This window comes from Niabella agricola, assembly GCF_021538615.1.
Lineage (GTDB): Bacteria > Bacteroidota > Bacteroidia > Chitinophagales > Chitinophagaceae > Niabella > Niabella agricola.
This window is the reverse complement of record NZ_JAJHIZ010000003.1, coordinates 2,421,530-2,536,872: the sequence shown is the minus strand read 5'-3', so window position 1 is coordinate 2,536,872 and position 115,343 is coordinate 2,421,530. Positions and strand designations below refer to the sequence as shown.

Below are 115,343 nucleotides of genomic sequence, written 5' to 3'. Positions count from 1 at the left end.
TAACGCCATAACTAATGACCGATTGCCTGTATAAAATGTATTTCTGTTCCAGATGTGCCGGTTTGAAACTTTCCGGTAATATTGCAATTTCGGTGTTTTTCACTGGCGGGCCCCGCAATACAGGATTAAAAAAGCGATTTCGTCACAAAAAAACAGCAATTCATTACATGTACAGGGCGGCGGCGCCTGCCGGTTCAATACTTTTGAAAAAAAACAATGCGTATTATCCTGTACTGCCTTTCTGCCATCGCAATAGCCGGCAGTTGTAATAAAAAAAAGGATCCTCCTGTACCGGAACTTCCGGACGCCACCATACAATATACCGATCTGCATAACCGGACGGTAGCGTTTGGTCAGAAAGGTTCGGTTGATGCAGATGCAAACGGAACGGAAGACCTGGCTTTTAGAACGGCACTGGTGGGAGATCCGATCAACAAGGAAGATAAGCAGCAATGGCGGGTTCAGGTTTACTCCACAACCCGGCTGCCGGTAAATACAGATGACCGCATCCCGGTAATGTCCCCAAAACAGCAGGTCAGTGTACAGGATTTCAATGGGTATCATTGGGCGGAAGGGGTTGCCGCATTACTTACGGAGCGGGTAACCAACGAAAATGATCAGGTATTCTGGCGGGGCGACTGGACAACAGCGGATCACCGGTTTATTCCATTTCGGATCACCCGTAATGGCCGGACCTACGCCGGTTGGGTTGAGGTGAGTTTTAACAAAAACCAGGAACAATTAATATTACACCGGGCCGCTCTTTCATTGAAAGAAAACCAGGCCATCGAAACCGGTAGTTAACCTTTCATATTTACGAGTTCTTCCCGAACCTGGAAGACAAAGGCGGTATCAAAAGTTTTATTCCCCCCGGGAAACGGACTTTTGATGCCGCCGTTCTTTTATTTGGTTTATTGAGCAGAATCAATTCCCAAATGTTGGAGTGATAAAAAAATAAACTAACTTTGGTTAGTTGTTAAAACAACTATATGCCAAACAACCAATTTAAAAAAAGTGAATTGTACAGCTTCATTACCAGTGTGGCCAGTACGGCTATTGCCCGGAGGTTGCAGAAAAAGTTCAATCAGGCGGATTTAAGTCTGACCATTGAACAATGGAGTGTGCTGTACCATTTATGGAAGGAGGATGGCATTAGTCAGCAGGATCTTTGCAAGGCTACGTTCCGGGATAAACCCAGCATGACCCGCTTGGTAGACAACCTTGAGAAAGCAGGAATGGTAAAACGAATTCCTTCGCGGGCCGATCGCCGGAAGAATATGATTTATCTTACGGAAAGAGCGAAGGAAATGCAGGATACCTGTTACGGTTTTGCAGAGGAAACCGTAGAAGAAGCACTTGCAGGCGTAAGTCAGGATAAAATAGAAGTTTGTAAAGAAGTACTGAAAGTTGTGTACGAAAATTTAAGGTAGAGCGCTGTCGTTCATCAGCTATAAGCTGTTGGCGGTGCGCTTTCAATATGAGCCGGAAAGCTGGTCCTTATTCCACAGCCGATGGGTTGCCGCAACCCTGAATGGCGGCGCCCCGGAGGGCGGCAGTACCGGAAGGCACCTGGCCTGGAAGGTGCGGAACGATGCCGGGGCAATGCACGAACGGTGAAAGCCCCAAGTATTAAAAAACTTAAAAAACAAAAACAATGGATGCTGCTGTAAACAACGAAACGATCACTAAAGGCGCGGAATGGCTGATAAAAGAACAGGACCCGGCCGCAACATTTATTGCCAACGAGTTTGATGAAGAGCAGTTAATGATCCGGGATTTGTGCAACCAGTTCCTGGAAGCGGAGGTGTGGCCCAACCTGGACCGTATTGACAGTATGGAACCGGGGCTGATGAAATCGCTGGTGCAAAAAGCCGGAGAACAGGGACTGCTGGCCACCTCATTCCCCGAGGAATACGGTGGGTTGGGGAAAGATTTTGTAACCTCCACCATCATTAATGAATACCTGGGTGCAGGGCATTCGTTTTCTGTGGCCATTGCGGCGCATACGGGCATCGGCACCCTGCCCATTTTATATTTTGGAAACCCGGAACAAAAGCAAAAATATATTCCAAAGCTGATCACCGGTGAGTGGACCGGCGCCTATGGGCTTACTGAACCCAATAGCGGAAGCGATGCCCTAAGCGCGAAAACCACGGCCAAACTAAGTGATGATGGGAAATATTATTTACTGAACGGACAGAAATGCTGGATCACCAATGGGGGCTTTGCAGATGTATATACCGTTTTTGCCAAAGTGGACGGCGATAAATTTACCGGCTTTATTGTAGAGCGTGGCATGGAAGGGTTTACCCAGGGACCGGAGGAACAGAAAATGGGCATCAAAGGCTCTTCTACTGTACAATTATATTTCCAGGATGCGAAAGTACCTGTTGAGAACGTACTGGGGGAGATTGGTAAAGGACATAAGATTGCCTTTAATATATTAAACATAGGGCGCCTGAAGCTTTGTGCAGCAGCGCTGGGCGGGGCACGCAAGGCCTTTAATACATCGCTGGAATATGCAAAAACGCGGGAACAGTTCAAACAACCCATCAGTAATTTCGGGGCCATCAAGCATAAAATAGCGGAAATGGCCATTGGCATGTTTACTGCCGAATCGGCGCTGTACCGTACGGCTAAATGGATTGATGCGTTTGAAAAAAAGTTGCTGGCAGAAGGCAAACCTTTTAATGAAGCCTTACTGGGTGCAGCAGAAGAATATGCTATTGAATGTGCCATGTTAAAGGTTTTTGGAAGCGAGCTGCTGGACTTTGTGGTAGATGAGGGGGTACAGATCCACGGTGGAAACGGGTTTAGTTCAGAATACAATATTTCCAGGGCTTACCGCGATAGCCGGATCAACAGGATTTATGAAGGTACCAATGAAATCAACCGGCTGCTGATCCTGGATATGACACTGAAACGTGCCATGCAGGGAAGGCTGAACCTGATGGGGCCGGCCATGGAAGTGCAAAAAGAACTGATGAGCATCCCGGACTTTGGTGGGGAAGACGAAACGCCGTTTGCGGAAGAACGGAAACTGATCGCCAATCTTAAAAAGGCAATCCTGATGGTAGCCGGTGCTGCCGCACAAAAATTAATGATGAAGATCGAAGGTGAACAGGAGATCCTGATGAACATTGCCGACATGGCCATGGATGTATTCCATGCAGAAAGCATGCTGCTGCGTACCATGAAGACCGCAGCAACCAACGGTGAAGCCGCAGCGGCCGCCTATGCAGACATGACCCGGATATACCTGTACGATGCGGCCGACAAGATCAATAAAGCAGGCAAGGATGCCATCAACGGGTTTGCCGAAGGCGACGAGCAGCGCATGATCCTGATGGGATTGAAGCGGTTTACCAAAGCACAGCCCTTTAACAGCAAGGAGGCGCGGCGCCGCATTGCTGATCAATTAATCAACACAGGCTATTACTATTTTTAATACCCTCCGTATGAACATTGAGAAACCGGGGCTTTGCCCCGTTTTTTTTGCGCCCGATTAGACCTTGCTGTTTCCCGGCGCGGCAAAAACGGCCCGGCCTATCAAAAAAATATGGCCCGGCAAACTGCAATGAAGCAGGGAAATTTCAAATATATAAATAACTTAAACTGAAAATACTCTTTGCAGAGGATGAGCGGTCAGGAGATCACTCCTGATGCACGCGGCCGCTCCGGCGATCGTTTTATCCCGTTAAAAATTTTTCCAGTTTTAACAGAGCCTATATATTTGTTACTGTATTTAACTATTATGAGAACGACGTTATTTTCCGTACTGCTGTTTTTGATATGCTTTTTATGCCAGATCGCCAATGCCCAGGAGGGGGCCAATCTTAAATTTGGTAAGGTTACGGCCGCTGATTTTACGCTTCGATCGCCTGTAGTAGACTCCAACACCAGTGCGGTGGTACTGGCCGATGTAGGCAGTTCCCGGATCGAAGGCAATAATAAAGGGTGGTTTTCGCTGATCCATAAACGTACGACAAGAATCAAAATCCTGGATAAGAAGGGCTTTGATGCCGGTAATGTGTCCATCGACCTGTATGTCTCTCCCGATGGGGAAGAAAAGCTGACCGACATAAAGGGGATTACCTATAACCTGGAAAACGGCTCCGTACAGCAAACCAGACTGGAAGCGGCAAATATTTTTAAAGAAAAACAGAGCCGTCGCTGGACTTCACGGAAATTCACTTTTCCCAATCTGAGGGAAGGCTCAATTTTGGAATATACGTATACGATTGAATCGGAATTTTTATTCAATCTCCGGCCCTGGGAATTTCAAGGAGCATATCCGCGGCTGTTTACCCAATATACTGTTTATATTCCCGAATTCTTCCAGTATGTATTTTTGTCGCAGGGGTACGTGCCTCTGAAAAATACGAAAAAGGACGTCTTTAAAAGCTGGTCGGTATCGGAATCGAGCGGAACCCAGGCTACGGAGCACTATTCGCTTTCGGGCTATGAAACGCAAAATACCTGGTCGGCAGCGGATGTGCCGGCATTAAAAGAAGAGCCGTTCACTTCTTCGCTTCACAACCATAATTCAAAGATCGACTTCCAGCTTTCGCAGTACCGTTTTCCAAATATGCCGCCCAAGGATATAATGGGCAACTGGGCCACCGCCAGCGAGCAGCTGTTAAAACATGAAAATTTTGGAGCGGAGATCACAAGGCCCAATTACTGGCTGGGAGATGTGGTAAAAGATATAGTACCTGCAGGAGCCGGCAACCTGGAGGCGGTACAGGCAGTGTATACCTACGTAAGGGATCATTTTACAACCACCCAGTCAAACGGGTTTTATATTTCCGAGCAAACCACTCTAAAAGATGTGTACAGGAAAAAAAGCGGAACGGCCGCAGAAATCAATATGCTGCTCATTGCTATGCTGAAACAGCGGGCCATTACAGCTGATCCCGTATTATTAAGTACCCGGAGCCATGGCTGGGCCAACCCGTTTTATCCGTTGCTGGATCGGTATAATTATGTTATCTGTGCTGCCCGGGTAGATGGAAAATCCTATTACCTCGACGCTACAAGGCCCCGTTTGGGCTTTGGAAGATTGCCAATTGAATGTTTTAACGGCCCGGGTTTTGTGGTAAGCGCCGCACCGAGGAATGTAAACTTTGAGGCGGACTCATTACGCGAACAAAAAACAACACTGCTGTTCCTGATGAACAAGGAAGATGGCAAAGGAATGGAAGGTTCTTTCAGCAGCACCGTCGGGCATTTTGAATCGTACCAAATCAGGGATCAGCTGGCAACCAAGGATATGGATGCCTACTTTAAAGAGACGGAAAAATCCTATTCCTTCCCGATGAAATTCTTTGATACGCAGATCGATTCATTGAAAAAGTTAGACTATCCGGTTACCGTGCGATATAAAATGAGCTTCGACACCGGCGGAGAAGATATGATTTATCTGAACCCGATGTTCGGGGAAGCGGTAAAAACCAACCCCTTTACCTCGGCCGAACGGAAATACCCGGTAGAAATGCCGTTTACCATGTATCAGATCTTTGTGCTAAACATGGAATTACCAAAGGGCTATGAAGTAGAAGAATTGCCCAAATCAACCAGGGTGATGCTCAACGAAAACGAGGGCATGTTCGAATATATTGTCAGCTCCTCAGGTGGGCGCCTGATGCTTCAGAGTAAGATCGACATCCGGAAGGCTGTTTTTCAGGCGGAGGATTATCAGACCTTGCGCGATTTTTTTGGACATATTGCCAGAAAGCACAGCGAGCAAGTGGTATTAAAAAAAATTAAACAGTAATGAAGGAATTTTTTAAGAAGGTTTTTGTTTTGCTTACAGCGATGGTATTGTCTGTATGGGCAAAAGCCGAATATCCTGCAAGTGCGATACCGGAAGCCCTGCAAAAAAAAGCTGACCTGGTGAAGCGCCTTGATGAAACCATCATAGAAGTGCGGAATACCGGTAAAGCCATTTACCGCCGGCACTATGTATATACCATTCTCAATGAGGCAGCGGATGCATATGCTGCCCTGGTTGTAGGGTATGATAAATTTCGGCTGATCGACGATATTTCCGGCACACTTTATAATGCGGAAGGAAAGAAGCTGCGGTCGGTAAAGAAAAAAGACATTCAGGATGAAAGCGGATCGGATGGCTCCAGTCTGATCACAGACGGACGGTACAAGTATCATAACTTTTATTACAAACAATACCCCTATACGATCGAATATGATATGGTGATGGAGCTGAACGGACTGTTTTATTTTCCGGAGTGGATGCCACAAAGCGGGCCAAAGATTGCAGTAGAAAGCAGCCGGCTTAGTGTAGAAGCTCCCAGGGACTATAACCTGCGTTATAAAATGTTTCATTATACGGGCATGCCGCAGGTGAAGGATCTGAAATCTACAAAACTTCTTTCCTGGCAACTGGGCCCGGTGCCCGCCCGGGAAGAGGAACCCTTTGCCCCGGAATGGAACCAGCTGGTGACCCGGGTGCTGATGGCACCGTCTGATTTTGAGATCGGGGGGTATAAAGGAAATATGGATACCTGGCAGCAATTTGGAAAATTTATGACCACCCTTTATGCCGGACGCGATGTATTGCCTGCGGGTATAAAAACAAAAGTGCGAGAGCTGACGGCAGGGTTAAAAAACGATCGGGAGAAGGTTGATACGCTGTACCGGTATATGCAGCGAAACGCGCGTTATATCAGCATTCAGCTGGGCATCGGAGGATGGCAGCCGCTGGATGCCACCTATGTTGCCGAAAAAAAATATGGAGATTGTAAAGCATTGTCGAATTATATGGTGGCACTGCTAAAAGAGGCAGGTATCAAAGCACATTCTGTATTGATCAGCGCAGGAGCCGATGATAAAGATATTGTAAGTGACTTCCCCTCCAATCAGTTTAATCATGTGGTGGTTTGCGTACCCGGCACCCGGGATTCCATATGGCTGGAGTGTACCAGCCAAACCGTTTCACCCGGTTATATGGGAAACTTTACCGGCGACCGGGAGGCTTTGCTGATTGACGATGCGGGCAGCAGGCTGGTAAGAACACCCGCGTATAGTCAGGCGGAAAATACACAGTTCCGGGTGATTGATGCCCGGCTGGATGCGACCGGTACATTGGATGCAACAGTTGTAACCCGCTGCACAGGACTGCTGCAGGACGACCTCCATGGTGTAATGTATGGGTTGTCGGATGAAGAGCAGCAAAAAAGATTACGCAATCATTTTTCGCTTCCCAACTACGAAATCAATGCATTTGCTTACCGGGAAGCCGGGAGCAGTGCGGTACCGGTTGTCACTGAAAAAGTACAGCTGGTATCAAAGAACTATGCAACCATTACGGGGAAGCGCCTGTTTATTGCGCCAAATGTATTAACGGGCAATAACCGCAAACTTCCGGATGAAGAGCAGCGGAAAGAGGAAATCATATATCCCTATGGTTTTAAAACGGCAGACAGTGTTTCGATCCGGATACCGCAGGGCTATATGGTAGAATCCATGCCGAAATCGGTAAGCGTGGAAAATGCTTTTGGTGTGTATGAGATCCGGTTTGAGTTAAAGGCAGATACGATCTGGATGACCCGCAGGTATGAGCGTAACAGCGGCCGTTTTCCCGCGGGGGACTATAAAAAAATGGCGGCTTTTTACGATACGATCTATACCGCCGACCGGTCGAGGATGGTGTTGGTAAAAAAAGGAGAATAAGCCTTTGGGTTATCGCCTGCGTTTTATTGAGCAATGTAAATTGCGGTACTACAACTACCATGAATATAGCAAAGATGAACTACCTGGCTTATGGAGTAGCCGGTTGATAAATGTGGCGGGCCAGCTCGGGTAGTTGTTTACGGATGGCAAACAACACCAGTTCCGCAACTTTCCGCGCCCCTAGTTCTGTAAAATGTGTATCATCTGTTTTCCCCGCCGGGTAATGCGGATGCTCACCCGGTAAAAGATGCATAAATAACAACCGCGAAGGACCTTCGCCTAATTGCTGGTATAATTGCTGGCTTTCCCGATCAAGATCAATGAAGGGGGTGTGCGCAACTTTTGCCACTTCTCTAACAATACCGGAATAAACGGCATGTGTTTCGGTTACCATTCCGGCGGTATCAAATTTTCTCCGGCCAACAGGCGTAATCAGCACCGGAACCGCGCCCTTACTTCTTGTTTCGTTAATAAACTGCAACAGGTTGCTTTTGAATTCCGGCTCGGGGGTGTAGGTTTTTTTTGTAGGCACTTCATCGTTATGTCCAAACTGGATCAATACATAGTCTCCGGCTCCTGCTTCCGCAATGATTGATTGCCAGAGGCCCTCTTTTTTGAACGAAGAAGTACTTCTTCCGTTTTTTGCCTTATTTACCACTATTACGGAGGTATCCCAAAAATAAACAAACGGCATGCCCCATCCGGTTTCCGGGAAGGCTTTCTGATCTTTTATAGCCATGGTTGAATCGCCAGCCAGGAAGATCTTGGTTTTTTTCTCAGCAACTGGTGCAAAGGCTGAAAGAAACACTAGTAAAATACCGGTCCAGGTTTTTTTCATCATCTATCGTTTACAAGACTGTTAATGTATATTTCAATATTTGAATAACGGGCATCCAGTGTAAAAGCAGTAGCATCCTGCCTGTTGTTAGGATTCAAAGCATGCGCCTCTTCCCAGTCGTCCGGTATACCGTCCAGGTCGGTATCCACCGGCGGTGGCACCTGTTTTAGAACGGGCCAGGCTGTTACGGTTGCTTCATAAAGAGCGCCATGTGGGTAATGGCCCTGCACATCAATAAGCGCTCCTGTCCGGTTCCTGACGTCGTTAATGATGCGTTGGTCCAGCGTATCTCTTTCCGGTAAAATGGCTCCGGTCTGGTTCAGTACGGCGGTATAGGCCTCCGCTGCAGATTGAACCGGCAGCGTAATAGCATGGAAGGGCCGGGTTGCAATGGCTTTTTGTTTATCCGCCTCCGTTCCGTTGTTGCCCATATGAATACCTTTATAGTTGTTAGCGGTTACATCCGGCGCCCCGTCTACATAGTTTCCGGTTACATAGTATTGCCCAAATGGAATCTGCTTTTTTTCTTCCTTATAGGGATTTACAATCCGGTAGCGTACGGAAGCCCTGGTGGCAGGCCCGTATTTGAAATAATTGTTTACAATATTATAAAATCCGCCCTCTCCACCATAAATATTATTACCACCCCAGTTGTAGATTACATTATTTTGAAAGTCGGCCAGCTCCGAAACAGCGCCCAGCCGCACACCATTGAACCGCGGATTGCGGCTGTTACAGTGGGCAAAAAGATTATGATGCGCACTGAAATGCGCGCCACCCCAAATACCGCCGTAGCCATGATGCTCAAAGTCGCGATCGCCTTCTTCAAAGTGATAGGAATAATTAAGCGGCTCAAACAGCATGTTCCATTGCAGGGTGGTACTGTCGCCCCGGTAAACGGAGCAAACTTCGTCGGTGCTCCAGCTCATGCTGCAGTGGTCGATGATGATATTGTTGCGACCCGCCCCACCAAAGGCGTCGTCGCCACCGCCTCCGTTCACCATGCCCTTATTTTGATAGCGGTCGCCCATCCGGAAGCGCAGGAACCGGATGATGATATGATCGCCTGCCAAAACAACCGGCTGGTCTGCCAGGCAAATGCCGCCACCAGGTGCTGTTTGCCCCGCAATGGTTTTGTTGCCTTTTATATTCAGTCTGCTTTTTAAGTGGATGGTGCCCGAAACCCCGAATACAATGATGCGGGGCTCATCTGAACTTACTGCTTTTCGAAAGCTTCCTTCGCCTTCATCATTTAAATGAGTAACGATATACACACGGCCGCCCCTTCCGCCGCGGGTATATTTTCCGAAGCCCTCCGCACCCGGAAAAGCAAGGGCTCGCCCGCTGTTTGAAACGCCGGTTTCCTGGGCGGAGCCATAGAACACAGTGATAGAAAGAATAAGCGTCAGCAGGCGATGCATATACTCAACAATTTTGGGGAACCAGCGTTAAAAAAACCAAAGGGAAACGATGATCATACAGGCGGTCCCTAATACAGCGTATAAAAAGCTCTTTTTTCATATATCGACTCAAATGCTCCGGATGCTGAGCCTCAGGAACACCGGGCGCCGGGGCCAACCGTAACGGTTACAAGGTAGGATTATTTTCGAATTGATCATCTGCCCTGTAGGCCGGTATTTACGCAATCGTTGCCGGCAGCGATTGTATAAATAGAGTATATTCGCTTACCGTTTAAGATATGGATATATGAAACTCAATGCCATCACAATAAAGGACATCGCCAGGGCACTTGGACTATCTGCCTCCACGGTTTCAAGGGCATTGCGTGACAGTTATGAAATCAGCGAGGAAACAAAAAAGAAAGTACGGGATTATGCCGATGAAAATAAATACCGGCCCAATCTTGCTGCATTGAGCCTGCGTAAGGGTAAATCCCGGTCGATCGGGGTTATTGTTTCAGATATTGCCAATAGCTATTTCAGCCAGGTCATTGCCGGTATCGAGTCGGTTGCCAATGAAAAAGGGTATAATGTAATTATTACTCAAAGTAAAGATTCGGCAGAGCGGGAGCAGATGATCGTAAACGACCTGACTTCCCGGTCGATCGATGGACTCATTGTTTCACTGGCGGCAGGTACCACCGATTATTCGCTGTTTGAAGAAATGATTGAGCGGGGCGTTCCAATTGTTTTTATAGACCGTATAGCGGAACACATAGAAACACATAAAGTAACGGCTGATAATTTTACCGGCGCTTACGACGCTGTTCGCCACCTGGCAAAGAATGGATACAAAAAAATTGCGCTGATCGCTAACAATAAAAATCTTTCCATATCCAAAGAGCGCATAGAAGGATGCATGAAGGCGTTTGAAGAGCTGGGACTGGAACAGGACGGAAAGTGGGTGCAGTTTTGTGCAGCCGGAGGTTCAGACGACCGGGAGATTGAAAAAGTGATCACCTCATTGCTGGATATGGAGAACCGGCCGGATGCATTACTGACTTTATCGGATACGCTATCTTTAAAAACGCTCCGCATTCTGAAACAAAAACAGGTGCGGATCCCGGAAGAGATAGGGCTAATGGGGTTCTCGAACTTTAACAACTCCGAATTGCTGGATCCGGCCCTCTCCGTGATTTATCAGCCATCTGTGGAAATGGGTAGTGTGGCTGCCAAATTACTGCTTGGTGATATAGAAAGCAAGCGGCCCGTGACCCGTTTTACCAAACAAGTACTGTCAACCCGTATCATTACCCGGAAAAGTAGTGCGCCTGCACATTTATAAATCGCTTATTTTTGGGCGAATCAGTATTTCTAAACGATAAAAGAGCATGAAACAAACGCAAAATGCCATGATCCATACGATGCGCTGGTATGGCCCCAATGATCCTGTTAGTTTAAGTGATATAAAACAATCCGGTTGTACCGGCGTGGTTACAGCCCTTCATCACATACCTGTTGGAGCCGTGTGGGAGATTGATGAGATCAATAAGCGGAGGCAGGAAGTAGAAATGGCCGGGCTCACCTGGGAGGTGATTGAAAGTCTGCCGGTACATGAAGACATAAAAAAACAAAGCGGCAGTTTTGAGCAATATATCGAAAACTATAAGCAAAGCCTCAGGAATGTAGCAGCTTGTGGGTTAAAGGTGGTCACTTACAACTTTATGCCGATACTGGATTGGATGCGCACTGATATTAACTATACGGTTGCAGACGGAAGCAAAGCGCTCCGTTTTGAAAAAGCCGCATTCATTGCGTTTGATGTATTCCTGCTGAAACGCCCCGGAGCTGAAATCGATTATACAGCCGCTGAGCTGGAAAGCGCAAAAAACTGCCTCGAAAAATTAAGTGAGGCAGATAAAGAAACCCTGTACCGCAACACGCTGTTGGGTTTGCCCGGGAGTGAGGAGCGTTTTACGGAAGAAGAAATCCTGAAGGCGTTAAAGACCTATGAAGCTATTGATGCACAAAAATTAAAACAACATTTATTCTATTTTCTGCAGCAGGTGGTTCCGGTAGCGGAAGCGGCAGGGTTAAAAATGGCCATTCACCCGGATGACCCACCCTTCCCCATCCTGGGATTGCCCCGGATTGTAAGTACGGAAGCCGATGCGCGGGAACTCATTAACGCCGCACCGTCTCCGGCCAATGGACTTTGCTTTTGCACCGGTTCATACGGTGTGCGTGCGGATAATGACCTGGCCGGAATGGTGGAGCGCCTGGGCGATCATATCCATTTCCTGCATTTGCGCAGCACAAAAAGAGATGAGTCCGGCAATTTTTTTGAGGCCGACCACCTTGATGGCGATGTAGATATGTATGCCGTTGTAAAGGAAATCGTAAAGACCATGCGCCGCAGGGGTGTATCCATTCATATGCGTCCGGATCATGGGCATCAGATGCTGGACGACCTGAAGAAAACCACTTATCCGGGTTATTCAGCTATTGGACGATTGAGAGGATTGGCGGAGTTAAGAGGTCTGGAACTGGGCATTCAGCGCAGTATTTAAGAGGGTTGATTTTTACAGCGATCCTTTTCCAGGCATCATCCAATGGTTCCGGAAAAGGATCTTTTTTTAGCATAGCCGGAAGCTGCCTATATCCCGGCACAACCGCTATTATCCGGTTTATGACCGTTTTTCTGCAATTATCATCGATCTTTGTATCTTCATTGATCAGGTATGAAAGCTTTTTTACTGGAAGATGACAGCGTTTTGTCGTCGGAGATCTTATTCTATCTCAACACCCATGCCATCGACTGTGTGGCGGCGGCAGATGGGCGAACCTTTCTGGAACGGGCATTCGGGGAAAAATTCGATGTTTATATCCTCGATATCAACGTGCCGTTGGTCAATGGGCTGGATGTTTGTAAAAAAATACGCGAGCAGGACGCCGGAACGCCCATCATCATCATATCGGCCTATGATGATATCCTGGAAAAGAAAGAAGCCTTCCTGCGCAATGCAGATGATTACCTGGTAAAACCTTTTGTACTGGAAGAACTGTTGCTGCGTATTCATTCCCGGCTCCGCAGTACTGCGCAAAAGGAAAGCAGCTCCCGCATTGTGGTGGAAGATCTTGAAATTTATCCCGACGAGTATAAGGTGTTCAGGGGCGGACAGGAAATACAGCTCACTCAAAAAGAGTTCCAGTTGCTGGTACTGCTGGCAAAGGCAAACGGAAGAACGCTTTCCAAACAATACATCTCGGATGAAGTTTGGCAAAACCAGTTCCAGACCACGCACAATACCATCGAAGTGTATATAAATTTTTTAAGAAAAAAAATTGACAGGCAGTTCGACGTAAAGCTCATTCATACCCGTCCGGGTTTTGGCTACTACCTGAAACCAGTTTAGATGACATTAAAAAGAAGGATAGCGCTGAGCTGGAGCATTGCTTATTCACTGCTTTTTGGCGTACTGATGGTGATCATTTATTACGCCTTTTATGATTTCAGGCGCGATGAATTCCGGCAAAACCTCAAGGATAAGTCGATGGTGACCGCGCATTTTATTGCGAAAACCCCCGACTTTATAAAAGGTGTTCCGCAGTTCTTAAGCGAATCCGACGATGGCTTGTACAAAGAAGAGATCCTTATCTTTAATCAGGATAAAAAACTGCTGTACAGTACCGTTAAGGATGAAAGCGTTTCCTGGGACGCCAACCTGCTGAAAGAACTGGATCTTAAAAATGAAATTTATGTAGAAAATACCACGCCCGAATATTTTGGTGTACTGGTTACCATTGATCATCAAAAGTTTTACATACTCACCAGTGCGGAAGATGTGAACGGGCGCTCCAAACTCCGTTTTCTTGGTTATATCCTGCTGCTTACCTATTTGATCAGTACCACCGTGGTATGGCTCAGCAGCTATTTCTTTGTACGGAAATTGTTAAGCCCGCTGGACCAGTTAACGCAACAGATAACGGATATTACGGCGCATAATATTACAGAGCCGGTACCTGAAAAAGGAACCAATGATGAAATTACCGTACTGGCCCGCTCCTTTAATACCGTAATGCGGCGGATCAATGATGTGTTCCAGTCGCAAAAAGATTTTACATCCAGTGCCGCGCATGAGATCCGTACCCCGCTAACCCGTATTGCGTTCCAGCTTGAAAATTTGAAATACCTGACAGGGCACCCCGAACAAACAGGCCAAACCATTACCAATATCATTAACGATGTGCACCAGCTTTCGGACCTGGTCAGATCCCTGCTGCTGCTTTCAAAATTCGATAAAGAGAACATCAGCAGCATTTATGAAACGGAGCGTATCGATGAAGTGATTTTTAATGCATACGAACAGGTATTAACCCAGTACCCCGAATTAAAGATGGACTTTACCATTCTTACGCAGGACGAAAAAGAACCGGTGCTGCTTATAAACGGGATCCGTTCATTGCTTGAAATTGTATTTATCAATCTCCTGAAAAATGCAGCCGCGTATTCCATTGCTTCAAAGGTGGTGGTCGCCATCCGGGAAACAGAAGAATGGATAGAAGTAGATGTATGCAGTTACGGCCCCCAGCTCCGGGAAGAAGAGCAGCAGCGGCTTTTCGAGCCGTTTATGAGAGGCCGCAATGCCCAGCACCTGGCAGGGTCGGGTCTTGGACTGCCCATTGTAAAGCGGATCATCGATTATCATAAAGGGCAGATCCTGTATCTGCCGGTTGCACCCGATCAGAATATTTTCCAGATCCGGTTGCCTTTGTAGCTACGGCTATCCAGCTATGACCTATCCGTGTTCGGTTCTTAGCGTATAGCTTATAATGAACAACTAACCGCTGGCGGCTCCCCCGATTTTTAAGCTGATTTTAAGCTAAACTTAAGGCGGCTTTAAGACCCATCATTCAATTTTGCCCTAAAACGGGTAATGTATGAGGGTTGTTTTAGTTTTTGCAGGATTGGTAACAGCTATTTCGGGTTTTGGACAGGAACCAAGGACCCTGGAAGATTGTGAAACCGCATTTATAAAAAACAACCTGTCGCTCCTGGCGCAGCAATATAATGTTAGCCAGGCAGATGCCGATATTGCACAGGCAAAGATCTGGGACCTGCCCCAGGTAAGCTTTCAAACCAATCTATATAATCCGGATGCCCATAAAGCTTTTGATTTAAGCAAGGCCAACAGCCTGTCTGTTCAGCAGCTGCTGTACCTGGGTGGGAAAAAGAAGTATGAAGTGGCGTATGCCCGCAGCAACCGGGAGCAGGCCCTGCTGGAATTTGACCAGCTGCTGGCGGAATTAAAAGCTCGCCTGAACGAGACTTATTATACCCTGCATTACGAAGAAAAAAAACTCATTGATATCAATACACAATTAACCTATATGGCGGGTTTACTGGAGGCCTTTAAGGTACAGACGGCAAAAGGCAATACGTCGCTTAAAGAGCAGGTGCGGTTGCAATCCATGGTGGTACAGCTCAACAATGATAAGATCGGGATCGTCAATGCCATACTCCAGCAACAGCAATTGTTAAAAACATTTACCGGGTGGCAGGAAAATATTCACACCGCCATCACCGATTCGGAAGACAGCATTCTGTTGGCCAAACGCCCGTTAATTCCCCTGGAAACGATCAAACAACAGGCTTTGGAACATAATGCCGGCTATCGTTATTCCTTAAAGAATATTGAAGCCAGTAAGATCAATGTAAACTGGCAGCGTTCGCAGAATGTGCCCGATCTTACCCTGGGTGGAGAATGGGATCAGCTGGGCGGCGCCTTCCGCAACGAAGTGAATCTTACGGTGGGTATCCCCATCCCGCTCTGGAAGCGGAATAAAGGCAATGTTACAAAGGCGCAGTACCAGGTAAAGGAAAGCCAGGCGAACAGCGATATGAAGAAACTGGATCTCGAAACTTCGGTGGAACTGGCCTATCAGACCTGGGAGAACCAATATGATCAGTATGCTGCGGTTAAAGCAGAAGACCTGCAAAATCTGCAGACTGTGCATACGGGGATGATGGCCAACTTCAGGAAGGGAAATGTAACCCTGATCGATTTTACAGATTTTATGGACAGCTACCGGCAAACCATCTTACAATTATATGAAATGAAAAAGCAGCTCATGATCGCTGCACAGGAATTGAATCGCTTAACACAATCAAAAATATTTTAAGAATGAATCGGGTACCGATATTGCCGGCACTGGTGATGATCCTGCTGATATCCTGCGGGCAAAAAGAAAACGGGAAGCAGCAAAATATTATAAAAGGTTTTGAGCTCAGTGATGTGATGATGCGTTCCACTACAACAGAAGTGGTACACAGCCAACCCGTCGAAACAGAAATGAATTTCTTTGGGAAGATCTCGGCCGATAAGAATAATTACATCGATGTATATCCGCTGGTGGGAGGCAATGTGATCAGCGTGAATGTGGAGCTAGGTGATTTTGTGCATAAGGGCCAGGTGTTGGCCACCATCCGCAGTACAGAAATGGCAGGCATGCAAAAGGATATCAGTGATGCCAAAACCGATCTGGCCGTGGCACAAAACAATTTACGCGTAGCCCAGGAAATGTATGAAGGAAAGCTGAGTACCGAAAAGGAAGTGCTGGAAGCGCAGAGTCAGCTTACAAAGGCGCGCGACCAGTTAAAAAGAGCAGAAGCTGTAGGTACCATTTATAATATCCGCAATGGAAATATTTATTCGGTAGTGGCACCGATTAGCGGGTATATTGTTCAAAAGAATATTAACAAAGACATGCAGCTTCGAAGCGACCGGTCGGATAATATTTTTGATGTGGCCAATACCTCCAACGTGTGGGCCATAGTGAACGTGAATGAAGCCGATATTGATAAGATCGGGTTAGGGATGAAGGCTGAAGTCGCCACCTTAAGCTACCCCGATAAAACGTTCTATGGGAAAATCGATAAGATCTTTAAAATCATCGATCCTCAAACCAATGCCATGCAGGCAAGGGTGGTGCTGGATAATGTACAGGGGCTGCTGATACCGGAAAGTAAGGCCACCATAAAGGTGTTTAATACGCAGACCAGCAGTGCTATTGCCGTGCCTTCAAAGGCGGTCATTTTCGACAACAATAAAAATTATGTGGTACAGTTCCTTTCTCAAAGCAATCTTAAAGTAAGGGAAGTAAAAATATTGCAACAAACCGGTGCGGTTACGTACATCTCCGAAGGTTTGAAAGAAGGAGACCGGGTAGTAACCAACAACCAACTGATGATCTACCGGTCGCTCAACGACCAGTAAAGGGGCAACAGGAACACTATTGAATGACTGAATAAATACGGGAAGGCATGAACAGGTTTATAAAGGGTATTATTACATTCTCTTTGAAGAATAAGGTTTTTACATTTGTATGGGTGGGCATCCTGGCCATTGCGGGGCTGATCAGTTTTAAGAATATGCCCATTGAAGCCTTTCCGGATGTGACCAATACCCAGATCGTGATCATTACCCAATGGAACGGGAGAAGTGCAGAAGAAGTAGAGCGCTTTGTAACCACACCCATTGAACTGGCCATGAGCCCGGTGCAGAAAAAGGCCAGCGTGCGGAGCACCACCATGTTCGGATTGTCTATTGTAAAAATAATTTTCGATGATGGCGTAGAAGACATGATCGCCCGCAACCAGGTCAATAACCAGTTGCGCACCGTGAGCCTGCCGGAAGGAGCGGAGCCGGAAGTACAACCGCCCTATGGACCTACCGGGGAAATTTTCCGCTATATTTTAAAAAGTTCTAAAAGAGATTCACGTGATCTGCTGACCCTGCAAACCTGGGTGGTAGACCGTGCCCTGCGGGGCGTACCGGGCGTGGCAGATATTAACGTATTTGGAGGGCAGGATAAAGTATTTGAGCTAAGCATTGATCCCAGGAAACTGGATAAGTATAACCTAACCCCGTTGCAGGTATATGATGCAGTAGCAAAGAGCAACCTGAACGTAGGAGGCGATGTGATCGAGAAGAACGGGCAATCCTATGTGGTGCGTGGTATCGGGCTGCTGAAAACCCCGGACGAAATCGGAAATGTTACGATCCAGACGGATAACGGCAACCCCATCCTGGTTAAAAATATTGCCGAAGTGCGCGAGAGTTCGCTGCCACGTGTGGGGCAGGCAGGGCTGGATAGTGCATCGGACGTTGTACAGGGAATCGTGGTGATGCGCAAAGGAGAAAATCCAAGAGAGGTGCTGGACGGCGTAAAAGCAAAGATCAATGAGCTCAATACAAAAACACTTCCGAAGGATGTAAAACTGGTTACATTTTATGACCGGGATCATCTTATGGATTTTACCACGCATACAGTACTGCATAACCTGGTGGAGGGGATCATATTTGTTACGGTAATCGTTTTTCTGTTTATGGCCGACTGGCGCACTACACTGATCGTGTCCATTATCATTCCGCTGTCGCTGCTTTTTGCCTTTCTTTGTTTAAAGATGGCAGGTATGAGCGCCAACCTGCTGTCGCTGGGGGCGGTTGATTTTGGGATCATCATTGATGGGGCTGTGGTAATGGTGGAAGGTGTGTTTGTGATGCTCGATCATAAAGCCCGGAAATATGGCATGGAGAAATTCAATAAGCTGGCAAAAGCCGGCTGGATCCGACAAACTGGAGCCGGGTTAGGTAAGGCGATCTTTTTCTCAAAGCTGATCATCATTACTTCTCTACTTCCCATCTTTTCTTTTCAGAAAGTGGAAGGAAAAATGTTCTCGCCGCTGGCTTATACTCTTGGTTTTGCATTAACAGGGGCTCTGTTGTTTACACTGACCCTGGTGCCGGTGCTCTCGCATATTTTACTGAATAAAAATGTGAAGGAGCGGCATAATGTTTTTGTGAGCTTTTGGGACCGTATTGTTGAAAAGGGTTTCCGGGCAACATTCCGCAATAAGCGTCTGAGTCTAATTGTGGCGCTGGCCTTCCTGGTCATGACCCTTTTCTCGGGGAAATTCCTGGGAACCGAATTTCTTCCTCAATTAAATGAAGGTTCGTTATGGGTGACGGCAGAAATGCCCATGAGTACTTCACTAAGGGAATCGATGAAAACAACAGATGAGCTAAAAAATGTGATCCGCAGTTTTCCGGAAGTGACTGGTGTGCTTTCCCAAACGGGTCGAAGCAATGATGGAACGGATCCGAATGGTTTTGGATTTGTGCAATTTGCTGTAAACCTCAAACCCCGGGATGAATGGAAACGGAAAATAACAGTGGATCAGCTGATAGAAGAAATGGACCGAAAACTAAAGAAATTCCAGGGCATTACATTTAATTATTCCCAGCCGATTTCCGATAATGTGGCAGAAGCTGTGGCCGGTTTTAAAGCTGAAAACGGCATTAAGATTTATGGCGATGATCTGAAAACCCTGGACGGGCTTGCCGGACAGGTGCTGGAACAAGTCAAAACGGTGCCGGGCGTAAAGGAGCCGGGAATCATTAAAAATATCGGTCAGCCTGAAGTAAGTGTGGTGCTCGATCGTAATAAGATGGCGGCTTATGGCGTACAGCCAGCCGATGCGCAGGCCGTACTGGAAATGGCGTTTGGTGGCAAAACGGCTTCTGAAATGTACGAGGGAGAACGGAAATTTGACATTCGTCTGCGCTATGCTTCGGAATATCGTAAGGACGAGGAAGATATTGCCCGGTTGATGGTGCCCAGCCAGGATGGAACCAAGATCCCTTTAAAAGAGATCTGTGATATTTTAAGGGATAACGGAGCCGCATTCATTTATCGGGACAATATCAAACGCTACATCGGGGTTAAATTCTCCATCCGCGACCGGGACCTGGGCAGCACCATTGCCGACGCACAAAAAAGAGTGGCCGGTATTGCGTTGCCGGATGGGTATAGCATCGGCTGGACGGGACAGTTTGAAAACCAGGTACGCGCCTCGCATCGCCTGGGGCAGGTAGTGCCGGTAAGCATTATCATGATCTTCTTTTTACTGTTCATTCTTTTTGGGAATATGAAAGACTCACTCCTGGTACTGGCCAATGTTCCGTTCGCATTGATCGGGGGAATCATTGCGCTGCATCTTACGCATATGAATTTTGGAATTTCTGCCGGTGTAGGTTTTATTGCATTGTTTGGTATCTGTATCCAGAACGGGGTGATCCTGATTTCCGAATTCCACAATAATATTAAACTGAATATGCCGCTGAGCTATGCCATCCTGCAGGGGGTGAAGGCGCGCACAAGACCCGTGGTGATGACGGCGCTGATGGCCTCAATCGGTTTACTGCCGGCAGCGCTTTCCACAGGTATTGGTTCCGAATCACAAAAACCACTGGCCATCGTGATCATTGGCGGACTGATCACCGCAACGGTATTAACGCTGCTGATCTTTCCCATTATTTTCTGGGTGTTTAACCGGACAAGAAAGGAAGCGATACATTAGTTATTATGAATAGTCTGCCGGTTTGTGTTTTTTATTTAGGGTTACTTATTTTACAGCTCTCATTTAATCTTCCTCCCAGGCGCCCAGTCCTTTCCGCACCAGTACATTTTCCGTGCCGGTACAATCGATAATGGTTGAAGGAACCATGCCGCCGATGCCGCCATCAATCACGATATCCACCAGGTTCTGGTAATGCTCATGGATCACCTCCGGATCCGTATATTCTTCCACCTGCTCACCGGGAAGGGTGGTGCTTAAAATGGGATGCCCCAATTCGCGAATCAGTGCCTGGGTAATTTTATTGTCCGGTACCCGGATACCCACGGTGTTTTTTTTGCTATGCAGGATCTTGGGTACCTGTTTGCTGGCTTCCAGGATAAAGGTATAGGGGCCCGGCAGGTATTCCTTCAGCAGGCGGAATGTGCTGTTGGAGATCTGTTTGGCAAAATCACTGAGATGGCTCAGGTCTGCACAAACAAAAGAGAATTGCGCCTTCTTGGGGTCAATTTTTTTAATCCAGGCAATCCGCTCTATGGCCTTGGTCTGAAAGATGTCGCAGCCCAGCCCGTAGATGGTATCGGTAGGATAAACGATGATGCCCCCCTCTCGCAGGGTATCGGCTACCTGTTTGATCAGGCGGGGCTGGGGGTCTTTGGGATGGATGGAAATAAGCATAATTGAATTATACTGCAAATATCGGACAGGTTCCCGGTAGAAAATATAAAATATAGAATATTTGGGGAGGCCGTCTGAATAAATGGAGTTATGAGCAGCTGACAGCTAAGCGCTTTTAGCTGTTCGGACCGCCGTTAATGCAAATACCATGGGGATTTTATTTCCCAGGTGTTGGATGCAGAATTTTTTGGGGGCCACTTCCACGGCGTGCCGGAAGCAGTTGTAGGGCGAGTAATCAAATTCCTCAAATGAAGTAAGCTTAAGCCCATGCCGGATGAGGCTGCCCAGTACTTCGGCTGTACCATGGTTCCACATTATATACTCCTGGTACAGATCCGCATTCCGGTCGGCATAAGTGCCGGTATCCGTTTCGGCAATAGGGCCGGTATTAAAATAGCTGTAACCTATTTTGTCGAACTCGTCGTCAAACATCCATACTACCGGGTGAAATTCAGCAAACACAAATATGCCTCCGGGTTTGAGAAATGTTGCAATAACGGAAGCCCATCGGTCCAGATCGGGTAGCCAACCAATGGTGCCATAGCTGGTAAAAACAATATCAAATGTTTCGTTCAGGTGATGGGGAAGGTCATAAAGATCACAGCAGATAAAACGGGCTTCTGCTTTTGTATGGGTTTTTGCTGCCAGGTCATTGGCCGCCTCGATGGCTTTGTCGGAAAGATCAATACCCGTAACCTGTGCACCCATGCGGGCCAGCGAAATGGAGTCTTGCCCAAAATGGCATTGCAGGTGCAGGATGCGTTTGCCGGCCACATCGCCCAGGAGGTTCAGCTCAATATTATTAAGAGATGAGGCACCGTTTATAAAGCCGTTCACATCATAAAAATCCGATTCCAGGTGAAACCGGACCTTATTATTCCAGGACGCTTTATTAATGGTAAGGTAGTCTTTTACAGGGTCCATGGTATATGTTTCAGATCCGTTTATTGCTGCTCAACAGGATTGCCAGACGCTGAAGGGAGTGACACAACCGGGTTCAATAGTAGTGCTGAAGCCTGGTTCATAAAAAAAATATTACTGTATTGTCCAAACTTCCCTGCCGCGCAACAGTGCATCCAGGTCGGGTGCCTTGCGTGCTTTGGCATCTTCCAGCTGCAGGGCCATCATTTCTTCATAACAGGGCCGATCTGTTTCATAGAACACGCCAAATGGCCGGGGCAGGTGCCCTTCCAGTGCCGGGTTGTCGAAAATACGGGTGAGCAGTTGTGCTTTAAAAATGTCTTTTTCGTCGTGTATCCACAAATCATCTGCGCTGTATTCTTCACCCAGGGTAACCACCTGTGGTTTAAACCCATCCAGCCGGATTCCTTTTTTTCCTTCTGCACCAAAGACCAGGGGTTTTCCATGCTCTACAAAGATGGTTTCTTCTGCCTTGGAACCTTTTTCTGTAAACACTTCAAAAGCACCGTCGTTGAAGATATTACAGTTCTGGTAAATTTCCAGGAAGGAAGCACCTTTATGCTGGTGCGTGCGTATCAGCATGGCCTGCAGGTGTTTGGGATCACGGTCCATGGTACGTGCTACAAAACTGGCGTCGGCTCCCAAGGCCAGGGCCAGGGGATTAAACGGATGATCGATGCTGCCAAAGGGTGTCGATTTGGTAATCTTGTTTTCTTCTGAGGTAGGAGAGTACTGTCCCTTGGTCAATCCATAGATCTGGTTGTTGAACAGCAATACATTTACGTCGAAATTTCTCCGTAACAAATGGATGGTATGGTTACCGCCGATGCTGAGGCCGTCTCCATCGCCGGTAACAATCCAGATACTGAGTTCCGGGCGTGCAGCTTTAAGCCCGGATGCAATAGCTGTGGCGCGGCCATGGATCGAGTGCATGCCATATGTGTTCATATAATAGGGAAAACGGCTGCTGCACCCGATACCGGAGATGAACACAATATTTTCTTTGGGAATACCCAAACCCGGCATTACACGTTGCACCTGTGCTAATATAGAATAATCGCCACAGCCTGGACACCAGCGTACTTCCTGGTCGGTTGCAAAATCCTTGGCTGTTAAGGCGGGAGTTAAAACTTCGGACATGATCTTAAAAATAGGCTGCAAAGTTAATCATTCTGGGGGATTGGAACGATTCTTATACCAGTAACGAACGGCTGTTTATGCCTGCAGCTGCACTCAAACCCTTGTTTCTGTTGATTTTTCCTAAATTGCGGGAAGTTGTCATTTATTTGTAAAAACTTATTTTTTATGAGATATAAAAAGATCTCCATCGCATTTACGTTGATTCTTTTAATAATTATGGCAGGCTCCTCGTATTCGTTGTACCGCCCGCCGCATAACCTGAAAGTGCTGCCCCAGGATATTACGCATGAGCGCCTGGATAGCATTATGGAATCTTATAATAAGGCATTGGGAGTAAAATGCAATTTTTGCCATGCTAAAAGAAAGGATTCGGACCGGCTGGATTTTGCTTCGGACGAAAACCCCGCCAAAGAGGTGGCCCGGAACATGCTGCGGATGACAATTGACATCAATAAAAATTATTTTCGTACCGATTCGGTGATCCACCCGGCCTATTTAAATACCGTTACCTGTAATACCTGTCATAAGGGAGATGCCTATCCGGAACACTAGGTATCACCGGCAATTAGTTGCGTTGCTCCATAGGTGATGGTTGCTGCTTCTTGCGGCAGGGCCCGGAGGAACGCAGAACAGCTACTCCCTGCTAAAAACAGGATTGTTGCATCCGAAAATCAAGTATCACGCTCAATAAAACGAATGATTATGCCCCAACATATAACTCCCTGCCTGTTTCTGTTTTGCGGTATACTCCTGCTGACGGCTGCCTGTACAGATACCCAAACGGATAACCGGTTAACAAAGGAAGAAAAAGCACAGGGCTGGACCTTGCTGTTTGACGGAACTTCTGCCGCCGGCTGGCATCTGTATAACAAAAAGAACACCACCGCGGGCTGGATCGCCAGGGATGGAGCACTGGCCGTGGATACGGTTAATAAAACAGAAGTCAACGACCTGGTATCTGATAAAGCCTATACCAATTTCGATTTGCAGTTTGAATGGAAACTGTCAAAAAACGGGAACAGCGGGGTATTTATCAATGTGCAGGAGCGCCCGGATCTGACCACCGCCTGGGCTTCCGGTCCCGAGTATCAACTGCTGGACCCTGCACATGCAGACAATGCCCATCCGGTTAAAAAAGCCGGGGCCCTTTTTGCACTGGATGCACAAAAGAATCCTGCGGTAGCCCGGCCGGCGGGTGCATGGAACCAGTCCCGTATTAAACAGGTAAATGGGAAAGTAGAATTTTATCTGAACGGGGTATTAACCGTGCAGGAAGATTTTACGACTCCTTCCTGGCAGGATTCCGTCAAACGTACCCATTTTAAAAATTTCCCCGAATTCGGGAAGCATACCAGCGGCCATATTGCCCTGCAGGACTGGGCCAGCGGTGTGGCATTCCGGAATATAAAGATTAAGGAACTATAGCTGCTGCTTACCGGTGGGGCTGCGGTATCAGCGCTTTACCGTTACCAGCAGATAGGTAGCGGTGATTGCCGTTTGATCTGACGTTCCGCTTTTGTTTTGAGCGGTAAACAGCTCCTCCAGTTCCCGCTGCAGTTCCGCAGACCGGTTGCTTTTTTCCGCTGCTTCAAAGGCATTCATCGTGGGGCCATAAAAATCCCGGAACACCGCAACAAATTCAATGGGACTAAAGGGGGCGCTAAAAGTCCAGGGTTCCCTGCTGAAACTGATTTGTTGCCTGGGAATACCTGCCTGTCCAAAACGATCGATAATGTGATCCTCAAGGCCCCAGGTCACTGGGCTGATAAAGCCCTCCGGCGGTGGCGGCGTGTAGGCCGAACTGATTTTTAACAGTTGCGCCACTAATGTAGGGTCTCCGGGTATCCAATTGCCCATGATGATTTTTCCGCCGGGTTTTGTGACGCGTACCATTTCTTTGGCTACCTCAAAAGGCCTGGGGGCAAACATAGCCCCGAATATGCTTACGGTGGTATCAAACGAAGCGTCGGGCACATCGCTTAAATCCGTGGCATCTCCTTCCCGGAACACGCAGTTTGTAAGACTTTCTTCTTTTGCGCGGGTATTACCGGCCTGAACCAGGTTGGCTGCAATATCAATAACGGTTACATTGGCCCCCGTCCTGGCCAGCGGTATGGCCGTGGTGCCATCGCCGCCCCCCAGGTCCAGTACCTTCATGCCCCTGGCAACACCCATCCTGGATGCCAGATCTTCCCCGCTTTTACGCATGGTTGCTGCAATGCGGGTGAAATCGCCCTTTTCCCATAAAGCTTTATTCGGATTCATTGTTTTTATTTAAAGCTGAAAAATTAAAAAATCATACAGCCCACTATATAAACCACCTGGGAGTATTGTTCTTATATTTCAAATAGGTTTCGCCAAACCATTGCTCCATCCATTTTTCCTCCCTGAGTACAAATTGCGTATGCAGGAAGAGAAAAAACAGCGGAATCACAAACAGCGGCGAAACGGTGCCTAAAAGAATGGCGAGACCCATAAGCATGATAACAAGACCTGAATACATCGGGTTCCTGGTATACCGGAACGGACCCCGGATTACAACGAATGTTGCGCGGGCGCCCGGCCGGAGATGGGTGCCCGACTTCCGGAACAAAATCGCACTTCCGGCGCTCAGCGCAAAGCCGCCCACCAGTATGATGATGCCCAGGTATTTCCAGGGTGCATGTAACCAGTATGCGACCGGCAAATATGTATGCAGCAGGAGCATCGCAATCAGCGATAAAAGAAAATAAACGGGAGGCGGTATACGGGGAATTGAAGTATCCATGTTGCAAAGATTTTTCAATAACCGGGATCTATTATTGCCGCAGATCCGGTACAGAACAGCTTAAACAGGCAAATCATTACGATACGCCGGATCTGCTAACCGAATCTAACAAAAAATGATTGTAATGGTGCAGATATACCCAATTTAGGGTATCTCCTGTTGAGCGTGTCCGGAGTTGTTGTGCGGAGGCTTCCGGCCGCAGCTTCTTGTCACAATTTTGACTCCGAAGAGTAAGCGCCGTAACGTTTTTGGGCGCCGGTTTAGGCTTTGGGAAAGTCCGCCATCTGTTTTTGAAATTGTTTCGATTGTCTTCCGCCATTGCTTACGGCCCACTCCGCCATGGCGTACAACACCGGTCTTAATGCTTTGCCCTGTTTTGAAAGTGCATAGGTTACATAGGGTGGTATCACCGGTTTTGAGGTTCTTATGATCAGGCCGTCTGTTTCCAGCTGTTTCAGGTGTTGTATCAATACTTTTTCCGTGATGGACGGAATCGACCGTTTCAGTTCGCTGTATCGTTTGGTGCCGGTGAGTAAATTAAATAAAATAATGGGCTTCCAGTATCCGCCGATACGTTCCATTACAAAGGTTACAGGGCAGGCAACAAAGGCATTGCTCTTATTTTCCTGTATTACTGAAGTTGCTTTTATCGCTGTCATATATACATACTATTGGGTAAGTACTTCCATAAAAGTAAGTATAAATCTACTTTTGTGCAAACAATTTAAAACAGTAAAAAATGAAAGTAACAGTAACAGGATCTTTAGGAAACATTAGCCGGGTGCTCATTGAAAAACTGGTAGCAGCCAAACACGAAGTGGCGGTGGTGAGCTCTGACCCTGCAAGGGCGGAGACGATTCAGCAACTGGGAGCTGTTCCGATGATCGGATCGGTTGAAGATTATGGGTTTATCAAAAAGGCATTTGAAGGAAGCGAAGCGGCATACCTGATGATACCGCCCAGTTTCCAGGCAACGGATCTGAAGCAGTACATCAAAAGGGTGGGCGAACAATATGCCCGGGCGCTGGCGGAAACTGGTGTTCGGTATGCCGTTAACCTGAGTAGTATCGGCGCACATCTTGAAACCGGTTTAGGTCCAACCGGCTCTAATTTTTATGTGGAACAACAACTCAACAAATTGAAGGAGGTACATGTATTGCACCTACGCCCGGGCATGTTCCTTACTAATTTTTATGGAGCCATTCCGATGATGAAGCACCAGAATATATTGGGGAATAATTTTGGAGGGTTTGTCCGCTTACCGCTTACACATCCAAAGGATATTGCAGAAGCAGCATTCAAAGCGCTGGATGAGCGGTTCATTACCGGCAAACAAATTCAATACATCGTCAGCGATGAAAAAAACGGTTTTGAAATTGCACAGCTGCTGGGCCAGGCTGTGGGCAAACCGGATGTACAATGGGTAGCGTTTCCGGATGCACAGCTTTTGGGTGCGTTGATGGAGAATGGCTTTTCGGAGCAGATGGCCAGCGTGTATATGGTTGAAATCGGTATTGCGTTGCGTGACGGCAGCTTTATGGAAGACTATAATAAAAACAAAGAATTGTCCGTTAGCGGAACCAGTTTGAATGATTTTGCTAAAGAGTTTGCAATGGCGTATCAGTTTAGCAATTAAAACCCTGGCAATATGCAACAGTAAGATCGAAGCGACGACAGCGTCAAATGCGGAACTGCTGATCCGGAAATTATTTGAAGCGCTGCGCATCAGGGAGAAAGGGTTGCTAAAGCTTCATCGGTGAAAAGACGGTCATGTACTTTAAAGATTTTTCCAACCGCGTTTTCAGTGAAATGGCGCGCACCCAGACCTGTTCACCACTTTTCCTGCACCGGAGGAACTGAATGATCAGCCAATTCCGATAATACCAGGATAGGGCCGGCATGTTCCTGGCTGGTTTTAAGACAACTGTGATCTGCGGGCAGTGCAGACGCCGGCTTCCAGGTGCGCATTAAAATCTGGAAATTCCATCCGATGATCCGGATACTACGATAATGGGCCCTTCCACAATTAAAGGAACCGCATATCCCTGATAGTAATTTTAAACGATTTGTACATTCGGTAGGCGATCAAACGGCCTTATTGCCCTCTAGTACCGGACCTGTGGCGTGGAGTTCCGGAATATAAAGATTAAGGTAAAGCACCAGGGGCTATTTCTCCCACAGTGCCTTCGGACGGATGTATGATTTTCGTATCTCTTTCGGCAACCTGGAAAGCTGGCGGCTTCAGTTTAAAAGTTCCACTTCTTCGGGAATAATAAACAGCAGGATACACCCCGTTTTTGTGGTGACGGAATGTTTGAAGCCGGGAGGTGTGTATAAATAATCGCCCTGATACAGGGTGGTATCTTCCAGGATGACTTCTCCCTTTAATACATATATTTCTTCTCCTCCGGGATGATTGTGGTAGGGATATGCAGCACCAGGATCAAACTTAAGCAGTATGGTTGTAGACCGTTGTTTTGTTTCATCATAATGCAGCGATACAACAGAAATACCATGGTAATGAACGCCCTTTTCAATCAGTGGCTGCCATTCCTTACTGTTCCTAACAATGTAATCGGAAATGTTTGTACTTTTCATTTAAAATTTATTTTAATAATTGGTCAATGCTCCATTTATGATGTGGTAGGGTTGCCAGCAAAAATGCCCCCATGCTGAATGCAAATACCGAGTAATCCAATGCCTCTTTTATGCCAAATGACCAAGACATGGCTATTGCAAATGCAAGTGTTAAAAGCGCGGTGGCAATTGCCGCATACCGGGTCTTATACCCAAAAATTAGGAGCAGCCCCAGCGTTGTTTCAGTTATGGTGCTCACAACAGCAATGAGGCCGGCTGCACGCTTGGGAACAAATGAATTGACCTGCTCTGTATAGATTATAAAATTACTCCACCCCGATGAATGGTGCCCCCAATACCCAAGCCTGCTGGCTACGGCGGATAAAAATCCTGCGGCTAAACACAGACGGAGCAAAATGGCGGCGATTTCCTGATACTTTTTCATTCCTGTTTGTATAAATCCAGACGCAAAGATGCGTTGAAAAAGGACCGGAAGGAATAGAGAATGTTCAGAAAAGCATGTAATATTTACAATGCGTACTTCTCCTGGTAAAATTTGGGAGCATACATTGTATGCCTTTTGAAAAAGTTCGAAAAATAGAAAGGATCATTGAATCCCAGCTTATAGGCAACTTCTTTTACGGATAAGTTTTCGTAGGTCAGCAGCCGCTTTGCTTCCGAAGCAATAAGCCCATAGATCACATGTTGTGCCGTTTTGCCGGCATGCAGTTTGGCCAGTTCATTTAATTTGATTTCCGTTGTACCCAGCATTTCCGCAAACTGTGACAAGGGATAATTGTGTTCAAAATTATTTCTGACAGCTTCTAAAAACTTCAGGAAAAGGGCGTCCGGTTTCCAGATCTCATCGCCCCGATTCACTTTTGCCCGGTTGATGGCCACCAATATCAGTTTTATACGGCTGTGAATGGAAATGAAATACTGATACGGCTGTGCCGCCAATTCAGTCTGTATGTGGTTTAATTGCTCTTCAACAACAGGCGTATCAACAGCAATGATCTCATTCATAGCGAAATGGCAGAACAATCCATTATGGAAAATGAGTTCAATATCTTTATCATCCTTGCAGAAAAAATCAAGTGTAAATTCAAGGACAAAACCGGAGCATTCCTGTATCCGGCTGAACTGGTGTACCTGGCCCGAGGTGATGGTTATGACTTCCCCTTTGTTCAATGAGAAGTCTTTTTCATCAACCTTCAGGTGAAGTTGTCCGGATGTACAAAATACCAGAATGTATTTCATAATACGCCTGGGTTTTTCTGCTTCAGCCAGATCCTTAAAATTTTTTATTTCAACCATTGATATAAGTTGGAGGTAATATCAAAAGTAGTAAACCTTGTGCAATCTCATAAAATCCGTTTCCCGGGGATTTACCGGAGCTCCGGAAAGAAAAGGCCGGTCTGCTGTTACCTCAAGATAATGGCAAGCTATTTTTCACCCGGGAAGGTTTAGAGCGAAGGAACGGGACATAGGCCGTTGAACAGCGTACAGGAAGTATAACTGTGCGACGCAAGATCGTTGAAGGAAGCTCCTGCAGCCCGGTACATAAAGAAAGGTCAATAAGCAGCCGCGGCCGTCAAACAAAAGGTATGCATGTCTTTCAGAAAATCATAGAGCGATTTCATGGAGGGGATGGGTTCGGCTACCAGCAAAAACAGCCGCCCGGTTTGTTTTAAACGGGCCTTATTGGTACCTGTTTGTACATACTGGATGATCTTCTGGAAAACATCCGCTTCAAAATAAGGCGAATCCGGCCGGTTGATGAAATGGCAACGCAGAGTTTCGTTCTTAAGGGTCATTTTCTCAAAGCCCAGGTCTACGGCCAGTTTCCGGCATTTAATGGTTTCGAAAAGGTCATTTACCGGCTCTGGAACTGGCCCAAAACGGTCCTGTAATTCAGTATACATTTCCGCCAGTTCTGTCTCCGATTCGCTGTTGTCCAGGCGCTGGTACAATGAAAGGCGTTCGGTGATGCTTTCCACGTAATCATCCGGGATCAGGATCTCCAGGTCGGTATCGATGGTGCAATCGCTCACAAAGTCATCCTGTTTGCTGATCTCTTCTTTAAACAGTTCTTTGAATTGGGTACGTTTTAATTCGCGGATGGCTTCATCCAGAATCTTTTGATAGGTTTCAAAACCGATTTCGGCCATGAATCCGCTTTGCTCACCGCCCAGCAGGTTGCCCGCCCCGCGGATGTCGAGGTCGCGCATAGCGATCTGGAAGCCGCTGCCCAGTTCACTGTGCTGCTCCAGGGTTTGCAGGCGTTTGCGCGAATCGGCGGGCAGGGTGCTCATGGGCGGTGCCAGTAAATAACAGAATGCTTTTTTATTGCTCCGGCCCACGCGGCCCCGCAACTGGTGCAGGTCGCTAAGCCCGAAATGATGGGCATTATTGATGATAATGGTATTCACATTCGGAATATCTACACCGCTTTCCACGATATTGGTACATACCAGCACATCGTAGCGGTGATCAATAAAGTCCAGTATTTTTTCTTCGAGTTTGGCGCCTTCCATCTGGCCATGTGCATAGCTGATGGAAAGATCCGGACAAAGGCCTTGGATCAACGTAGCCATTTCACTCAGTCCGGCCACCCGGTTGTGGATAAAGAAAACCTGTCCGCCCCGCTCTGTTTCAAAATAAATGGCGTCGCGGATGGCATCTTCATTATATACCAGCACTTCGGTTTGGATGGGCTGGCGGTTGGGCGGCGGTGTATTGATAATACTCAAATCCCGGGCACCCATCAGGGAGAACTGCAGAGTCCGGGGAATGGGTGTTGCCGTAAGGGTTAAACAATCCACCGTATTGCGCAACACTTTTATTTTTTCTTTATGGGCCACGCCAAATTTTTGCTCCTCGTCAATCACCAGTATACCCAGGTCTTTAAACTTTACCTCTTTTCCCAGCAGCCCGTGGGTACCTACCAGGATATCGATCTTGCCTTCTTCCAGTTTTTTGAGGGTTTCTTTTTTTTCTTTGGCCGATTTAAACCGGTTGAGGTAATCCACCGTTACCGGAAATTCTTTTAACCGGTCGCTAAAGGTTTTATAATGCTGAAAGGCCAGGATGGTTGTAGGCACCAGTACGGCGGCCTGCTTGCCGTCTACACAGGTCTTAAAAGCGGCGCGGATGGCGATCTCCGTTTTTCCAAAGCCCACGTCACCGCATACCAGCCGGTCCATGGGCGATTCCGATTCCATGTCTTTCTTTACATCCGCCGAAGCCTTGCTTTGGTCGGGCGTGTCTTCGTAAATAAAGGAAGCTTCCAGTTCGGTTTGCAGGTAATTATCCGGCGTATGTGCAAAGCCCTTCTGCGCTTTGCGCTGTGCATATAACTTAATCAGGTCGAAGGCGATCTCTTTTACCCGGGCCTTGGTTTTTTCCTTTAACCGCGTCCAGGCATCGCTGCCCAGCTTGTTTACCTTGGGCACGCTGCCGTCCTTGCCGGTGTACTTGGAAATTTTATGCAGGGAATTGATGTTGACATACAATACATCTTTATCCTTATAAATAATGCGGACGGCTTCCTGGGTTTTCCCGTTCACATCCATCTTCTGCAAGCCGCTGTACACACCCACACCATGGTCGATATGTGTAACAAAGTCGCCCGGTTGCAGTTCCCTTAAGGTGCGCAGGGTGATGGCCTTATTTTTATTATAGGCCTGTTTGACACGATATTTATGATAGCGCTGGAAGATCTCGTGGTCCGTATAGCAGAGAATCTTAAGATCTTCATCCGTAAAGCCCAGGTGGATGGCCGCAGAAACGGGGTTAAACACCAGGCTGGCATCCTGGTCGTCGAAAATCGACTGCAGGCGTTGCAGCTGTTTGGGGTTCTCCGAAAAAATATACAGGGCAAAGCCTTTTGCTTCATGTGCTTTCAGGTCTTTGATCAGCAACTCAAATTGCCGGTTAAAGGCCGGTTGTTCCCGGGTATTGAATGCGTATTCCCGGGTCACCGATGCGGGCAGCTGCTCCAGGTGTACCACGGGTCTTGCAGCCAGCGCGGTTTCAAAATCCTGCGCTGTTATAAAATCGCTGCTGCTGACATTCTTTTTGATCAGCTTATCCTCCCGGAGCTCTTCCTGCCGCTCGTTTCCCGTTTCCTGCAGTTCGAGGAAATGGGCCAGTTCTGCGGCATTGTCTTTTAACCGTTCCCTGCATAGAGAAGCGTCCTGCACCCAAACCGCGGTATTTTCCGGTAAAAAATCAAAAAGGGATACATGCTCCTCTTTGGCAAACTGGGTATCCACATTCGGAATAATGGATACCTGTAGTAATTTGCGCTCACTCAGCTGAGTTTCAGGGTCAATGATGCGGATCGAGTCTATATCATTTCCAAACAATTCAATCCGGTAGGGTTTGTCGTTTCCATAGGAGTAAATATCCAGGATTCCTCCGCGCAGGGCAAATTGTCCTGGTTCATATACGAAATCACTGCGTTGAAAGCCATACCGGTCCAGCTTTAGCAGCAATTCCTCTACGTTCAGCGGGTCAGCCGTTTTCAGGTGGATGATATTTTCAGCCAGTGTGGAGGATATCACTACTTTTTCAAAGATGGCGTCGGCGTAAGTTACCAACACCTTTTTATTTCCGCCGCCGGCCAGTTTGGTCAGTGCTTCCGTGCGTAACATTACATGCGATGCATTGAGCAGCCGGTAATTTTTCGTGGTTTTGAAGGAAGACGGAAAGTAAAAAATATCGAGTGCGCCCGTAATGTTTTCCAGGCTGTTCTGGAAATAAGCCGCGTCTTCCGGTTCATTGAGAATGACTAGGTGGTTAAGTGCCGGCGTTTGTGCCATACAGGCGCCCACAATAAACTGGGAGGCACTTCCATGCACACCGGAAAGCGCCAGTTGCGCGGGTTGAAGCAAGGAGAGGTCCTTCGCTAGTTGTAAACAGCGGGGGTCATCACTATAAAAATTCTTCAACACTTCCGTTTGCATCGGGGCGCAAAGATACGGCGAGTTTAAAAAAAATCCCAATGTCCTTCTTGCCAAAATCACCGGCTCGTGTTCAAGGAGCTGAAAACCAGGATATTCAAAGTTGTGGTTTACCGGCGGGGGTTTTACTGAAATTTCCTTTATCTTACAAAGAAAAACGGTATGTCCCTCACTTGGCTTACAGGAACGGTTGTAGACATAATCGATGAAACCTATAATACCAAGCGGTATTTTATACGGGTAGATGCCACCGATCACTTCGATTTTACGGCCGGTCAGTTTGTGACACTGGATCTTCCCATTCATGAGAAGCCCAATAAACGCTGGCGCAGTTACTCCATTGCCAGCGCTCCCGATGGAACGGCGGTATATGAGCTGCTGATTGTACTGGTAGAGGACGGCCTGGGCACCCCGTATATGTTTGAAAACTGGGAAGTAGGCAGTAAAGTTACCTTTCGTGGCCCGCTGGGTGTGTTTACGTTAAAGGAGGAGCAGTTACAGCACGATCTGTTCCTGGTATGCACCGGTACGGGTATTGCCCCTTTTCGCAGCATGTTGCACACGCTGGTACGCGAAAACATTCCACATAAGGACATTTATCTTATTTATGGCTGCCGCACCCGGCAGGATCTGTTGTATTATGAAGAGATGAAAAACCTGGGCCTGGAAGATTTTCATTATATCCCTACGCTTTCACGCGAGGAGTGGGAGGGAAAAAAAGGGTATGTGCATGCGATTTATGAGGAACATGCTGCGGGAAAAGCGGATGCCAATTTTTTTCTTTGCGGCTGGAAAAACATGATCGACGAGGCCCGTCAGCGGATTATACAAATGGGATTTGATAAAAAAGCGGTGCATTTTGAGCTGTATGGATAGCGGGGCTGGAAATGGGATTCCTGAACCTGCAGGCTTCACAGGGATTTACCGCCCTTTCTATATTGACGGCGGATCCGCGGGAATTCTTGTCCGGTGTTCCGGTAATAGCCGTCTTTTACTATATTTGCAGCCCTCCCGGACCGATTGAAGAATGGTCCGGTAGTTCTTTTAGAAAAACTGTTAACAGGCCCGGTAGTTCAATGGATAGAATAGGAGTTTCCTAAACTCTAGATACAAGTTCGATTCTTGTCCGGGCTACTTAACGAAAAACAATACCAACTGTTTCTCGTCTTTTTATACTGCTAACTAATGGAATGTCAATAAATTATAGTTGAGCTGTTGGCAGTTCGATTTTATGCCAATTAAACGCCCCTTGTTTTTTACAACAAAGACATAAAATGATATGGGAGAGGTTATTAGCTCACTTTTTCATTCGTTTGGTTTACACTTAAGGTTTACAAGACTCTCAGCACAATATTTGTTTATGCACTATTCGATTGTAGTGATGAGTTGCCTGTCTGATTATCAGCTTTATACGAAATACTACATCTTTGACTACTGTTTTTCATAGTCAAATAAAATTAAAATTCGTTGACTAAGTGTTCTTTTGGTAAATTTTACTGACCATATGAATATTAAAGATATAAAGCACGCACTTTTACAAAATAATACGGATATAGAAGTTTTAATCTTAATCCTATTAACAATGAATGGGTCATAAATAATCCGGAGATCAATACCCTTTTGGAAGAAGCAAATCTAAGGCTGGGAGCGCTTAATGCTTTCTCTACTTTTGTACCGGATGTGGATGTTTTTATCAGGATGCACATCGTGAAAGAAGCAACTCAATCCAGCCGTATTGAGGGGGCACGTACCCGGATGGATGAGGCGGTGCTGGAAGCAAAGATATCGGCCCTGAATTAAAAGATGATTGGCAAGAAGTACAGAATTATATTGAGGCAATGAATCATTCTATTAAGAACGTTGAAGAATTGCCTTTGTCTTCCCGACTAATCAAGGAAATCCATAAAGTTCTATTAAAAGGAGTAAGAGGTAAGAATAAATTGCCTGGAGCGTTTCGTACAAGCCAAAATTGGATTGGCGGCGCTACAATTACTGACGCTGTATTTGTACCACCGCATCATACCCTTGTACCGGATTGTATTAGTGACCTGGAAAAGTTTCTGAATAATGAAGATATACAAGTTCCACACTTAATCAGAATTGGTATTGCACATTACCAATTCGAGGCAATCCATCCGTTTCTCGATGGCAATGGCAGAATTGGCAGGTTATTAATTACACTGTATCTGATAACACAAAAAGTATTGTACAAACCAACCCTATACCTGTCTGATTTTATTGAAAAAAACAGACAATACTACTATGATAATTTAATGGCTGTTTCAATTAATAGCAAGATGGAACAATGGTTAAAGTTCTTTTTAGTTGGCATTATTGAAACTGCAAAGATTGCAATAGACACTTTCGCTAAAATTATTGCGCTGCGAGATAAGCTTGAAAAAGGCACCATTATATCATTAGGCAAAAGATTGCCCAACGCTAAAGCATTGCTTACCTATTTATACAGCAAACCCGTTGTGACTGTTTCAGATGTAATGGCGAATCTTGATGTAACGAAGCAGACTGCCAATACATTGATTAAAGATTTTTACAATCTTGAAATACTTAAAGAACAAACAGGGTTCAAGCGCAACAGGGTTTTCGTATTTGAAGAATACCTGAAATTATTTGAAAGATAAAAACTTACTATAGCATCAATTTGTCCTGAAAACATGGCTTTGAAGGATTTTAAAGACATCAAAGCCTGGCTGGGGAAATATTAGATCATTATTATTTACGCTCGCTGTTGTCATTCGGGCAGCCCGGCAAAGCACAAAACTTCAAAAAATCCCCAACAATTAAGTCCGCTAATTTTCCGGTCCGCTCTACCAGACCGGAACTTTCTAAAAAAATCTAGAAAGTTCCGGTTTTTATTTAATTCGTATTGTTCTCCGAAGTTGAGTATCAGCGATCTGGCGAGACGTTTAAAGGGTCGGAGTGCGAAACTTCTATTGAATGAATTTTCGGAGTTACGCAGGCGTTATTATGGTGGTCATTTTTGGGAATTGGTTATGATGCCTGGAGTACGGGAAATATAACGGATGAGATGGCTCAAGAGTATTTGGATCATCATAAGGATAGCCCGAATGGGGAACAGAATTTCATTCTGGAATAATAATAAAAGGGTATTATGACAGGCGGGACTTAAACTTTCTGTTATAATCAATTGTTTAAGAAAGCTGTATGTCAAAAAAGTCTCACTTTTCAAAGCATTTGGACGAAGACCGCTTTTTGCACTTTTTCCCAATTACCACCGTAAAGTTGCAAATTTATTACCTCCTTCCAAATTTTAGACTTAAACCTGATATCGCCTTATTAATAAAACCCCGGCTTGTGAGAACAACCGGGGCAATCAATTTGCAGGGTGCTAACTAGCTCTTTTTGCTTTGAACAACCGTGGTGCCTATGATACGGTCGTTATAAGCAGGCGTTTTTATCAGCGATTGCGCCTTACTGAAATTGGCAATGCTTTGCCCATCATTATTGGTAAGAAAAAATACCTGGTTGCTCGCCAGGTCTTTTACCGCAACGCCGTGTGCGGATACTACCACCTGTGCCGCCGCCATATTATGCAATGGCGCCGGAGCACTGCCGGCCGTGCGCAAAACGAGGATCTGCGTAGCGCCGTTGTTCACGTTTAGTAAAAGCCCTTCGTTACCGGTTTCAACCGTTACCGGTCCTGTTAATAAATGGCCGCCCGTGAGCTTTTCAATTGCGGTCATATCGTTTTTCGCGGCTGAAGGAGCGATGCTCTTTTTACAGGAAAAAAGAACTGCTGCGCCGGTGATAACTGCGATAACAGCGGCCAGCAGTGGGATGCCTGCTATTTTTAAATTTCGATGTTTCATTTTTTTGATTTTAATTTGTTTTACGTTAAATGGTCTGTATATCTGCAAATTGATTTATGGACTGAGCCTTTCGATTTTTCGAAAGGCTTTTAATCTTCCGGCTCCAGTATAAAAACTGCTTCTACATTTTTTTGAAAGACCCTTGCGATCTTCAATGCCAGAATGGTGGAGGGAATGTATTTATTGCTTTCGATGGCGTTAATGGTCTGCCGCGATACCTGCACTTTTTCAGCCAGCTCGGCCTGTGTGATGTTGAGCACAGCCCGTTCTATACGGATGGTGTTTTTCATAGATCTGCTTTATTTGTTTTTCTTCGCTCCCGGTACAGTACCAGGTTAAAGCGGACAATAAAGAAAATAAGCGTGGAGCAAATATTATACGCCATTATTTTAAGGAACAGCTGATTGTAGAACAGTATAATGCAGCCGATGATAAGCAGCGCGTTTACCAGCGTGGCCCATAGCAACGACTCCAGTCGCACCTGCGTGATCCGCTCATCCTCATCCTTCTCCTTTGAAAAAGCCACCAGCAGCAGGCCGGTTATCAGCAAGATGCTGCCCAGCTCATCGGTAAAGTTGTTAAACTGGATAGTATATAAAAGCCCATTGTCAAAATCGATATGCTGTACCTCCCGCGCGGCATAATCCAAGAACGAAAAGGTGAAGCCTGTTTGCAGGTTAAAAAACATCAGTAGCAATGCGGGCAGGGCCAGCATCCAGCCCCATATACGCGCACGATGCGGCAATAAAAATTTTGTATGCATAAGCTGGGTATTGTCTTTCAAAGGTAAAGTAAACTTATCAATATGTAAACTATACTTGACATAAATTTTTAAATTCTTTAACAATTTGTGGGGATTCCTGCTGCTGCCAGGATAGGAATTCTGCGAAACCAGCTAGGCTCCGGTCAGCACAATTGTGATACTACGCCACTACTGCAGGAATACTTCATCACCGCAGGGGGACGTTTACCGAAAGTGATTTAGAAAAGGAATAAAGGTGAAGGGGTTATACAAAATACGGTTGACGCATACTCCTCAGGATTCCGATATTGCAAAGGGCGGAATTCCGGCTGAAAATTTAAGCCAGATTATTTCCATGCCTGGCTGATTACAGCACTTATCGGGGCGACCATCGGAGCAGCTCCAAATTTTTCAGACAGTTCGGCTTCCGTTGTATTTATGATCTCATCTACCCATGCCGGGTTCCGCTTTTTGATTGCTTCAAAAAGCGGTCCATTTTGCACAAGGCCGATCGCAGCCGCTCTTGCTGTAGCGCAAACGGAGTTCTTTTGTACTTTTTCTATTGCTATTTTTAAAAACCCTGCATGCTCCAAAAGCAGTCTTATACAGGCTTCATCACTCATGGAAGTGGCCAGGTTATGTGATTCAGCCAATATCTCTTCACAATATTTCTTTGCTGCCATCCGGGAAATATAAGACGCAGCATTATGCTCCAATTGATCCCAAGTGGTAAACAAAAGCAGACCTCCCTGTCTTAAGACACGATATGCCTCTGCAAATGCTTTAGGCTTATCCGGAACAAACATGTATCCGAAACAACACACAATCAAATCGACACTGCTGTCGCTAAAGGGAAGCTGTTGCGCATCTATAGTTTGCCATTCAATATCCAGATTTCCTAATTTTTCCTTAGCGACTGTAAGCATCTCCTCATTAATATCTGAGGCGATGAGACGGGCGGAATCCGGAATCTGCTTTCGTATATGGCGTGTAACACGGCCCGTACCGGCGGCAAGCTCAAGTGCAACAGAAACGGTGGGAAAGGGGATACGCTTCGCCACCTCTATGGCATAGGGTTCGAAGAACATGGGGCCAAGAAACGTATCATAGCGGATGGCGCTTTGTCTTGAAGAATCAAAAGAAGGAGTTGCATTTGACGGGGTAGTCATAAAGTATATTCTTTATTTGTTTGCTAAGATATAAGATAGCATTTTTTCTTTACAAATGTTTGGGCTTTGGTAACGCAATCGAAAAATATCGCATCGTACCGTTTGAGTGGACGCCGGCGAAGACAGGAGGTCGCCTACTCATACAGCAGCTTTGGAGCGTGCCGGTTGGCGCAGCACAATGCTGATATCACGAAATCAATCCGGTCATTTTCCCCTTTTAGGGTTGATTATTATGAAACGTTTCAAAAAGGGGAGGAGGAAAAAATGTTAAAGCCGCGGCTGGGCACCGGGTTTTAAAAACCATTTTGGCCCGGTAGTTCTATCCCCGCCTTTACGGATGGCACGTTCTGGGGATAGAAGAGGCGTTTCCTAAACTCTGGATAGAGGTTCGATTCCTGCCCTGGCTACCCTTCCGGAACTTTCTGGAAAATTTAGAAAGTTCTGATTTTTATTTGATTTGTATGCTACTAATAACGATCTTGTTAATAGTAAAATCCACTGGTGCTTTTAACAAACCTGCAAAAATTAGCCGGGAATTAATTTTATTCTTGGTGCCTGTTATGTTAAATTCACTATTAAAATAGTAGTTGATTAGCGGGGTGCACGATGATGATCCCGGCTCTTACCTTATATTGTATTTAATAATAAAAGGTATCTTCCGCTGTTTTTTAAGTTAAAACCCTGATAATGGAGCCTATTGAACAATCAGATAAACCCGTTATTTCGAAACGCATTGATGGGTTCTTTATTACTGTTTACGAAATTTTCGGATTTATCAGCCGGTTTTTCGGGGAAGTGCTGCACCCACCGTTTGAAACCCGGGAATTCATCCGCCAGTGTTTTTATATCGGCTCCAAGTCGCTGCCGCTGATCAGTCTTACCGGCTTTATCACCGGGCTGGTGTTCACCAAACAGTCACGCCCTTCTCTGGCGGAATTCGGCGCTACTTCCTGGCTCCCTTCGCTGATATCGATTGCCATCGTACGGGCGCTGGCCCCGCTGGTAACAGCGCTGATCTGTGCCGGCCGTGTGGGGTCGAGCATGGGTGCCGAACTGGCCTCTATGAAAGTTACCGAGCAGATCGACGCAATGGAGGTTTCAGCCATCAACCCCTTCAGGTACCTGGTAATGACGCGGGTGTTGGCCTGCACTGTATGTCTGCCGCTGTTGATGTGCTATAACGGACTCATCGCCCTCGTTGGTGCTTTTGTGGATATTCACCTCAACGAGCAAACAAGTATGGATACGTTTATACAGAATGCATTTACGAATATTTCGTTCCTGGATCTAGCTGCCTCGCTGGTAAAAGCCCTGGTTTATGGGTTTACGATTGGTATTGTCAGCTGCTATCAGGGCTTTCATGCCACTCAGGGTACGGAGGGGGTTGGTAAATCCGCCAATGTTTCTGTAGTGGTTTCCATGTTCCTGATTTTTATAGAAGAAGTGCTTATTGTTCAACTGGTGAATATGATACGATAGCTATGAAATCTTTTATACCCAATATCGACAGACAGCAAACAGTGATCTCCATCAGAGGTCTGTACAAATCGTTTGGCAGCAATCATGTACTACGTGGGGTAGACCTGGATCTGCACCGCGGGGAGAACATTGTGGTGCTGGGACGTTCCGGAACGGGTAAGTCTGTCCTGATAAAAGTGATCGTCGGACTGCTGCATCCGGATGCCGGCACGGTAAGTGTACTGGGACAGGAAGTGCCGGAACTGAATGCCCACGCGCTGCGCGCCCTGCGCCTGAAAACAGGTTTCTGTTTTCAGAATGGGGCATTGTATGACAGCATGACGGTAGGCGAAAACCTGGCCTTTCCGCTGAAGCGGAACGAACCGGGCATGAGCCGAAAGGAGCGCGATAAACGCGTAGAAATGGTGCTGGATGCCATCGGGCTTTCACATACCATCGACCAGATGCCGGCCGAGCTGTCCGGCGGACAGCGCAAGCGCATCGGCATTGGCCGTACACTCATACTTCGTCCGGAAATCATGTTGTATGATGAACCTACGGCCGGACTGGATCCCATCACTTGTACGGAGATCAATGACCTGATTAATGAAGTGCAGCATCGGTTTAATACAAGCTCCATCATTATTACGCATGATCTCACCTGTGCCAAATCCACGGGCGATACAATTGCCGTACTGAAAGAAGGACGGTTTATACGGCAGGGCAACTTTGAGGATGTGTTCAGTACTGACGAAGTGCTGATCCGCGAATTTTATGAGTATAACTTTATTCAATAATATATGAAAACAGCTGATTCAAGAAGAGCTACTACGGTGGGCATATTCATTGTTCTGGGACTGGCGATTTTTGCCACCGCCATCCTGATTTTGGGCGGACAAAAAAAGACGTTTATCGATTCCGTGCAGATAAAAGCGATCTTCCACGATGTGGGCGGTCTTTCCAAAGGCAATAATATCTGGTATTCCGGTGTAAAAGTGGGCACGATCAAAACGATCCGCTTCATCGATCACAGCCGGATCGAAGTGTTGATGAATATCGATAAGAATGCCCGGCCGTTTATTCACAAAGATGTTAAGGCCCGGGTAAGCGCCGACGGACTGGTGGGCAATAAGATCATCGCCCTGGACGGCGGCACCGCCCAAACCGCTCCCATCGAAGACGGTGATGTGATCATCGTGGAACCCAGTATCAGTACGGATGAGATCATGAATACGCTGCAGGTAAACAATAAGAACCTGGTGGCCATTACCGGCAATCTCAAAGATATTATGGAAAATCTTACTGCGGGCAAAGGCTCGCTGGGTAAACTGATAAAGGATTCATCCATTTACGAGCAGCTGGACCGTACCCTGGTCATACTGCATAAAACGGCCGGCAACACCCAGCAGTTTACAAAAGACCTTACCGGGTACACGGCCCGGCTGCAAACTCCCGGCGTGCTGGCCAACGACCTGGTGAGTGACACTATTGTATTCAGCAGGCTCAGAAATACCGCGAACCAGCTGCAGGAAGTAGCAACGCAGGCGAACCAGGTAGCACGCAACCTTCAGTCGGTAAGTACAGATGTTAAAGGCCGTCTTAACAGTAACGAATCGCCTGCCGGTGTACTGCTGAATGATTCTACAACAGCGCGGCAGCTGCAGCAAACGATCCGGAACCTGGAAAGCAGCACCGGCAAACTGGACGAGAATATGGAAGCCGTGCGGCATAATTTCCTGTTCCGGGGCTATTTCAGACGGCAGGAAAAACAACGCAATAAGGAAGAGAAAAAGCAACAAAAAGAACAGCAACGGCAATAGAAGCGAACAGGGCTCATCTTGCTGAGCTATTTAGATGAACCTTGCTCAAGCGTTATGTATAAATTCAATCATTGCCTCTTGACAAAACACGTATCACAGCTGCACCCGCGGAAAAGAATAAAGCTGTTCCAATTTTATTGAATCTTACGAAGTCTGGTCTGTTTTCTTTTTGTTTAAAGCGGTGATCTGCTTTTTTGTAAAAGCGATGACTGCTTCCAGGTATTTTTGAACGGTATCCAGCTCTGTTGCAGTGAATGCACTGTATAGTTTTTCTGCTTCAGCCATTATGTTTTGAAATGCCGGGCCAATCCGTTGAAAAGCCGCTTCGCGGTTTAATACTACGATAACTTTTCTCCTGTCTACCGCATCTCTTTCCCGCTGTACCAGGTTTTCTCTTTCCAGGCGATCAATCATACCGGTAACGGCCCCTGTCGATAAGCCGCTTAGTTCCGCAATTTTCCCGGGGGTCATTGCTCCGTGTTTCAGCAGCAGGTCGATGTATTTATGATCGGTGCCCGCCAGCCCTGCAGCATGGGCGATCGACTGGTGCATGACTACCGTCAACGTAGAAAACTCCCGGGTCAGTTCCTGTATACGATCGGTCTTGTCATTTTGTGCGCTGTTTTTTTTTCGCATGAATTGAAAATATTTTTATCTTTGTGACAGAGATACTTTTTTAGCTAAATAAATAACTCTATTGCAAAGATAATAAAAGTAATCGTTCGGGCAGCCGTAAATAAGGTTGAAGACTTACTGCAGAGGTAACCGGGCCACCATACTTATTTCGCATACATGGCCGGCAATGTTTTTTTAAGGCCCCTGTAACCGGCTTTCCATACTTACGGGCAGGGTAGGCGGCCTGTAACGAAGTTCGAATGCCCGCTTGTGTTTAACGTAACCTGCGGAACAAAGGGAAGGTCCTTCTGCCCCCTGGCCGGGGTCGATAGCACCTGTTGTGCGGATTTAATAGTCATAAAAATCAAGATTCAATGAAAGAAAAAAAAGTATTAATTGTCGGTGCAGGGATTGCGGGGCCCGCATTGGCCATAGCACTTATTGGACAGGGGGCCGAGGTCAGCATCATCGAAAGCCGCAAAGAAAGCCAGATGCAAGAAGGATTATTTATCGGCATATCGCCCAATGGGCTCAATGTCCTAAAGGAACTTGCCGATATTTCCCGGATCTATGAGGAATATTGTCCGGGGTCCCTGCAGTTTCTGAATGCTGCTGGAACCTGTATCGCCAAACTTGACACATCCTATCAATCTGAACGGTATGGGATCGAAAATGTTCAGGTTAAACGCTCGGCCATCATCCGGCTATTGCATGACCGGCTAAATTCCCTAGGTTGTGCCATCACCTATGACTGCCGGCTGGATTCCATCGAAGAGTCAGGAAAAAAAATCAGTATCCGTACGACCAATGGGGTATCCGGCGACTTCGATTTTTTGATCGGCGCCGATGGAATCCATTCCCGGTGCCGGGAAATTGCGTTTCCGCATAGCCCGAAGCCGGTCTATACAGAACTGCTGTCAACCGGCGCGATCGTGGCCATCCCGGGCTGGCAGGATGAAACCGGAGGCATCAACATGGCATTCGGGAAGCGGGCATTCTTTGCGTTTGCGACATCCAACAAGAGCGAGGTATGGTGGTTTAACAATTTTTACCAGAAAAAAGAACCGGATCGTAGGAGGATCGACCCCGGGCTGCAGCATCAAATAAAAACAGAATTGCTGAAACTCCATAAAGAAGACTATAAGAGGATTGAGCAGATCATTACGGCTACATCTGATTTATTTGCCTATCCCATCTATGATATGCCGCCATTAGCAAAATGGCATACAAACAATATTTGCCTGATCGGTGATGCGGCGCATGCCATCTCGCCGCATACGGGACAAGGCGCATCGCTTGCCCTGGAAGACAGTGCCGTCCTGGCCAAATGCCTGAGTACATATCCAGATCCGGCGCTTGCGTTTTCTGTTTTCCAGGGATTACGGGAGAAGCGCGTTGCCAAAATTGTAGCCCAGGCCAGAAAAATTGGAAAATCTAAATCCAAAGCCAATCTGTTTGCTACCTTCTTTAGAGATATCTTCCTTAAACATTTTATCAATCTGGAAAAGAAAAAAATGGATTGGATCTATGCCTACAAGGTGAGCGACGTGGAAGCTATTTGAGGAAAAACAGACTGGGATGCTCTTCCGGTGCATTACTGACCTTTAAAGCGCGCCAACGCGGGAACGTTCAGCGGCATACCTTCACCGGACGGGTAGCCTTAACTGTATCCCCGCTGATGGATAAGACGCCCGTGTTAGTGCGTGTTGCTGCAATGCCGCGTATTGTTCCATTTTTATAACGGCAACGAGCTGCCTGGCCTTCCTTTTGTTTCTTGCCGAGGCTATAAACACCGGGATACTGCCAAGCATCGATGCGACACCGGTAAAGAATAATATATCCGGCCCGGAGTCATTGGACGACCAGTCGCCTTCCAGCGCCCATATAATTCCCCCGGTACTCAATGCGACCCCTCCTCCAAGTAGTATCCATGCGGCGGTTTTTTGACGCCTGCTTTTTTGCATATAGTCCTGCTTCATAACGGCGGGTACCGGTGTTGTTTGCTGGGCGGGTATATCTGTAACGAGTACAAGGAGCAGCAGGACGATCATGATCTTTTTCATGCAAATCTTTTTAAGATGAACAAAAAGCGATAATGCCTTTAATCCTGCCGGATATTCTCCAAAACCGCCAGGCAGGTTTTTACTTCGGCCTCGCTGTTTATAATGCAGGGAGTAAGCCGCACGTATTGAACCCGGTAAGGAGAACTGCTGGCGATAATATTTTTGCGGAGCAACCTTTTTACTACTTCATCATGCGGCATACCCGCTACTTCAAAGCAATTAATACCAGCCGACAGGGAGGGCGATACCGGTGTTTTGAGTTGAATATGCCGAATGCTTTTTAAACCTTCTTTTAGCAGGGTACTGAGCTGATGTGTTCTTTGTTCGATCTTTTCCTTGCCGATCTGCAGGTGGAATTCAAAAGCTTTGTGCAGCGACCAGCGATGCTCGAAAGGATGGAATCCGCCGGGAGTAAAAATATCTCCGAAAGGAATGGGCGCTTCGGGCACCCACCCTGCCCACATGGGATAGGCCAGTCCGGTAAAGGTTGGAATTGTAGGGATGACCATATCCCAGGCTTCTTTTTTACCCCATAAGATACCGGTTCCACGGGGACCAAAGAGCCATTTATGCGTACCCGCCGCCAGGAAATCACAGCCCAGTTCCTGCACATTGATATTTTCGATACCAAAAGCATGCACCCCATCCACACAAAAATATATGTGGTGAGCGCTGTTACGCCGGGCATTGATCTCACGAATTGCGCTACCGATGGCAGCAATGGGCAATTTTACCCCCGTACTGGAATGTACCCAGGTTACAGCCACGATCCTGGTATTGGGATTTACCGCCTTAGCGATGGCGTCTACAATTTCATCAGCCGATGCATCGGCAGGCTCATTGTACAAACGGATATTTCGTATAGACGCCCCGTTTTTGGCAGCCGCAAAGGCCAGTGATTTTTCTGTGGCATAATGATCATGGGTGGTAGTAAGGATCTCGTCTCCAGGCTTCAGTTTAAACCCTGTGTATAAAAGTCCTAACCCCATGCTGGTGCTATCTGTAAGCGCTACCTCCCCCGGATCTGCTGCATGAAGATAAGTGGCGGACACCCGCTGTATCTGCCCTTCTATTTGCTGAAAATGTTCTTCCCAGTGCAATACGGGATCTTCATCAAATAACCTCCGGTGCCGTTCTATCTCATCCCGCACCGGTTTGGGATGCGAGGCCAGGAGCATTTGCGCCATATGTATGTATTTGGGATTGAGCAGGAATTGTTTCCTTACCTCATCCCAGGAATTTAAAGCAACCGGTGCCGAAGCATCCTTGGCGAACGCCGGCAGTAAAGCGCTTCCTCCGAGCAATAATCCGGTGGATTGTAGGAAATTTCTTCTGCGCATATTCTTTGTTTTATTATGTGAAAAAAACGACTCAGTTTTCCGGCTGAAAACCGGAAATGCCGCATTGCCAGAGTATAAAACCAAATTCCCGGGCTCTTTGTGTGAACTGTTCATCCAATGTACTGCCACCAAAATGCCCGGCTTTATAATCCACGTATAGGAGCACCGGGTGGGCCGAGGCATTGCTGGCCTGCATATTAGCGGCAAACTTGGCCGGGATATAGCTTTCTACCCGCGGATCGTTAAACCCGGTGGTGATCAGCTGCGCGGGATACCGCACGCCTTTTTGGGTGTGCTGGTAGGCATCCATTTCAAGCAGGGCTTTAAACTCTGCGGAGTCCTTTACGGTTCCGAATTCGGGGATATTGACCGGTCCATTGGGTGAGAATTCCAAGCGCAGGGTATTCAGACATCCCACTTTTGGGATGGCCACTTTGTACAGACCGGGCCGCTCGGTAATAGCCCGGCCGATAAGGATGCCACCCGCACTGCCTCCGGTGCAGGCCAGCCTTTCGGAAGAAGTGTATTGCTGCTTTACCAGCCAGTCGGCGCAGGCATTAAAATCCTTCCAGGTATTGGGCTTGGTGGTCTTTTTGCCGGCCAGGTACCAGTCGTTCCCTTTTTCGCCGCCGCCCCGGATATGCGCAAAGGCCAGTACAAAACCCCGGTTGATCAAAGGCAGGTAATTGGCGGGGAATGCCGGTAAATAAGCATTGATTCCATAAGCTCCATAACCCAACAATAAGCTACCATTAGTACCATTTTTTTTCAGCAGTGTTTTATTGTATACAATGCTCAGGGGTACAGGCACCCCGTCGTGGGAAGGTACCTCTACCTCTTCATAGGCTATATCGCTTTGATGAGGATAGGCACCGTTATAGGTAAGATGGAAAGGCCCGTTGCCCAGTTTTTTGCCGGCTACCTGGTAGGTATAGAAATTATGGGGCGTTGACCAGCCTGTATTGATTACCAGGGCTTCATTATCGTCTTCCGAAAGAGCGCCAAGCAGGATATTGCCTTTTAAGGGTACTCCTGCTTCCTGTAGGTTACCGGAGGCAAACGCATAAACTTTGGGATGCAATACCAGCTCGTTCTTCGAGAAATTAATGAGCAGGTAGTCTTTAACCTGGCTGACGCTGGAAATTTTCCACGTTTCATCACCTTCCGCAATGGTCGTTGCGTTATCCAGGTCAGGGGCGGTGAAGCTGGTTTTGATGATCTTAAACCGGGGGTTGCCTTTTACGGTCAGCAAATAGAGGTCATTCCCTTTTACAAAAAACTGCCGTACTTCGTCTGCTTTCGTGGTGAGCGGCTTCCAGTTGATCCGCTCCTTTTTCAGTTCAGACAGCGGTGCATAAAACAGGGTCAGGTTATTTTCCACCGTATATTTTCCCAGGATCATCCACGGTGCATTTTTAAATACCGAAACATTCGGATAATCGGCCGCATCGAATTTCAGTTCGGGATATTTGGCAGCACTGGCCAGCAGGATATCGGTGGCTACAGGGGCGCCCACTACGTGTAGTTTGTTGGGCAGGTTCAGGTTATTCTCCGGATCGTGGGTATCATAACTTTTATACTGGCCATACAAAATATCGGTGTTGCTGCCGCCGGCAAATCCTCCGCTGGCATGCGGTATGACGTCTGCCAGGAATTGTTGGGTGGCCACATCCAGTATACGCAGGTCGCCCAGCTCACTGCCCGCTTCGCTCAGGTTCATGGCTATCCGGCTGCCGTTATCGCTTACGCCGGGTTCGTAATCGAAGGTTTTTCCGGCTACATATTGTTGCGGGTCAAAGAGCAACACTTCTTTTCCTTTTTCACCCTCACGGTAATATAGTTTTGCCACCTGCTCACCCGGCAGGCGCTTCCGGTAAAAATATTTTCCGCCGGCTTTGGCTACCGGAGAAATAGCAGCGGCCCTTATTTTGTCGATCGCCTTAAACTCGTTTTTCAGCAAATCCTGGCCGGGTATTCTGGCCAGTTGGGCATTGGTATAATCGGCCTGAGCTTTAAACCAGTTCAGCACCGTGCTGTCTTTTATATTTTCGATCCAGCGATAAGGATCCTTCACTGTTACATCCCAATAGGTATCACTGCTGTCTACGGTTTTGCTAGCCGGGTAGTGGTACTGGGCGGAAAGCGAAAAGTTAAGCAGGAAACATGCAATACTGAAAATGATTTTTTTCATACCAATTTATTTTTGCTTTTGGAAGTTGAATCAACACCGGTTTCCGGCCGGGCCGCGGAGGCTGTAGCCGGTAGCTGGTCGTTTAAATTTCAGGTTGAACAGGACTGGCTGATACGTTTCACCTAAATCCGCGATTTCTGATATTTGCTAATCCTGGACTCAAGTACATGATCCGGGCCCGTTTTCTCAAAGTAATAAACCTCCTTCACAAATGAAAAAGGGTATCCTGTTTGTCAAAGGTCCTGATTAATGAAAAAGCCGCCAATCACCTATTTGAGCGAGGGGCTACAGATCAGGATCCTGTTATATCGTCGCTTTTAGCAGGATTTTGGAGCCGGTCAATAAGGCACTCTGCTGCAGGAACTGGGGCTGCAAGCCCCGGTCAAAGTTGGATTATTTACGATCTGTTACCCGGGGAATCCTGGAAACCTCTGAACGTTACGGGAATTGTATATGTTTGATAATGATATTTTTACCCCGGAGCATCCCGATTCCGTATACATTTAATCGAAGCCATGCATACCTTTAGCGGGGCTGTAATGTAAATTTTTTTATAACTTATGCAACATTTTAAAACATCCCGCGCCTTAGATACAGGAAGCCGTAAATAGTTTAAGAAAACAGAAAACAGCGTATAAGCGTGTTGCAACTACCAAAGGACTTAGATGACCAGGAGCTGATGAAGCGATGCCGGCAAGGCCGTGCCGACTGTTTTTCTGAACTCTACGGGCGTTATAAAAAGGCGGTGTTCAACACGATCCTGCGCTTGGTGACGGATTTTGCCCAGGCGGAAGATTTGCTGCAGGAAGTGTTTATTGCACTCTACCAGGAAATTATGAAAGGCCGGCAAATCGAACATTTCGGCGGTTTTTCAAGGCGGGTTGCGGCTAACAGGGCCATTAGCCATTTACGCAAGCAAAAGCATATCCTGGTTTTTGAAGAGTGCCATGAAAATATTATAGAAGAGGAAGCCGAAAATGAAGATCTTTTTGAATGGCGGGTGGAAGAAGTAAAAAAGGCCATCAATTCCCTGCCGGAAGGATTCCGGACCGTGGTGAACCTGTATGTAGTAGAAGGATTGCCGCAGGAAGAGATTGCCGGACTCCTGGGTATTTCTCATGCAACCGTGCGTACGCAATATCACCGGGCCAGAAAGAAAATATTGTCGCTCCTACAAAAAGAGACCGTATAAGATGAAAAAAGATATTTTAAAAGAATTTGTATCCGAAAACAGGGATGATTTCGATGATCAGGAACCGGGTTCAGATGTACTGGGTAAAATTCAGGCCCGGCTGGGGTTGGAGCCATCCGTTGTGGTACCCCGGGCAAAAGTCCTTCGGTTTCCGTATTGGTGGGCCGCTGCGGCGGCAATCATTGTAGTGATCATCGGTAGCGTGGTTTTTTTTCCGCAGCATAACACGGGAGAGCTTCCGATCGCGAAAACTGCGGAGCCGACATCCGTAAAACCCGGCCTTCCTGCCGGTAAAAAAGATTCGATGGGTACAGTGCCTTTAATGGCAACAGCTGCTCCGGTTCCGGAACGAAAGAAGCCTGTTGTAAGAAAGCCGGTGAGGACGGGCACAGAAAAAAATGCAGGGGCTTATATAGGGGCTACAATCGAAATGGCGGCTTCCAATACAACGACAGATGACTGGCAAAAAGCGCTGCAAAGCGAAAGCTCATCTACCCGGCTGGCAGCAGTGCTGGCCTGCGGAAAAAGCAGTGCCGCCTTGTCCGGCAGCGATTTGGAAAGGCTGACCTATACGATGAACAACGACGAAAACAGCAATGTACGCCTGGCCGCCCTGGAAGTACTGAAGAAGCAGGGTAACCCGACGGCCGTTGAACCGCTCATCTTGCAATCCGTTGCCCGGCAGGACGACCCGGTTGTACAAATGGAATTACTGGCTTCTCTATCTTCCGATGAAGCTACAAAAATTAAACAACAGCTATTAGCCATCACTCAAAATCCAACGAATATCGATGCTGTGCGCAACCAGGCCTATGCGGCACTGCTTCGATCAGAATCCAATTTTTAAAAAACAAGCACATACTAAAAAATGAAAAGAATAGTAGCAACCATTATTTTATCTATAACACTCGTTTCTTTAACCAACGGGCAGGACCGGCAATTCAAATTGTCTAAAAAGACCGGTACATTGAAGGTGAATATTCCAGGTGTAACCATTGAAGGGTACGATGGCAATGAAATTGTTTTTTCGGCACCACAGCTTAAGAACGAAGAAAAGGACGAACGGGCTGAAGGGCTTAGGCTGGTTACCGGTTCCGGTTTAACGGACAATACAGGACTTAATCTAAGCGTTCGCGAAAACGCAGGTGTGATTGATGTAGATTACGTAGGGAAAAGAGCCCAGGAGCCCATTGCCATAAAAGTACCCAACACTATGGCCGTAAAGGTTGCCACAACGGATGTTATGAATGCCGGAAGAAGGGTGGATGTCAAAGATTTTAAAGGCGAACTGGAAATCAGCGTCATGTACAATGCCATTTCCCTGCAAAATGTTACAGGCCCTGTGAATGCGAAAACCATTTATGGCGAGCTTACAGCAATATTTGCTTCCGTGGTAAAAGGCCCCGTATCCCTGGTTTCCGTCTATAAATTTGTAGATGTGAGCATTCCCTCCGGTTTGAAGGCCAATGTCAATCTCTCCTCTAAAAACGGGAACATCTATGCAGCCGATGGCCTGGATATCAAGAGAGAGGCCCCGAAAGAGCAAAAAAACAGTGACGGAGAAGACCTTACCGGGTTAAAGGAATGGAGCCGGTCTACAGATATCATAGGTACACTCAATGGCGGTGGTGTTGACCTGATTTTAAAAACCGGTTATGGAAAGATCTACCTGCGTAAAAACTAAACCCGGTCAATAGCCGCATCAACGAATCCCGTTTTTTATTTATTGCTCTCTTTTTAAAATTCATACCGTTATGAAGAAGGTATTGCTTTGCCTGTTATTAACAGGTATTACAGAACTTTTGTTTGCGCAAAGGGTCATTGAAAAAACATACAAAACCTCAAAAGAACAGCCGGTGCTCTTACAGTTCGATTTTCCAAAAGTAAAGATCAGCAGCTGGAATAAAGATGAAATCTATGTAAAAGCAACGGTTAATATCAATGACAATAAGCAGAATGACCGTTTTGAATTGCTGGATCAAACCGTTGACGGAAAACTGGTCATCCGGGATACCATTGATTTCAGGCATATTGATAAGCAATACTACATAGAGGTAGATGGAATAAAAAAACATTTTGAAAGCCAGGCAGATTTTGAAAATTATAGGAACGCGCATAAAAATGAAAAGATCAGTTCGTATACAACCAACAATGTAGCGATTGAGGTTGAAGTGGTGTTGCCTGTAAAGGATTATATACAAATCAAATCAAAGTTTGGATTGGTGGAAGTACAGCATTATGCCGGCCCGTTGACCGTGCAAACCGAGTTTGGAAAAATAGATGCCCGGCTAAAGGAATCGAATGTTGGGAAAATTAAGCTGACCAACCATTTTGGAAAGATCTATTCCGATTTTAACCTGAAACCAACTGAAAAAGAAGAACGGTCCTTCTACACGTCCATCACCGCTATACCCGGCAGTGGGCCGGTGTACGAGTTGAGTTCCAAATTTGGAAATATCTATTTGCGGAACGAGAAATAATGACCGTTTTACAGGAGCCACCGGTTAGTTCAGGTTTCTGAATGCATTGGGCGGTACGCCGTTTTTGTTTAAACAGTCCTGTAAAATGCTGCTGGTATTTAAAACCCAACTCGGTTGCAATCTCATTAATGGTTTTCGACAGATCAAATTGGGTGAAAGATGCAGGGCTTCCGCACACCGGGCAACCAATGGCAGACCGGAAATAGGCATTCAATAAATTTTCAAAACGCACCAGGATGTCTGGTCATAAAACTGCGGTTTTACCGATCGCCGGTGAAAGGCGTATTCCCGTTATTTTTCAGAAGCCGCTTACAAGCATGCTGCCGGGCTCAAAGAGCTCACGACCGTTCCCAGCGCCGTTCATGTTGATTTATGCGACCGGCCGGATAAAATACCACTCGATAAGCTGAAAGCCTTTTTCAACACCTACTAAAAACAGGCCGGACGTGCTGTTTAATTTAATGCTCCGGCTTCCAGCCCCTGTATTGGAACGGCAGCGTTACGTTGAATTGGTTAACCCTTTTTTTTCTGCATTAAAGAGTTGAAGCGCAGAGTTTAAAGCTACCGCTTTTAAAATAACCGGTTGGAAAGCACCGGTTACCGGAAAAAAGTCGTATCTTCACAAAGATAAGGTATAAATTCTCCATCACTTAAGGTAGGATCGGTTATAATATCTACTATACAATAGCATTTATTCTTTCCCCTTCTTATTTTTTGCTGCCGCATTTCTGCCTCCCTTCTTAACAAGCAAAAATATTACATCCAAGATGTATATTCCGAACCCGGGGTTCACCCCTGGGAGTTGATCCTGGAAAGGAACACCATGCATCCGTCTCTTTACAAAAACAGTTGACCTTATTTTATTTGGTCGCAAAAAGCCTGCAGGCAGATTTTTGCCGGCATACCGGCCGATCCTGCTGTGTAACATTCAGTTGGCAGATTTTTAGTGGTACCCCGAAAACACGTTCTAAACAGCGCTCGCACGCTTAGTGCGGAAGCACAGTACTAAACTCTAAAATCTTCAAATGACGAGTTCAAAAATACAAGACCAGGAATGGGATCAGCTCAAAGAACTGGTTTCCGCTATTCTTATCCATGCCGGGGCGACTGGCCGGACGCAACTAACCGAAAACGAACAGGACTTGGTTGCTCTTTGGAAATTAGAAAAAGAAATGCAGCGGGGCGGCTTTCTTCATTTTTTCTGTAGTGGCGGTAATGCTTATTTTGCCCATGCAAAACGCTGTCTGGATAAGCTGGGAGCAAAAAAATGCGCGCGCATTATTACCGCAGCGTTCCAGATAATTGCCAGGGTAACGAAGGGTTTTTTAAACGTGCCCTTAAATGAAATTCCCGTGTATCTTTCGGAAGAGGAACTGGAACGGCTGAATGAACTGGACGAGGAATACCGGAAATACAGTATGGATATCCGGAAACAGCTGCCGGGTTTATTTGAATCCCGGTCGGCAATATAATGTTATGGCTATAACATCTGTAAGAAGCCGGATAGAACGTCAATCTACACCTGCCTTTCTGAGTGCCCGGGGTGTGGTATTCGTCCAGGATTTAAAGGCTTTCCGGAACGCTGTAAGATCGGAATAACCCAGGATATCGGAAACCTCCGAGATTTTTATGGCCGGGTTTTGCATCAGTTGGATGGCGATCTCTTTTCGAATAGAACCTGCAACATCGCGAAAGCTGGTTTGCTCCTGAAGAAGCCTGCGTTGCAAATGGCGGACGGTCATATTCAATGCCCTGGCGGCTTCTTCAATGGTGGGAATCCGCCCTTTGAACTGCATAAACAATACCTGTCTTAAGTTTTCTGCTGTTCGGTTTGAAGCCAGTAAAGCCTGCTTATCCGCCATAATGGAATTAAATAATTCAAACATAGACTGATCACTGGTGAGCACCGGGGTTGCGATGGTTTCTTTCTTCAGGATAATACGGTTGGCTTCTTTATTAAAAAGCACTTCGCAGCCAAAAAAGTTCCGGTACTCGGAAATATTCCGCATTTTATAAGCCAGTTCAATCCGCAGGGGAACGATGCGTTTCCCTGCCAAAGCACCACAGGTATTCATAACGGCGGCGAATAAAAAATCATTGGCGTGCCGGGCCGGTTCCGGGTGTTTCTTCAGCCACATCTGGTGTTGTGCCATCTCCAGGGTTGCCGTTTCATTAACGGTATACCGGTATTCGACCATCGGCGAAGCCATAGAGCCGTAGCGGCACAGCATCTGGATACACTGGTCAATATCTTTACAGCTTTGGATCAAAAAACCAATCATCCCATGAAGCAGTTTATGGGTACCCATGCCTACATGCAGGCCGATCAGCGGATCTTCCGACAGCTTTAAGAGCGGCACCCATACAAGCGCCGCCTTTTCCCATTCTACCATATGTTCCGAATCGCTGATTTCTTCAGGGTTGATGCCGGATGCCTGGCAAAGCGGATCGAATGCTGCTCCAAATGAAGCAGCCGTTTGAAAAATAGAGCGAATCACCGTTCCCTGTAAACCCATGGCGTAAAATATATCGTTTTGGGCAGAAAATACCCTTTTTCCTGCCTGAACAAGGAGGGTACTTTGCAGTATCAATCACAAAATTATGAAATCAGTAAAGAAAACATTTTTAAAAAGTTGGGTAACCGGCAATATCGCCGTTTACTGTGGTGCATTGGGATTGTTGCATCCGCTTGTTGCGCATGGTTTTACCGGCGATCATGGTAAACTGTTAACCACCCCGCAGTTTATAATGCACACATTGTCTGTATTTGCATTTGTGTACTTACTGGTGCGTATGCAGAACCGGGTGTTTCAGGTTGCAGGAAAGCAAAAGCCCTTTTCCGTTTGGCCGTATTTATGGGTTACGCCCTGGGTATTCTGGCTGGGCTATTATACCCTGTACGTTCCCTTCGATATCTTATTCATGTTCCTGTCCATCGGCATCATCAATGCCCTGCAGCTAAGGCCGCTGGTACAATCCCCGGCAAAATGGGTGGTACAGTGCATCCTGGGTTATTTGCTGGCAGCGGTGGCGGGCATCGTGATCGGGCTGGGGGCCCACCTGCTGTATTACAAAAATTTACCGGGCATTGCAAAGGATATGGCTACCTGGCTATCCATCAGCCTTCCCGCTGCGCTGGTGGTGGCCTACTATTTCAGGTACATCTTATCGGTTCAGATCGCCTTACCCAAAGAGGATCCGGCCACACGGATAGCCGGGCCGGAAGCTCCTGTTTCAAAAGCAGCCTGAGCGAATCTGTAAAAATAAAAATCAAAAACCAATCAAATGAAAAGAAAGATATACCCCATTCTGCTGTTTGCATACGGCAGCGTTTTAATGGCCTGCAGTAAAACGGATCAAAACCCAGAAGCGCCCGGACCGGAAAAAGGCCGGGTGCAGGGCCGGATCACTGATGTCAAAAACAATCCCGTAAAAAACGCCCGCATTACCATCGAGCATACCGTATGGTATAACAGCTATCTTTTGGCCACCAGCAACAATGAAGGGCGGTACCAGGTATCCCTGCCCGGTGATCCGGCCGGCGACTGGACGGCCAAGGCTCAACTTACAAAAACAGCCTACGGGCAAACCTATCAATTTGACCTGGAGCCGGAGCAAACCGGCGCCTTTAATCAAGCAAGCGGGGCCGTGCGGAATTTTAAATGGAAGCTCAATGGCCCTCGGCCGGGTGGTACCGGTTTCTACGGGGCGCATGTGGATCTGTATACGTTTGGTACAGATCTGGACCTTACAAAAGTAAAAGTGTCTTTTACGCCTTTTCCAGGAGAGACCCTTCTTATAGACGGAACCGCAGCAGCTTCGTTTGAACGGTCTGTAGAGGACATGGCCGGCACCTTTATGGCGAAAGACGTGCCCATTGGAAAATATACCATTAAAGCCACTTATGGCGGTAAAAAATTATTGCTCAACAATCGTCATGCAGATGATGCCAGTGAAGAAACCAAGACCGTGGTTTTTGGTAAATACGGCTACCTGGGTGAAACGGAATACAATATTGAGTTCTACATTACGGAATAGAAAAAGCTGGTAATATTGGGGAGGTTCGTATATTATGGACGCAGATCAATCAACTGTGGAATTCGCCAATGACCAGGATCAGATCTGAGGTTCCCGAGGATTACAATAAAAGCATCAGATGTACCTATTTCTTAGTGGTACGCTTTAAAGAGGGACGCGGCATTCATGATGCAGATGAGCAGGCGTTTCCGACCGGGAGCAGCAGCACCGGGCAACCGGACCGGAAACGGCGAACTGTTGATCTTAGTGCCTGTTTACGGAGTTATTGATTTCCGAAGCAGTCGAACTGGATGGTTTGCTCCATTTTAGAAACGCAGGCCTGGATATAAAGCCCAGACAGTTTATAGAGCGTCATAATACGATGCTCCTCCTTCTTTTCCCAGATGACTTTGGCAGTCTTAATAACCTTTAGCTGTTCGGCCTGGTTGGCAGTTAAAAATTCATCTTTTGTCATAAATGGTTAGTTTAGATAGATCATTTTCGAGGGATACCTACACACAAAGGTAGGTATTCGAAGAATTAGATGGTCACAATTAGGTCGGTTATTTTATCGGTTTTATAACAATTGAGGGGTGCCCGGAACAAAACCAATGCCTCGGTTTGCATTCAGCCTTCATCCAGAAAACTGATGTAAAAAAGATATATTTTTAATTGACTGCATATAACGAGCCTGCTTCCGTGCAGAAATCGTGTTTGGTTACAACTCCTGTAAATAGGGGTGCCTATAGCTGAGTGGCGCCGATTGCGAATCAGGAATATTTATACGGATGAAGCGTTGCAAGGCTACCGCCTGTGAAGTATGAATTACGTTAAATAAAATTGACAGCCGGCGTTCCTATAAAGAAGGCATACAGCGGCGGTGGGGATTTTAAAATTTCACAAATGGTGCGCAGGAATGATTGAAGGCCGGAGCCGCTCCTGAAAATTCAACACGCAAGATACCGCAAAAGAACGCTAAATTTACCCGCTAAATTTTATGGCGCTTTGTGCCGCCAGACAACTGCTGCTGTGTTACAAAGCCATTTAAAAACACCGATACGGATGCATGCAAAAAAATATTTTGGGAAGACCCTTATTTAACCTGCCTGGTTACAACCATAACCTCAATGGAAGACCAGGTGATTACGCTGACGGAAACGATCGTTTACAGTTTTGCTGGCGGACAGCAATCAGACGACGCCACAGTGGATGGAATAAAGATTGTGGATCCCCGGAAATCGGGGACAGCTATCTTTTATACCGTGGAGCGGGCGGATGGACTGTTTGTGGGCAAGGAAGTGGAGCTGGAGATAAACTGGGAAAAGCGCTCCCGGATCATGAAGTTGCATTTTGCTGCGGAGCTGGTACTGGAACTCATGAACCAGCATTACGACCGCCCGGTTAAGTTTGGTGCCAATATCACCAGCGAAAAATCCCGTGTGGATTTTATATGGGAACGGGATATTTCAGAAACCTTTCCTTTACTGGAGCAGCGCCTCCGGAAGCTCATCATCGCCGATCTGCCCATTGAAAGCCTGTTTGTAGACGAGGCCGCAGAAATCCGGTGCTGGCGCATCCGGGGTTTTGGCCAGGTACACTGTGGCGGTACCCATATTAAACGTACCGGGGAGTTAGGACAACTGACGCTGAAGCGGAAAACCCAGGGCAAGAACAAGGAGCGGATTGAGATTTATTTAGCCGCTGTTTAACGCTGCGAATATACGAAGCTCCTCTAGCCGGGCATTTTATAATCGGTCATACATCGATGTAGCAAGCGCCGCCCATTGCGCCGGAATCGGTAGTTACCGGAAATTGATGAATTGAGGCGTCATTTGATCAATAATGGCGCCACAGGTAAACCAGCAAACCAGAGCAATGCCAATGGTTACCGTGGCAATGAGCAGACTAACGGTCATACCCGGTTCGGGGTAGTAACGCCGGAATAAAACGCGGAGATTTACAAAACTCAGTACAATATACAGGCTACTAAAGAGCAGTATCACGATAAAAAAACGGAGAACATACAACAGCAGAGGTTTCCCGATAGAAGGGTACCTATCGCTAAAGGACCCTGCCGCCTGAAAGAGTCCGGGCGCATTGGCTACAGAGAGAAACATAACTCCAAGGATAACAGTAACTGCAATCAACAGTTCTGCATGATCCATACCATTGTATGGCAACTTCAGCATCTTCAGACGCCGCATTAAAAACAACGTGATGTAAAAAAGGATATAGGTTTGAAACAGCAACACTAACAAAGCAAATACCATATGTGCCGGTAAAAAATTGTTCATGATGATCTTGATTTTATTGAATAAGGGTAATATTCCAATGGTGAAGATTGGACAGGGATGCGGGCAGCTCTCCCGGTCCAAATTTTTTAGAAGTGGTTTCCCACAGGTAGTAGCGCTTCCCGCCAGTGTAAACAGCCCTGGCGTTATCGGGTAAAGGCCTGTCTAGGGCTACCGCAATAAGCGCATGTTTGTAGTAATTGCTGGTCATCAACGCTACCGGGTATCCTAACTGCCCCAGTATGCTATAAAGAAATAGTGCGCGGGTATCACAATCTCCTTTCAGATCGCCCAGAAACTCAAGGGGGGATTGCACACCGAATTTTGAGTGGCCTTTACAACAATCCGTTTTGCAGGATGCAAGGTACTGGTTGATATAGGCGTCGTTATAGCGGGCGGAACAGGACTGGTCTACGATCAGCGAATAGGGGATGGACTGGATACAGGATACGATCATGGATGCTGTTTGTTGCCTGTTGAGCTTTTTTGCCTTTGCCAGATCACGGAATGCCGTTGCTGCAGGTTGGATGGCATCATTATCTGTAGCCAGCATATGCGCATATACGGAGCCAATGCCCTGCGAGGCATATTGTGGTTCATCCATCTGCCGGTGGGCCATGGCAGACCGGTGTAGTTCGGATGATGGTACCGAAAGCCGTATGGTATATAGACTGTCGTTGCGATCCTGCCAGCGAAGCAAATGGGTGATGAGGGTATCTGCCTGCATATCCGGATATTTAATAATCTCTTTTTTTGAACGGATACTATCCATCCTGGTGTGGGAACCAGGCGATGGGTGACGGGCCGGTTTTTGAAGCATGGCACCGATGGTTAACAGAAAGATGATGCCTAATAGAAATGCAAGCACCCAATGGGATCCCTTGCCCGCTTTTTCGGTCAGCCATACGAGCAGTAGTGGCAGCAACAGCACCCCTGCAACTGCCAGCAGGATCCATAATAACGGCGGCCAGATCATACCTGCAAGCAATAAGATAAGGAGCCACCACCAACCGGAATCCTGCGGATGTTGGGAAACATAAGCAGGTTTGATTTTTTCTGAGTAAGTGTGGTGCCGTTTTTCTGGGGGAATCCGCCGCCATTCGGTCCAGTAAGTGCTGCAATTGGCGGCGTATTGTTCTTCTCTTGTAAAGAGCTGCCCGTTTTCTGTTTTTGTTTCAACACGCCCGGTGGCACCCATACAAGTTGTATAGGTTTCTGTAACCAGCTCTTCATAGCGGTGCAGTACATAGGCAAACAATTCTCCACGCAGGGTTCCGAAACTGTATTGCTCGTGTTTTGTAATTCCGTCTAACAGCGGATCTTTTATCCGGATGTCATAAAGATCGAGTTGGTAATAGGCTTCCTGGCCTGCTGTTACAATCTTGCAGCGAACCGGTTGTTCAATGGGAGTTGTGAACAGATCGGTACCAGAATACATCCGCTGGTACTCCTCGGGAGCTTCTTTTGCATAGATATCCGGGTCGGAAAGCGTTACCAGTATTTCTGTGGGAGCAATCGTAAAATGGGTTTCCCATTGTCCCGCCTCCTGTTTAACAAGATCCGGCATTCCCTGGAATTTAGCTTCAATGCGGCCGCGCACATAAATTTTTCGTTCACGGGTAACGGTATAAGTACGGGTCTTTGTTTCCTGGTGCGGATTCCGGGTATGGGTTGCGTTGCCGGTATTAAGGGGAGCCTGTGATGTCCCTTCCTGTTTTTGACGAGTCCGGTAGCTGTCATAAACGGAACGGGTTGTTGGATCGCCCAGGATTTCATAGGCCTCATTGATGCTCTTAAAGTGCTCCCCTGCTTCGGGGTTATCGGGATTTTTATCGGGATGATAGCGTTTGGCGAGGCGCCGGTAGGAAGCACGGAGTTCTTCCGGTGTGGCCAGCTCCGGTACATCCAATATGCGGTAATAGTCCTTCTTGTAGTCCATTGCAGTTCGGATTGTTATCTGTTGTCAATGTACTTTTGAATAAAATCATTCGTGTTGCCGGAAACTGGTGGCTTTCTGCGAATGGTATTAAAAGGAGGGTCGATGTACCGGGAAAAAATGGTAACGGAGTGCTGCCATAATTTTTTGTAGTGCTCGGTAAAAGCATGGTAGGCATCTGTGATCAGTTTTCGTTCAAGCGCTTTTTTTTGCTGGTAGTAATGGTCTTCACCGGAGATGGCATAAATGAGCAGGGCTGGAAGCATAAAGAGCGCTACAATAATAATGGCCCATAACCAAGAGAACGCATAGCCACCATTTACCTTTTTTATCCGGTACAGGAAGAAGCTGTTGGCGGCGATGGTATGGGTAGCTGTAAATTCAAGTGCCCGGGCTTTGGCCTGCATTACCTGTAGGCTGCGATCGATCCTGTCGATCTGCTCATCGTAGGTGGTGGTTTGGGACCGTTGCTTTTGCTGTTGGTAATAATGGTACCGGGTGACCAGTTTTTTCGTTTCTTTTTCTGTCAGCCCGATGATCTGGGTGCGATGTGTTTTTAACAGTTGTTCCTTGTAGCGGGCTACGTCTGCGGAAAGCGGAGCTGCATAGAGCAGGATGATCAGGGGCTGTGCGATCAGGAACCCCATAAATGCAATAAACCCGATCCGTATAAAATCTGAGCAGTTCAACTTCTTTTTTTGCTTCCGGTCTTCTTTGGAAAAGGTGTTCAGCAGGAAAATGTAGATACAGATAAACAGCAACGAGAAAAACAGGGCGAGCGCGATTTCCACAGCAACGGAATGAAATAATAGCTCAATGGCATAAAAGATGCTGAGGCAAGTGAGCAACAGGATCATAACGATGAGCAGCGCGGCCACATAAAAACGCTTTAATATGCCCGAGCTGCGCATCAGATCGTATTCTGCCCCCAGTAACTTTACGAAGCTTCTTTGGGATGCAATGCTGCGCGGTTTGCTGCCGTTACTCATGATGTTACCTCATTATGCGATACCGGAGTTTCGGTTACAAAGGCTTCTGGATTGGCCGCGATGCTTTCTTTCTTTTTTTCTTTCCAGTGTGCAAGTGCCGCTTCACTTAACTGGCTTTGGGCTTCCAGCAGGGCAATTTTTTCTTTTAGCAACCGGATCACCTGGTGCTGAACTACCTTATCTCTTTCATGCCCTTGTTTGTCCTGGTAATAATTATGTTGTATTTCAATGCCGCTTTCCGCTTTGATCAGCTCTTTGATATTCTCTTCCATATAGTCGTAAGGACTTTTGATCAGCATTAGTTTAAAGAAAATAGGGGTTAGCTCAATGGCCATAAAAAGAAGCGTAATAAACCAGGAGATTGCGGGCCCCGATATTTCGTGACCGATTTTTATACGTTCCAGCAGGCCATCCAGCCCGGCGGCGTATTTTTCACTCTGGTTCAGGGCCGCAGTGCGCCGGTCTTCAATGGCTGCTTTTTCTTTTTTTACACGCAGGTAATCGGGGTTGGCTTCCAGCGTTTTTATTTCTGCCGCAAGTCCATCCATTTGCTGCTTGATAGCTAGGGCACGGGGGCCAACCGTAACCAAGCGTGCTTCTTCAATATAGTTTTGTTCAAGGGTTTGATACCGGCTCCGCTTACTGCTTAGCTCCGCTTCTATTTTTTCAATCTCCTTATCCTTTTTGGCAAGTTCACTATTAAATACAGAGTCTGTTTTGGCCTTGTAGATCTGCTGCTGTTCAATCTGCTTTTCATGCAGTTTGATATCGATTTCTGTTTTAAACATCCGGATCTCTACGGGTTTGGAAATCGTCATAGCTATGATGGCACCCATCAGCAAACGGGGCAACGCCCCTTTGAGCTCTTTGCCCGTAATGTCTTCGGTGCCATCACCTTTTCCGGTGCTGGAAATAATAAACCGGTCGATATTAAAGATGATCAATCCCCAAATGATACCGAACACGATGGCTTTTAGCATGGTTGGGAGATCGGTAACGTCATGACTTCCTCCAATGGCGGCCGTTGTTTTAAATGAATCAATAGCGTTGCCCCTCGGTTCGAAGATGGTATAGAAGGCATAGCCGCCTGCCAGGCCCGCCATCAGACCGGTTGCAACAATGATACCTCCGAGGCACAGGTATTTAACCTGGTCGCCGTAGGTGCTTCGTTCCAGGATATAGCGGTCGGCACCAGCTGCTTTCCAAAAAAGACGCATGATGCGCGAAGATTTGGGGCTTTGATAAAAGTCACGAGACATAGTCGTTAAATTGAGAAGGTTGAAAGGAAATATGAAAACTCCGTATTTGGGGATGTAGCAGAAGCGAGGGCAGTAATGGTTTCAGTCGGATCGTGCTATTTGTAAATACAGGCGGTGTAAAGCAGACATCGAAAGGCGGCTCATTTGAAAAATAGGCATCCAGGTACCGGCGCGTTTCCGGATCCAACGGTATATTTTTGAGATCGATGACCTTTTTGCCTGAACGCCATATATTCTTAAGCACGATCTGGACCCTGCTGGTGCCGGAGGGTAACTGGTAAACGGCAGCGCCTGCGGCGCGGCCATCCGAATGGTTACCCGGGCGGATATACAGCCTGTTGGCGTACGCTGTTTTCCAGCTGATCAGTAATAACCGTTTATTTTCTAAAACCAGGTCCATATAATCCAGGTGGCAGAATACCGGCCGGCGGAAGTTGAAGTACTGCCTGATCTTTTTTGCGCTGGTATTAAAAAAGCGTTTCATTACAAAATTTGTTTTAAGCCTGTGTTGTTGTGCCGGGCACTATTCCTCCCACCGGCAAAGCGTCCGGTTGTTTTGCTCTGCACTGTCTAAGGTTGTTTCAATGATCCGGTAATTGCAGTTTTTTAATCCCCTGCAATGTGCGTTGTAGTGATACCGGGTAGCCGTGTTGCTGTCGCAGATGTATACGGTTCGGTTGGTACAACTGCTGTTGAGCACCAAAACGGCTAAAAGAAATGATTTCATTTTCGGACTGTGTAACCTGTTATAAAAAATGGGTGGTTTTTCAGTCCGTTAGCAACGGATAGATCAACGGCTTTATTTGTTGCTGTTAGGTACCGGAATGTTTTAAAATTTAATCGGCATTCTGATTTAAAGGTATTATCACAGGTTAACAACGACCGCAGTTACATGCGGGTGCAGCGCTCTTCCTGGTTGCCATTATATGTGGATTTTGGTTGCTTGCTTTAGCGGCGATGGCGCCCATAATGATGCGCGGTATGCACATTGCGGTAATGCCCCCCTTTGTGAGCGCTGCCCCGGCCAGCAGAGTAATGTCCGCCATGACTGGTGGTGTGACGTTTTCCTGCGTATTTTTTTTGAGCAGAAAGGTCCTGTCTTATAAAAAAGAGGAGGCCGAAAATCAATAATGCCGGAAATAGTTTGTTTGTTGCCATTGTGATTGTTTTTGTGTGATCAGATATAGGTTTTGTTTCCGTTGCGGTTGATATAATAGCGCCCGCCACGGGGCCCGGTATAAATTTTATGGCCGTTATAATATTCCCCGTCATCGGAGGCAATGCTTTTTGTTTTACGGGGCTTGGCTTTTTTGGCCGTTACGGTTTTCTGGGTGGTGGCTTTTTTCCGGGTCTGGGCATGCATAGGCGTGGCACCAAAAGCATTGAACAAGATCAGGAATAAAATGATTTTTTTAAATGGCATGATTTAAGTTTTAGTTAATCTGAAAAATTACCAGGAGCATGAACAACGAAATACCGGTTAAGAAAAAAAGAAATAGGATACAACCCTGTGGGGCTCTGTTTGAAACAGCATATCTTTTCGGTTTTGCCGGCTTTTTGGCAATAGCCTTCCCGATTTTATAACTTGTTTTGAAAGCGCTATTCAAAATGCGCATACCGCTTTTTGATTTCTTCTTCCAGGGGTCGTAATATCCTCTTGCCATGCATCAAAAATAGGGTGCCGGCAAAGCCGTTTTTTACGGAAAACCGTAAAGTGCCGGATTTTTTAAAATAAATTTTAACCCGCGAGATTGGATCTGGATGGGAAGGATAAAAAAGGGCGCTTGATTATGCGGGACTTCTGTTGCATGATCCATCTGAGGCAATGGCAGATGCTGAACGCAGCTGATTGCGTGCAGGGGCGATGCTGACAGTACATCCCGCCGGATTTTATAACTGGGTTTCGTTTCTGTTACACAATACCCATCTTTACACAATGGGCTACCAGTTGCTCATTGGTGTTGCAATCCAGGGCTTCTTTTAGGGCATTCAGCCGTTTTTCAATACTGCTGAGCGCCGAAGGTTTCTGATTGTTTTTTTTCAGATACTCCGAGATCTCCTGTTGCCGCATGCCCTTTACCATTAAGGACAGGAGCGTGATATCGAATGTGTCCAGTTCGAATGCATTCTTTTGCCGGCGCTCTTGTATAAATTGCTGGGGAACATAGCGCCGGTTGGCGGCGATCTGTTCAATGGCCAGTTTCAGCTCCCGGGCATCGTTGCGGCCTTTGTATACATAGCCGTCAATATCCTCTTTTTCGAACAGTGCTTCAATAATAGCGGGTTTGCCGGTGGCGGAAAAAACCAGGATCTTTAAATCGGGCTGTATGCGGCGGGCTGCGGCAATCAGCGCTGTTCCGCTGGTTATTTTTTGTTGCCGGTGGTCTTCCTCAAAATGCAGATCAGTGATCAGCAGGTCGTAGGAAGCGTTGGCCTGCACGGCTTTTTGAATGCGCAGCAATGCGTCGTCGCAATAGTACACATAGTCGGGATTGGTGATGTTCAGGTCTGCCAGTGTTTTTTGTACAGACAGGTTGGAACTTTCGTAGTCTTCGGCGATCAATATTTTCTGGATCATATAGGTAATGCAATAGGGATATATAATTGAATCTTCATACCGGTAGCGGTTGCAGTGTCAAAAATAATGCGGCCGCCGATACCGGCCATACGGTTTTCCGTATTCCGGAGCCCGTTGCCTTTCCGGAAATGGGGCGGAGCGCCGATGCCATCGTCGGTATACTGGATGCTGAGCTGACCGGGCTGCCGGTCAAATTTCAGTACCACATTTTTTGCCCGACTGTGTTTTTTCATATTTACCATCAGCTCTTGCAACACTCGTTCCAGTTCTTTTTTAACGCCTGGTGTTACCGGGCTCCAGAGTTCTTTGGAATTGCCCACGATCAGTACCCGGGTTTCGGGTGAACTGAAGGAGGAGATCAATTCCGTAAGGGATTCATTAAAAGCGAGCGCGGTCTTTTCTTCATGGGGCTCATAGGAAATATTGCGCGACTGTTCATAGAGGCTGGTAAGCTCATCCAGCAACTGTTCCTTGCCCCCGGTTTTATCATAATCAACCTTCGATATCACCCGGTAAAGCCCGTTGGCCACCACATCATGTACCTTTTGCGAGGTTTTTAATTGGTGTTCGCGGATGGCCCGTTGCTTTTGCTTCCGGTACCATGCAAAACCGATGACTGTAAGCACCGTTACTCCCAGGAGCAGGATCCATTGGCCGATGATCTGTACTCTTTTTTTGGCATTTGCTTTTTGCAACACCAGGTTGTCGGCCTTGCTTTTTTCTACGTCATAGCGGATGAGTGCAAACTGGTTCCGGGTGCTGCTCCGGGCGGTTTGCAGGCTGTCGTTGAGGTACTGGTAGCGCGTAAAGTATTTTTTTAAAGCTGCAGGTGGGCTAAGGATGATTAATTTTTGCAGGGCTTCCAGTTCATAGCCGGGATTGCCGAGCTGCTGTACAACGGTATACATTTTTTGCGCATAGGAAAGTGCAAGGCCTGGTTGTGTCCGTGAATAATAGTCAGACAGATGGGAATAGCTGGAATACTGCCCCCAGGTGTCCTTCTCTTTTTCCCGTATTTGTAATGCCCTGAGTAAATCCGGGGCAACCTGGAAGCCAGGGTCCTGAAGCCAGCGGGTATAGGCACTGTTCGTCAAAAAGCGCGCATATCTTTGCGGATTGTCTTTTACGCCGTTAATAATCGAATCATAAATAGCAATAGCCTGGGGATACTGCTTCATTTGCCGGTGGGCAACGGCTTTGTTGTTTAAGGTAATGATCCTTTTTGAATCTTCCTTTATTAGTTTTAATGCCTGATCGTAATAAACAATTGCTGCTGGGTAGTTTTTTAGAATACTACTGATGCGGCCAAGCTCGTTGTAATTATTGACCATGTATTTGTCAATCGAATCTTTTTCTTTCCGGTGATTCATACGCTGCAGGTAACGTATAGAAGTCAGTACATTTTCCTGGGCACTGAAATAGTCACCAAAATTAGACTGGAGGATGCCCATATAGGTATAGGCGTTGGCGGCTTCCAGGAGGTTACGCGTATTGGTTGTAACTTTATTAAAATAATAAAAGGCAGAGTCGTCTTTTATAGTATACAAAGACTTTCCTTTTAGATAATCAGGGGAGGGCGGTGGCTGGCGATTGGTGCGAATTGGTTCTTTGCACCCTGAAAAAAGAGCAAAAGCGGATAAGAGAAGCATTGAATGTAGTTGTTTCAAAACAGTTGTTTTACCTAAAAGTAAAAAAAATAAGGCAAGATGATCTCTTGCCTTATTCATGAATGCCGTTGTTAGGGCTGAGTCGGATACGGTACGGGAGGAATCGGTTCCGTATCACCACCGGTGGTGTCTGCAGGGTCATCCGAACCATCTACCTGGACACCGATGACAATGGGTCCGTTACCAGTTGTTGTTGTTTGGGGATGGCTGGGCCATAACGCCAGGAAAAAGGCGAGAATTATCTCGATCATTTGTATGATTTTTAAATGTTGAAAAAATGCTGCTGCCGGCTTCGGCGCAGTGTTTTATAACCGCGTAAGAAGCGCTTCTTACATTGTTTGGGAAGGGGGTGGGAACGGGATTGCGGAAGCTTTTAAACGCTTCCCAAATCGGTTATAGACTGCCGCTTTCGCTGCTCCCGGGAACCAGTTCTGTACAGGAACATCTCTTAGCAAGGGAGATGGGCAACTGATTCTGAAAACAAAAATAGATCAGTGCAACAGGCTGATTGTTAGTTGATTCCGGTAATTCCAGTCATTCCGTTGAGATTCCGGAAATACCGGTGGAATTCCGGAAATTCCATTAGTTTTACGATACAATTGTTGACGATGTTTGCTGATTACACAAAACTGGTCCTGCGGGATTATGAGCAAAAACGGGGAAGGAATGTCCTTTCCTTAGATTTAAGTGACCCTACTCCGGCAAAACTTAAACAGAAATGCATGGAGGTTTGCACCAAAAGATTTTCTCGGAAAGATGGAGGCGTGCTTAATAAATTTTTTGGGGAAGGTGATGATCAGGTGGCCGTTTTGAAAGCAATAAAAAAATGTGAGACCGACAAGTTTAAGCCGCTTAGAAATTTTCTTAAAAAGGAAACGGAAAGCACCGATGATAAAAATATTGAGCTGCTGGCCTGGCTGATCGATTTTAAGGAACGGCCGTATGATTATTCAAAAAATTACAATGTGGATAACCTGGAACCGATTCCCGTTCAGGTGGAGGAACATATAGGGGACGGCGAAAATGAAGCCATATCATCAGATGGAGCGGGGCCGGAAGGGGAGCAACCGAAGACGACAGATACGGAGTTTGTACAAATAGGATTCGGAGCCGCTGAAGACCCGGTTGTACCAACTAAGCCAGAACCTGCAGCATCGGGGGGGGCGGGGAAGAACGATAAGGAAAAAGAAACGCAAGCCATTGCAGAAGGGCCGGATCAATCCGAAGCACCCGCCGGGGTTGCCGGAACAACAGCGGAACCGGCAGATCCGGTTGGAGGCGAGAATGTTGAAGAACTGCTGATGGGAATGGTTAAACCGATGCAGGAAGTACGGAGACCGGTGTCTGTTTTTAAAAGAGGGCTGGCTGTTTTGGCCATAACATTATTGGCAGTAGCGGGGTTCTGGTTTTACCGGGGCGGAAAAAAGGAACCGGAACCCATTCCAATGGGCCAGGGGTTACCGGCAAATAATGCCTGTATGTACTGGACGGGCGACCATTACGAACAAATTCCCTGTAGAGGAACTACGGGAGACACACTGGTGGAACCGCTGGATCCGGAAAAGATCCGTTCCTTTAAAAAAATCACCCGGCCGGATACCATTACCCGGCAATCGAAGGGATCGGTTTGGTATGTGAAAATTAATAAGGGGAAGGATATTGAATTTTATACTTCGGATGGGTTTCATCCCATCGACCGGCAGCTGCGGTTAAAACCGGTTACCGATTATATTATTGAGAAACATATTCAACCGGCCCAGGCGCAAAACGCCGGTAACTGATTTCCGGTTTCCCGTAATGATGGACCTGTATGCATCCCTACATTTGTTTAAAACAAATCGTATGTGGAAGATCGCAGCTTTTATATGTATGGCTACACTTTTAGCCTGTGGAAAAGCAGAAATTAAAAAAGCGGAAACCAATGCGGCGGAAGCCAATGATTCCCGTTGCGGATCCTATAACGGACACCTGCTTTATAGAGGTAAAAACGGAGGTTGCTACTATATCAACTCCAAAGGGAATAAGACCTATGTGGACAGCTACCATTGTTCCTGTTATTGAAAAAAGAATGGATAATAGGATATAGTACAGTATCGGGTGTACATCCAATCTCTTTTGCCGGATGCAATGATGTCTAGTCATGTTCAATAGGCGACCGGTTAAAGCCCGGAAGGGGATCAAATGTTTTTAGAAGTCATAAAATAGAGGTAACTTACCATCCCCGGGCGATCCCCGCGATGGCCCTGTAATAAAATAGCAGGTTATGGTTTCCCAACTTCAAAAAGAAAAAGCAGCACGGTTCCTGCAATTTCATTACGATGATGACATCCTTGTATTGCTGAATTCCTGGGATACCGGCAGCTCAAAACTGATTGAAGCTTGTGGTTATAAAGCCATTGCCACCACCAGTATGGGCATCGCCGCTTCAATGGGGTACCCCGATTGTCAGGTGATCCGGTTGCCGGAAATGCTGGAAGTGATCACGGGTATTGTAAACGGTGTGCAGGTGCCGGTAACCGTGGATATAGAGGCGGGGTATGGCAACCGTGTGGAGGAGGTAATTGAATCCGTTGAAAAGATCATTGCCACCGGGATTGTCGGAATCAATATTGAAGACAGCATCAGCTTGAGCCCGGTATTAACGGACGAACAGGAATTTTGTGAACGGATAGCCGCGATCCGGTCCTTATCCGATGCATTAGGTTTTCATCTTGTTATTAATGCCCGAACGGATGCGTTTTATACGGGATCCGGTACGCCGGCGGAAAAATTGGCAGCGTCCATAAGACGGGGCAATAAATACCGGGAAGCGGGCGCCGACTGCATCTTTGTGCAGCCGGTATGGGAAAAAGAAACCATCGCCACATTGGTTAAAGAAATAGACGCCCCCATTAATATTCTTTCAAATCCTACCATCGGTGCCGGCGGACTGCCTCCTTCAGTTCCGGAACTTCAGGACCTGGGCGTTGCCCGCGTAAGCCTGGGCTCCAGCATGATGAAGGCAACGCTGGCCCTGATCAAAAAAGTGGCCGGCGAACTATCCGGTTCCGGAACCTATCACACGTTAACCGAGGCAATGACGCCGCTCGATGAAACGGTACAGGCCTATAATATGGCTATAGGGAAAACCTCTTAATCCTGAACGTTCTGTACGCCGGGTTGCTATAAAATGATTTTTTGAGTGTCTGTTGTTTGGACAATGATTTTGTGACGGGATGCCTGGCCGGCCGGTTGATGCCGTTGAAATTTGCAAAGGATAAATGCCCTGTTTTGCTCCAGGTGAAGCATAAATCCGGCAGGCTCTTCCTGGCAGATGAGCTCAAACCTTTGACATTTGTACCATTTGTTATTGCCGGAAAAATGAAAAAGTAGAACCGTAAATGGTGAGACTTCCTGGGGCCGTGTTTAACCCTTATAAAAATTCAATCTGAATCGTATAATTGAGCGGCACAATTCAAAGGTTCCTTATAAAGACAATCAACGGTAATATCTGCTCAGATAAACAAATAAAAATCCAAGGACGGCGGGCAATGCCTGTATGAAAAAGATCTTCTTGGATGCAGAAATTGCGCCATAGCTGCCGGCAACGATCACACAACCTAAAAAAAAGAGCGCGATGTGCTGTTGCCATACGGGATCTGAGATAAACAGGCTCCATAGTAAACCGGCTGCCAGGAAGCCATTGTACAAGCCCTGGTTGGCAGCCATCGACCGGGTGGGTTTAAAAAGTTCGGGAGGCAGGGTTTTGAAAACCTTTTTGCCGGCAGTTTCCCAGGCAAACATCTCAATGTATAAAATGACCAGGTGCTCCGCAGCAACCAGGGCAACAAAAATATAGGCGATGGTACTCATATGTCTTTATTGTGAACACTAAAGATACAACAATCAGGGTTCGGCAGGTGCTGGTAAAAACGTTGCCGGTATTACCGGTTAACTGCCGGAACGGCATCCCGAAAAAAGCCAGACCTTATGAAAAGCCGATATTAGCGGTACTCAAGCAATGTGGCCTCAATGGAGCGCGGGCCATCATTGATATTATAATAATATACCAGTAAGATGCGCTGACGGTCCAGCATTACTGCCCAGGGATAACCAATATCCCCGCTTGTTGCATCGGCTCTGATCACAAATTCTTTTGCCGTTTTAAAATCGGTACATTCGGCATCGAGCACCCGTGCCCGGATACCATGCGGCGCATGCCGGTAGCCATAGGTCACCAATACCCGGTTGTCTGGCAAACGCAGCGCCTGCAGGGGATGTCCTTTAAATCCCATCGGCTCCCACCGGAAGGTTTTTCCGCCATCTTTCGAGCGTGCAATACAGGCGGTATCACCGGCATTGGCCGTACGCATGAAAGCAACAAGGTCGCCGCCGGGTGTTTCATAAATGGAGGTTTCATTAAAAGAGATCTTTGTGTCTTTGGCAATTACCGATTGATATGCCCAGCTTTTTCCGCCGTCTTTGGATGTGAGCAGGTAGTTGGAAGTTTTTTTGCTCGCGGAGTCATCCGTAGCGGCCACGGCCCAATAGATGGTTCCGTTGCGGCCTTCACAAAGCGCTCCCCTGTTATAAGCAGGCAATTTATTTCCATAAGGGCTGTAGTGAACTTCGGCGGGAACGGCCGGCGGGTAAACAGGGGCGCTCCAGCTGCGGCCATTATCTGCAGACCGCAACAGGTATCCCCCGAGGAAAACCGCATTAGCGGCCTTAAAGTACGGGGTCTTGAACCGGGTAAGCGCATCCGCGTTCGGAAAAGACCATCCATAGCTGGCGCATAAAATAGTGCCATCGCTCAGCTGCAGCAGGCAGGGGTCCTGTGAGCCGCCGAAGGGGTGCGCATACAGTAAGCCGGGCTCTGCCGGCCAGTGCAGCCCGTCCTTTGAGGTTAGTTGCACCAGGTAGCTGTTGGGATCCACATGTGTGGTAACCCGCTCTCCTAAAACGCGGCGCTCGGGAGCTCTGCGAAAAGCCAGCAGGTAGCTGCCATCTTTTTTCTTTATTAAAGAAGGAAAGGCGCAATGAAAAACGCTGTCTCTGTAAATGATAAAGTCGCGGATTTTATGCAGCGCCGGAGCAGCGTTTCGCTCCTTCACTACTGTTGCATGTTGGGCATGTGCTGTCATGCCTGCGCTCCAGAGCGCTATTGCCATACACAGGCGGATTTGTTTGGATGCTGAAGTTTTTGTCATATGTTCAGAATATCGTTGGTTTTGCAGGATGGATGCCGGACCCAAAAATAAAGGATAGAACCATTGTGCACGATACTTTTCTGACGGATAGGCTTATTTTTCAGAAGATGGCTGCTGGAAAAAGGATGTAAATTGTAACTCGCACGACAAGCTCCCGGCTGCCGGCTGTAATACCAGCGGCCGGTGGCTTATAGAATTCTTCCGGGCAAGTACCCGGAGCTGTCGTTGGTTGCGACCCGATTTTCTTTATTTTTTTAAAACACCTCGTTTTTTTAAATCAAATCTGTATTTTAGCGTTTATACCTTTTCTGTAAACTTTTTTATTACCCTTTCCATAATAAAGACAGTTGGAATATTGCAATGGCGTAATCCTTTGCAGATTTTTTTTAGTATTAAATTGTTTGCATTGCCCAAATCATCAGCGCATGAGCGAAAATTATTGACTAAACTGGCCGCAGGTAGCCGGGACGCGTTTACAGAAATCTACCTGCAGTATAGTCCGGCTGTTTATGACGCCCTTTTGTATTTTTTGAAAGAGGAGCATGATGCAGATGAATTGCTGCAGGTGATTTTTATAAAAGTATGGGAAAAGCGGCAGCAGCTGGCGCAGGCCGAGCACCTGGAAAACTATCTGTTCATGATGACGCGCAACAGCGTATTGAACCACCTGAAGCAAAAGGCCCGTGAGGAAACGTTCATCAGCCAGTATGCCCGGAGAGCCCTGCCGGTGCCGGATGCGGAAGGCGGGCTTCAGCAGAAGCAATACCTGGAATTGCTGAAAAAAGCCATTGATGCGTTGCCGTTGCAGCAGCAGCGGGTATATACGCTTGCGGAAGATGAGGAGTTGAGCTACGAGGAAATTGCACGGCGGCTTTCTATTTCAAAACTGACTGTAAAAAAACACCTGGAGCTGGCGCGCCGGCAGGTGCGGGCCTATATGCGCCGCTACCTGTACCCGCTGGTTGTACTATTGATGCTCTGCCAGTAATGAGCACGGTGGAACCGCTACAGGGGCGAGCGGATTTTTTTTAAAAAGTATTCAGCCATTACGCCATTGCTGTTTGACCGTTGTCTTTATAAATAAGCGGTTTTTGTCAAACATATAAAATGGATATACCTCATTCTCTTTTTAATGAATTGCTTCAGAAATTCCATGCTGGTACATTGAGTGATGCGGAGGCACTTCTTTTCCGGGAAGGGCTGCTTTCCGGGCGATATGATGAAGTGGTAAAGGAGGCGGTGCACCAACGGCTGGCACAGCACCGGGAAACCGGGGCACTAACGGAAGAAAAAAAGCAGTTGTTGTTGCAGCAGTTAATGCAGCAGCTACAGCAGGAAACTCCCCAAAAAACAGGGGCACCCGTACGCCGGCTCCGGCAATGGATGGTTGCAGCCGCAGTAATACTCCTGTTCATCCTGGGAGGCTACCGGTTGTTTTTAAAACCGGATGGACAGCACCACGTTGCGCATAAGCTGCCGGATGAGCAGGACATCGCGGCGCCGGAGCAGTCAACCGCATATCTTACCCTAGCAGATGGCAAGCGGGTGCCGCTGGACCGGTTGGCGACCGATGTATTAAACATCGGCAACGGAATGGAAGTATATACGAATGCAACCGGGCAGATCGGTTACAAAGGAACGCCGGCCGTGGCCACCCCCAATACCTTAACCGTTCCCAGGGGGAGCCGGCCGGTGTCCCTGGTGCTGGCCGACGGAACAAAAGTATGGCTGGATGCGGGCTCTGCCTTAACCTATCCTACGGCGTTTACCGGCCGGGAGCGCAACGTTTCACTTACAGGGCAGGCATATTTTGAAGTGGCGCATATAGCGGCTGCAAGCGAAGATGGCACGGCGCTGCCGTTTACTGTAACCTCCGGAGATGTGGCTACAAAAGTATTGGGCACTCACTTTAATGTAACGGCCTTTAAAGAGGAAGCGGGTGCAAAAGTAACCCTGCTGGAAGGACGTGTAAAAGTAGCACCGGTGAACGGTGGCGGCGAAATGGATGTACGGCCCGGGCAACAGGCCTTGTGGGCAGAGGGTCGTTTGAAGCTGAACAGGTCACCCGATCTTGATGAAGTAATGGCCTGGCATAACGATCGCTTTTATTTTAACGGTACCGATATTCAGTCGGTAATGCAACAGGTGGGGCGCTGGTATAATGTAGAAGTGGAGTTTGAGGAGCCCTTTCATCATTCCTGTGTGGCCGACCTGCCCCGGAATATGCCGGTGTCAGAACTGCTGAAAATTATTGAACTAACAGGCATGGTACATTTTAAGATCGTGCAAGCTCCGCACAAAAAAATCATCGTCAGCCGGTAACCCCCGAATTAAGGGAAGCTGGTTCTGGTTGGCCTGGATAAAAAACCGCTATGGATTAGGCCCCATAGCGGCGGATTGCCCGGGCTGACCCAAATAAAAAATGGTCTGAGCAGACTGTATTATTTCACCAACCCAAGCAAATGCAAATGTATGGATTTAAAAAAAATGTTTGGTGCCGTTACCCGGCACCGCGAATTAAAAAGATGGCTGCTGATTATGAAAATGACGACATTCTTTCTTTTATGCGTCTTGTTGCAGGCCTCGGCGAGGGGCTATTCACAAAATGTGACCCTGTCATTGAAAACAGTGCCTATGGAGAAGGCATTCAGGGAAATCGGAAAGCAGACCGGTTACCGGTTTGTTTACTTTAAGGAGCAGCTGGAAAACCTGCCCCCCGTTACCATTTCCGTGCGCAACCGGCCATTGGCAGAAGTGTTGCAGCAATTATTTGATCGTCGCCCGATCAGTTACACGGTAACAGGCAATTATATTTCAATAAAGAAAGCGCCCGTTGTTCAGGCGCTCCCGCCGCCGGTTGAGGTGCGAGGGGTGGTTACAGACAGCACCGGAACACCGCTTGCCGGGGCTACCATAACAGTAGCAGGCAGCCAGCGTGCCGTGAAAACAAATGGCCAGGGCGCGTTTTCTATCGATGTGGATGCAGGAACGCTTTTAGTGGTTACGTATATCGGGTATGCCGAGCAGAAAGTAAAAGTACCTGAAAACGGTTCTTTAACCGTGGTATTGCAGCGGGCACCCAACCAGGGATTGAATGATGAAGTAGTGGTGCTGGGCTTTGGTCAAACGCAAAAAAAAATTGCGCAAACCGGGTCTGTAGCTTCTGTGGGGATGAAAGAGCTCAAGCAAAGTCCAACGGCAAATATCACCAATGCCCTGGCCGGAAGACTACCGGGGCTGATTGCCATACAGGTGAGCGGGGAACCGGGAAATGATAAATCGCAATTGCTGATCCGGGGTAGAGCTACCTTTAACGGCGCAGAGCCGCTGATCACCATCGATGGGGTACAAAAGGACTATAGCGCCATCGGGCTGCTGGATGTAAATGAAATCGAAAATATTACCATCCTGAAGGACGCATCGGCCACGGCGATCTACGGGGTAAAAGGGGCTAATGGCGTCATCATCGTTACCACGAGACGGGGAAAAGCAGGAAAGCCGGCCATTACGGCCAGCACGCAAACGGCGGTGCAATCCACGATCCGTTTGCCAAAATACCTGGGTTCCTATGACTATGCCCTACTGGCCAATGAAGCCTATCTGAACGATCATCCGGGGGGTGTTGCGCCCTATAGTGATGTGGCGCTGGAAGCCTACCGTACCGGATCGGATCCGTTGAAATACCCGGATATCGATTGGTTGGATGCAATGATGAAGCCGGCGGTGCAAACCCAGGCCAATTTCAATATCAGCGGCGGAAGCAATATGGCGCGCTATTTTGTGAATGTGGGTTATACCGATCAAAGCGGTATTTATAAAACAAAGAAGAATGCCCGGTATGATCCCAAGTCGAATTTTAAACGGTATAATTTCCGTTCGAATATTGATGTGGATTTCGATCCCAATTTTTCCCTGGGCCTGAATTTATATGGTGCCATTGAAAATAAAAAAGATCCCAATGTTTCGGTGCCTGATCTTTTCTGGACCTTAAACCAGCTGCCACCGAATGCATTTCCCATCCAGTATCCTACCGGGTTTTATGGGGAAAACGGGCAATTCCTGAACCCTGCAAGACTGCTGAATGAAACGGGGTTCCGCGAGTCGTTTAACTCCTCCTTATCGGGGATGTTATCCGTAACCCGGAAGCTGAACTTCATTACACAGGGGTTATCGGTAAAAGGAAACTATTCTTTCGACGGCTATTTCCAGAATAATTTTAACCGGAAAAAGGAAGTGCGGAGAGCGGTATATAAAGGTACCGGAAGTTATGATGACATCAGTAACTACACCTACCTGGGCAACGATGTACCGTTGTCTGCACCTGCATCCTCTTTCTCTCAGAACCGGGATATATGGATGGATGCTTCGTTAAACTACCAGCGGAAATTTGGCAGCCATGATGTTACCGGGTTGCTGCTGGTGAACCGTACGCAAAAAGTGATCGGCAATACCATCCCGTTTGTATCGCAGGGGGTCGTATCCCGCTTTACCTACAACTACGACTATAAATATTTTGCGGAAGTGAATGCCGGTTACAACGGAACCGATAACTTTTCTAAGGGCAAACGCTATGGTCTGTTCCCGGCTTTTTCTGCAGGCTGGGTACTTTCGGAAGAATCCTTCCTGAAAGGAAATAACTGGCTGAGTTTTTTAAAACTAAGGGGTTCTTACGGACTTACCGGGAACGATCAGCTGGTGGGCCGGCGCTGGCTGTTTAATTCAGAATATATCCGCAATCAAACAGCCGGGTACCTGTATGGCGACCAGCTCTACGGTGTGGAAGGAGTGTATGAAGGTGCTATGGCCAACCCGGATGTTACCTGGGAAATTGCCAAAAAAGCAAATCTTGGTTTTGAAATGAAGCTCTGGAAGGGATTGATCGCCATTACGGCGGATGTGTTTAGCGAAAAACGCAATAATATCCTCATTACCCGGTCTTCCGTTCCGGCCCTTATCGGAATGTCGGGCAGTAACCTGCCGCCGGCCAACCTGGGAAAAGTCGATAATAAAGGATTTGAGGTGGAAATCAATCACCGCAAGAGCTTCCAGCGGTTTACCTATTTCCTCAACGCCAATATGTCGTATGCAAAAAACAAGATCATCTTCATTGATGAAGAATCAAGACCTTACGATTATATGTACCAGACCGGGCAATCACTGGGACAAATCATGGGACTGACCGCCATTGGCTTTTTCAAAAACGAAATGGATATCCGGCTGAGCCCTGCTCAATTCGGGCGGGTGATTCCCGGTGATATCAAATACCTCGACCGGAACGGAGATGGGGTGATCAATGACAATGATATTGGTCCGATCGGTAAAAGCAATATTCCCGAACTCTTCTTTGGTGTCTCGGGCGGTGTTACCTGGAAGGGGCTGGACCTGAGCTTTTTGTTTCAGGGTGCCGGCAATAGCAGCCGCACGCTGGTGGGCGGTATTGCATGGGAGTTTTATGAAGGCGGGAAAGTGCGCCAGGAGCACCTCGACCGCTGGACGCCGCAGACGGCCGCCACCGCCACCTGGCCTTCCCTGCATTATGGTGGCAACAGTAATAACCACCGGGTGTCATCCTTTTACCTGGAGGACAACAGTTATATCCGCCTGAAAAATATGGAACTGGGCTACACCTTCCGGAACGTAAACCTGACGCAAAAGGCGAGATTATCTACGCTGCGGGTCTATGCTAATGGAATGAACCTGGTCACCTGGACGAGGGCGCAGGACATGCTGGACCCCGAATATTGGGCCGGCAATACCAATGGCACGGTGTACCCGGCACAACGCATTGTCAATTTTGGTGCTTCAATTGGTTTTTAATACAAAAAAATAAACAGATGAAATTAAATATACTTATCTGCTGTTTGCTGTCTGTTGGTGTTTTTTCATGTAACGTGAAAGGCTACCTCGATAAGGCAGAAACAGGAGGGCTCTCCGAACAGGAGGTTTTTGGCGATTATGTACAAACCGAGCGTTACCTGGCCAATATCTATGCCGACCTTCCCAATGAATGGATGCCGGCTAAAAGTGTTACCTATGCTGCGGCTTCCGATGAAGCAAAATGCCCGGTGATCTATTTTAACGGACCACAGGTATTTACCCGCGGGTTGCTTTCACCCACCTACAATCCCATTGAGAACTGGGCCGGTCTGTATGCATCAATCCGGAAGGTAAACCGCCTGATCGAAAAAATAGACCAGGTGCCGGCGGTAAATGCCACACAGATGGCGGGCAAAACCCGCATGAAAGGAGAAGGCTATTTTTTAAGGGCATTCTATTATTACGAGCTGTTTAAGCGGTACGGAAGCGTGCCATTGATTGACCGGGTATTGCAAATTACGGATGATCTGAACCTACCCCGGAACACTGTAGCAGAAGTAACGGCCTTTATTGTGCAGGATTGCAATACGGCAGTACCATTACTGGACGGGGTGAACAGTGCCGCAAATATCGGGCGCGCCACCAAAGGCGCCGCACTGATGCTGAAAGCACGTGCACTGCTTTTGGCGGCCAGTCCCCTGCACAACCCTGGCAACGACGCTGCAAAGTGGACGGCGGCCGCAGCAGCAGCCCGGGAGATCGCCGACCTGGATACCTATCATGTAGACGCGGATTATAAAGGCCTGTTTCATAAACGCTCCGCATCCAATATCATTTTCCAGTCAACTGTCAATAATACCGAATGGCTGAAGCAGCTCTTTATTCCAAGTATGAATGGTACGGCATGGATTCAGCCTCTGCAGGACCTGGTAGATGCCTATGAAATGAAGAATGGGAAAATGATCAGTGAAGCAGGATCGGGGTATGCACCCAATGACCCCTACAAAGACCGCGACCCCCGGTTTTATGCATCGGTATTGTACAATGGCAGTTCCTGGAAAGGAGAAACGGTGCAAACCTTTGTGGGTGGACTGGATGGGTTGACCTCCGCAGAGGGCAGTTTGACCCAAACCGGTTACTATCTCCGCAAACTCGTGGATGAAAACGGAAGCGTATCGCCCGATAACCGGCCCGGGGATCATTATTGGGTATATATGCGTTTTGAAGATGCCCTTCTGATGTATGCGGAGGCGCAGAATGAAGTCCTCAGTGCGCCGGACAACACGGTTTATGAAGCCATGAACCAGGTACGCAACCGGGTGGGGATGCCTTCACTGCCGGCCAACCTGGGCAAGAGCCAGATGCGGGAGCGCATCCGCAATGAACGGCGCATAGAACTGGCATTTGAAGGACAGCGTTTCTGGGATATCCGGCGCTGGAAGATCGGAACAGAAACCATGAGCGAAGCCCGGGGTATGCGGATCACAAAGCAAACGGATGGCAGCTTTACGCACACGCCTTTCCTGGTGGAGAACCGCATCTACAAACCTGCATTCGACCTGTTTCCCATTCCCCAAACGGAAATCAATAAAGACAAAAAACTGGTGCAAAACCCGGGATATAATTAATTGAAGGGGTGCATTCATTAAATCTAAGATCATGAACCAACTAAAAGTTTCAATATATACCATTTCCTTTTTCGTCCTTTTGTGTTGCAGCTCCTGTAAAAAGCAAACCTTCCGGCAGGTGGACGACCGCTACGTACACAACAATGCACTGCCCGTTTCCCTGGAACGGTTTGCGCCGCTTGAAGGAAGCGAAGCCACCGAAGTGATGTTGTACGGCGACAATTTCAGCAGTGATGTGCAGGATATCCGGGTAACGATCAACGGCCGGGAAACCGAAGTATTGGGTGCGAACCAGAAACGGATCATTATTAAAATTCCGCAAGGCGCGGGCACGGGAAAGCTAACCCTTACCATCGGTGGAAAAACGGTGAGCAGCGAAGCAGCATTTACTTATACCTTAAAAAGAACAGTGACAACCATTGCGGGCAGCAGTGCCGCCGCAACTTTTGATTTTAAAGTGAATGCGGGGATGGATATCGACTCAAAGGGTAATTTGTACCTGGCGGATATTTTCAACAACTGCATCCGCAAGGTAGCGCCGGATGGTACGGTGAGCACCTTTGCCGGTGTGCCCGGTACAGAGGGTAATAAAAACGGCGCCGCAGCCCAGGCCTTGTTCAATCATCCAGCGGATCTGGTGGTGGATCAAAATGACAATGTATACGTAGCCGATACCTGGAACTGGGCGATACGGAAAATTGCCACAACCGGTGAAGTGACCACCGTTTTAGGTTGGGTGGTGCCCTTCCCGCAAGGCATCACCATCAGTAAGAAAACAGGCACCTTGTACGTAGTTAGCGCCTTGCCGGCGGCAAGCCAGGGAAAACTTTTTGAGATTGCTGCAGCCGGTGTGATGACGGAGCGGCCGCTGAGTGCGCCGATCGTATCCGGGGGCATCACGATGGACCATAATGACAACCTGGTAATCGCGGATAACGGAAGGTCTGTTGTGTACCGGGTTAATACACAAACCTGGAATATGGAAAAGCTTGCAGGTTTGGAAGATACCCCCGGCTGGGTAGACGGGGTCGCCGGCAATGCCCGTTTTGAACATCCCTGGGATGTGGCGGTGGATAGTAAAAATAATATCTACGTAGCGGGCTGCGGCCATCTCTTTAACAGCGCTAATATTGCCGCCGGAGCTTCCAATATCCGGATGATTGAAGCCGGCACCAATAAGGTAAGCACTGTTGCCGGATCCAACAGTATGGGATATAAGGACGGTTTGGGCGGTGAAGCGCGGTTTAATGTGCCCACAGGCCTGGCGATTGATGCGCAGGACAATGTATATATACTGGACCGGGACAACCTGAAAATAAGGAAAATGGTTTCCCAATAATAAAAACGAAGCTATATGAAACGAATGATTCCTATTACATCTATACAGAGGACCCTTGGAATGATCGGGCTGGTAAGCCTCGGCTTCCTGGGATGCAGCCGGATGGAATACCTGGTTCAGCCGGAAAAGAAGGCAACCCAAAAGCAACAGGCCCTTTTATCTTCCGCCGCGGAAGAAATGATGATCGGCATCTATATTGCACCGCCTTTTGATTTTACGGAGCCTGTGCACTATCAAAGAATAAAGGATGCGAACGTAGACTTTATCCAGGATATCTCCGGTCAGCATACGCCCGCAAACAAGCTGGCCATGCTGGATATGGCCGATAGTGTAGGACTAAAAATGATGGTGGCTGATGACCGGATCAATGGCTCCGATGCGCAGATCACCGCCATGTTGAATACCTACAACAATCACCCGGCTGTGATCGGATATTTCGTCAAAGATGAACCTACTGTTGCACAGCTCAATGATGCGGCTACGCGGTATGGAAAGGTATTGAGCTATGATCCGTCTAAGCTTCCGCACGTGAATCTTTTTCCAAGCTACGCTACCGGTGCATTGGGATCGATCAATTATGAGAACGATTATGTGCAGCAATGGATCAACCTGGCGGGACCCGCCAACCTCAAGTACCTGTCGATGGATAACTACCCGTTTTTATCCAACGGGCAGTTCCGGCAGGACCCCTATTACCACGATCTGGACGTGATCCGGCGGCTTGGCCTGCGCTATGGAATAAAAACATCGGCCTACCTGCAATCGGTAGGTGTGGCGGGTATGTACCGCAGGCCCAATACGGACGAACTTCGGTTCAGCGCATACAGTACCCTGGCCTATGGCATCAAGATCCCCGTTTGGTTTTCGTACTGGACACCCGTTAGCAGTACCGAAGTATTTACAGATGCGATTATTGATCTTACCGGTGCCAAAACAAACCTGTATGATCCGTTCCGCATTCTCAATGCGGAGTTAAAACAGATCGGCAGAACCCTTATACACACGGATGCGGTAGCCGTATACCACTCCGGTACTTCGCTGCCGGCAGGCACCAGCCCCATTCCCGCGTCGTTTATGGTAAAGCCGGTGGATCCGTCGGCAAACCTGATCATGACGCATTTTGTGAGCCCGGCTGACGGAAAGGAATATGTGATGGTGGTGAATAAATCCTTTACCACCACATTGAATGCCACGTTTTCAACAGGCAGCACCATTACCAACGTGCAATGGATCTCAAAGACCAATGGGGATGCCGTAGCCACCGATTTTAACCCGGCTACCCACCAGTTTTCTGCTTCTTTCCTGCCGGGCGAGGGTAAGCTGTTCCCCCTGACGGTTGCATTGCCGGAGGTAACGGTAAGCACCCTGTCCGGGTCGGGAACCGCCGGTTTTGCAGACGGAGCCGCCGCAACGGCCAAATTCAATTTTCTTACCAATACCGGTATGGCAACGGATCAGCTGGGGAATGCCTATATAGCAGATATCGATAATCACTGCATCCGCAAGGTAGATGCAAACGGAACGGTTACCACGCTGGCCGGAAGTTCCGGTGTTTCCGGGAATACAGACGGCACCGGTGCTGCGGCACGCTTTAATCATCCCACGGATATAGCGGTAGATAACAACGGCAACGTATATGTAGCCGATACCTGGAACTGGGCGGTACGGAAGATTACACCCGGCGGAGCAGTCACCACCATCCTCGGATGGGTAGTGCCTTTTCCGCAGGGTATTGCGATCGATCAGGCGCAGCAGAAACTATACCTGGTAAGTGCATTACCCAGTGCCAGTAACGGAAAATTATATGAGCTTAGTTTTTCGGGTGCATTAACCACCCGCACGCTTGACCGGGCGGTGACGGCCGGCGGTATCAGGCTGGATAACTACGGGAACCTGGTGGTGGCGGATAACTTCAATTCCATTGTATACCGGATAAGCCGGTCTAACTGGAAGACGGAGATCATCGCGGGCACAGCGGGTCAGCATGGAACAGTCGATGGGGTTGGGGCCAATGCCCGTTTTGATCATCCCTGGGGGCTGGCTATCGACGCTGCCAATAATATTTATGTGGCCGGTTGCGGACACCAGTTTGATGCGTCCACCATCGCTGCAACCGCTTCCAATATACGGATGATACAGGCAAATAGTAATAAAGTGATTACGCTGGCCGGCAGTACACAAGGTTATGCAAACGGAACAGGCGCGGCTGCAACATTCAATGTGCCCACGGGCATTGCTGTTTACCAGAACCAGCTTTTGGTGCTGGACCGGATGAACCAACGCATCCGGAAAATAATAAAGTAAAGAACTCCATAAAACCAGTACACATGTTTCAAAAGAAAATGATCTCCATTTTTTTTAACCTCATGCTTTTATGCCTGGGAACCACAGGCAATACCGGTTGTTCCAGGGAGCCCCTGGCAAGGGAAACCGCTGCGCCGGTTGAAAAACCCAAAACTGATACGGCAGAGCCCTTCCGGATCGGGATCTATGTGGCCCCGGGCCGGGAATATACGCTGGACCGGCATTATGAAGCCATCCGTGATGCACATGTCAACCTCATCCAGGATATTTCGATGCAGTACACGGCAGCCGAAAAAACGGCCATGCTGGTAATGGCTGCGCGATACGGCATCGGGATGGTAGTTGCGGATGCGCGGATCAATGGTACGGATGCGGCTATACGGGAAATGATCGCAGAGTATAAAAATTATGAAGCCACACTGGGCTATTATATCAAAGACGAACCAACGGTTAGCGAACTGGCGGATGCAGCAGTGCGCTATCAAAAGGTGCTGAGCGCCAGTCCAGGTGCAATCGCACATGTAAATCTGTTTCCCAGCTATGCTACAGGAGCGCTCGGCCCGATCCAGTATGAACGAGACTATGTAGAAAAATGGATACAGATGGCGGGGCCCAAAAATCTTGGGTATTTGTCCTTTGATAACTATCCCTTCATGGAAAAGGATTCGCTTCGTGAAGATCACTATTATCACGATCTGGATGTGATCCGGCGCATGGGACTGAAGTACCGGGTTAAAACATCGGCCTACCTGCAGAGCATCGGGTCCTCTGTTGGCCTCCGGCGACCCAACGCTCATGAGCTGCAGTATAGTGCGTTTACAAACCTGGCCTATGGCATTAAACTGCCGGTATGGTTTACTTACTGGACGCCAGGTGGCGGCACGGAACAGTTTACCCAGGCAATCGTTGACGAAAAAGGAAATAAAACCGATCTTTACGAGCCATTTAAAGCGATCAATGCGGCGATGAAAAATCTGGGACCCTGCCTGTTGCGGCTGGATGCGGTTCAGGTTTTTCATACCGGAGTGCATATACCGGCCGGAACGGTGCGGCCTTCTGAAGATTTCGTACTGCAATGTTCAGATAAACAGGCATCCCTGATTGTAACCGAATTTAAAGAGCGGGATTCGGGGAATCTTTATATAATGGTGGTGAATAAATCGCTGACAGAAACAAAGGAGCTGGCGTTTACACTGCCCCGGGGGAAATCCGTTGCGGAAGTTGCAAAAACAACCGGTAAGGAAATAAAAAAGACCTTGACCGGAGGAAAACTGGCTGACCGCTTTGAGGCAGGAGAAGGAAGACTTTACAGGATTTATTAAAAGCGTAATTATAAACAATAACGGATACTGAGAACATGAAATCAATAACCCGAACGCGCAAGATGTGCGCTGTCTTTCTGCTGTTGCTGCCCCTGTGGGGATACGCCGCAAGTGCCCCATTGCTGCCCGTGAATCTGAAGGTAGAATACCTGGACAACCCCCTTGGTTTAGACAGGCCGCAGCCGCGTTTTAGCTGGACGCTGAAAAGCACCAGACCGGGCCTTTACGGACAAAAGCAGACGGCCTACCGGGTATTGGTGGCCAGCTCCTTGAAAAAGCTCAATGCCGGTATCGGAGATATATGGGATTCGGAGTGGGAACGGTCTGCTCAAATGAGCCAGGTAGTACTGCCGGGAGCACGGCTGCATTCAGATCGCCGGTACTATTGGAAAGTGGCGGTAAAGGATGAAACGAATGCGGTTTCCGACTGGAGTGCAACAGCGTACTGGCATACCGGAATGTTGGAGCCGGGAGCATGGAAAGCGGGATGGATCGGGTCTTCGGTTATTTTTGATCCGGCTCAGAAGGACTGCAATATACCGGATCCCTGGTTGCGTAAAGTCTTCGCGCTGGATGCCATTCCCGCCCAGGCAATGCTGTACGTGGCTTCTGTGGGCTTTCACGAGTTGTATGTAAACGGAAAGCGTGTAGGTGATGATGTGATGCCAACTGCGGTAACGGATCATACAAAACGGGCCCGTTATCTTGCGTACGATATAGCGCCCTACCTGAATAAGGGGGCGAATGCGATCGCCATATGGCTGGGTACCTCCTGGTCGATACACGGACCTTATGTAACAAAAGACCGGCCCAATACCCCGATCGTAGCAGCGCAGGTGGATTGTTACGCACATAAAGACCCGGGCCCGGCGGAACGGCCATTTGCCACGGTTCGTACGGATGCTTCATGGAAGGTAAAAGGCAGTCCGAATAAGCTGCTGGGCGTCTGGAACTCAAACCGGATGGGCGGAGAGCTTTGGGATGCCAACCTCGATGAGCCGCTATGGAACACGATCGCATACCGGGATGCCAACTGGCTGGCAGCAACCGTTTACCATCCCGGCCTGCAGGTATCGGCCCAGCAGGTAGAGCAGAACCGGCGCTTTGACGAGATCCGGCCTGTCTCCATAAAAAAGATCAGTGATGATACTTACCGGGTGGATATGGGGGTGAACTTTGCAGGTTGGATCGCGGCAAAGCTGGAAGGGCAGCCGGGCCATCGTGCGGAGCTGCTGTTTTCCGAACGGGAAAACATGGAGATGACCTTTGGCCTGCACAGCGCTTATATTTTTGATAAAACCGGCAAAGGAACTTTTCGCAATAAATTCAACTATGGTTCCGGCCGGTGGATTACGATAAAAGGCGTTACCAAAACGCCGCAGCTCGGAGACATTAAAGGATGGCTGGTGCGCACGGCCTATAAAGATGCGGCCAGCTTCAGCTGTTCAGACAGCCTGCAGAACTGGATCTATAATACCGTTCGCTGGACCTACGAGAATTTGTCATTGGGTGGATTCATTGTCGATTGTCCGCAGCGTGAGCGGCTGGGCTACGGTGGAGATGCACATGCCACCTGTGAAACCGGGATGCTGAATTACCAGGTGGCCGCAATGTATACGAAATGGATGGAAGACTGGCGTGATGTAAGCGGTACCGAATCCATTGTGGGCAATATGTATGATACGGCATTTGCCCGGAAAGCGGTGATGAGCGGACGCCACCTCCACCAGGGCATCCTGCCCCACACAGCACCAACCTATATGGGGGGTGGTGGACCGGCCTGGGGGGGTATTGTGGTAACCTTACCCTGGTACTTTTACCGGCAATATGGTGATGAAAGTATGCTCCGGAACAACTTTACGCTGATCCGGAACTGGCTGGATTTCCTGGAGCGCAATACCCGTGACGGCATCCTGCAGCGCTTTGGCGGCAAATGGGATTTTTTAGGCGACTGGCTCTGGCCCAATGCTACGGCTGAGGGCATGAATAATGATTCGCCGCAGAACTTATGTTTTAACAATCTATACCGTATCTATAACCTTCGGACCGCAATAAAGATTGCGGACCAGATCGGTGAAAAAGAATGGGCCGGCAAATGGCGGGAGCAGGCGGCTGCTTTCAGCGATGTGATCCATAAGAAATTTTTCAATGAAGCCGATACTTCCTATGCCGATGGATCGATGGGCAACCTGGTGGCGGCGCTGTTGGCGGAGGTGGTGCCGGATGCATATAAGCAAAAAGTTTGGAAACGTTTGGAGCATGAGATCCGGGTGCGCCGGAAAGGACATATCCATGTAGGAATCACCGGCGGTGCATTGCTGTTTAAACTGCTACGGGAGCAAAACCGGCAGGATCTTTTATTGGAGATGACTTCAAAAACGGATTATCCGGGATGGGGCTATATGAAGGCAAACGGTGCCACCACGATCTGGGAAATGTGGGAAAAGGACCTGCCCGGCCATTCGCTGCTCCACAGTTCGTTTTTATACCCGGGCGCCTGGTACATCGACGGGCTGGCCGGTATCAAGGTTGACAAACCCGGATATGAGCGGTTTGTGATCCAGCCCCCGCAAATTGCGGCTTCAAAACTGGGCTGGGTAAAAGCCGGTTTTGAGTCTCCCGCAGGGTTTATTAAAAGTAACTGGAGCAGAAGAAATGGAGTACTTCATATGGAGCTGGAGATTCCCCCGAATACTACGGCATTGTTAAAGATCGCGGATACAGACGGGCTGATACTGAAGGAAAAAAAGAACCAGGTACGCCTCCTCGGAAAGCAGGGAAATATCACTGTTTACGAGCTGCAGTCCGGGGTGTATCGTTTCTGAGAATGTAAAATATGAAATATCCAATATAAAATGTAAAGGGGATGCCTGTCTCAGGGTATATCTACAGCGGTGTTTGATGCTTCAGGATTCCGGAAGCATCCTTCCTGTAAAGAAAGCAGCGTAGTAGCGTGCAATAATCAGGCATCAAGCGCTTCGACCTATTGTTTCGGGACAGCGGTGATGCTGCTTTTCGATTCGGGTCTGCAGTGCGTGGGTGGTCAAACGGCGGTCCACTGCGGCGGATGACCTCTACTTTTGGTGAAGCAAAAGTCGAAGAAGAAAAGAATGAAACCTGGCTGGTTATCAACGCACCCTATCATCTGTCATTGGCAATTTGTTTCAGAATCTGAACCAGGATAATCGATCACTAAATGCTGATCCGCGGCGGATAAGCATCACATTCCTTTATAAACGTTTAGAATGCCTCGTTACAAATTCCGGGGAGGCATGTAACATTTTAATAAACTTGCCTTCACGTTTTAATAATGTGCGACGGATACTTTTGCGCAAATGGTATCCATTATGAGGCATCAGATTCCACTGCTTTTGGGAGTACTGCTGGGTATGGCCGGCTGTAACCGTAATCACAACGACATTGTTCCTGAGACAATCATTCATGAGAACCCCGCTACATTTACAGCGGTGGGGCAAATTGATATCGGCGACAAGGGGGCTGCAGAGATTTCGGCTTATGATCCCGTAACAAAGCGCCTGTTTATAGTCAATAACAGCGCCGGGGTGGTGAATGAGAATGCTGCAAACCTGATCGATGTAGTGGATATCAGTAACCCGGCAGCGCCCAGTAAAATTCATTCGATCAGCCTGGAACCGTATGGAGGGGCAGTAAACAGCCTCAGCGTTTCCGCCGGAAATGTAGCTGCTGCTATACAGGCAACCGTAAAAACCGATCCTGGGAAAGTAGTGGTGTTCAATACCCTGGACTATAAAGAAATAAAATCGGTTGTAGTGGGTGCTTTACCGGATATGATCACGTATACACCGGACGGTCGGTACATTCTTACAGCGAATGAAGGAGAACCCACCACAGCGGACTATGCGGTGGACCCGGAGGGCAGTATCTCTGTTATTGCCGTTAAAGAGAACTACGCTGTAACCACGTTGAATTTTGCTGCATTTGCCGACAAACGGCCAGCTTTGGAAGCTGGCGGATTCCGGATTTTTGGCAAGAGCAATGATTTTGTAAAGGATATTGAGCCGGAATATATCACAGTGTCCCCTGATTCCAAAACGGCATGGATCACCTTGCAGGAAAACAACGGCATTGCGAAAATGGATATTGCTTCCAAAACTATTACCGATATTTTCCCGCTGGGCTTTAAAGATTATAATGCGGCTGGTAATGAAATTGACGGGAGCGATGAAGATGGAAAAATAGAACTGAAGAACTGGCCGGTAAAAGGAGTGTACATGCCGGATGGCATTGCCGTGATAGAAACAGGCGGTATTCCCTATTTATTTACGGCCAATGAAGGTGATGCCCGGGAGTGGGGCGATTTTGTGGAGGCTGTGAGAATAAAAGATATAAAGCTGGATGCAACGGTTTTCCCCAGTGCTGCTGCACTTCAGGCAAAAACGGTATTGGGCCGCCTGAACATTACAAAATTCCTGGGTGATAAGGACGGTGATGGCGATTATGATGAGCTGTATGCTTTTGGTGCGCGTTCCTTCAGTGTGTGGAACGGCCTTACGGGCAAACAGGTTTACGATAGTAAAAATGAATTGGATCAGAAAGTGATCGAGGCGGGGAGCTATGATGATAAACGGAGTGATGATAAGTCCATAGAACCGGAAGGAATAGCCATCGGAAAAATAGGCAAAACACCGGTGGCCTTTGTGGGCATGGAGCGCGTGGATGCTGTGGCCGTTTACGATATCAGTAACCCGCAACAACCGAAATTCCTGCAGCTGCTAAAAGTGGGCGATGCTCCTGAAGGAGTTATGATCATCGCGGCCAAAGACAGCCCTACAAAACGATCATTGCTGGTGGTGAGCAGCGAAGACGATGGGATGATCAAATTGTTCAGTCCCGCCAGTTGATGAGCGGTACTAAGCCACCAGCTCCACTACATTCCCTTCTGGATCCAGCACCACGCTTTCGTAATAACCATCACCAGTGGTTCGGGGTTCCCCTGCAATCGTAAAGCCATCGGCCCGTAACCGTTCCGTCAGTGCATCCACCTGCGCTTTTCCCCCCAGGGAAATAGCAAAATGCGCAATCCCCTTCGTATAGCCCCGTTGCATCCCGGCATTGCTGATCTCCGGCATCTGCATGAGCTCGATACGACAGCCCGTGTCAAAGGACAAAAAATAAGAAAAGAAATGCTTTTTGGGGTTATGATACCGCTCACTGCTAACGGCATTGAAATAGGTAGTGTAAAAATGGCACAGCTGTTCCAGGTCGTCGGTCCAGATGGCGATGTGGTCGATATGCATTAGAGATTGTATTAGGGGATTGAAGATATCAAAATTTTGACAGAACGGTGAAGCGGGCCTTCAGTGCCCGCGGATGTGCTCATTGACAATTAGCATTCATCCATAAAATGTTAACCGGGGTTGATGTTGCAATAACGATCGATTCATTTTTATTGCTACAGATTCGCTGATCCGGCAAGGGATCGAATGTGTGAAATTTATTCAAACGGAAGCATTGTGTTGCTTCCATAAGCTGATCGCATAAAAGAATATGCAACTGCAGTTTTCCAAGGTTCCCGGGTAAAAAGTTCAACTAACTGTTGGATTTCCGGCATTACCCCAAAAAGTCGGCTGTCTTTATGATCCGGGTCTAAACTAGACGGCTCAAAATAATCAGGTATTTTTACCGTTATACTTTTGGGATCAGGAATGCACGTGCCTGTATCATGTGAACCTGCGACCCGTTTAACCCTCTTTGTTATGATGAAGAAAATAATTTGTAGCGTGAGTATGGTTTTCTGCCTTCATGCGGATACCGTTTACGCTCAGGACCGTTCGACTACGGATACGATGCGCTACTATCGCGGGCAGATCGATACACTGGACCAGCAGTTGATTGATTTGCTGGGACAGCGCATGAAAGCCGCCCGTGCCATCGGCAGCTATAAACTGGAGCACAAAATCGGGGTCGTTCAATCTGCACGCTATGAAGAGGTGCTGGAAGCCGCGATCCGCCGGGGTAAGGCCTGGCAGCTTTCAGAAGCATTCGTGCGCGCGTTTTACAACGAAGTGCATAAGGAAAGTATCCGTCAGCAGGAACAGTTGCAGTCCGGAAAGCAACAACGGTAAGGTAAGGATAACGAAAAGATGGCTGATCCGTATGTGAGGCCGGCAGCTGTCATTAAGGAGGCCGCACTATGCCAGGTTCAGTTCAATGCTGACAACAGTTCCATTGCCGGGTTCGGAACGGATATCCAATTGCCCGTCCAGGTAGTTCACCCGGTTTTTTATATTGTGGATGCCTGATCCTTTTTTTTCGGATAAGCTCCCAGGCTCAAAACCAGTTCCGTCATCCTCTATGGTGATAAAGAACCGGTCACCGTTCTGGCTGCATTGCAGCAGCACATAATTGGCCCTGGCATGTTTAACGGTGTTGGACAACAGCTCCTGTATGATGCGGTAAATATGTACCTGCTTTAGCCGGTCGATGCCAGGTTGGATATTGAATGATTGAAAGTCGATCTTCAGTCCATCCTTCATATAAAATCCGCAGAGGTCCTTCAGCGCGGTTTCCAGTCCGAATTCGATCAGTGACTGCGGCATCAGGTTGCGGGCTACCCGCCGGAGCTCTTCTACAGAATGATCGAGCTGACCCAGGATTTTAAAAAAGGGCGGATCGGCGGCCGGGCCAAGGTGCTGCTTGGCCCAGGATGAAAAATTTATTTTTACACCCGAAAGTAGTCCGCCCAGGCCGTCATGCAGGTCCCTTGCCAGGCGTTCCCGTTCCCGCTCTTCTCCTTCGAGGATGGAACGGGTAATGGTGAGTTGCTGTTGCTGCGCCAGCTCTCTTATTTGCTGCCGGTGATTGACCGCTTCCTGCTCCAGTAATTTTTTATGACTTTTGTAATAAAGATAATAGAAGATGGCAAAGGCCAGCAACAGGAGGCAGGCGCCGGCCAGTAAAAAATTGAATAACCGGTTCTTGCTGGCCTGCAATGCTGCCTGGGCATTGGCCGCTTTTAAGGAAGCCACCTGTTTTTCTGATTCTGCCGTTTTATAACGGGCTTCCATATCGTTGATGTCATTCCGGAACCGGCTTTCGTGCAGGCTGTCGCTCAGGGCACTGTATAAGGCCTGATAGCGGTAGGCCGCCGGGTAATCGTTAAGACCGGCATAAACCATCGCAGACTTCCGGTATACCTCCAGCCGGTTCTGATCCATTTCCATATTCCGCGGATCGGTTGAAAGGATATTTAACACGGAAAGCGCTTTTTTAAATTCCCCGGCTTCTAACAGACAGTCGAGTTTGTAAAAATTCAATTCGTCGATGAAATACGCCTTATTGGGGCCGCTGGCTTTTTCAATCGCCTTATCAAAGCTGTGTACCGCTTCTTTATATTGTTTTTGTCCCTTCAGGTAGAGTCCTTCAATCATATAATAACCGGCATACTGATCGGATTCGGGATATTTGAAAAGAATTTGTTTAAAGGCGTTTAAAGTTTCACGGGCTTTATCCCATTTTTTTAGCAGGATGTAATTTTCACCGGAACGTTTATAAGCAGCGATCAGGCGGCTCTCTGATTTAAGACGGAGCAATATAGGGATGGCCTTGTCAAAATAGGCCTCTGCCTTTTCATTTTGATCGAGGTTCATAAAGGCTACGCCGACTCCCACATAATGCGTAGCCAGGGATGCGGAATCGTTGGCCTGTTCCGCCAGGGGAATGGCTTTTGAAAGCATCAGCTGGATATAGCCTTTATCATCATCGGCTTTTTGCCGCATGACCGCCCGGCTACTCCAGGCAGTGGAGCGGATGATAAGCGCCTCTTTTACGGGGGAAGCAGCCAATCCCGCCTCTACTTTTTTATAGAGGGTTTCGCTTTGTTCAGTGGCCCCGGTATAAAACAGGTAGTAGGCTTCTGTGGCATTGGCTACCTGGATGAGAAAGGGGCTGGAGGCTGCCAGTGACCTGCCCCGGGCGATACAGGTCCTGGCTTTAAGGGTGTCCTTGGAAATCCAGTAGGTGGCCAGCTGAAAATTGACCCGTGCTTTAATACTGTCACTAACGGGTTGCGTCAATATCCGTTGAAGACTGTCGATATACTGCGGCGTATAAAGATAATATTGTGCCTGCGCGGTGATGCTCCACCACAGCGCCAACATCAGTATCAAATATTTTAATGACATGCGGATTCAATAAAAGTTTTGAATAGCTCCTTTGTGTGTAACGCCCGGGCCGGATCCTTCGCAACAGTACAATGCTCCAAAAAACCGGTTAGAGGTTTCCTGTTCGCCTGGTACTGATCGCCGGATCTTGTTTTGCGGTCAGCACACATTCGAGGTCGTGTAAAGCTAAAGGTCTTTTCTGATATAACGGAAGCTAAGCCCGGTGAACCTGCCTGTTTGGCGATAGATCTGCATTCTCGCAGAGAAAGGCTTCAGGTTTAACGTTCAAAGTTCTACTTCGGTTCCGTTTGAGACTTGAGGTAACGGGCAAAACTCCGGATTCCTGCGGCACAGATAGCGATCGACCGGGGGAATGATCGTCGATTGGCGGCGGCTTTTGCACTTCTACATTTTAAATTGGATATTTAATATTTTACATTCCCCCCGCATCTTTCACTATCCGGAATCCCAGGTTACTGAAAGAAGCATGCGGATTAACCGATCCGATATCCACTGCATTAAAAAAGTTACAGGCATGCTTACTGCACCACCAGGAGCCGCCCCGGGCGTGCGCCACGCGGCGGCCTTTGTCTCTTGGTAAGGATCCGCTGCAAAATTCAAACACATTTCCAAATACATCATAAAGCCCCAGCGGGTTGGGTTTGAAACTGGCTACAGGAGCTGTATACATAAAGCCATCGGTGCTATCTGCCTGCAGGTGATCGTGGCCTAGCCAGATATTGGCATAACGGCTGATATTTTCCGCGGTAACACCCTTAAAATATTTTGTCGGGGACCCGGCACGGGCCGCGATCTCCCATTCTTCCAGCGTAGGTAACCGTACTTCGGCCCATTTGCAATAGGCCAGCGCATCGGTAAAACTGATGCCCGTAACCGGGTGGTTCATCTTGCGGGTAATACCGCCCCTGGCGATCCCGTTGGGATAACGCCAGTATGCGGTGCTGTCGTCCAGCCACCGGAATTCTTCCAGGCCCGGCTCAAATACCAGGGCATCTTTAAAACGTTCGGCCTCGGTTTGATAACCGGTGGCTAAAACAAACCGTTCAAATTCGGCATTCGTCAGCTCCGTGGCCGCGATGGAAAATGCGTTGACAGTAACCCTGCGCAAAGGATTTTCAACACTTCCTTTGAGGCCGATTTCATAAGTGCCCCCCGGTATTTTTATAAAAGACTGTTCCTGGGAGTATACACGGGTACAATAAAGCAGCAGGAACAGGAGCCCCGTTGTTTTCATAGCACGATCATTTGGCCATTTTTTTTAAGGAACGCTTTTCTGTTCTGGATTTATAATAGTCCATGGCTGTGTTTAAAATAAATGTTTCCGTGGTTTTATCAAGAGCAATGGTTACTCCATAACTATCAGGGGCGCCATACAGTTGCCGGTAATATCCGGATTGCACAAAGCTGCTGAAGACGTCATGGACCATCAGTACCATAAAGGTAGTAAGAACGTCGGTGTCATCCGGCCGTTGCCGGTAGTAAGTCATCATGGCAGGGATGAATTCCCAACCGTTTATTTCAATAATAGCTTGCTTGATGTTAATGCCCCAGCTTTTCTTTTGTTGAATGATCTCGTTAAGAAAGGTCATCACAGAATCCCGGTTCATTTTCAGAAACTGGATCTGGCGGAAACTGAATGTATTTTCATTATAGCCAAAGCTTAATCTTGGAAATAGTTTTCCCCGCTGGAAAAAATAGATGAACATGGCGCAATTCTGAAGGTACCGTTCGGGATGGATCATGGCATAGGTGAATTTTTCCCGGAGGCTCAGTGAATCGTATGCGCCCTGGGAAACGGGTTTATTGCCTGATGTCCTGCTGTTCCTGTATTGCTGTATAAAGGCCTGCACGCGCTCCAGCCCCTCAGTGGGGAAGGTGGGCCGCCTGAAATCAGGAGACCCGCTGTTTTGTGCCGGTGCCGTAAGGCTCATTGCAGTCCAGAACAGGACCTGTAAAATTCTCATAACGAAGATCATTTGGTCAGTATGTTGATGGAAATAAGACGCCACGGGCATCTTTTTCCATACGGGCAGGATCTTTACCGTGTTATGAATGCTTCCGTTTCTTATAATAGGTTTGCGCTCTTGTGATGATGAGGTTTTCATTGGCCTTGTTGTAATCCAGGGCCCGTTCATGGTTGCCCTCCATGCCATATAGTTTTTTATAAGAGGAAGATTGTACAAAAGGCGTAAATTTTCCCCGTTTCATCAATAACATCAATACGGTGAGCAGGTCTTTATCTTTTTTATTGGCGGTATAAAAATCGATTATATAGGGGATCATTTCCCAGGCGTCCATTTCCACCAGTGCATTTTTGTAATTCACTCCCATACGGCGGCTTCGGTTTGCAGATTCACGGATCCATGCCATTACCGAATCGCGGTTACCGCGTAAAAAATCCAGTTGCCGCTGGCTCCAGGTTTCTTCATCGCCTTCAGATACCAGGTAACCAAAAATTTCTTTATGTTCATTGGGATGGATCATGTTGATATCGCAGTTCTGGGCATACATTTCCGGGTGAATCATGGTATACGTGAATTTTTCTCTTGGAGAAAGCGACTGGTAAACGGCATCGGGTAATGCGCTGATGCCTTCATCGCCGCTTTCACCCGGTTTGTCTTTGATGGCAGCGATCTGTTTCTTTACGTTTTCAAGCCCGTAGGGTGGTATGGTGGTTTTCTGGCGGAACTCCCGGTATGCCATGGCCTCCTTCGGCGGCTGCTGGTAAACGGCATCCTGGGCCTGTGCCACGCACAAACCGGAGTAAAAAAGCAGGAACAGTATGGATCTTTTCACGGTGTTTGTTTCAGATGGATCAGCTTCGGCACTTCTTTTTTATAATATGCGTTGCTGTTCTTTATTCAAAATTGGATATTCAATATTTTATATTTCTTTCTGATAGCCCACTACATCCAGTACTTTTCCAAACTTTTCACCCACCTTTTTAAAATGAGCGCATTTAAAATAGCCGTTCTTCTCAAAAAAATGGATGCTTTGGTCGTTGTCGCCGGAAATAATGGCCAACAGGTTTTTAAAGCCCGCCGCGTGGGCATGGGCTTCCAGTTGTGTGAGCGCTGCTTTTCCAATGCCTTTTGCATTACAATCCTGCACCAGGTAAATGGTTACTTCCGCTGTTTTATCATAGGCCTGCCGCTTCTTATAGTTGGTAAGATAGCAGTAGCCAACGGGCTGTTCCTGGTTCAGGATCAGCCAGGATTTAAACCTCGGGTGCCCGATATAGATAAACTCCCGGAGCTCATCGATCGTTACCGGTTTGGTATGGAAGGTAGCAGTGGAATGGAGCACATACCAGTCATAGATCTGTTTTACAACCGGCAGATCAGCCACTGCGAGTTCCTTAAGAGTGATATTGCGTTCCATATTACAGTTCAGATAAAATAAGGTCAGAATCCATATTGGTCTACCAGGTAGATTAATGCAGCAATGTTCACGGCGCCCAGATCCAGTTCGCGTTTGTTTACGGCTTCAAACACATCCGACCGGGCGTGGTGAATGTCGAAATAGCGTTGCGAATCCGGCAGCAGTTCGGCCATGGGCACGTTCAGCTTTTCATGAATAAAAGAAACATCGGTGCCACCGCCGCCGCGTGTAAACTGGTTGGCGCCATAAGGTTCCAGCAGCGGGATCCAGCTTTTGAGCTTTGCAAACTGTGCATCATTGCAGGTAACGCCGAAGCCCCGGGGTGTAAAGCCGCCGGCATCGCTTTCCAGCGCCAGCAGGTGTTTTTCCCGGCTGTTGTTTGCCGCTTCATCGGCATATTTGGCGCCACCTCTGGCTCCGTTTTCTTCATTGGCAAAAAGTACAAAACGAATGGTTCTTTTTGGCCGGTAGCCAAGTGCTTTATAAGCTCTGAGTATTTCGATGGTTTGCGTAATACCGACGCCGTCGTCGTGGGCCCCCTCGCATACATCCCAGCTATCCAGGTGGCCGCCGATCGTAATGACTTCATTTGGGAATTCGGTTCCTTTCAGTTCACCGATGATATTATGCCCCTTCGCATCCGGCAGGAAATGTCCCATGGTTTTAAGCGATACCGATACCGGCACTCCCTTGCCAAGTTCCGCTGCCAGCCAGTCGGCATCCCGCAGGCCGATTGCTACCGCCGGAATTTTTTTATAAGCGGAGTCATACCGCGTGCCGCCGGTATGCGGGTGATTGTCTACACTATGGCTCATGCTGCGTACCATACTGGCCAGGGCACCGTATTTTGCTGCCAGGGAAGTGCCGCGTGTACGGTACTTTACGGCGTCGCCGTAGGCCTCAAAGGTTCGTACAAACCGGGGATTAAAGGGATAATTATAAAAGACGATCGTTCCTTTTAGCTGGTCTTTTTTGGTTTCCAGCTCTTCAAAGGAATTGATAAGGATCACCGGAGCCTTAATCCCCTTACTTCCGGTACCTTCTGTATTGCCCAGGGCCAGAATATCCAGGGTCTTTTTTCTGCCGTTGGCAAGAATGGCGGTTGCCTGGTCAGTTCCGCCGCGTACCCAGTGCGGAACCATGCATTCCTGCTTAAACGTGTTTTCGCTGCCGCTTTTCCGGAGCAGCTGATACCCCCATTCCTCTGCCTGGTACATTTGAGGAGAACCGGCCAATCGGCCTCCAATGGTTTTGGTAAGTGTTTTCAGGTTATTGTAAGCCTGGCTGTTTACCAGTATTTCATCTGCAATTTTCCGGATAAATTCCTCGTCTTTTGTTTGAGCCGGCAGGTTTAGCCAAAAAAAGACGCCGGCAATCCAAAACAATTTTTTGCGCATGCTGTTATTTGTTTTCTGTAAAGGTAAAATTTTACAGAGGATCTGGTTCTGAAAGTTGAAGTGTATCATTTTTTTTTTCTTCGCGGGAAAGATTCCGCTGTTTTTGCGGCGCTGTAATAGCATCGTTGTGTAATTCTGGTTTCGATGCATCGCTGCGGTTAACAAAAATGTGATATACCCTGAAAAGAAACGGATCGGTAATTATCAAAGCAAAACATATCTTTGGGTATGCGAATCGGAATCGTTTGTTATCCTACCTACGGCGGGAGCGGTGTATTGGCAACAGAATTGGGAAAAGCCCTTGCGGAAAAAGGCCATTTTGTGCATTTTATTACCTATCAGCAGCCGGTAAGGTTAAACGGGTTTATCCCCAATATTTATTATCACGAGGTGCAGGTGCCCACTTATCCGTTGTTTGACTTTCCGCCTTATGAAACAGCGCTGGCAAGCACTATGGTGGATGTGATCAAGAACTATAACCTGGACCTGCTGCATGTACACTATGCTATTCCGCATGCCTCGGCGGCGTATATGGCTAAAAAGATCATCGAAACAGAAGGGAAGCACATACCGGTGATCACAACCTTGCATGGAACAGATATCACACTCGTTGGCCGCGATAAAACCTATGCGCCGGTGGTGGCTTTTTCCATCAACCAAAGTGATGTCATTACGGCGGTATCCAATAACCTGAGAGAGGAAACCTATAAGAATTTTGACATTCGCAAAGACATAGAAGTCGTATATAATTTTATTGATGTAACCCGGTTCAATCATAAACCGCTGGATGCCTTCAAAAAAGTACTGGCACCCAACGGAGAACGTATCCTCCTGCATGCCTCCAACTTCCGTAAAATAAAACGGGTACAGGATGTGGTGAAAGTATTTTATGAAGTGCAAAAGAACATTCCGGCAAAACTGCTACTGGTAGGTGATGGCCCCGAGCGGCAAACGGCGGAGGAGCAGGGAAGAGAGCTGGGGATCTTTGATAAACTGGTATTTGTAGGAAAGCAGGAGCAGATGGAGGAGATCTTTGCGGTAGCCGATTTATTCTTACTGACTTCTGAGTATGAAAGCTTCGGTCTGGCAGCGCTGGAAGCCATGGCATCGAGGGTACCGGTTATTTCTACCAATGCCGGTGGTTTGGGAGAGGTAAATGTGGAAGGCGTAACCGGGTTCCTGGCAAATGTAGGAGATGTGGCCACTATGAGTGAAAAGGCCTTATATATTCTGAAAGACGATACCATCCTGAATGAATTCAAGCAGCGTGCCTTTGAACATGCGCAGCAGTTCAATATAGATGCGATCATACCGGAATATGAAGCCATTTACCGACGGTTCTGTAAGGATTGTTAGAAGCGTTTAAGCAATCAGCCTTCAGCTTTTAGCATAACGCGTATAGCTGAAGGCTGATGTCTGAGAGCTGATGTCTGAAAGCTTACAGCTCCTTCAGCTTGAAATTCTTCCACCGTACTTTAATACCGCCGCCGTCGTGGATCTGCAGGGCGATGAAGCCGTTTGCCTGGCCGATCTTTTCATCTTTCAGGTACACCATCTGGTGACCGTTCAGCCAGGTGGTTACTTCATCTCCCACCACTTTAATGCGCAGGGTATTCCACTGGCCTTCTTTCAGAATTTTTTCATCTTCGGGTTTAGGTTTGATGAGCCATCCGCGGCCATAGGATTCATAAATGCCACCGGTATTATGATTGAGCGGTGCTACTTCTACCTGCCATCCGCTGATCTTTACACCTTCGATATCCGAACGGAAGAACACACCGCTGTTGCCGTTTGCTTCCTGTTTAAACTGGAGGGTGAGGTCGAAGTTTTTATAAGATTTTTCGGTAGAAAGGTATCCGTATTTTTTATCGGGTCCGCTTTCGCAAACCAGTTCGCCTTTATCTACATACCATTTTTCAGTACCGTGTATTTTCCAGCCGGTAAGATCTTTACCATTGAATAAGGATGCTGCCTTTTTCTTTTGGGCATTTGCTGCCATCAGAACGGTGCAGAACATCAGGAATAAGAAGCCTTTTTTCATTTTCAAGAAGTTTAATTTTTAGTAAGCGATCGAAAAGCTCTAAAATAAGCCAAATAATGAAAGGAACCTTAATTGGCAGGTCTTTTTTTGTTGAAAGCCTTGTTGCAAAATGAAGTATCCGAACGTTGCATAAGTTAAACTTTTTATATGCGATCTTTGGCCATTCTATTGATCTGTTGTTCTTTATTGATCGGTTGCAGTAAATCCGGAAGGAACCAGCCTGCAAATTGTGATGCGCAGATGATTAAGAAGTTTGAAGATCAACTCAGCTGCAACGGGTACCCAGGTATGTACAGGGTTTTGATGCGGGGCATGTACCAGGGACAGGCCGTCTATTTCCTGGGAACGGTTTGTATTTCCTGCAACACGGTTCCTCCTTCAAAAGGCATTCGGTGTGATAATACGGAAGTAACCTTCGGGAGCGTGGATCATCTGAAGGATGTTACAGAGGTAAAGGGCTGCTCCAATTAAACGGCCGTATCCCCGGGCGGTATCAGGCCTTTGCCAGCAGTGCGGCATTGTTCACGGCCACTATTTTTAGCTGCCTCATACCCGATGGCATTTTCCAGGAAACTTCATCATCTTTCCGGAAACCGATAATGGCGGCGGCCATCGGGGTGAAAATGGAGATTTTTTTTGCCTGGATATCGGCTTCCCCGGGCATCACGATCTGAAATTCCCGCTCTTTTTGAGCGTCAATATCCAGGATCCGTACAATTGAGCCAATGCGGATGGTGCCAGGCGGCAATGCCTCTTCTTTTACTACAATTGCCCTGTTCAATTCATGTGCCAGGGTATTGTCTGTTGTTGCTGCTTTTTTATCCAGCACTATGATGGATGTAAGTTTTTTATAGTCGGATTCACAAAGAATAACCGGGTTACTGCTCGTACTCATAATAAAAAAATAAATGATTAGAAAAAAATAATGCAAAAAGAATTGCCGGAAAGCTGTTAAAGAAGCTGACCAGCGGGGCGCAGGAGATAGGCCTTTGTATGTATATAATACAGATGCATTACGACAAAGTTACCTCAAAACCCGGAGGTTGCCAAATTGCAGGGGCGATGCCACAGAGGCACTGGAACGCAGCGTTTTTTGTTTCGGTTTCCGGGATCATCGCCACTGAGGCCGTCAATAACAGGTTTTTAAATGAAACACTCTGAAACACAGTTTTTTGCTATTTCCTCCAACAAAAACCGGCACTGTCTGAGCACTTCGTCAGCTTTATTTAAAAGACCCGATTCTTCTGTATTTAAGCGCTTCAGTGGCAAACATCGTACAGAAACAGGCTCCCCCTTCCTGGGGTTATTCTCTTTTATATTTGGATGTTAGACAACAGACTCGATTTCCTGACGCTAAGAGCCTAATCTCAGTGTTTCAGTGCTTCAGTCGCGATCTTCTTCTTACGTTTTCCTTCAACATCCGGCAGAAAACCGGTTAAAAGGCCAATCAGTGGTAAAAAAGAGCAGATATAAAAAACGTATTCAATGCTGGTAGCATCAGCCAGGTTTCCCAACAGTGCAGACCCGATACCCGCCATTCCGAAGGCGAAGCCGAAGAACAGCCCGGAGATCAGGCCCACTTTTCCGGGAATCAGTTCCTGCGCATAAACCAGGATGGCAGAAAAAGCCGAAGCCAGGATCACACCGATGGGGATCACCAGTACGATTGTCCAGAACAGGTTTACATGCGGCAGCAGGAGCGAAAACGGGGCCACCCCCAGTATCGATACCCAGATTACATATTTGCGCCCGATACGGTCGCCCACCGGCCCGCCGATAAGCGTTCCGGCTGCAATGGAGAACAGGAATACGAACAGATAGATCTGGGATGCCGATACCGTTACATGAAATTTGTTGATGAGATAAAAGGTAAAATAGTTAGTTAAACTGGCCATGTAAAAATACTTGGAAAAAATGAGTACCAGCAGTACGGTTACCGCCAGCACGATTTTTCCTTTAGGAAGGGTGGGGGCTGCGGCGACGGATGCGGTTCTTTTTTTACGATGTTCCTGTATTATACCTTTATACCATTTGCCGATATAAGTGAGGAGCACAATTGCAAAAAGCGCCATTAAAGAAAACCAGATAATACTAAACTGGCCATGTGGTACAATGATCCAGGCTGCCAGCAGCGGACCCAGGGAGCTTCCGAAATTGCCTCCCAGTTGAAATACAGACTGGGCCAGGCCTTTGCGTCCTCCGGAGGCTGTATGGGCCATGCGCGAGGCTTCCGGGTGAAAAATCGAAGAGCCTACCCCGATCAGACAAACGGCCATGACCATTACCGGAAACCGGGACGCATTGGCAAGAAGGATCAATCCCATAAGCGTAAATCCCATACCGGCAGCCAGGGAAAAGGGCTGCGGTTTACGGTCGGTATACATACCTACAAAGGGTTGTAATAAAGAAGCGGCGAGCTGAAACGAAAGGGTAATCAAACCGATTTGCGCAAAACTTAAACTGTAATTGGTTTTGATGATGGGGTAAATAGCCGGTATCAGCGATTGAATGGTATCATTTAATAAATGGGAAACGCTCAATGCTATTAATATAGGGAAAATGGTCCCCTCGGTTCTTTTTTCGGTTATTGCTGTCATTTTCTTCAGATAAATTGGTGGTTCACTTTCCTGTAACGGATTGCAAAGGTAAAGGGGATCGGTGAAACGGGCATCTGTTTATGGATAAGCGGCAAGGTGGATAAATGAAGGACGCGGCCGCAGATGCCCATATTTTTTTGTTGCAATACCGGCAATGGCAACACTCCTGCGTCTGAACGGGCACCTGGTTTGGGACCACCAAATCGCTCAGCAATTTGTTTTGTTCACGGCATTTGATCTTTCGACGCCCTTATGATGCCAGTAAGCGGGAGTAAGCCTGGTGTACGGCATCAAAATCAAAAGATGCTACCGTTTGCGTCATCAGCGAGCGGATCTGTTCCGTACATAAATTCTGGATGCTTCCTTCGTGGGGATCTTTGACTGTAGTTTGTTCCGGTACTTGATAGCTACCTTCTTCTACCGACCGCCCCACCTGGATATAGGCATCGCGGAACGGAGTGCCTTCCAGCACCAGCTGATTTACCAGGTCTACAGTAAACAGGTATTTGTATTTTTCGTCCTTTAAAAGATCCGGCTTTACTTCAATATTGGAAAACATCAACCCGGCCATTTCGATACAATCCCGCAGCGTTTTAAATGCCGGGAATAAATGTTCCTTCAGCAACTGCAAATCACGGTGATAACCCGATGGCAGGTTAGTGGTCATCATCAGGATCTCATTCGGCAATGCCTTTAGGCGGTTGCAATAGGAGCGGATCAGTTCAAACACATCCGGATTTTTCTTGTGTGGCATGATACTGCTGCCGGTTGTCAATTCCGGGGGGAAGCTGATAAACCCAAAGTTCTGGTTGAGGTATAAGGTGGCATCCATGCTCATCCTCGACAGGGTATCTGCAATATTGGCCAGCGCCTGCGCCACCACCCGCTCAGCTTTTCCGCGTCCCATCTGGGCATATACCACATTATAATTAAGGGTAGCAAAACCCAGTAACTCCGTAGTGAGCGTTCGGTTGATGGGAAAGGAGGAGCCATACCCGGCGGCCGAACCCAGCGGGTTTTTGTTGATGATATCGTAAGCGGCTTTAAGGCTGATCAGATCGTCTACCAGGCTTTCTGCGTATGCACCAAACCAAAGCCCGAAGGATGAGGGCATGGCCAGTTGCAGGTGGGTATACCCGGGCAGCAGGAAATCTTTATATTTTTCGCTTTGGGTTTGTAACAGTTCAAAGAAAGGCACCACAGCATTCACCGTTGTTTCTATTTCGCTGCGCAGGAACAGTTTCAGGTCTACCAACACCTGGTCATTCCGGCTGCGGGCGCTGTGTATTTTTTTACCGGCTTCGCCGATGCGCTGGGTAAGTAAGAGCTCCACCTGGGAATGAATGTCTTCTACATCATCCTGTAGCTCAAAAGCCCCTTTTTGAATATCCGCGTAGATGCGGCGCAGCGCCGCCTGCAGTTCGGTAAGCTCGTCTTTTTTTAAGAGGCCTACCGATTCCAGCATCTCAATATGAGCCAGTGAGCCCAGCACATCAAAGGGGGCCAGGTACCGGTCCATTTCGCGGTCCCTGCCTACCGTAAAGGTTTCTACTTCTTTTAAAGAGTCTGTATTTTTTTTCCAAAGCTTCATCTTACAAATAAAAACGATTTATCTGCAAAGATGCCAATATATCTTATGTGATGCTATTTTTTTTGTGAAATCATTACCGGCTTCCATTGACATTAAGCGCCTCTTTCGGCACTGTTCCCGTTCATTGTCTGCTGCCGGGATGGTTAAGCAGTTCCGTGTTAAGCGTAAGAATGGTATTGGGAAAAAGTTGTTTTAGCCGTTCTTTTTCGTCTTTGGAAATAGTTCCCTTTAAAGTCAACCTTTCAATGGAGATCTTTCCCATTGCGTCGGGTACCCGGATACTATCAGTAAACATTATCAGCAGGTTACTGATCTTTTTTAGATGCAGGATGACGTCGGGGATGGTTGTAACACGGATGGAAACCGGGGGGCCGGTAATGCCTGCAGAACCGGACAGCTGCCGTTCCAGGTCGTTTTGAATTTCTTTTTCTGCGCCAGCTTTCTTTTTGATCATCCAGCCGGTTTGGGGTTTTAGTGTAAAATTCCTGCTGTTCTGTTGCAGGCCTACAAAACCGGCCCACAGTTCCAGTGGCGTTTGTACCGTAGAACCGTCCGGATGCTGAAACACATAGCGGAGCTGCACTTTTACGATTTCGTCCGGCAGGTTGGAGCTTCCGGTTAAGGTTTGGAGATCATTTCTTTTACCGTCTTTGGTATAGGGAAAGAACTTTACAAACCAGCCATCGATCTTATCACTTTGATAGGGTTTGCCGGCCTTATGTACTTTAAACAGGTTGCGCCAGAAATCCTTGTCCACCTTCCCTTTTGACGCCGCTATAAACTGGCGGAGCACTGGCTCCAGTTCATTCAGCCACCAGTCCAGGTCGTACTTTTTCAGGCTGTTCGCTTTTTTATAAACCGCTTCCCAGTCGGTCGGTGTACCTTCCAGCGTAACCCGGGGAATGCCACAGCCTACCATAAATACCACGTATTCAAAATAGGATTTCATAGCATCCATAATGGTGATCTGGGAAGTGAGGCGGGTTGTAGCAGTGGTGGTAGAAAAGTCGGCCGTAAGCGTTTGGATGAGCTCAGGGCCTGTATAATCAGCAATCTGCCGGGTAAATTCCGGAAATACCTGCTCCCAGGGGCTGTTGGGATCATCAAGACGGATGGCGTCGTTCCGGACCATTAAAGTGGCCTGGCCGGAATGGGCTACAAACAGCTTCCGGTATTGTGCTGCGTTATGGTTAATGTGTTGCGAAAAGCCCTGGGCGATGAGCAGCCAGATCATATCCGGTGAAATGACCAGGGGCCGGTGGTCTGCATAGGCCCGGTAAACGCCGTCGAAAAAAGAATGATAGCCATAGGCAACCAGTTTTTCCGGCAGGACCGAACGGGCTACTACTGATTGCTGGTTAATTCCAATAAGCGCAGCAGGATTTTTTGATATTTTATTGGCATCAAGAAAAAAAAGATTCCGGAATAAAAGGCTATCCGGTGTTTCCGTCAGGGCGTTTGCCGGCGGCTCCAGTTGCTCAATTTCAAACATGATGGCCGCCTGGGTTGCAGACGGTTGTAGCGGCTTTGTTTTATTAACTGAATGACCTTTTTGTGCGTTCAGGTAGCCGCTTGTCAATATGATACCGATGTATAAAAACAGATAACGCATCGTTAGGGTTTTTCTAAAGATGCGTTATTCCCGTGCATTACATAAAAGACCCGTTTTTTTCGGGAACCTTCGGCTAAATCACTACTCTCCCTACGATCTCGATATAATCCTTGATGCCGCCTTCAATTTCGTGCAGGTAAATGTATTCGTCTGCGGTATGACTGCGGGCGGAGTCGCCGGGGCCCATTTTCAGTCCGGGGAACGGCATCAGCGCCTTGTCGGATGTGGTAGGCGAGCCATAAGTGGTTTTACCCATGGCAATGCCGGCCTGTACGATCGGGTGATCCAGTGAAATGGAGGTGGAGCGCAGGCGGGTAGAGCGTGGCTTTACCTCGCTGGAAACATTCTGGCGGATGGCGTCCAGGATCTCTTCAAAGCTGTACAACTCATTCAGCCGTACATCCACCACATATTTACAGGAGGAGGGTACTACGTTGTGCTGCTTGTTCTCCGTTTCAATAACAGTGCAGGTCATGCGGCTGTCGCCCAGCAGCTCCGATACTTTTTCGAAGCGGTAAGAGTGGAACCATTCAATATCTTTGATTGCCTTTATAATGGCATTCTCTCCCTCGTTGCGAGCGGCATGTCCGGCTTTCCCGTGTGCCGTGCAGTCCAGTACCATCAGGCCGCGTTCGGCCACTGCCATTTGCAGTTTGGTGGGTTCGCCCACGATGGCAAAGTCGATAGGAGGAAGGATATTTACGGCGGCCTCAATACCATTGTAACCGGAGATTTCCTCCTCGGCGCTGGCCACCAGCATCACGTTGTATTTCAGGTTTTCTTTTTCATAATAATAGATAAACGTGGCGATCAGCGATACCAGGCAACCACCGGCATCATTGCTTCCCAGGCCGTATAATTTTCCGTCTTTTTCAATGGCCTTAAACGGATCAAGGGTATATTTTGGGTTGGGTTTTACCGTATCATGATGTGAGTTCAGCAGCAATGTTGGCTTGGCATCATCAAAATATTTGTTTTTTGCGATGATGTTATTGCCCAGCCGCTTGGTGGGGATCTGGTACTTGTCCAGGTATGCAATAAGCAGTTCCGCGGTCTGATCTTCCTCTTTGCTGAAACTGGGTGTTTCGATCAATTGTTTTAACAGCGCGACTGCTTCCTGGTAAAGTTGTTCCTGCATAAAATAAAATTATAGCCCTGGGGCCTGTTTAATAAATCAATGTTCCTTCGTTATCGTTAGTCGTATTTTTAATAAGATCACGGGCATCGCCGATCAGTACCTGGGATACACCCGCATCAATGGCCGCAAAAGCATTGTCTATTTTGGGAAGAATGCCTTCGAACAGCTTCTTTTCGTCTTTGAGTTGTTGATAGTAAGGGCGATCCAGCCTCCGGATTACGGATGCATCGTTATTAACATCTTCCAGCACGCCTTTCTTTTCAAAGCAGTAAATCAGGCGTACATTGAAATGCGCGGAAAGGGCAACGGCTAATGAAGATGCAATTGTATCGGCGTTGGTATTTAATATATGTCCGTTGCCATCATGCGTAAGTGGGGCAAATACCGGAGTAAGACCGTTTTCAAGAAAGAAATGTAAGGTCTTGTGTTGGATGCCTGGCGTTTCCACATCGCCCGCCCATCCGTAATCAATGTCTTTTACCGGCCTTTTTTTTGCGGGAATCATATTGGCATCCGCCCCCGTAAGTCCAATCGCATTGGTGCCCAGCGCCTGTAGCTGCGCGACGACCTTTTTATTTACCAGCCCTCCGTATACCATGGTTACCAGGTCGATGGTTTCATCATCGGTGATCCGTCTTCCATCTATATATTTTGATTCGATACCCAGCTGCGTCCCGATCTTTGTAGCGATCTTTCCCCCGCCGTGTATCAGGATTTTGGCTGCCTGTATTTTGGAAAAATCAGCCAGGAAGGTTTCCAGCGCTTCGGGATTGTCAATAATGTTTCCCCCTATTTTTATGATAAAGAGCTGATCGTGTTTGTGCATAATTGATAAAAGCCCTGTGCTCAAATTTTTTGTATTAACTCACTTAACACCGCCTGGGCTGCCCATACGCGGTTGCCGGCCTCCTGGGTTACAATACTGTGGGGGCTGTCCAGTACCTCATCGCTCAGCTCCACATTTCTCCGAACCGGCAGGCAGTGCATCACTTTGGCGTTATTGGTAACGGATAGCTTGTCCAGTGTCAACATCCAGGAAGGGTCATTGTTGTAAATTTTGGCATAGTCGGTATATGTGCTCCAGTTTTTTACATATACATAATCTGCATCTTTGAGTGCTTCGTTTTGATCGTGAAGGATCGTGGCATTCCCGGAGAATGCCGGGTCCAGTTCATAATCTTCCGGATGCGTGATCACAAAATCCACTTCACCCCAGGCATTCATCCACTGCGAAAAACTGTTGGCCACACATTGAGGCAGGGGTTTTACATGCGGAGCCCAGGTAAGTACAACTTTGGGTTTGCGCTTTTTACCGAAGGTTTCTTTAATGGTAATTACATCCGTAAGACTTTGCAGCGGGTGCAGGGTGGCGGTTTCCAGGCTCAGTACCGGAATGCCGGAGTATTTGATAAACTGGTTTACGTACAGTTCGCTGTAGTCGTCTTCCTTATTGGCCAGGGAGGGGAAGGTACGGATGGCCAGGATGTCGAAATACTTTCCCATAATGGGCGCCGCATCTTTTACATGCTCTGAAGTGGAACCGCTCATAATAGCTTCATCCTCGAACTCCAGTTTCCATCCCTCGGAACCCACATTGAAAACAATGGGCTCCATACCCAGGTTCTGCGCAGCAATCTGCGTACTTAAACGGGTACGCATACTGGGGTTTAAAAACAGGCAACCGATCCGTTTTCCCGTGCCCATGGTTTTATCTTTAAACGGGTTGGCCTTATAATCCAGTGCCTTTGTCACCAGCGCGTCGATGTCGGTAACATCATGCGCACTTATGAAGTTTTTTGCTTTTAAAAGAGACATCTTATGGTATCGGTTCTTAGTTGTCGTTATTTAATGATATAAAGCGCGTACTATTTTGTCGTTATGATCATATGCTGCAGGGCCCACAAAGCTTCAGAGCGGTCAGGGTTCCGTTCGTTAACGGTGGTTTCGCCTCCGGCAGGTATTTGCGGTTTCGGTGAGCCACGGCAGGCATTTTACCTTGCAGCGGAACGATGATGAGCACTTGCCAGGCATTATACTGTAGCGTGCAGCGCCGCAATTTCCTCCTTTATAGCCTCCATGAATTCCTCGGCGTCTTTTTTCTTTAAAGCCAGTGAAGGCAGCAGCCGGATCACATTGGGTTTGGCTTCTCCTGTAAATATTTTATGATTGTTCAGCAGATTCTTTTTCAGTGCGCCCAGTTCATCGGGAACATCGAAGCCAATCATTAGCCCGCGACCCCTTACATTTTTTATTTCCGGCAGCGCTGCCAGTTCTTCGCGCAGGTATTTTCCTACCATCACCGCGTTGCCCATCAGTTTCTCTTCGCGGATCACTTCCAGTACGGCCAATGCTGCGGCACAGGCCAGGTGATTGCCTCCGAAGGTTGTGCCCAGCTGAAAATGTTTGGGTAGAATATGCGGTGCGATAATAATACCCGCTACCGGAAAACCATTTCCCATGCCTTTCGCCATTGTATAGATATCGGCATTTACACCTGCAAAATCGTGGCTGAAGAATTTTCCGCTGCGTCCGTAACCACATTGTACACTATCTGCAATGTATACGGCGCCGTATTTGGTACACAATGCCCGGATCAATTTTAAAAAGGATTCACTGGCCACATTAATACCGCCCACACCCTGGATGCCTTCAATAATCACCGAGGATACCTCTTTCCCGTGTTTGTCGAAATAGGCCTCCAGCGCGTCTTCATCATTAAAAGGAAGGAACACTACATTATCGGTTTCATTGACGGGTGCTACAATATTTTTATTATCGGTAGCGGCCACGGCCAGCGAGGTTCTTCCGTGAAAGGCTTTGTTAAACGCAATAATCTTTTTGCGGCCGTTGTAAAACGAAGCCAGCTTTAAGGCATTTTCATTTGCTTCGGCACCCGAGTTACAAAGGAAAAGCTGGTAATCCTCCTTACCGGAAACTTCCCCAAGTTTTTTAGCCAGTTCCTGCTGCAACGGTATGCGGATGGAGTTGGAATAAAAGGCGATCTTTTCCAGCTGCTCCTCAATTCGTTTTACCCAGTGCGGATGTGTATGTCCGATACTGATAACGGCGTGCCCGCCATAAAGATCCAGGTACTGGTTGCCCTGGTCATCCCAAACATAGGACCCTTTCGCTTTTACAATTGTAACATCGTTCAAGGGGTAAACATCAAATAAATTCATTATACCGTTGGTTTAAAAAAAAATATGCCTGTAACCAGGCAATCGAGGCTATAAAAATAAGTAAAATTGTTCATAGTTCATGGGTCATGGTTCATTGTTCATTGTGCATAGATCACAGGAATGATAATGAGCTATGATCCATCAATCACTAGCCATCGCTCTAATTCAGCATTCCCGGTTCTTTTACAATTTGCGCCCTGGGTTCTTCCTTGATCTTTTTCCATCCCCCGGCTACATTCCGCAGGTTATGAAGCCCCTGTCTTTTCAAAACCGACGCCGCAATAACGCTGCGTGTGCCACCGCCACAGTGCAGGTACAGGTTATCTTTATCCTCAATGGCAGAAGTGCGGAGGGGATCATTCAATTCGTTCAGCGGCAGGTTTACGGCGTCTTTCAGATGCCCTTCGGCGTACTCAATGGGCTTGCGCACATCCATAACGATCAGGTGCTCATCAAACGGAATGTCCATCATCAATTCGTCGGATTCAACATCAATGATCATGTCCAGGGGCTTGCCCTCCCTGGCATAGGCATCAAACCCGCCTTCAAGACTTCCAGCCACGCTGTAACCCAGTTGCTGCAGCCGTTCTCCAGCCTGCCCAGCCGTATCCGCTTCGGCTATAAGCAGCACCGGTGTGGCTTTGTCCACTACGGCGGTTACCCACTCTTCAAACTGTTTTGCTTCAAACGGCACGTGTATGCTTCCCGGAATAAAGCCAACTTTAAATACTTCTGTGGGCCTGGTGTCCAGGAGCACGGGCCCGTCTTCGGCCATCTGTAAAAAATCGTTCAACGCGAATGTCTTCATTGTTTCTATGTTTCAGCCGCAAAGTTATGGGTAAAAAAAAGTACCGCTCTTATAAAAAGGCGGTACTTGGAAAGATCTTAAAAGGCCTTACATGTTAACCAAGAAGATCAGACACAAAGCGGTTTAAATCCTTCATACGATCGGTGTTAACCGTGTAGTAAATGAATTTTCCGTCGCGCTCTGTGTTTACAAATTCAGCCTTGCGGAGAATCGCAAGGTGTTGTGAGGCTACCGACTGCTCGATACGTAGTTTTACGTAAATTTCAGTAACCGTGATTTTGTCCTGGGTGTCGATCAGCTTCAGAATTTGCTGTCGCAATTTGTGGTTAAAGGCTCTCAGGATCAAGGCGGCTTTTTTTACATTGAGAGTGTCAACAGTGATGTGGCTACTGTTTTCTTTTTTTAACGTAAAAGAAATCTGGTAATTGCTCATTGTTCTGTATAAATAGAGTTTATTTGAATGGCCAACAAAGTTATATATCCATTTAAATTATTTGATATTTGCGGGTATTAAAATCGTATATAAATTTCCGTAATTTAATTTTTGTTAAAATGTACGGCCTTTAAGTAAAAAGGCTCTGCATAGGAAAGATCGGCAAATTGATTTTCGCTGTAGTGCTTAATCGTTAAATATGGCATATCTGCTGCACTATAACGGATATTGCTAAAGACTGCATTTGAATGCGTTATAGTAGCCTGCAATTTTTTCACGGCATTGCCGGTAAACAGCACCCGGTGGTTTGCCAGCAGGTCTTCGAAGCTGTGTTCGTACACAACCAGTGCTTCCGGGGGACGTAGGATTGTTAAATCTTTTTTGTACACAGCGGTATAAATTTCCATCCTCCGCGCATCGATGGCCGGACAAATCAGGTCTTCCGGCGCTTCTTTTACGGCATTGGCCATAATCTCCAGTGTACTCAGGCAAATAAGTGGTTTATTAAGGGCAAAACACAAACCTTTTGCTGTAGCCAGGCCGATCCTGAGACCGGTATACGAACCTGGGCCATTGCTTACTGCAACAGCATCTAAACGGTTCATTGATAACTGGTTCGAAGTAAAAAGTTCCCGGATGGCGTTGCCGATCCAGGATGCATGTGCGGTGGTGGCGGCGTTTTCCGCGTAGGCAATTATTTTTTCATTGTCCGATATGCAAACCGATGCATAGTCCACCGCGGTATCAATATGTAAAAACAATGCCATTTCACAAAAATAACACAAACAGCTTTTTGTGCGTGCAATTCATTCAAACTATATTCGTTTTCAAATACTTTTAAATGGAAAAGAAAATTATCACCACCGATAAGGCCCCTGCGCCCATCGGCCCTTATAACCAGGCTGTACTGGCCGGCGACACCTTATATATTTCAGGCCAGGTATGTATTGATCCTCAAACAGGGGAACTGAATAACGGGAGTTTGGAAGAAGAAACGAACCAGTGCATGCGCAACCTGCAGGCCATCCTTTCAGCGGCAGGGCTTAATTTTTCCCATGTGATCAAATCGACCATTTTTATCACGGATATGCACCGTTTTGCAGAGATCAATAGTGTTTATGGTCAATATTTTACAGCAGACTTCCCCGCCCGGGAAACGGTTCAGGTGGCTGCGCTCCCAAAGTTTGTAAATGTGGAGATCAGCATGATTGCAGTACGGTAGGAATTCAATTGTCTGCTGTCAGTTTTCAGCGTTTGGCACTCGGTGTCTGATAGCTGAAAGCTGACCGCCGAAGGTCCGGCTACCCGTCATTTTACAAATTCGTGGTCAATGCTCCCGATAAACTGTTGTACCTTTGCATCCCAATAATTTTTGATATGGTTCGAAATCAGGAGGTGCTACAGGACGTAGTCATCAAGTTTGCAGGAGACAGTGGCGATGGTATGCAATTAACCGGAACGCAGTTTACCAATAATACAGCTTTACTGGGGAATGATCTTTCTACATTTCCCGATTTCCCGGCGGAGATACGGGCCCCTTTGGGCACTCTGCCCGGCGTAAGCGGATATCAGCTCCGTTTTTCGTCGGATGCCATTTATACGCCGGGAGACAACTACGATGTGCTGGTGGCGATGAATGCTGCAGCATTAAAAGCCAATCTGGCCACGCTTAAAAAAGGCGGTAAGATTATTGTAAATACCGATGGGTTTGATGCCAAGAACCTGCGACTGGCCAATTATCCGGACGGTGAGAACCCGATTGCGGATGACAGCCTGCAGAACTATGAGGTCATTAAGATGGATGTCACCAAAATGACCCGGGAGGCGCTGAAGGAATTTACCATGGGTACCAAGGAAAAAGACCGGGCCAAAAATATGTTTGTGCTGGGCTTTTTATACTGGATGTATGACCGGGACATGGAAAGCTCGGTTAATTTTTTAAAGGAAAAATTCGAAAAACGCCCGGAGATCCTGGACAGCAACATCAAGGTATTACAGGCTGGTTATAATTACGGAGAAACCACGGAAGCCTTTACCACCACGTATAAAGTAGAAAAAGCACGCATGGAGCCCGGTACTTACCGCTCCATTATGGGCAACCAGGCCCTGGCTCTGGGGCTGGTTGCAGCCTCGCAAAAAAGCGGATTGCCGATGTTCCTGGGAACCTATCCCATTACGCCGGCTTCAGATATTTTACATGAATTGAGCCGGCATAAGAATTTCGGCATCCGTACCTACCAGGCAGAGGACGAAATCGCCGCGATTAGTGCCGCTATCGGTGCTTCGTACGGCGGATCGCTGGGGGTGACCACCACCTCCGGTCCGGGGATGGCACTGAAAACAGAAGCGATGGGACTGGCTGTAATGCTGGAGATCCCACTGTTGATTATAGACGTGCAGCGGGGAGGTCCGTCTACCGGGCTGCCCACAAAGACCGAACAATCGGACCTTTTGCAGGCCTATTACGGCCGCAACGGCGAATGCCCGATGCCGGTAATTGCCGCAGCTTCTCCGGCCGATTGTTTTGATGCAGTATATGAAGCGGTAAAAATTAGTGTGCAGCATATGGTACCCGTGATTTTTTTAAGCGACGGGTACATTGCCAATGGTGCCGAGCCCTGGAAGTTTCCAACGGAAGAAGCCCTGCATCCTATTCATGTAAAGTTTAAAACGGAACTGGGGCATCATGAAGATAAATTTCAACCGTATATCCGTGACGAGAACCTGGTGCGGCCCTGGGTAGTGCCCGGTACAAAGGGCCTGGAACACCGCATCGGAGGAATCGAAAAGCAAAATATTACCGGAAATATCAGCTATGATCCGGCCAATCACCAGCAGATGGTGAAAATCCGCCAGGAAAAAGTGGATAAGATCGCGGAATTTATTCCCGAGCAGAAAATAGATACCGGCAAGCCAGAAGGCGATGTACTGGTATTGGGATGGGGATCTACCTATGGTGTCATCAAATCGGCGGTACTGGAATTACAGGCCCGTGGAAAGTCGGTAAGCCACGCGCATCTCCGGCATTTAAGGCCTTTCCCCAAAAACCTGGGCGAACTGCTGCGGCGCTTTAAAACCGTACTGATCCCCGAGATTAATAACGGTCAGCTGATAAAGATCATTCGTGATCAATACCTCATCGATGCAAAAGGTTATCATAAGATCATGGGCGTGCCCATTACCAAGCAGGAGCTGATCGAGGAGATCGAAAACTATTTGTAACAAAGCGGTCATTTAAATAAAGAGGAGGCAGTTGCAATATGCACAGCCTCCTCTTTATTTTTTTATACGGATACAATTATTTGAACCGGTATCCTAAGGTAATGCCAAATGCGCTGTAGTGTGCCTTTACATCCTCTACAGCTCTTGTAAGACCCAGGTCGCCATTCAGGTTTAAAGACAGTCCGTTTCTTAATTCATAACCGATTATGAGTTTTACACCGGCGTCGAATCGTTTAAACCCTCCGTCATTTATATTACCCCAATCTTCTGTTTCCGACATATTTCCGGAACTGGCTTTTATTTTTCCGATTCCGTAGGAAGCATAAGGACCAGCGGCTAAAATAACCTTGTTGCCATCACTCACTTCCGGATGGTACTTAAAAAGTATGGGCAGTTGTAAAAAAGGCAGGTTCAGCTTTAATTCGCTGGAGGTATTGTCGCCAAAGGTTCCGGTTGCTTTAAGCCCGTTCTGAAGATAGTTTAATCCCGGTTGAAGCGAAAATTCTTCCGACATTTTAAGGTCGTAATTGACTCCAACCTGGAAGCCCGTTTTTAACTTGGCTCCGGATACGTCTTTACCGGCTACATTGGCAAAGTTCACACCCGCCTGGATCCCAAGCCCCGATTGTGCATTCATCATTACCGTGCTCATAACAGCAGCAATTGCCAGCGTTAGTTTTTTGATGTACATTTTTTTCATTTTGGTAGTTAAGAATTTGTGCAATATACAGCTTTATGGCCTGATTTAAAATGGATTCATTAATTATAAATCAATGCCGTTGAGCTTTTTTATGGTTACCGCAGATACGCTGATTGGGCCTGCGGAGCAATATTTTTTGAATACAATTTAAAGCGGATGCCAAATCTGCGCAACTTGTCACGCCAGGGCATGATCTCTGGCTTTAAGGAAACGGTATAGAATTACAGGTGGCGAGCTGGTATTGACAGTTCTTTCAGCGGATCTCCGCCATCAATAAACAGCCGTCCCTTTTTTGTTAGTGCTTTTGCAACGCATGCCAGTGCCAGTGGCTCTAGTTGCGGGTGCCGGCCATCCAGGGCGCCCACGCGCACCGCAAATGCAAGATCAAATAACGGAACACCGGCCGGTAGTTCAAAGTCTTCGAT

Annotated in this window: 106 protein-coding genes, 1 tRNA gene and 1 pseudogene (2 of these 108 running past the window's edge); 51 read left to right on the top strand and 57 right to left on the bottom strand. The window is 47.5% G+C overall.

Annotated features, from left to right (window positions below):
* Nucleotides 1-103 carry the 5' portion of an alpha/beta hydrolase gene (locus LL912_RS16060; protein ID WP_235554598.1) on the bottom strand. It extends 758 nt beyond the left edge of the window, so 103 of the gene's 861 nt are visible here — the first part of the coding sequence; its start codon is at nucleotides 101-103; the stop codon falls past the left edge of the window.
* 113 nt (nucleotides 104-216) lie between these two features.
* Between LL912_RS16060 and LL912_RS16055 the strand changes: the two genes are divergently transcribed.
* The 6 genes from LL912_RS16055 (at nucleotide 217) to LL912_RS16030 (ending at nucleotide 7,692) form a co-directional block, all read left to right on the top strand.
* Nucleotides 217-804, top strand: coding sequence for a hypothetical protein (locus LL912_RS16055; protein WP_235554597.1), 588 nt, complete (start codon nucleotides 217-219; stop codon nucleotides 802-804).
* Nucleotides 805-989: 185 nt separating this feature from the next.
* Entirely contained in the window at nucleotides 990-1,430 is a 441-nt protein-coding gene (locus LL912_RS16050) for a MarR family winged helix-turn-helix transcriptional regulator (RefSeq protein WP_235554596.1), read from the top strand.
* A gap of 34 nt (nucleotides 1,431-1,464) precedes the next feature.
* A complete protein-coding gene (locus LL912_RS16045; RefSeq protein WP_235554595.1) occupies nucleotides 1,465-1,617 on the top strand; it encodes a hypothetical protein in 153 nt (50 codons plus the stop codon).
* Nucleotides 1,618-1,654: 37 nt separating this feature from the next.
* A complete protein-coding gene (locus LL912_RS16040; protein WP_235554594.1) occupies nucleotides 1,655-3,448 on the top strand; it encodes an acyl-CoA dehydrogenase family protein in 1,794 nt (597 codons plus the stop codon).
* A gap of 306 nt (nucleotides 3,449-3,754) precedes the next feature.
* Nucleotides 3,755-5,776, top strand: a complete 2,022-nt coding sequence (locus LL912_RS16035) for a DUF3857 domain-containing protein (protein ID WP_235554593.1) — start codon at nucleotides 3,755-3,757, stop codon at nucleotides 5,774-5,776.
* Complete coding sequence (locus LL912_RS16030; RefSeq protein WP_235554592.1) at nucleotides 5,776-7,692, top strand: DUF3857 domain-containing transglutaminase family protein; 1,917 nt, start codon at nucleotides 5,776-5,778, stop codon at nucleotides 7,690-7,692. Before LL912_RS16035 ends, LL912_RS16030 begins: the two co-directional genes overlap by 1 nt.
* Before the next feature lie 88 nt (nucleotides 7,693-7,780).
* Here the strand turns inward: LL912_RS16030 and LL912_RS16025 are convergent, their stop codons facing one another.
* Together LL912_RS16025 and LL912_RS16020 are read right to left on the bottom strand one after the other, a co-directional pair.
* The gene (locus tag LL912_RS16025; protein ID WP_235554591.1) at nucleotides 7,781-8,530 is read right to left on the bottom strand and encodes a rhamnogalacturonan acetylesterase; all 750 of its coding nucleotides are present in this window, start codon (nucleotides 8,528-8,530) and stop codon (nucleotides 7,781-7,783) included.
* Complete coding sequence (locus LL912_RS16020; protein WP_235554590.1) at nucleotides 8,530-9,951, bottom strand: pectate lyase family protein; 1,422 nt, start codon at nucleotides 9,949-9,951, stop codon at nucleotides 8,530-8,532. The genes LL912_RS16025 and LL912_RS16020 overlap by 1 nt, the downstream gene beginning before the upstream one ends.
* Before the next feature lie 286 nt (nucleotides 9,952-10,237).
* On the opposite strand from LL912_RS16020, the gene LL912_RS16015 reads away from it, so the two are divergent.
* The 7 genes from LL912_RS16015 (at nucleotide 10,238) to LL912_RS15985 (ending at nucleotide 20,353) form a co-directional block, all read left to right on the top strand.
* Entirely contained in the window at nucleotides 10,238-11,275 is a 1,038-nt protein-coding gene (locus LL912_RS16015; protein WP_235554589.1) for a LacI family DNA-binding transcriptional regulator, read from the top strand.
* 46 nt (nucleotides 11,276-11,321) lie between these two features.
* Entirely contained in the window at nucleotides 11,322-12,500 is a 1,179-nt protein-coding gene (uxuA, locus tag LL912_RS16010; protein WP_235554588.1) for a mannonate dehydratase, read from the top strand.
* 171 nt (nucleotides 12,501-12,671) lie between these two features.
* Entirely contained in the window at nucleotides 12,672-13,346 is a 675-nt protein-coding gene (locus LL912_RS16005) for a response regulator transcription factor (RefSeq protein ID WP_235554587.1), read from the top strand.
* Nucleotides 13,347-14,708: a sensor histidine kinase gene (locus LL912_RS16000; protein WP_235554586.1), complete on the top strand. Its 1,362-nt coding sequence runs from the start codon at nucleotides 13,347-13,349 to the stop codon at nucleotides 14,706-14,708.
* Between the two features lie 163 nt (nucleotides 14,709-14,871).
* A complete protein-coding gene (locus LL912_RS15995; protein ID WP_235554585.1) occupies nucleotides 14,872-16,113 on the top strand; it encodes a TolC family protein in 1,242 nt (413 codons plus the stop codon).
* 2 nt (nucleotides 16,114-16,115) lie between these two features.
* Nucleotides 16,116-17,207: an efflux RND transporter periplasmic adaptor subunit gene (locus tag LL912_RS15990; protein WP_235554584.1), complete on the top strand. Its 1,092-nt coding sequence runs from the start codon at nucleotides 16,116-16,118 to the stop codon at nucleotides 17,205-17,207.
* Between the two features lie 47 nt (nucleotides 17,208-17,254).
* Nucleotides 17,255-20,353 carry an efflux RND transporter permease subunit gene (locus LL912_RS15985; protein WP_235554583.1) on the top strand — a complete coding sequence of 1,033 codons (3,099 nt, stop codon included), beginning with the start codon at nucleotides 17,255-17,257 and terminating at the stop codon, nucleotides 20,351-20,353.
* Nucleotides 20,354-20,416: 63 nt separating this feature from the next.
* On the opposite strand, the gene LL912_RS15980 is transcribed toward LL912_RS15985, so the two are convergent.
* The 3 genes from LL912_RS15980 to LL912_RS15970 all read right to left on the bottom strand — a co-directional run bounded on the left by LL912_RS15980 (nucleotide 20,417) and on the right by LL912_RS15970 (nucleotide 23,089).
* Nucleotides 20,417-21,028, bottom strand: coding sequence for an L-threonylcarbamoyladenylate synthase (locus tag LL912_RS15980; RefSeq protein WP_235554582.1), 612 nt, complete (start codon nucleotides 21,026-21,028; stop codon nucleotides 20,417-20,419).
* Between the two features lie 105 nt (nucleotides 21,029-21,133).
* Nucleotides 21,134-21,952, bottom strand: a complete 819-nt coding sequence (locus LL912_RS15975) for a class I SAM-dependent methyltransferase (RefSeq protein ID WP_235554581.1) — start codon at nucleotides 21,950-21,952, stop codon at nucleotides 21,134-21,136.
* 111 nt (nucleotides 21,953-22,063) lie between these two features.
* Nucleotides 22,064-23,089 carry a 2-oxoacid:ferredoxin oxidoreductase subunit beta gene (locus tag LL912_RS15970; protein WP_235554580.1) on the bottom strand — a complete coding sequence of 342 codons (1,026 nt, stop codon included), beginning with the start codon at nucleotides 23,087-23,089 and terminating at the stop codon, nucleotides 22,064-22,066.
* A 165-nt stretch (nucleotides 23,090-23,254) separates the two neighbouring features.
* On the opposite strand from LL912_RS15970, the gene LL912_RS15965 reads away from it, so the two are divergent.
* Together LL912_RS15965 and LL912_RS15960 are read left to right on the top strand one after the other, a co-directional pair.
* Complete coding sequence (locus tag LL912_RS15965; RefSeq protein WP_235554579.1) at nucleotides 23,255-23,641, top strand: c-type cytochrome; 387 nt, start codon at nucleotides 23,255-23,257, stop codon at nucleotides 23,639-23,641.
* A 150-nt stretch (nucleotides 23,642-23,791) separates the two neighbouring features.
* Nucleotides 23,792-24,514, top strand: coding sequence for a 3-keto-disaccharide hydrolase (locus tag LL912_RS15960; protein ID WP_235554578.1), 723 nt, complete (start codon nucleotides 23,792-23,794; stop codon nucleotides 24,512-24,514).
* Nucleotides 24,515-24,541: 27 nt separating this feature from the next.
* Here the strand turns inward: LL912_RS15960 and LL912_RS15955 are convergent, their stop codons facing one another.
* The 3 genes from LL912_RS15955 to LL912_RS15945 all read right to left on the bottom strand — a co-directional run bounded on the left by LL912_RS15955 (nucleotide 24,542) and on the right by LL912_RS15945 (nucleotide 26,515).
* A complete protein-coding gene (locus LL912_RS15955) occupies nucleotides 24,542-25,354 on the bottom strand; it encodes a class I SAM-dependent methyltransferase (RefSeq protein ID WP_235554577.1) in 813 nt (270 codons plus the stop codon).
* A gap of 43 nt (nucleotides 25,355-25,397) precedes the next feature.
* A complete protein-coding gene (locus LL912_RS15950) occupies nucleotides 25,398-25,856 on the bottom strand; it encodes a methyltransferase family protein (RefSeq protein WP_235554576.1) in 459 nt (152 codons plus the stop codon).
* 260 nt (nucleotides 25,857-26,116) lie between these two features.
* Nucleotides 26,117-26,515 carry a winged helix-turn-helix transcriptional regulator gene (locus tag LL912_RS15945; RefSeq protein WP_235554575.1) on the bottom strand — a complete coding sequence of 133 codons (399 nt, stop codon included), beginning with the start codon at nucleotides 26,513-26,515 and terminating at the stop codon, nucleotides 26,117-26,119.
* An 80-nt stretch (nucleotides 26,516-26,595) separates the two neighbouring features.
* Between LL912_RS15945 and LL912_RS15940 the strand changes: the two genes are divergently transcribed.
* Complete coding sequence (locus tag LL912_RS15940; RefSeq protein WP_235554574.1) at nucleotides 26,596-27,492, top strand: NmrA family NAD(P)-binding protein; 897 nt, start codon at nucleotides 26,596-26,598, stop codon at nucleotides 27,490-27,492.
* A gap of 605 nt (nucleotides 27,493-28,097) precedes the next feature.
* Here the strand turns inward: LL912_RS15940 and LL912_RS15935 are convergent.
* The 4 genes from LL912_RS15935 to mfd form a co-directional block, all read right to left on the bottom strand.
* On the bottom strand, nucleotides 28,098-28,454 hold the full coding sequence (locus LL912_RS15935) for a cupin domain-containing protein (RefSeq protein WP_235554573.1): 357 nt from the start codon (nucleotides 28,452-28,454) through the stop codon (nucleotides 28,098-28,100).
* Between the two features lie 7 nt (nucleotides 28,455-28,461).
* Complete coding sequence (locus LL912_RS15930) at nucleotides 28,462-28,878, bottom strand: DoxX family protein (protein WP_235554572.1); 417 nt, start codon at nucleotides 28,876-28,878, stop codon at nucleotides 28,462-28,464.
* Nucleotides 28,879-28,961: 83 nt separating this feature from the next.
* On the bottom strand, nucleotides 28,962-29,693 hold the full coding sequence (locus LL912_RS15925) for an AraC family transcriptional regulator (RefSeq protein WP_235554571.1): 732 nt from the start codon (nucleotides 29,691-29,693) through the stop codon (nucleotides 28,962-28,964).
* 314 nt (nucleotides 29,694-30,007) lie between these two features.
* Complete coding sequence (gene mfd, locus LL912_RS15920; RefSeq protein ID WP_235554570.1) at nucleotides 30,008-33,391, bottom strand: transcription-repair coupling factor; 3,384 nt, start codon at nucleotides 33,389-33,391, stop codon at nucleotides 30,008-30,010.
* A 171-nt stretch (nucleotides 33,392-33,562) separates the two neighbouring features.
* Here mfd and LL912_RS15915 point away from each other — a divergent pair, with 171 nt between their 5' ends.
* The 5 genes from LL912_RS15915 to LL912_RS26260 all read left to right on the top strand — a co-directional run bounded on the left by LL912_RS15915 (nucleotide 33,563) and on the right by LL912_RS26260 (nucleotide 36,438).
* Nucleotides 33,563-34,276, top strand: a complete 714-nt coding sequence (locus LL912_RS15915; RefSeq protein WP_235554569.1) for a ferredoxin--NADP reductase — start codon at nucleotides 33,563-33,565, stop codon at nucleotides 34,274-34,276.
* A 186-nt stretch (nucleotides 34,277-34,462) separates the two neighbouring features.
* Nucleotides 34,463-34,534 (top strand) — tRNA-Arg (locus LL912_RS15910).
* 486 nt (nucleotides 34,535-35,020) lie between these two features.
* Nucleotides 35,021-35,200: a Fic/DOC family N-terminal domain-containing protein gene (locus LL912_RS15905; RefSeq protein WP_235554568.1), complete on the top strand. Its 180-nt coding sequence runs from the start codon at nucleotides 35,021-35,023 to the stop codon at nucleotides 35,198-35,200.
* 38 nt (nucleotides 35,201-35,238) lie between these two features.
* On the top strand, nucleotides 35,239-36,039 hold the full coding sequence (locus tag LL912_RS15900; protein WP_235554567.1) for a Fic family protein: 801 nt from the start codon (nucleotides 35,239-35,241) through the stop codon (nucleotides 36,037-36,039).
* Between the two features lie 258 nt (nucleotides 36,040-36,297).
* Entirely contained in the window at nucleotides 36,298-36,438 is a 141-nt protein-coding gene (locus tag LL912_RS26260; protein ID WP_406603612.1) for a transposase, read from the top strand.
* 333 nt (nucleotides 36,439-36,771) lie between these two features.
* Here the strand turns inward: LL912_RS26260 and LL912_RS15895 are convergent, their stop codons facing one another.
* The 4 genes from LL912_RS15895 to LL912_RS15880 form a co-directional block, all read right to left on the bottom strand.
* On the bottom strand, nucleotides 36,772-37,248 hold the full coding sequence (locus tag LL912_RS15895; RefSeq protein ID WP_235554566.1) for a hypothetical protein: 477 nt from the start codon (nucleotides 37,246-37,248) through the stop codon (nucleotides 36,772-36,774).
* Between the two features lie 89 nt (nucleotides 37,249-37,337).
* Nucleotides 37,338-37,538 carry a helix-turn-helix transcriptional regulator gene (locus tag LL912_RS15890; RefSeq protein ID WP_235554565.1) on the bottom strand — a complete coding sequence of 67 codons (201 nt, stop codon included), beginning with the start codon at nucleotides 37,536-37,538 and terminating at the stop codon, nucleotides 37,338-37,340.
* Entirely contained in the window at nucleotides 37,535-38,011 is a 477-nt protein-coding gene (locus tag LL912_RS15885; protein WP_235554564.1) for a hypothetical protein, read from the bottom strand. Before LL912_RS15885 ends, LL912_RS15890 begins: the two co-directional genes overlap by 4 nt.
* Nucleotides 38,012-38,337: 326 nt before the next feature.
* Nucleotides 38,338-39,078 (bottom strand): class I SAM-dependent methyltransferase, encoded by a 741-nt coding sequence (locus LL912_RS15880; protein WP_235554563.1) that lies wholly within the window; start codon nucleotides 39,076-39,078, stop codon nucleotides 38,338-38,340.
* A 768-nt stretch (nucleotides 39,079-39,846) separates the two neighbouring features.
* Between LL912_RS15880 and LL912_RS15875 the strand changes: the two genes are divergently transcribed.
* From LL912_RS15875 to LL912_RS15865, 3 genes are read left to right on the top strand one after another with little or no spacing between them, the layout of a single operon-like run.
* A complete protein-coding gene (locus tag LL912_RS15875; protein WP_235554562.1) occupies nucleotides 39,847-40,638 on the top strand; it encodes an MlaE family ABC transporter permease in 792 nt (263 codons plus the stop codon).
* Between the two features lie 2 nt (nucleotides 40,639-40,640).
* Nucleotides 40,641-41,414: an ABC transporter ATP-binding protein gene (locus LL912_RS15870; protein WP_235554561.1), complete on the top strand. Its 774-nt coding sequence runs from the start codon at nucleotides 40,641-40,643 to the stop codon at nucleotides 41,412-41,414.
* 3 nt (nucleotides 41,415-41,417) lie between these two features.
* The gene (locus tag LL912_RS15865; protein WP_235554560.1) at nucleotides 41,418-42,437 is read left to right on the top strand and encodes an MlaD family protein; all 1,020 of its coding nucleotides are present in this window, start codon (nucleotides 41,418-41,420) and stop codon (nucleotides 42,435-42,437) included.
* Between the two features lie 144 nt (nucleotides 42,438-42,581).
* Here the strand turns inward: LL912_RS15865 and LL912_RS15860 are convergent, their stop codons facing one another.
* Nucleotides 42,582-43,073, bottom strand: coding sequence for a MarR family winged helix-turn-helix transcriptional regulator (locus LL912_RS15860; RefSeq protein WP_235554559.1), 492 nt, complete (start codon nucleotides 43,071-43,073; stop codon nucleotides 42,582-42,584).
* A gap of 353 nt (nucleotides 43,074-43,426) precedes the next feature.
* Between LL912_RS15860 and LL912_RS15855 the strand changes: the two genes are divergently transcribed.
* The gene (locus LL912_RS15855) at nucleotides 43,427-44,614 is read left to right on the top strand and encodes an FAD-dependent oxidoreductase (protein ID WP_235554558.1); all 1,188 of its coding nucleotides are present in this window, start codon (nucleotides 43,427-43,429) and stop codon (nucleotides 44,612-44,614) included.
* Between the two features lie 81 nt (nucleotides 44,615-44,695).
* Here LL912_RS15855 and LL912_RS15850 read toward each other — a convergent pair whose 3' ends face one another.
* The 3 genes from LL912_RS15850 to LL912_RS15840 are packed head-to-tail and all read right to left on the bottom strand — an operon-like array spanning nucleotide 44,696 to nucleotide 48,646.
* Nucleotides 44,696-45,115, bottom strand: coding sequence for a hypothetical protein (locus LL912_RS15850; protein WP_235554557.1), 420 nt, complete (start codon nucleotides 45,113-45,115; stop codon nucleotides 44,696-44,698).
* Between the two features lie 38 nt (nucleotides 45,116-45,153).
* Nucleotides 45,154-46,455: an aminotransferase class V-fold PLP-dependent enzyme gene (locus LL912_RS15845; protein WP_235554556.1), complete on the bottom strand. Its 1,302-nt coding sequence runs from the start codon at nucleotides 46,453-46,455 to the stop codon at nucleotides 45,154-45,156.
* 31 nt (nucleotides 46,456-46,486) lie between these two features.
* Complete coding sequence (locus tag LL912_RS15840) at nucleotides 46,487-48,646, bottom strand: prolyl oligopeptidase family serine peptidase (RefSeq protein WP_235554555.1); 2,160 nt, start codon at nucleotides 48,644-48,646, stop codon at nucleotides 46,487-46,489.
* 640 nt (nucleotides 48,647-49,286) lie between these two features.
* Here LL912_RS15840 and LL912_RS15835 point away from each other — a divergent pair.
* The 5 genes from LL912_RS15835 to LL912_RS15815 all read left to right on the top strand — a co-directional run bounded on the left by LL912_RS15835 (nucleotide 49,287) and on the right by LL912_RS15815 (nucleotide 53,790).
* Entirely contained in the window at nucleotides 49,287-49,838 is a 552-nt protein-coding gene (locus LL912_RS15835) for an RNA polymerase sigma factor (RefSeq protein ID WP_235554554.1), read from the top strand.
* 1 nt (nucleotide 49,839) lies between these two features.
* On the top strand, nucleotides 49,840-50,685 hold the full coding sequence (locus tag LL912_RS15830) for a HEAT repeat domain-containing protein (RefSeq protein WP_235554553.1): 846 nt from the start codon (nucleotides 49,840-49,842) through the stop codon (nucleotides 50,683-50,685).
* A gap of 21 nt (nucleotides 50,686-50,706) precedes the next feature.
* Complete coding sequence (locus LL912_RS15825) at nucleotides 50,707-51,522, top strand: DUF4097 family beta strand repeat-containing protein (protein ID WP_235554552.1); 816 nt, start codon at nucleotides 50,707-50,709, stop codon at nucleotides 51,520-51,522.
* 70 nt (nucleotides 51,523-51,592) lie between these two features.
* Nucleotides 51,593-52,318 (top strand): DUF4097 family beta strand repeat-containing protein, encoded by a 726-nt coding sequence (locus LL912_RS15820; RefSeq protein ID WP_235554551.1) that lies wholly within the window; start codon nucleotides 51,593-51,595, stop codon nucleotides 52,316-52,318.
* Nucleotides 52,319-53,343: 1,025 nt separating this feature from the next.
* A complete protein-coding gene (locus LL912_RS15815) occupies nucleotides 53,344-53,790 on the top strand; it encodes a DMP19 family protein (RefSeq protein ID WP_235554550.1) in 447 nt (148 codons plus the stop codon).
* A 39-nt stretch (nucleotides 53,791-53,829) separates the two neighbouring features.
* On the opposite strand, the gene LL912_RS15810 is transcribed toward LL912_RS15815, so the two are convergent.
* On the bottom strand, nucleotides 53,830-54,834 hold the full coding sequence (locus tag LL912_RS15810) for an AraC family transcriptional regulator (RefSeq protein WP_235554549.1): 1,005 nt from the start codon (nucleotides 54,832-54,834) through the stop codon (nucleotides 53,830-53,832).
* Between the two features lie 85 nt (nucleotides 54,835-54,919).
* Here LL912_RS15810 and LL912_RS15805 point away from each other — a divergent pair, with 85 nt between their 5' ends.
* The 3 genes from LL912_RS15805 (at nucleotide 54,920) to LL912_RS15795 (ending at nucleotide 56,625) form a co-directional block, all read left to right on the top strand.
* Nucleotides 54,920-55,567 carry a hypothetical protein gene (locus LL912_RS15805; protein WP_235554548.1) on the top strand — a complete coding sequence of 216 codons (648 nt, stop codon included), beginning with the start codon at nucleotides 54,920-54,922 and terminating at the stop codon, nucleotides 55,565-55,567.
* A gap of 36 nt (nucleotides 55,568-55,603) precedes the next feature.
* On the top strand, nucleotides 55,604-56,356 hold the full coding sequence (locus LL912_RS15800) for a carboxypeptidase-like regulatory domain-containing protein (RefSeq protein ID WP_235554547.1): 753 nt from the start codon (nucleotides 55,604-55,606) through the stop codon (nucleotides 56,354-56,356).
* A 68-nt stretch (nucleotides 56,357-56,424) separates the two neighbouring features.
* Nucleotides 56,425-56,625: a hypothetical protein gene (locus tag LL912_RS15795; RefSeq protein ID WP_235554546.1), complete on the top strand. Its 201-nt coding sequence runs from the start codon at nucleotides 56,425-56,427 to the stop codon at nucleotides 56,623-56,625.
* Here LL912_RS15795 and LL912_RS15790 read toward each other — a convergent pair.
* The gene (locus LL912_RS15790) at nucleotides 56,619-56,810 is read right to left on the bottom strand and encodes a hypothetical protein (protein WP_235554545.1); all 192 of its coding nucleotides are present in this window, start codon (nucleotides 56,808-56,810) and stop codon (nucleotides 56,619-56,621) included. The two genes, LL912_RS15795 and LL912_RS15790, sit on opposite strands and share 7 nt — an antisense overlap.
* A 652-nt stretch (nucleotides 56,811-57,462) precedes the next feature.
* On the opposite strand from LL912_RS15790, the gene LL912_RS15785 reads away from it, so the two are divergent.
* Nucleotides 57,463-58,044: an alanyl-tRNA editing protein gene (locus tag LL912_RS15785; protein ID WP_235554544.1), complete on the top strand. Its 582-nt coding sequence runs from the start codon at nucleotides 57,463-57,465 to the stop codon at nucleotides 58,042-58,044.
* A 93-nt stretch (nucleotides 58,045-58,137) separates the two neighbouring features.
* On the opposite strand, the gene LL912_RS15780 is transcribed toward LL912_RS15785, so the two are convergent.
* From LL912_RS15780 to LL912_RS15730, 11 genes are all read right to left on the bottom strand, one after another.
* Nucleotides 58,138-58,629 carry a hypothetical protein gene (locus LL912_RS15780; RefSeq protein ID WP_235554543.1) on the bottom strand — a complete coding sequence of 164 codons (492 nt, stop codon included), beginning with the start codon at nucleotides 58,627-58,629 and terminating at the stop codon, nucleotides 58,138-58,140.
* A 13-nt stretch (nucleotides 58,630-58,642) separates the two neighbouring features.
* A complete protein-coding gene (locus LL912_RS15775) occupies nucleotides 58,643-60,565 on the bottom strand; it encodes a J domain-containing protein (protein WP_235554542.1) in 1,923 nt (640 codons plus the stop codon).
* A gap of 14 nt (nucleotides 60,566-60,579) precedes the next feature.
* Nucleotides 60,580-61,551 (bottom strand): DUF4407 domain-containing protein, encoded by a 972-nt coding sequence (locus tag LL912_RS15770; RefSeq protein ID WP_235554541.1) that lies wholly within the window; start codon nucleotides 61,549-61,551, stop codon nucleotides 60,580-60,582.
* Entirely contained in the window at nucleotides 61,548-62,810 is a 1,263-nt protein-coding gene (locus LL912_RS15765; RefSeq protein ID WP_235554540.1) for a DUF4407 domain-containing protein, read from the bottom strand. Before LL912_RS15765 ends, LL912_RS15770 begins: the two co-directional genes overlap by 4 nt.
* Nucleotides 62,800-63,294, bottom strand: coding sequence for a hypothetical protein (locus LL912_RS15760; protein ID WP_235554539.1), 495 nt, complete (start codon nucleotides 63,292-63,294; stop codon nucleotides 62,800-62,802). The genes LL912_RS15765 and LL912_RS15760 overlap by 11 nt, the downstream gene beginning before the upstream one ends.
* Nucleotides 63,295-63,333: 39 nt before the next feature.
* Nucleotides 63,334-63,537 carry a hypothetical protein gene (locus LL912_RS15755; protein WP_235554538.1) on the bottom strand — a complete coding sequence of 68 codons (204 nt, stop codon included), beginning with the start codon at nucleotides 63,535-63,537 and terminating at the stop codon, nucleotides 63,334-63,336.
* A 221-nt stretch (nucleotides 63,538-63,758) separates the two neighbouring features.
* Entirely contained in the window at nucleotides 63,759-63,968 is a 210-nt protein-coding gene (locus LL912_RS15750) for a hypothetical protein (RefSeq protein WP_235554537.1), read from the bottom strand.
* A 19-nt stretch (nucleotides 63,969-63,987) separates the two neighbouring features.
* Nucleotides 63,988-64,233 carry a hypothetical protein gene (locus LL912_RS15745; protein WP_235554536.1) on the bottom strand — a complete coding sequence of 82 codons (246 nt, stop codon included), beginning with the start codon at nucleotides 64,231-64,233 and terminating at the stop codon, nucleotides 63,988-63,990.
* A 489-nt stretch (nucleotides 64,234-64,722) separates the two neighbouring features.
* Nucleotides 64,723-65,388 carry a response regulator gene (locus LL912_RS15740; protein ID WP_235554535.1) on the bottom strand — a complete coding sequence of 222 codons (666 nt, stop codon included), beginning with the start codon at nucleotides 65,386-65,388 and terminating at the stop codon, nucleotides 64,723-64,725.
* A complete protein-coding gene (locus tag LL912_RS15735; protein WP_235554534.1) occupies nucleotides 65,385-66,935 on the bottom strand; it encodes a tetratricopeptide repeat-containing sensor histidine kinase in 1,551 nt (516 codons plus the stop codon). Before LL912_RS15735 ends, LL912_RS15740 begins: the two co-directional genes overlap by 4 nt.
* Nucleotides 66,936-67,126: 191 nt before the next feature.
* On the bottom strand, nucleotides 67,127-67,306 hold the full coding sequence (locus LL912_RS15730; protein ID WP_235554533.1) for a hypothetical protein: 180 nt from the start codon (nucleotides 67,304-67,306) through the stop codon (nucleotides 67,127-67,129).
* Nucleotides 67,307-67,819: 513 nt separating this feature from the next.
* Between LL912_RS15730 and LL912_RS15725 the strand changes: the two genes are divergently transcribed.
* From LL912_RS15725 to LL912_RS15715, 3 genes are all read left to right on the top strand, one after another.
* Nucleotides 67,820-68,836, top strand: a complete 1,017-nt coding sequence (locus LL912_RS15725; protein WP_235554532.1) for a hypothetical protein — start codon at nucleotides 67,820-67,822, stop codon at nucleotides 68,834-68,836.
* Between the two features lie 61 nt (nucleotides 68,837-68,897).
* The gene (locus LL912_RS15720; RefSeq protein WP_235554531.1) at nucleotides 68,898-69,116 is read left to right on the top strand and encodes a hypothetical protein; all 219 of its coding nucleotides are present in this window, start codon (nucleotides 68,898-68,900) and stop codon (nucleotides 69,114-69,116) included.
* Nucleotides 69,117-69,318: 202 nt separating this feature from the next.
* Nucleotides 69,319-70,191, top strand: a complete 873-nt coding sequence (locus LL912_RS15715) for an isocitrate lyase/PEP mutase family protein (RefSeq protein WP_235554530.1) — start codon at nucleotides 69,319-69,321, stop codon at nucleotides 70,189-70,191.
* Nucleotides 70,192-70,532: 341 nt separating this feature from the next.
* Here LL912_RS15715 and LL912_RS15710 read toward each other — a convergent pair whose 3' ends face one another.
* Nucleotides 70,533-70,907, bottom strand: coding sequence for a DUF1304 domain-containing protein (locus LL912_RS15710; protein ID WP_235554529.1), 375 nt, complete (start codon nucleotides 70,905-70,907; stop codon nucleotides 70,533-70,535).
* A gap of 131 nt (nucleotides 70,908-71,038) precedes the next feature.
* Nucleotides 71,039-72,244 (bottom strand): sialidase family protein, encoded by a 1,206-nt coding sequence (locus LL912_RS15705; RefSeq protein WP_235554528.1) that lies wholly within the window; start codon nucleotides 72,242-72,244, stop codon nucleotides 71,039-71,041.
* Nucleotides 72,245-72,650: 406 nt separating this feature from the next.
* On the opposite strand from LL912_RS15705, the gene LL912_RS15700 reads away from it, so the two are divergent.
* The 9 genes from LL912_RS15700 to LL912_RS15660 all read left to right on the top strand — a co-directional run bounded on the left by LL912_RS15700 (nucleotide 72,651) and on the right by LL912_RS15660 (nucleotide 89,537).
* Nucleotides 72,651-73,232, top strand: a complete 582-nt coding sequence (locus tag LL912_RS15700) for an RNA polymerase sigma factor (RefSeq protein ID WP_235554527.1) — start codon at nucleotides 72,651-72,653, stop codon at nucleotides 73,230-73,232.
* Nucleotides 73,233-73,351: 119 nt separating this feature from the next.
* Entirely contained in the window at nucleotides 73,352-74,566 is a 1,215-nt protein-coding gene (locus LL912_RS15695; protein ID WP_235554526.1) for a FecR family protein, read from the top strand.
* Between the two features lie 150 nt (nucleotides 74,567-74,716).
* Nucleotides 74,717-78,061, top strand: coding sequence for a TonB-dependent receptor (locus LL912_RS15690; RefSeq protein ID WP_235554525.1), 3,345 nt, complete (start codon nucleotides 74,717-74,719; stop codon nucleotides 78,059-78,061).
* 17 nt (nucleotides 78,062-78,078) lie between these two features.
* Entirely contained in the window at nucleotides 78,079-79,689 is a 1,611-nt protein-coding gene (locus LL912_RS15685) for a RagB/SusD family nutrient uptake outer membrane protein (RefSeq protein WP_235554524.1), read from the top strand.
* Between the two features lie 31 nt (nucleotides 79,690-79,720).
* Nucleotides 79,721-81,028: an IPT/TIG domain-containing protein gene (locus LL912_RS15680; protein ID WP_235554523.1), complete on the top strand. Its 1,308-nt coding sequence runs from the start codon at nucleotides 79,721-79,723 to the stop codon at nucleotides 81,026-81,028.
* 15 nt (nucleotides 81,029-81,043) lie between these two features.
* Nucleotides 81,044-83,332, top strand: a complete 2,289-nt coding sequence (locus tag LL912_RS15675; RefSeq protein ID WP_235554522.1) for an NHL repeat-containing protein — start codon at nucleotides 81,044-81,046, stop codon at nucleotides 83,330-83,332.
* Between the two features lie 23 nt (nucleotides 83,333-83,355).
* A complete protein-coding gene (locus LL912_RS15670; RefSeq protein ID WP_235554521.1) occupies nucleotides 83,356-84,654 on the top strand; it encodes a hypothetical protein in 1,299 nt (432 codons plus the stop codon).
* Nucleotides 84,655-84,689: 35 nt separating this feature from the next.
* Nucleotides 84,690-87,479: a family 78 glycoside hydrolase catalytic domain gene (locus LL912_RS15665; protein ID WP_235554520.1), complete on the top strand. Its 2,790-nt coding sequence runs from the start codon at nucleotides 84,690-84,692 to the stop codon at nucleotides 87,477-87,479.
* A 522-nt stretch (nucleotides 87,480-88,001) separates the two neighbouring features.
* On the top strand, nucleotides 88,002-89,537 hold the full coding sequence (locus LL912_RS15660; protein ID WP_235554519.1) for a choice-of-anchor I family protein: 1,536 nt from the start codon (nucleotides 88,002-88,004) through the stop codon (nucleotides 89,535-89,537).
* Nucleotides 89,538-89,546: 9 nt separating this feature from the next.
* On the opposite strand, the gene LL912_RS15655 is transcribed toward LL912_RS15660, so the two are convergent.
* On the bottom strand, nucleotides 89,547-89,933 hold the full coding sequence (locus LL912_RS15655; protein ID WP_235554518.1) for a VOC family protein: 387 nt from the start codon (nucleotides 89,931-89,933) through the stop codon (nucleotides 89,547-89,549).
* Nucleotides 89,934-90,392: 459 nt separating this feature from the next.
* Between LL912_RS15655 and LL912_RS15650 the strand changes: the two genes are divergently transcribed.
* A complete protein-coding gene (locus LL912_RS15650; RefSeq protein WP_235554517.1) occupies nucleotides 90,393-90,761 on the top strand; it encodes a chorismate mutase in 369 nt (122 codons plus the stop codon).
* Nucleotides 90,762-90,827: 66 nt separating this feature from the next.
* Here LL912_RS15650 and LL912_RS15645 read toward each other — a convergent pair whose 3' ends face one another.
* The 6 genes from LL912_RS15645 to LL912_RS15620 all read right to left on the bottom strand — a co-directional run bounded on the left by LL912_RS15645 (nucleotide 90,828) and on the right by LL912_RS15620 (nucleotide 97,597).
* Nucleotides 90,828-92,819: an ATP-binding protein gene (locus LL912_RS15645; RefSeq protein ID WP_235554516.1), complete on the bottom strand. Its 1,992-nt coding sequence runs from the start codon at nucleotides 92,817-92,819 to the stop codon at nucleotides 90,828-90,830.
* Between the two features lie 412 nt (nucleotides 92,820-93,231).
* Nucleotides 93,232-94,053, bottom strand: a complete 822-nt coding sequence (locus LL912_RS15640; RefSeq protein ID WP_235554515.1) for a formylglycine-generating enzyme family protein — start codon at nucleotides 94,051-94,053, stop codon at nucleotides 93,232-93,234.
* Between the two features lie 7 nt (nucleotides 94,054-94,060).
* Entirely contained in the window at nucleotides 94,061-94,783 is a 723-nt protein-coding gene (locus tag LL912_RS15635; RefSeq protein ID WP_235554514.1) for a hypothetical protein, read from the bottom strand.
* Nucleotides 94,784-94,865: 82 nt separating this feature from the next.
* A complete protein-coding gene (locus LL912_RS15630; protein WP_235554513.1) occupies nucleotides 94,866-95,615 on the bottom strand; it encodes a hypothetical protein in 750 nt (249 codons plus the stop codon).
* An 87-nt stretch (nucleotides 95,616-95,702) separates the two neighbouring features.
* Entirely contained in the window at nucleotides 95,703-96,200 is a 498-nt protein-coding gene (locus tag LL912_RS15625; RefSeq protein WP_235554512.1) for a GNAT family N-acetyltransferase, read from the bottom strand.
* Nucleotides 96,201-96,223: 23 nt separating this feature from the next.
* Nucleotides 96,224-97,597, bottom strand: coding sequence for a M20/M25/M40 family metallo-hydrolase (locus tag LL912_RS15620; RefSeq protein WP_235554511.1), 1,374 nt, complete (start codon nucleotides 97,595-97,597; stop codon nucleotides 96,224-96,226).
* Nucleotides 97,598-97,825: 228 nt separating this feature from the next.
* Between LL912_RS15620 and bshA the strand changes: the two genes are divergently transcribed.
* Nucleotides 97,826-98,953, top strand: a complete 1,128-nt coding sequence (gene bshA, locus LL912_RS15615; protein WP_235554510.1) for an N-acetyl-alpha-D-glucosaminyl L-malate synthase BshA — start codon at nucleotides 97,826-97,828, stop codon at nucleotides 98,951-98,953.
* An 82-nt stretch (nucleotides 98,954-99,035) separates the two neighbouring features.
* Here the strand turns inward: bshA and LL912_RS15610 are convergent, their stop codons facing one another.
* Nucleotides 99,036-99,638: a 3-keto-disaccharide hydrolase gene (locus tag LL912_RS15610; RefSeq protein ID WP_235554509.1), complete on the bottom strand. Its 603-nt coding sequence runs from the start codon at nucleotides 99,636-99,638 to the stop codon at nucleotides 99,036-99,038.
* Nucleotides 99,639-99,878: 240 nt separating this feature from the next.
* Here LL912_RS15610 and LL912_RS15605 point away from each other — a divergent pair, with 240 nt between their 5' ends.
* Nucleotides 99,879-100,109 (top strand): hypothetical protein, encoded by a 231-nt coding sequence (locus LL912_RS15605; protein WP_235554508.1) that lies wholly within the window; start codon nucleotides 99,879-99,881, stop codon nucleotides 100,107-100,109.
* Nucleotides 100,110-100,131: 22 nt separating this feature from the next.
* Here the strand turns inward: LL912_RS15605 and LL912_RS15600 are convergent, their stop codons facing one another.
* From LL912_RS15600 to tsaB, 11 genes are all read right to left on the bottom strand, one after another.
* A complete protein-coding gene (locus tag LL912_RS15600) occupies nucleotides 100,132-100,533 on the bottom strand; it encodes a GreA/GreB family elongation factor (protein WP_235554507.1) in 402 nt (133 codons plus the stop codon).
* A gap of 472 nt (nucleotides 100,534-101,005) precedes the next feature.
* Nucleotides 101,006-102,235 carry an MFS transporter gene (locus LL912_RS15595; protein WP_235554506.1) on the bottom strand — a complete coding sequence of 410 codons (1,230 nt, stop codon included), beginning with the start codon at nucleotides 102,233-102,235 and terminating at the stop codon, nucleotides 101,006-101,008.
* 250 nt (nucleotides 102,236-102,485) lie between these two features.
* Nucleotides 102,486-103,826 (bottom strand): argininosuccinate lyase, encoded by a 1,341-nt coding sequence (gene argH, locus LL912_RS15590; RefSeq protein WP_235554505.1) that lies wholly within the window; start codon nucleotides 103,824-103,826, stop codon nucleotides 102,486-102,488.
* A gap of 121 nt (nucleotides 103,827-103,947) precedes the next feature.
* Nucleotides 103,948-105,438: a DUF4419 domain-containing protein gene (locus LL912_RS15585; RefSeq protein ID WP_235554504.1), complete on the bottom strand. Its 1,491-nt coding sequence runs from the start codon at nucleotides 105,436-105,438 to the stop codon at nucleotides 103,948-103,950.
* A 73-nt stretch (nucleotides 105,439-105,511) separates the two neighbouring features.
* Nucleotides 105,512-106,576 (bottom strand): M20 family metallo-hydrolase, encoded by a 1,065-nt coding sequence (locus LL912_RS15580; RefSeq protein ID WP_235554503.1) that lies wholly within the window; start codon nucleotides 106,574-106,576, stop codon nucleotides 105,512-105,514.
* Nucleotides 106,577-106,604: 28 nt separating this feature from the next.
* The gene (gene argB / locus LL912_RS15575) at nucleotides 106,605-107,402 is read right to left on the bottom strand and encodes an acetylglutamate kinase (RefSeq protein ID WP_235554502.1); all 798 of its coding nucleotides are present in this window, start codon (nucleotides 107,400-107,402) and stop codon (nucleotides 106,605-106,607) included.
* Nucleotides 107,403-107,422: 20 nt separating this feature from the next.
* Nucleotides 107,423-108,391 (bottom strand): N-acetylornithine carbamoyltransferase, encoded by a 969-nt coding sequence (locus LL912_RS15570; RefSeq protein WP_235554501.1) that lies wholly within the window; start codon nucleotides 108,389-108,391, stop codon nucleotides 107,423-107,425.
* 215 nt (nucleotides 108,392-108,606) lie between these two features.
* Nucleotides 108,607-109,755 carry an aspartate aminotransferase family protein gene (locus LL912_RS15565; RefSeq protein WP_235554500.1) on the bottom strand — a complete coding sequence of 383 codons (1,149 nt, stop codon included), beginning with the start codon at nucleotides 109,753-109,755 and terminating at the stop codon, nucleotides 108,607-108,609.
* Between the two features lie 160 nt (nucleotides 109,756-109,915).
* On the bottom strand, nucleotides 109,916-110,563 hold the full coding sequence (locus LL912_RS15560; RefSeq protein WP_235554499.1) for a rhodanese-like domain-containing protein: 648 nt from the start codon (nucleotides 110,561-110,563) through the stop codon (nucleotides 109,916-109,918).
* Nucleotides 110,564-110,657: 94 nt separating this feature from the next.
* Nucleotides 110,658-110,996 carry an ArsR/SmtB family transcription factor gene (locus LL912_RS15555; RefSeq protein ID WP_223708787.1) on the bottom strand — a complete coding sequence of 113 codons (339 nt, stop codon included), beginning with the start codon at nucleotides 110,994-110,996 and terminating at the stop codon, nucleotides 110,658-110,660.
* Between the two features lie 104 nt (nucleotides 110,997-111,100).
* On the bottom strand, nucleotides 111,101-111,763 hold the full coding sequence (gene tsaB, locus LL912_RS15550; protein WP_235554498.1) for a tRNA (adenosine(37)-N6)-threonylcarbamoyltransferase complex dimerization subunit type 1 TsaB: 663 nt from the start codon (nucleotides 111,761-111,763) through the stop codon (nucleotides 111,101-111,103).
* A 74-nt stretch (nucleotides 111,764-111,837) separates the two neighbouring features.
* Here tsaB and LL912_RS15545 point away from each other — a divergent pair, with 74 nt between their 5' ends.
* Both LL912_RS15545 and LL912_RS15540 read left to right on the top strand, forming a co-directional pair.
* A complete protein-coding gene (locus LL912_RS15545) occupies nucleotides 111,838-112,218 on the top strand; it encodes a RidA family protein (protein WP_235554497.1) in 381 nt (126 codons plus the stop codon).
* 155 nt (nucleotides 112,219-112,373) lie between these two features.
* Entirely contained in the window at nucleotides 112,374-114,218 is a 1,845-nt protein-coding gene (locus LL912_RS15540; RefSeq protein WP_235554496.1) for a 2-oxoacid:acceptor oxidoreductase subunit alpha, read from the top strand.
* 76 nt (nucleotides 114,219-114,294) lie between these two features.
* Here the strand turns inward: LL912_RS15540 and LL912_RS15535 are convergent, their stop codons facing one another.
* Together LL912_RS15535 and LL912_RS15530 are read right to left on the bottom strand one after the other, a co-directional pair.
* Nucleotides 114,295-114,909 (bottom strand): porin family protein, encoded by a 615-nt coding sequence (locus LL912_RS15535; protein WP_235554495.1) that lies wholly within the window; start codon nucleotides 114,907-114,909, stop codon nucleotides 114,295-114,297.
* Between the two features lie 230 nt (nucleotides 114,910-115,139).
* Nucleotides 115,140-115,343, bottom strand: a pseudogene (locus LL912_RS15530) (class I SAM-dependent methyltransferase) (its annotated part continues 249 nt past the right edge of the window); the annotation flags it as partial.

Bases quoted from the DNA above. Each gene is read 5' to 3' on its own strand.
- LL912_RS16055 (WP_235554597.1), top strand. From the start codon at position 217: ATGCGTATTATCCTGTACTGCCTTTCTGCCATCGCAATAGCCGGCAGT.
- LL912_RS16050 (WP_235554596.1), top strand. From the start codon at position 990: ATGCCAAACAACCAATTTAAAAAAAGTGAATTGTACAGCTTCATTACC.
- LL912_RS16040 (WP_235554594.1), top strand. From the start codon at position 1,655: ATGGATGCTGCTGTAAACAACGAAACGATCACTAAAGGCGCGGAATGG.
- LL912_RS16035 (WP_235554593.1), top strand. From the start codon at position 3,755: ATGAGAACGACGTTATTTTCCGTACTGCTGTTTTTGATATGCTTTTTA.
- LL912_RS16030 (WP_235554592.1), top strand. From the start codon at position 5,776: ATGAAGGAATTTTTTAAGAAGGTTTTTGTTTTGCTTACAGCGATGGTA.
- LL912_RS16025 (WP_235554591.1), bottom strand. From the start codon at position 8,530: ATGAAAAAAACCTGGACCGGTATTTTACTAGTGTTTCTTTCAGCCTTT.
- LL912_RS16020 (WP_235554590.1), bottom strand. From the start codon at position 9,951: ATGCATCGCCTGCTGACGCTTATTCTTTCTATCACTGTGTTCTATGGC.
- LL912_RS16015 (WP_235554589.1), top strand. From the start codon at position 10,238: ATGAAACTCAATGCCATCACAATAAAGGACATCGCCAGGGCACTTGGA.
- uxuA (WP_235554588.1), top strand. From the start codon at position 11,322: ATGAAACAAACGCAAAATGCCATGATCCATACGATGCGCTGGTATGGC.
- LL912_RS16005 (WP_235554587.1), top strand. From the start codon at position 12,672: ATGAAAGCTTTTTTACTGGAAGATGACAGCGTTTTGTCGTCGGAGATC.
- LL912_RS16000 (WP_235554586.1), top strand. From the start codon at position 13,347: ATGACATTAAAAAGAAGGATAGCGCTGAGCTGGAGCATTGCTTATTCA.
- LL912_RS15995 (WP_235554585.1), top strand. From the start codon at position 14,872: ATGAGGGTTGTTTTAGTTTTTGCAGGATTGGTAACAGCTATTTCGGGT.
- LL912_RS15990 (WP_235554584.1), top strand. From the start codon at position 16,116: ATGAATCGGGTACCGATATTGCCGGCACTGGTGATGATCCTGCTGATA.
- LL912_RS15985 (WP_235554583.1), top strand. From the start codon at position 17,255: ATGAACAGGTTTATAAAGGGTATTATTACATTCTCTTTGAAGAATAAG.
- LL912_RS15980 (WP_235554582.1), bottom strand. From the start codon at position 21,028: ATGCTTATTTCCATCCATCCCAAAGACCCCCAGCCCCGCCTGATCAAA.
- LL912_RS15975 (WP_235554581.1), bottom strand. From the start codon at position 21,952: ATGGACCCTGTAAAAGACTACCTTACCATTAATAAAGCGTCCTGGAAT.
- LL912_RS15970 (WP_235554580.1), bottom strand. From the start codon at position 23,089: ATGTCCGAAGTTTTAACTCCCGCCTTAACAGCCAAGGATTTTGCAACC.
- LL912_RS15965 (WP_235554579.1), top strand. From the start codon at position 23,255: ATGAGATATAAAAAGATCTCCATCGCATTTACGTTGATTCTTTTAATA.
- LL912_RS15960 (WP_235554578.1), top strand. From the start codon at position 23,792: ATGCCCCAACATATAACTCCCTGCCTGTTTCTGTTTTGCGGTATACTC.
- LL912_RS15955 (WP_235554577.1), bottom strand. From the start codon at position 25,354: ATGAATCCGAATAAAGCTTTATGGGAAAAGGGCGATTTCACCCGCATT.
- LL912_RS15950 (WP_235554576.1), bottom strand. From the start codon at position 25,856: ATGGATACTTCAATTCCCCGTATACCGCCTCCCGTTTATTTTCTTTTA.
- LL912_RS15945 (WP_235554575.1), bottom strand. From the start codon at position 26,515: ATGACAGCGATAAAAGCAACTTCAGTAATACAGGAAAATAAGAGCAAT.
- LL912_RS15940 (WP_235554574.1), top strand. From the start codon at position 26,596: ATGAAAGTAACAGTAACAGGATCTTTAGGAAACATTAGCCGGGTGCTC.
- LL912_RS15935 (WP_235554573.1), bottom strand. From the start codon at position 28,454: ATGAAAAGTACAAACATTTCCGATTACATTGTTAGGAACAGTAAGGAA.
- LL912_RS15930 (WP_235554572.1), bottom strand. From the start codon at position 28,878: ATGAAAAAGTATCAGGAAATCGCCGCCATTTTGCTCCGTCTGTGTTTA.
- LL912_RS15925 (WP_235554571.1), bottom strand. From the start codon at position 29,693: ATGAAATACATTCTGGTATTTTGTACATCCGGACAACTTCACCTGAAG.
- LL912_RS15915 (WP_235554569.1), top strand. From the start codon at position 33,563: ATGTCCCTCACTTGGCTTACAGGAACGGTTGTAGACATAATCGATGAA.
- LL912_RS15900 (WP_235554567.1), top strand. From the start codon at position 35,239: ATGAATCATTCTATTAAGAACGTTGAAGAATTGCCTTTGTCTTCCCGA.
- LL912_RS15895 (WP_235554566.1), bottom strand. From the start codon at position 37,248: ATGAAACATCGAAATTTAAAAATAGCAGGCATCCCACTGCTGGCCGCT.
- LL912_RS15890 (WP_235554565.1), bottom strand. From the start codon at position 37,538: ATGAAAAACACCATCCGTATAGAACGGGCTGTGCTCAACATCACACAG.
- LL912_RS15885 (WP_235554564.1), bottom strand. From the start codon at position 38,011: ATGCATACAAAATTTTTATTGCCGCATCGTGCGCGTATATGGGGCTGG.
- LL912_RS15880 (WP_235554563.1), bottom strand. From the start codon at position 39,078: ATGTTCTTCGAACCCTATGCCATAGAGGTGGCGAAGCGTATCCCCTTT.
- LL912_RS15875 (WP_235554562.1), top strand. From the start codon at position 39,847: ATGGAGCCTATTGAACAATCAGATAAACCCGTTATTTCGAAACGCATT.
- LL912_RS15870 (WP_235554561.1), top strand. From the start codon at position 40,641: ATGAAATCTTTTATACCCAATATCGACAGACAGCAAACAGTGATCTCC.
- LL912_RS15865 (WP_235554560.1), top strand. From the start codon at position 41,418: ATGAAAACAGCTGATTCAAGAAGAGCTACTACGGTGGGCATATTCATT.
- LL912_RS15860 (WP_235554559.1), bottom strand. From the start codon at position 43,073: ATGCGAAAAAAAAACAGCGCACAAAATGACAAGACCGATCGTATACAG.
- LL912_RS15855 (WP_235554558.1), top strand. From the start codon at position 43,427: ATGAAAGAAAAAAAAGTATTAATTGTCGGTGCAGGGATTGCGGGGCCC.
- LL912_RS15850 (WP_235554557.1), bottom strand. From the start codon at position 45,115: ATGAAAAAGATCATGATCGTCCTGCTGCTCCTTGTACTCGTTACAGAT.
- LL912_RS15845 (WP_235554556.1), bottom strand. From the start codon at position 46,455: ATGCGCAGAAGAAATTTCCTACAATCCACCGGATTATTGCTCGGAGGA.
- LL912_RS15840 (WP_235554555.1), bottom strand. From the start codon at position 48,646: ATGAAAAAAATCATTTTCAGTATTGCATGTTTCCTGCTTAACTTTTCG.
- LL912_RS15830 (WP_235554553.1), top strand. From the start codon at position 49,840: ATGAAAAAAGATATTTTAAAAGAATTTGTATCCGAAAACAGGGATGAT.
- LL912_RS15825 (WP_235554552.1), top strand. From the start codon at position 50,707: ATGAAAAGAATAGTAGCAACCATTATTTTATCTATAACACTCGTTTCT.
- LL912_RS15820 (WP_235554551.1), top strand. From the start codon at position 51,593: ATGAAGAAGGTATTGCTTTGCCTGTTATTAACAGGTATTACAGAACTT.
- LL912_RS15815 (WP_235554550.1), top strand. From the start codon at position 53,344: ATGACGAGTTCAAAAATACAAGACCAGGAATGGGATCAGCTCAAAGAA.
- LL912_RS15810 (WP_235554549.1), bottom strand. From the start codon at position 54,834: ATGGGTTTACAGGGAACGGTGATTCGCTCTATTTTTCAAACGGCTGCT.
- LL912_RS15805 (WP_235554548.1), top strand. From the start codon at position 54,920: ATGAAATCAGTAAAGAAAACATTTTTAAAAAGTTGGGTAACCGGCAAT.
- LL912_RS15800 (WP_235554547.1), top strand. From the start codon at position 55,604: ATGAAAAGAAAGATATACCCCATTCTGCTGTTTGCATACGGCAGCGTT.
- LL912_RS15795 (WP_235554546.1), top strand. From the start codon at position 56,425: ATGACCAGGATCAGATCTGAGGTTCCCGAGGATTACAATAAAAGCATC.
- LL912_RS15790 (WP_235554545.1), bottom strand. From the start codon at position 56,810: ATGACAAAAGATGAATTTTTAACTGCCAACCAGGCCGAACAGCTAAAG.
- LL912_RS15785 (WP_235554544.1), top strand. From the start codon at position 57,463: ATGGAAGACCAGGTGATTACGCTGACGGAAACGATCGTTTACAGTTTT.
- LL912_RS15780 (WP_235554543.1), bottom strand. From the start codon at position 58,629: ATGAACAATTTTTTACCGGCACATATGGTATTTGCTTTGTTAGTGTTG.
- LL912_RS15775 (WP_235554542.1), bottom strand. From the start codon at position 60,565: ATGGACTACAAGAAGGACTATTACCGCATATTGGATGTACCGGAGCTG.
- LL912_RS15770 (WP_235554541.1), bottom strand. From the start codon at position 61,551: ATGAGTAACGGCAGCAAACCGCGCAGCATTGCATCCCAAAGAAGCTTC.
- LL912_RS15765 (WP_235554540.1), bottom strand. From the start codon at position 62,810: ATGTCTCGTGACTTTTATCAAAGCCCCAAATCTTCGCGCATCATGCGT.
- LL912_RS15760 (WP_235554539.1), bottom strand. From the start codon at position 63,294: ATGAAACGCTTTTTTAATACCAGCGCAAAAAAGATCAGGCAGTACTTC.
- LL912_RS15755 (WP_235554538.1), bottom strand. From the start codon at position 63,537: ATGAAATCATTTCTTTTAGCCGTTTTGGTGCTCAACAGCAGTTGTACC.
- LL912_RS15750 (WP_235554537.1), bottom strand. From the start codon at position 63,968: ATGGCAACAAACAAACTATTTCCGGCATTATTGATTTTCGGCCTCCTC.
- LL912_RS15745 (WP_235554536.1), bottom strand. From the start codon at position 64,233: ATGCCATTTAAAAAAATCATTTTATTCCTGATCTTGTTCAATGCTTTT.
- LL912_RS15740 (WP_235554535.1), bottom strand. From the start codon at position 65,388: ATGATCCAGAAAATATTGATCGCCGAAGACTACGAAAGTTCCAACCTG.
- LL912_RS15730 (WP_235554533.1), bottom strand. From the start codon at position 67,306: ATGATCGAGATAATTCTCGCCTTTTTCCTGGCGTTATGGCCCAGCCAT.
- LL912_RS15720 (WP_235554531.1), top strand. From the start codon at position 68,898: ATGTGGAAGATCGCAGCTTTTATATGTATGGCTACACTTTTAGCCTGT.
- LL912_RS15715 (WP_235554530.1), top strand. From the start codon at position 69,319: ATGGTTTCCCAACTTCAAAAAGAAAAAGCAGCACGGTTCCTGCAATTT.
- LL912_RS15710 (WP_235554529.1), bottom strand. From the start codon at position 70,907: ATGAGTACCATCGCCTATATTTTTGTTGCCCTGGTTGCTGCGGAGCAC.
- LL912_RS15705 (WP_235554528.1), bottom strand. From the start codon at position 72,244: ATGACAAAAACTTCAGCATCCAAACAAATCCGCCTGTGTATGGCAATA.
- LL912_RS15695 (WP_235554526.1), top strand. From the start codon at position 73,352: ATGGATATACCTCATTCTCTTTTTAATGAATTGCTTCAGAAATTCCAT.
- LL912_RS15690 (WP_235554525.1), top strand. From the start codon at position 74,717: ATGGATTTAAAAAAAATGTTTGGTGCCGTTACCCGGCACCGCGAATTA.
- LL912_RS15685 (WP_235554524.1), top strand. From the start codon at position 78,079: ATGAAATTAAATATACTTATCTGCTGTTTGCTGTCTGTTGGTGTTTTT.
- LL912_RS15680 (WP_235554523.1), top strand. From the start codon at position 79,721: ATGAACCAACTAAAAGTTTCAATATATACCATTTCCTTTTTCGTCCTT.
- LL912_RS15675 (WP_235554522.1), top strand. From the start codon at position 81,044: ATGAAACGAATGATTCCTATTACATCTATACAGAGGACCCTTGGAATG.
- LL912_RS15670 (WP_235554521.1), top strand. From the start codon at position 83,356: ATGTTTCAAAAGAAAATGATCTCCATTTTTTTTAACCTCATGCTTTTA.
- LL912_RS15665 (WP_235554520.1), top strand. From the start codon at position 84,690: ATGAAATCAATAACCCGAACGCGCAAGATGTGCGCTGTCTTTCTGCTG.
- LL912_RS15660 (WP_235554519.1), top strand. From the start codon at position 88,002: ATGAGGCATCAGATTCCACTGCTTTTGGGAGTACTGCTGGGTATGGCC.
- LL912_RS15655 (WP_235554518.1), bottom strand. From the start codon at position 89,933: ATGCATATCGACCACATCGCCATCTGGACCGACGACCTGGAACAGCTG.
- LL912_RS15650 (WP_235554517.1), top strand. From the start codon at position 90,393: ATGATGAAGAAAATAATTTGTAGCGTGAGTATGGTTTTCTGCCTTCAT.
- LL912_RS15645 (WP_235554516.1), bottom strand. From the start codon at position 92,819: ATGTCATTAAAATATTTGATACTGATGTTGGCGCTGTGGTGGAGCATC.
- LL912_RS15640 (WP_235554515.1), bottom strand. From the start codon at position 94,053: ATGAAAACAACGGGGCTCCTGTTCCTGCTGCTTTATTGTACCCGTGTA.
- LL912_RS15635 (WP_235554514.1), bottom strand. From the start codon at position 94,783: ATGAGAATTTTACAGGTCCTGTTCTGGACTGCAATGAGCCTTACGGCA.
- LL912_RS15625 (WP_235554512.1), bottom strand. From the start codon at position 96,200: ATGGAACGCAATATCACTCTTAAGGAACTCGCAGTGGCTGATCTGCCG.
- LL912_RS15620 (WP_235554511.1), bottom strand. From the start codon at position 97,597: ATGCGCAAAAAATTGTTTTGGATTGCCGGCGTCTTTTTTTGGCTAAAC.
- bshA (WP_235554510.1), top strand. From the start codon at position 97,826: ATGCGAATCGGAATCGTTTGTTATCCTACCTACGGCGGGAGCGGTGTA.
- LL912_RS15610 (WP_235554509.1), bottom strand. From the start codon at position 99,638: ATGAAAAAAGGCTTCTTATTCCTGATGTTCTGCACCGTTCTGATGGCA.
- LL912_RS15605 (WP_235554508.1), top strand. From the start codon at position 99,879: ATGATTAAGAAGTTTGAAGATCAACTCAGCTGCAACGGGTACCCAGGT.
- LL912_RS15600 (WP_235554507.1), bottom strand. From the start codon at position 100,533: ATGAGTACGAGCAGTAACCCGGTTATTCTTTGTGAATCCGACTATAAA.
- LL912_RS15595 (WP_235554506.1), bottom strand. From the start codon at position 102,235: ATGACAGCAATAACCGAAAAAAGAACCGAGGGGACCATTTTCCCTATA.
- argH (WP_235554505.1), bottom strand. From the start codon at position 103,826: ATGAAGCTTTGGAAAAAAAATACAGACTCTTTAAAAGAAGTAGAAACC.
- LL912_RS15585 (WP_235554504.1), bottom strand. From the start codon at position 105,438: ATGCGTTATCTGTTTTTATACATCGGTATCATATTGACAAGCGGCTAC.
- LL912_RS15580 (WP_235554503.1), bottom strand. From the start codon at position 106,576: ATGCAGGAACAACTTTACCAGGAAGCAGTCGCGCTGTTAAAACAATTG.
- argB (WP_235554502.1), bottom strand. From the start codon at position 107,402: ATGCACAAACACGATCAGCTCTTTATCATAAAAATAGGGGGAAACATT.
- LL912_RS15570 (WP_235554501.1), bottom strand. From the start codon at position 108,391: ATGTCTCTTTTAAAAGCAAAAAACTTCATAAGTGCGCATGATGTTACC.
- LL912_RS15565 (WP_235554500.1), bottom strand. From the start codon at position 109,755: ATGAATTTATTTGATGTTTACCCCTTGAACGATGTTACAATTGTAAAA.
- LL912_RS15560 (WP_235554499.1), bottom strand. From the start codon at position 110,563: ATGAAGACATTCGCGTTGAACGATTTTTTACAGATGGCCGAAGACGGG.
- LL912_RS15555 (WP_223708787.1), bottom strand. From the start codon at position 110,996: ATGAGCAATTACCAGATTTCTTTTACGTTAAAAAAAGAAAACAGTAGC.
- tsaB (WP_235554498.1), bottom strand. From the start codon at position 111,763: ATGGCATTGTTTTTACATATTGATACCGCGGTGGACTATGCATCGGTT.
- LL912_RS15545 (WP_235554497.1), top strand. From the start codon at position 111,838: ATGGAAAAGAAAATTATCACCACCGATAAGGCCCCTGCGCCCATCGGC.
- LL912_RS15540 (WP_235554496.1), top strand. From the start codon at position 112,374: ATGGTTCGAAATCAGGAGGTGCTACAGGACGTAGTCATCAAGTTTGCA.
- LL912_RS15535 (WP_235554495.1), bottom strand. From the start codon at position 114,909: ATGTACATCAAAAAACTAACGCTGGCAATTGCTGCTGTTATGAGCACG.